Raw genomic sequence first — 115,343 nt, forward strand, 5'->3', positions numbered from 1 at the left:
GGATGCTTTGGCCAGAGCAGTTACACCAAAGTATGACCTTAAGGTCAAAAGCAGCATATCGCTTAAAACTCCTCTTTTTTAATGTCAATGCATCGATTAATATGAAACTGATCGACAAGAGTCGATTTAAGAATCTAAACAAGATATCTAAATGGAGACTTTAGCATGAAATCAATCCCCGGCCTTATATTGGTTGTCAGCCTTTGTCTATCGCAGGCTTGCTCGAATCCCTTTGCACGAAATGATTGCGAACTGAACGAAGCCGAACCAGCGGAAGCATTGTGTGCTGTTATAAGGATATTGTTTACGACAGAACCGGAATTCGATACTCCTTCGGAGATCCAAAATCGAAATGCTGCGATTGCGTTTGCCTGTTCAGCAGCGATAGCTGCTCGCGAGAAGTGCGACAGTAAGTAGCAGGATAACCGGGATTAAAGTCAGTAAAAGGCAATGCTCCCTCGTTTCTCGGCCGTCTGAATAAAACGCAATTCCTATGGGCAATGTCGATGTGGTATAACAACCTTTCAAAAGACGATAATTCCGGGAATGATCTATACCCACTGTTTATGTACTATTTAATGGCTCATAACGTCGCGCCGGCCCAGTTTGGTGTTGATGAGGCCTCCTACTATCACGACCAGTTCGGGTCAACCGTGCTTAAAACTCGTAATCGTCGTGCGAACAGCCACTGGATTGCAAGAGCGAACCGTGAGGTCTTCAGTCATGATTCCTGGAGCAGAATTCATAGGCGAGAGTATAAAGCGACGCCTAAAAGATGGGGAAGGTTACGGGGGGCAGTGGCTGCGGTGAATACTGCATTCTCCTGGGCCGGCCAGGCAAGCCTTACGATAGCCGGAACAGTTACTTTTGGAGTCGCGAATATGCTTAACGGAACAAAATATCTGGATAGCCCGAAGAAATGGAGATTGTGAGAGGATAGATATGAAGAAGTCATTTGTTTTTATTGTTTTGTTGCTTGCTCAATCTCTGAGCATGTGTATCAAATCAGAACGATACATATGTAAGAAGGATCTGGAAGAGGAAGACTTTTTTAAAAATCCAGTCGCTTGCGCTGGTTATATCGAGAGTATTGAGATGAAAGCATACTACGAAGGAATCGGCGATTTATCCAATGCTCAAAAATCCGAACGGAATCGGGATATTTTCCTTCTCTATTGTGTTGAATACCTGGTAGAGTACGAAAAATGCAGCCACAAATCCACAATTAAGCCAGCCGATATTGAGTTGTAGTTGCTGTCCCTAATCAACAGCAATGTTTCACACTGACAGGAGTATCGCCGTCAAGAGCAAGATGGAATTCAATTCGCCTTCATACTGCTCCCATAAACCCCGCGCAAGGGATGCGCAGGGTGGCGAAGCCAGCCCCCGCAGCGCAGCGAGGAGGCCGGAGCGAAGCGGAGCCCGCAGCAGCCCGATCGCCCAGAGGCCCATGCGAATACGGTATGTCTGCGATATGGGCGATGCGCCCGTAAACGTTAGCCGCAAAGGCCGGCTCACCCGCTCCAGCCCGCGCGCAGCCGCTCGAACTTTTCCCTATTGAAACACCGACGCTACCAAGCATCTCCCGTCTAACCAACTCCATCACGCCTGCACCCACCCGAATCCCCGCCTGGCAGGGCCCGCTCGCTCCCCCTGTGTGCGCCGAGATGACGCCTCCTTGCGTCAATCGTCGCCGCTCCGCACTCCTGCTCCGCTACACAGGGGGAGCGAGCAGGCTGGAATGAAAGCCAATAGAACACCTGAATTAATGCCGGTTGTCCCGTCTGGCCCATTCCAGCCCGCACGCATCCATCTACCACGAGTTCCGTTCCGCACGCAGCCGCTCGAACCAGGCCTGGTGCTCAACCGAACAACGAAGCACCACCCGCGTGGTGAGGGCGGCTGCGTGCGGAACTTGCCTTTAGCGGATCACACGGTGATTGACGCGCACCTCCCAGGCGGCGACGAAGGGAATGCGTTCGGCGTTTTCGACTAAATACTGATCGATCTTCGCGCGGTCCGGCAGCGTCGGATCTTCGGCCTTCCGGTAGCGACGCACGATGGCGTCGATACGTTCGACGATCTTTCCTTTAAGATAGTTCTGCCATTCGAGCGATCCTTCGGCCTGAAAGTAATCGTAGAAGTCGATCTCGTCGCGATAAACGGGCAGCTTTACCTCGGCCAGACGCGCATCGGGCACGTTGATGGCGGCGCCCGTGATCTCGTTACCCGCCGTTTCGCGCTGAATCCGCTCCATATTGTGCATGAGGAATTTTTGAACCGACGTCTGCTGTAGCGTCCACTTGACGAGTTCGGCGATGCTTGCAAAAACGGGAGACGGAATATGCTTCTCGATATAGGCTTCTTTGCTCAGGCCGGCAGCCGTCGCCCGATCGCCAGTGCCATCGCCATCAAGGATATCACGAATCACGCGATCATAGTCCTTGCGGAATCCGATCTGGCCCGACGAGTTCTTCTTCAAATAGCCGAGGGACGCCAGCGCCTTTGCAAAGGTCGCCGCATCCATGCTCTTCACACCGCCCGATTGCTCGATCTGCGAGAAGGCGCCTTCTACCGATTTGCGATACTGTGAACCCGACGTAATGCGCCGCAGGTCGTCGTGCAGCGTGGCGTCATACTCATAGGCTCCGGCCGCATTCTTCACGACAAGCTCGTAGTGTACGAGTCCTTTCCAGAGCTGTGCCGGATTGATATAGTTCTTCCAGCGAAAGGGATCGGGAAAATACTTCGCGTCGAACTCGGCATCGTTGAAAATATGCAGCGGATGGGCGCGCTCGGCGATAACGGCATGATAATCGGCCTCGGAATCCTTGAGCGAAGGCATGCGGTAGAGCGGCAGCCCAAGACCGATGCCGACGCTCATGATCTCGTAAGGCTTGCACAGGTTAGGCAGCTCGAAGCATTCTACTGAAATATCCAGCTCCGCCTGCTGTCTTTTCAGATAGTGGTCCATGCGCGAAGGTAGATCGTTCTTGCTTTTCTCGGGAATCGTATCGCCCTCTTCGAACACGTTGATGGCAAAGCGCGAGATCGTACGGTAGTATTCCATCGCTTTCAGGCCCGAGGCATCGACGGTGATATAGGGTCGTGAGAAGCCGTCGAGTTTTTCGAGCAGATTCTTTAAGGGGATCTTGCGATCCGAGAGTACCTTTTCAATCGAGATCGATTCGAAGTTGAAGCCCTCGAAGCGTTTGCGAATGATTTTATAGAGCCCGAGGCGAAGGGTTTCGATCTCGATCTCAGTCATCGTCGCCTCATCAATCTGAAGCGAGGCCTTCTCAGCGTTATACAGAATGTCGCGGGCTTCGTCGGGCTTTTTGTCGAGAATGTCGGCGCCGGCCTCGGACTGAATCATTGCATTCAGCTCATCCTCTGAAAGTTCGAGAACGGCGATGCCTTTTTTGCCGATGAGCCAGGTCTGCACGATCTGAAACGTATCGTCGCCGCGGTCCATGGCGAGAAAATCGACCTCGTTGCACAGATCGTCCACAGAGATGCGTGCGGCGAAATAGCGATTCACAAAGTTCTTGATCTCGTCTTTGTTTACGAGATAGAAAAAGAGCGGATTGATCTTCTGAAGAAGCTCAAAATGAAGCGACTGCACCTCTTCTTCAAAGCGGCGCGAAAGCAGACGCAGCTTTTCATCAAGCGGATTGAGAAGCTCATTACGAAGCCTGTAAAGCACGGACTTCATATCGCGAATAAACTCTTCAGAGGCCTGAAGCATCGTCTCATGCATCAGCTGCAGATGATTCGTACGGATCATCTGATAAACGGCCTCAGCCTTCTGAGCGTCCGTCTTCTGTTCGAGCTCGCCCAGCAGCTTTGAGATCTCGGAATCGGCGTAGAACTGCAATCCGACACGACACTTATAATAGTGCGCCTGATAGCTTTCAAGGCGCTGGAAGATCTGCTTTGTAAGCTCCTGACAGAAGAGAAAGCCGCGCTTCGGATCTTTCGTCACCGTGGCCACCATGTCGCGCATCACCTGCTCGGCCTTTTCCAGCTCCAGCTTCCACCGGCTTTCCATGCGACGCAGCATGCGCGATTTGTGATTCTCCATCTCGCCGCGGCCATAGTCGCGATTCAAAAGTTCGAGGATCGAATAGACCTCGTTTGCATCTTTCTTCTGTAACGCACGGGCCAGTCGATCCCGGTAAGGGTTGAACTCAGCCTGCCAGTCCATGCGGTAATCGGGGTACATGCGCTGAAAGATCAGCTTTGCGTTCAAGCGCAGGGCGCGCACAAGGCCACGCGACAGGTCGCCGAACGTTTCTTTAAGAAGTTCTACGTTTACGGGTGAATAGAACGATCGAATCACCTTCATCGATACCAGTCTGAAGCCGATATCGCGCATCTGCGGCGCCGGATACATCACCCGCGAGATGCCAAACGAGTTATACGAGGCGCGACGCTTCGGCTCCGCCCCCTCAAGAGGATAATAGATGTTCGTGCGCGTCGAGTCGTTCACCATGCGCTCTTCGATGGCGCCGCCGGCCGTCGAAGCGACGAACGTATAGATGAACTGTCCGGTCAGCTCCTGCACCTGATCCCGATCTTGAAGAACGTTACCCGACAGGTTCTCGACGTCGAGCAGGTAGAGCATTCCGTCGTTGAAAATGCGATCCTCGAAGCGGATCGTATGACCGCCCGGATAAATGGCCTGAAACGGGTTACCGCTCATAAAATAATCGAATTCTTTAAGTGCGGCATAGGCGTTGGCGCGAGCGTTGCGGTTATACACCACACGCTTGAAGGCCGACGGCAGAACGATGACGCCGTATATCTTCGGCTGCGGCCAGGTATCTTTAAAGATATCGCGAATCAGAGCCGCCATATCGAGGATCATGCCGTTACCGGTTCCGCCGACGACCGAGCCCGTTATGAAGATCGAGATCTGTCCGGCTCGCGGCGCATGACGCAGCTCAAACACCATCTCTTTCGGTGCGCGTTCCGGGCTGATCTCAAAGTAGCTGCCCTGCTCATCGCGCGGGAATATTCCCAGATGAACCTCTTCGGGCGGCAGATGCGGACAGAGAATCGAGCGCATCTGCTCGTCCATTGTCAGCTTCAGCACATCATGGTGCCGGGGGATCTGCTCGTCGATATAGTATCGATTGCGCCCGGCTTCAGGGCGGATGACGACGCGCATCACTTCGGGCTGCGACTGCTCCTGCACATCCATCAAACGAAAGTACTTCGGATCATTGGAAAGAGATTCAAGCATCTCCTTCTCTTTGATCAGGGTGTTGCGGATCTTTTCAAAATTATGGAAGAAGGCCAGGCGGCCCAGCGCTCGCGTCTGATTCGCACCCTGACCCGATCGCGTCGAAATATTGAAGACGTCGGGGTCGGGTAACCATCGGTATGCCGGATCTTCCGTTCGCAGCTTTCGCAGATACTCGATGGAAAGATCGGCCGGCGTCGGCGTGCCGATGTACAGCATACGCTGATCGTCCTGATAGAACTGCTGATCGCCCGGAAAGCGATAGCTGCCGCCTTTGCCCTCGATGCTTGTGCCGATGTCGGTCGTATCGATGCCGATCCAGCGCAGATAACGCCGCGCCTCGGCGGGCATATTCTTTTCGATATAGTTACGTCCCGACAGTATGCCTTTCATGCCCGAGCCGCCAAGGCCCAGGATGAGCGATTTTCGGACCATGGGCAGGTCGTCTTTGAGAACGCGAACGGCCGATTGATGAAAGAGATTCTCGCCCATACGCCTACGCCGTCTCGCCTTCGTTTGCCGTTCCGCGCGAAAGGAACGGATCGATCATCGGATACAGCCCTTCATCGGTAGGATGGGCGACGTCATAGCCCGGGAAGATGCGAAAGAGACGCAGGTAGAAATCCTGATCGAGCCGCGTATATTCTCCGGTTTTGATCTCGATCGGCTTCGTGAATAAATGGAATTCGAAATATCCGCGCACGAACTTGCCGTCATGCCGCAGACGCTCGCCCAGCTGCAGGCGGATGGGCTCTTTTGCATCAATTTGTTCGAAGTTTGCATCGCCCTCAGGGTCGCGCTCCTTTTGAATTAAAAGACGCTCTCGCGAACCCATCTCGCGAAAGCCGGTCTCGCCGGGAAGATGAATGAGCACCTTGCCAGAGCGGCGTAGATCGATGCTGTACTTTTGAACGAGCTGTTGCGCCGTATCGTAGATATCGCGATCGGGGTCTTCGCGCAGGCGAAGCAGAATATCGAGATGGTTTTCGAGTATCTCGGTGCTGTATGTCTTGATGCTGCCCTCTTTGCGTCCGATGACGATCTGCTTGCTTTTTACGTCTTTGCCGGCCAGAGAAAACTTGAAAACCAGCCCGGGGTCGGGCAGATTCTTAGGATCGACGGCTGACGAAGGCACCGACTGTCGCACCGGTTGTTTCGCGGGCAGTGGCGGCTTTGCCGCCGGTTGCGGAGCTCGATCGGGTACGGGGCCAGCCTGCAGGGCTCGGTTCTTTAACAGTAAGGCCAGGTTGGCGGCCAGGGAGGCGATCAGGCCAATATCAAGGGCAATGGTCAGCACGACAAGATACAGATCTTTACTTCGAGCAAATACCGGTATCAGCAGAAGCAGTATGACGATAAGGAATGCGATGAATACCTTCACCCCCAGCATATCGGGACCTGCCGACTTATTCTTTTCAGTATCCGCCGCTCGTTTTGCCATATCTATCTCTCTACTATATTAGAACCCGCAGGCTCTTCACCAATCAACATGTACCGGTCCATGCACCGGTTTATGAAGGCCACCACTTACAGTTCGACGACCTTTCCGCCAAGATCCTCATCAAAACTCGCATCGGCCTGCGCAGATGGCGCGGGCTGCGCACTCTGCGCGGCCTCCGCCTGCCGGACTCCCTTTGGAGGAGGAGTGGATCTCGACGAAGATGCGTCTGATTTTGCTTTGCCCGGCCCGGTCGTTTCCGTAAAATCGGCAGAGTCTTCAGATGAGGCGGATTCCTCGGCAAGGCTCAGAAGCGGATCGGTCATGAAATCTTCAGATGTCTTTGCCGACTGTCTTCCTTTTATCGGCTCGTCGTCTATAGCAAGATCGACATCGGGATCAAAGATCCGAAGGGAACGCAGATGCGGATTTGCTCGGGCCATAACGCATGACATAGCAAAAGGATATTTCTGGAAAGTGTTTTTTAACCTTCAGAGATAGGAGGCGATAGCGGAAGCAAGGAGCAGCGGCGATCAGGGGCTTTTCCAGCTGCCTATTTCGCGATGAAGCACATCCTCACGCGGAAGCACGGAACGCAGGCGACGCACCGGTTTATTCAACTGCCGTCTGATCTCGGGGATCATCTCAATCGTCGCCCGATAGCCTTCGGCGATCGACGTCTCGCCCTCATGAAAATCCAGGAAGCCCACACTGTTCAGGTTCGGCGCTATCGTAATCTCTGCCTTCATATGAGCCATATTCGTTTCGCGCACGCGATTCATCATCGTCTCGATCGATCGATGCACGACATCGGCGAGCGAATCAGGCACGGTACTTGATAGATTCGCATTGAGATCCACTGCGATAACGATATCGGCTCCGAGCGCACGCGCAAGATCGACGGGAACAGGATTGAGCATACCGCCGTCGGCAAGCATCATGTTTCCGTACTCAAGCGGAGTGAAAAATCCGGGAACGGCGACGGTGCTTCGAATCGCCGGAATCAAAGGCCCGCTTGTAATATGGACCTCTTTCATCGAGATGAGATCGGTGGCAACCATGCCAAGAGGCAACGTTAGCTGCCTGAAGTCTCGCACAGGCAGATAGGCTTCAAGAAAATTGGCAAGCCAGCGCTTTCCGGTGATCATGCCGGCGTTACCAAGTCCGAAGTCAAGGTGTGCGATCGTACTGCCGAACCCCTTGTAGTTACGAACAAACTCTTCGAGATTATCAAGGGCTGACGCCGCGTAAAAGGCGGCCACAACGCCGCCCGCAGATGTACCGGTTACGATCTTCGGTCGGATGCCCTCTTCGGCGAGCGCTCGCAGAACGCCGATATGCGCCCAGCCCCGGGCAGAGCCGGAGCCGAGCGCAATACCGATCACGGGACGACCGATCTTAAATCCCGCAAGCCTCATCGATCAGACGGCGGCGCCGGCTCGAACCTCGACGCGACTCTCGCCGCCGACGCGAACAAGATTCGCCGTCAGCATGGCAAAGGAGTCACGGTTATAGCCGTCTACGAGCTGACGACGACGATCGACGTTCTCGCCCTGCTTCACAAGACGGTCGATGGAGCGCTCAAGCAGAAGACCGTTGATATAACGGGCGGCCGACTCGACGACCTCGAATGCAAGCGCATCCTTCTGTTCGCCTTCGCTGATTTCGCGATACGCACGCACGATCTCTTCGAAGATCTCGAAGTTGCGCTTGAGCATCGTTGAAGGTTCGAAGCCTTTGAGCGTTTCGTCGATGTAGGCGCGAAGATGCCCGGACGGAGTCATGCCCGAAACGACGCCGCCTATAGCTGCGACGACCTGCAGCTGCGTCGTACCTTCGTAAATGTTCGTGATGCGGGCATCGCGATAGATGCGGGCGACGTCGTATTCTTCTGTATAACCTGCGCCGCCATGGATCTGCACGGCGTCGAAGGCAAGCTTGTTCGTCAGCTCGGAAGTATAGTACTTCGAAAGCGGAGTGAAAAGATCGGCCAGCTTCTCCCACTTCTTCACCAGTTCGTCGCGGCGCACGTCACGGTCGGCCATGCCTTCATGTGCGAGGCGGTGCTTACGCCAGTGATACATGTCGACGCTCGTCGCAGCTTCGAGAAGCAGGCAGCGCATGGCGATGATCTCACGCTCCATGCCTTCAAGCATCTTCGCCACGGCGGGAATCTTATCGATAGTCTTGCCGAACTGCACGCGCTCCGAGGCGTACTTCTTCGCTTCGTAAAAAGCGGCGCTTGCAATGCCCATCGACTGAGCGGCAATAGAGAGACGAGCGCCGTTCATCATGCCCATCGCGTATTTTACAAGGCCCTTGCCTTCTTCGCCGATCAGCAGCGCCGGAGAGTTATCATAAACGACCTCGCATGTTGGCGAGATATGAAGACCCATCTTCTTTTCGATGCCGGCGATTTCTACGTCCTGCCCTTTTACGAGAAAGAAAGAGAGCCCGCGTCCGCCGCTTTCGGGACCGCCCGTGCGCGCAAGCGTAAGGATAACGGCCGGGGTATCGCCGAAGCCGCAGCCATGCGTGATGAAACGTTTCGTTCCCGTGATACGCCATGTTCCATCGGCGCCTTTCTCGGCCTTCGTACGAACGTTCTGCAAATCCGAGCCGTAGTTCGGTTCGGTCAGGGCCATGGCCCCCCACAGATCGCCGGCTGCCATCTGCGGCACCCATTCTTCGATCATCTCGTCAGAGGCGAAGCTTTCGATCGTTTCGCCGAGATTCACACATCCCATGGCGATGGCGAAGGCGGCATCAGCGCGAGAGATCGTCTCCATCATCATCACCTGGGCCGTTACGGGAAGACCGAGGCCACCGTAATGACGCGTGATCGAATAGGGCATGATACCGGCCTCTTTCACCGATTTCATGCACGCCACCATCTCGTCGGGAAAGGTTACCTTACCGCTGTTAAACTTCAGGCCCGTATGATCCATGACCTGTGCTTTCGGAGCGATCTCCTTGCCGGCTATCTCTCCGGTCGATTCAAGGATGGTGCGATAGAAATCGACGGCTTCTTGATGGTTAGAAGGGGCCATCGCCAGGCGCTCATTCCCATCTTTCTGATAGGACTTTGCATCTTCAAAACCGTTCTCATAGGTATCGATGATGTCGTTCCAGCTCATGATCTTCTCAAACTGTAGAGTAAGATCCTCGTTGTCTGAAAAATAGTTGTTCTGAATCATAGCTCCTCCTCGAGCAATGTCTCTTTTTGAACCGGTCCTGAACCTTTTTGAGTCTCAGGACCGGGGCGGTTTTGGTACCGGGCGGCAGGCTCATGAAAGCGTCTCGTCTGCTTGAGACGATTTCATCAAATTGCATAAATAACCCGTGTTCAGTTCCAGAAAAACCTGCATTGACACTCAGGTCAACTCCCTCTGCACGCGTATCGGCTTGTTTTTGCGTCATCCGTCTTATCGAACATGCGTCGATCGCTTCTCTCCTACCTGACATTTGCAGCTCTCGCAACCATCGCTATCGCCTCCGTTCCGGCGCTGCTTGCTTTTAAAGAGCATCTGCCCTTTTCTCAGGGCTTTCACGGCCTTACCTCGGATCGCCTCGCGCCGGATTTTGAGCTGACGGACACATCGGGAAAGCCCGCTCGACTCTCTGATATCAAAGGATACCGTTACGTTTTCTTCGGATTCAGCCGCTGCACGACGGTCTGCCCGTCGACCTGGGCAGAGCTGCGACGTCTACAGGCAGGCTTTGATGAAGCGTCGGCTCCGAAGATCGTCTTTGTCAGTATTGATTCTCATTATGATAGCCCTGCCGAGCTTTCCAAACGCTTCGCCGGATTCGGTCCGAACTTTATTGCACTCACGGGCAGCGCAGACCGGATTCGGAGCATCGCCGCCGACTATCGCATCCTGATTCCGCAGAGCACGGCCGAAACGATCCATCATTCCGGTACGCTTTATCTTGTGCGCCCGGATGGTCGCATCGCCCTGATCTATCTGACATCGCCCGATTCCGAAACTCTGCTTGCCGACCTCAAGCAACTGAAATAATGAGAGCCATGACACAGATCAGCGAAAAGGCGCATGACGCCCTTCAGCGCGAACGACAGAAAGCCGACGGATTCCTGTTTTACCTTCTAATCGGCCACGTTCCGTTTGCGGCGCTGATCTTCCCTTATGGATACGATACCTACTGGGTCGGCATCTCTGGAGCGGCCGTGCTCTTTGTCGTTACCGTTCTCGGGAGATTTCTGCTTCGCAAGACCGTTCTTCTGCGGCATCTCTATGCCGTTACGCTTCTCAGCTATTCCATTCTCTTTATACAGGTGCAGATGGGTCGCATCGAGATGCACTTCCACATCTTCGGAGCCCTGGCCTTTCTTCTGATCTATAGAGACTGGAAGCCCGTCATTACCGGAGCCGGTCTGGCCGCCGTACATCACGTCGTTTTCAATCTCTGTCAGCAGTATGACATCGCCATTCTCGGTATTCCCGTGAAGGTTTTCAATTATGGTACGGGATGGGATATCGTAACGCTACACGCCTTCTTCGTCGTCTTTGAGTCGAGCATACTCGTTTATTATGCGTTAACCTTTCGCGCGAATTTTCTCAAGAATCAGGATCAGATCCGTCGTCTTGATGCCGTGACCGAAGAGCTGAATCGCATCGTCCAGAAATCGTGGGATGTGTCGCAGAAGCTGCGCGACGATACGGCTACGCTTGTGAGCAGCTCGGCTACGCTTTCGAGCATCGCCAGCGAAACGGCAGCCGGCGTCGAAGAGATCAACGCAGGGCTCGATAGCATCTTCAGAGCAAGCGAAGACATCAGCCAGAACACGACGGCACAGACGCAGCATCTTGGCGAGATCCGCTCGACGACGGACGATGTGCAGAAGATCAGCGATCAGATCACCGTCGAGATCCAGAAGACGGGAACCGTTATGAACGAGGCCGTTCAGGGAGCGAACGAAGGAAATCGCTCGATTCAATCGATCACGCAGACGATGGATGCGGTGCGCGAAAGCTCCAACGAGATGCTCGACATCGTCGATATCATCAACGAGATCGCCGAACAGGTCAGCCTGCTCTCACTCAACGCCTCGATCGAAGCGGCTCGTGCCGGCGAATCAGGAAGAGGCTTTGCCGTCGTCGCACAGGAGATCAGCAAGCTGGCGCAGCGAACGGCCGACAGTACGCGCAACATCAACGAACTCATCGGTCGCAACGCCTCTGAAATCGAAACGGGCCTGAAAGTCGTGACGACCGGCTCAGAGAAGATACGCATGATGATCACGCGTATTGAAGAGGCGAATCGTTTTATTCAGGGCATCAACCGAGCCATGCAACAATTCGCCGACGGATACCGCTCCATTCACAGCGGCGTCGAATCGGCGGCGGCGGTTTCTCGTAGAATCCTTGATGCCACCGACGCCGAGAAGAACGCCATACAGGAAGTGATCGGCACCATCTCGCATATCAACTCCTCGGCGCAGGGGCAGGCGCGCGAATCCGACGAGTTGCGTATTCTTGCCGAGAAGAACCGGCAGCTGCTTGACGAATTGCAGGGCGTATTACAGACGCTGCTCGACTCGGGCCGAAGCAAATTGCAGCTCTGATATCATGCAGACGGCTTCGCAGCGCCTCTTATTAAAGTGGGCGGGATTGCATTATCTGGCCTATATCGCCATGCAAACGATGGCTCTTTTCGCCGAAACGCGCAGAGGGCCGACGTTACCCGACCTTTTGCTTGATCGCATTCCCGTCGACCGATCCTTCGACTGGGTCAATTCGCAGTTCTGGCTACCGGCGCTTCTTTTGAGCCTGCTTCTGCTTGCGATCTACAGGCGCGCCTTATGCATAACCTATCTGAAAATCGGAGCGGCAGTCAGCGTCGTGCGCGGCATTTTCATCGTCCTGACGTCGCTCGGTCCTCCGGCCGGCGTCGCCGAGCACACATCAGAGGCGATGCTTTCGCTTTCGCTGGCCGACTTCAGTCCGTCCTTTCTCATGAGGCAGTGGTTTCCCGTCGACGCCTTCTGGGGCGGTTCGGGGCTTTCGGCCGTGTATCTCACGCAAGATCTGTTTTTCTCGGGCCATACGGCGACGACGTTTCTCCTGGTGTTGATCACGCGAAAGGAACGACGGTTCTTCGTTCCCTTTCTCGTCTTTCACGTCATCACCGTCACCTTCTTATTTGTAACGCATGAGCATTACAGCATCGACGTCTTTGGCGCTTACTTCGTCGTATACGCTCTCTATCATTTCTTTAAAGAGCGTCGGTGGATTCAAGATGAACACTACCCGGCCTGAAATGCAGGAGCGGCGTTCAGGGCATAGGGTGCAGAGAGCCTTGAGAGAAACCCTTGAGAGTCGGCAGCCGTCAGAGCACGCCGTGAAGCGAGGCTCGATAAAGCACGGCCAGCGTAACGGCGTTGTGAATCGTACCGTCGAGAATGGCCTGCCGCACCTGCTGCCGATCGAGTATAACGACGTCGATCTCTTCTTCTGCATCCAGACTCTGCTCGGCTACCGGCCTGATATTGCGGGCAACAAAAACATGCACGTGGTTGCGAATCAACGCCGGATTCGAATAAAAGCTGCCCAGAAACGTCCATTCGCCTTCGCCGAATCCCGTCTCTTCGGCTAACTCACGACGCCCGGCCTCAAGCATGTCCTCGCCTTCGTCGATGATACCGGCCGGCACCTCAAGGCCAAATCGCTCGGCGGCCTGCCTGTACTGCTTCACAAAGATGATGCGGCCGTCGGGAAGCACGGGAATGACGTTAATCCAGTCCCGAGTCTCGATCAGGTAAAAGTCATGCTCGACGCCGCTTGCCTGCGACTGGCGATCGTGACGGTGCACCGAGAACCAACCGCAGTCGTACTCGACTTTGCGGCCGTTCTCTTTCCAGGGAAGAAGCGATCCGGCGCCTCCGGCTTCGGCCGGAGGCCGGGACGATGCGTCGGCCATCAGTTCAGCGGAATCGTGCGGATGCGCAGTTCTTGCAGCTGCTTCACATCGACCGACGACGGAGACTGCGACATCAAACAGAAGCCCTTCTGCGTTTTCGGGAAGGCGATGACGTCACGGATGCTTTCCCGATGCAGGAAGAGCGTCAGCACGCGGTCGATACCGAAGGCGATGCCGCCATGCGGAGGAGCTCCGTAGGAAAGCGCATCAAGCAGGAAGCCGAATTTCTCGCGGGCCTCTTCTTCGTTGATTCCAAGACGGCGCAGAACGGCAAGCTGCATCTCGGCATTATGAATACGAATCGAGCCGCCTCCGATCTCTGAGCCGTTAAGAACAAGGTCGTAGGCGCGCGACAGGATCTTATCGCCTTCTTTCTTGAAGCGCTCTTCGTCGAAAAGGATGTCAAGATGCTCGTCCAGCGGAGCCGTAAAGGGATGGTGAACGGAGGCTAACTCTCCCGAATCGGCGTCCCGTTCGAACAGAGGAAAGCCCTCGACCCAGACGATCGCCCAGGCGTTCTCAGGAATCAGATTGAAGCGCTTCGCCATGCGCAGACGCAGGTTGCCCAGCGTATCGTGCACCACTTTCGGCTTATCGCCGGCGAAGAAGATGATGTCGCCCGGCTTTGATCCGGTGCGGACGGCCAGCTCTTTCAGAAGATCTTCGTTAAAGAATTTCGATACGACCGATTTCAGTCCGTCGGCCTCATGCTTCATCCATGCAAGTCCGCCGGCCTTGAAGTCCTGCTTTACCCATTCGGTAAGCTCGTCGATGTCTTTGCGCGAAAGCTCGGCGCCGCCGGGAACGCACAGCGCCTTCACACGTCCGCCTTTTTCGACGGCCGTCTTGAATACCTGGAATTCGCTGCGCTGCGCTATATCGGCGATATCGACTAACTTCATATCAAAACGCAGATCGGGACGGTCCGTGCCGTAATTCTCGACGGCGTCGTAATGGCTCATGCGCGGGAACTCGGCAGGAAGCTGCACCTCGAAGACCTCTTTGATGACAGAACGCCACATCTTTTCAAGCGTGTCAGTGACGACGCCTTCGTCGACGAAGCTCATCTCCATATCAAGCTGGGTGAATTCGGGCTGACGATCGGCGCGAAGGTCTTCGTCGCGAAAGCACTTCACGATCTGAAAATATTTCTCGAAGCCGGCCACCATCAGGATCTGCTTGAAAAGCTGCGGCGACTGCGGCAGAGCATAGAACTTATTCGGCGAAAGACGCGAAGGCACAAGGAAGTCACGGGCCCCTTCGGGCGTCGATTTATTCAGCACCGGCGTCTCGACCTCGATAAAGCCGTCGCCCTCAAGATGACGTCGGATGGACTGATTCAGTCGCGAACGCAAGATCATCGCATCGCGCATCTCGTCGCGACGCAGATCAAGATAACGAAAGCGCAGTCGAGTCTCTTCGCCTACGTCGGAATACTCGTCGATGGGGAACGGAAGCGGACGGGAACGGTTCAGGATGATGAATTCTTTTACAAGCAGCTCCACCTCGCCGGTGGCCAGCTTCGCATTCACCGCCTCGGGCGCTCGCTTGCGCAGCGTGCCTTCGACTCCGATGACGAATTCGCCGCGCAGAGCCTGCGCCTCGTCAAAGCGGTCTTTCAATTCTGATTTATCAAATACAAGCTGTAAGATGCCGCTGCGATCTCGCAGGTCGACGAAAACAAGGCCCCCCTGATCCCGGTAACGGAATACCCAGCCCGAAACCATGACGGTGCTTCCGGCATTGGCGGCGCGCAGATCGCCGGCCTTCTGTCGGTTGCGATTGAGGCGGGCAATGTAGGCGGTTTCCTGAGCTGTAAACGAAAGAGGAGCTTCACTCATAATGAAGCCTTTTTTCTCAAACAGGCTGCGCGGGGAAGAAAAATCCGGCCGCTCACCTGTAACTGTAGATGCGTCGAAACACCGCCATATGCTCCTCGGACCGCCGCGCATCATACTGAGCGATCTTGCGCTTGATCTGCGCCGCCTCGACCGCATCGGCAAGCTGCAGACGCAGAACAAGCCCCTCCCTCTGATAGAGATCCTCGCCCGTGCGGTCGCGCAGCTCTTTGCGCGGGAAGGCCTGCGGACTTGCGATATAGCGTTCGAGTACCGCAGCGACCTGAGCGAGCTGGATGGCGTCAGCGCTGCGATTCAACCGTTCGTAGGTCTGCAGGAGCAATCGATACATCAAGAGCCGTTCCTCTATGGCCCGTCGGTCGTCATTTGAAAGATGCGACGAACCGGCCTGTTCAAGCGGTGGCAGCCGGTCAAGTCCGGCGCGCAGAGCGTGCAGGGCTTCGATGGCAAGTATGGCCGAACCTTCATCGGCAACGGGCTCGTTCAGGTAGCGATGGGCGATCTGGCGATAGGTGGATGGAGAATCATCGATCCGCATCATCAGGTCAAAAAGAATGCGATACGAGTTGCGACGAAAACCGGGCCGGCTGCGGCTGAGCTCGGCCGAGCAACGAAGCAGCTTCTTTTTATCGGGCTTGAATACAAGCGACAGAAAGGGCGCCGACTCCGGAGGCAAAGACGGCATGTCTTTCTCGGGAACGCCCGCAAAAACGCCGCTCCACCCTGACTGACGACTCTTCCACAGAAAAGAAACAGCGGCAAGCTCAACAGGCCCCGGACTTTCATCATAGAGCTGGATGATGCGACTCACGTCAGAAAGCAAGGCATCCCATCCGGCTTCGGTGGAGTCGCTACAGGCAAAGGGCATGGGCACGGACGAACGCATCCGTGCCGGATCAGAGAGCAGACGACGCAGGTCGGCGTCGCTCTGTCCCTGCAGAACGACCGGATACAGCTTCGCAGCGCCTTCAAAGTCGCGAAGGTTCAGGCGGCGCAGCGCCATCAGATAGGCAAGCATGGGATCGTCCGTTCCCGCATGCGCCAGGCGATCAAAGCGGTCAAAGCGGCCTGATGCCAGAGACAGAAACAGACGCAGTCGTCGCGCCTTTTCGTCTTTTAAGAGAGACGGATCATCCTGCTCGGCTCGCTCCAGCTGAAAGGCGGCGTCATCCAACTGACCTTTGCGAAAGGACTGAACGGCTGAATCGACCAGGTTCGGAGCGGCCGACACGGAGATCGGTAGACCGAATAGCACAGATGTAAGAGCCAGAGAAGCGCAAGGCCTCCATAGAAAGCCGGGCAGAATGTCTGGCAGAGCCTCAGGAGGCTTTACAAAAGTCGAGACGACTTTCGCAGAGGGCTTCCAGGATAGTAAACAATCTAAAGAATTTCGAATTGACAGCAGGCTTGACTCCCGGCGCATTGCTTTCTATTTGTTCAGTCCCGTAGAAACCTGCATGCAGGTCATGTAATTGTTAGCAACAAAAAAAGGAGAGACCACATGTACATTGTCTATTCAGCTGTGGGCGCCGGTGTTCTTGCACTGCTTTACAGCTTCTGGAAAACTGCATGGATCAGCCGCCAGGATGCCGGCGGCGAGAGAATGCAGCGGATCGGTAAATATATCGCCGACGGAGCCATGGCGTTCCTGAAGGCCGAATATAAGGTCCTGTCCATCTTTGTCGTCGCCGTAGCGATCCTGCTTGGCGTCACAGCAAATCAAGAAAGCTCTCACTGGCTTGTAGCCGTTTCTTTTGTCGTTGGTGCGATCTGCTCCGCTCTGGCCGGTTTTCTCGGCATGCGCGTCGCAACGAAGGCCAACTACCGTACCACCAATGCAGCCCGTAAAGGTCTGGCTCCCGCTCTTGAGATCGCCTTCGCAGGCGGTTCTGTCATGGGCATGGGCGTCGTCGGCCTCGGCGTCATCGGCCTCGGCTCCCTCTTCCTTGGATACGAAATGCTTTTCGGATTCGGCGGAGAAGAAAATACAACGAAGGTTCTGAACGTTCTCTCCGGCTTCTCGCTGGGCGCTTCTTCGATCGCTCTTTTCGCTCGTGTGGGCGGCGGTATCTACACTAAAGCTGCCGACGTCGGCGCCGACCTTGTCGGTAAAGTCGAAGCCGGTATTCCTGAAGACCATCCGCTGAACCCCGCCACCATCGCCGACAACGTGGGCGATAACGTAGGCGACGTCGCCGGTATGGGCGCTGACCTTTTCGAATCCTATGTAGGATCGATCCTCGGCTCGATGGTACTCGGCGCCGTATTCGTATCGGAACTGGCCGGTCAGGATCAGTTCAATGGTCTCTCGCTTGTGCTTCTTCCGCTGGCCCTGGCCGCCATCGGTATCGTCGTTTCGATCATCGGTTCGTTCTTCGTTCGCGTAGGCGAAAAAGGCAACCCACAGGTTGCACTGAACATGGGCGAGATCGTAGCCGCCGTGCTTATGCTGATCGGCGCCTGGTTCGCCATCGACACGCTGCTTCCGTCTGAGTGGACGGCGACGGGCATCCTTGACGGAACGCCCCGTACCTTCACAGCGATCGGCGTCTTCTGGGCTACCATCGCAGGTCTTGTTGCCGGTGTGGCCGTAGGCTTCGTCACCGAGCATTACACGGGCACGGGCAAGAAGCCGGTTCTGAACATCGTGAAGCAGTCCTCGACAGGCGCAGCGACAAACATCATCGCCGGCCTTGGAACGGGAATGCAGTCCACTGCCATCCCGGTCCTCATCATCGCCGCCTCGATCATCGTCGCCTACTACTTCGCAGGCCTTTATGGTATCGCTATCGCCGCTCTTGGTATGCTGGCCAATACCGGTATTCAGCTTGCCGTCGATGCTTATGGTCCGATCTCTGATAACGCCGGCGGTATCGCCGAAATGTCAGAGCAGCCGCCTGAAGTGCGTGAGCGTACAGACAAACTGGACGCCGTCGGTAATACGACCGCTGCCATCGGCAAAGGCTTTGCCATCGCTTCGGCTGCATTAACGGCCCTTGCCCTGTTCTCGGCCTTCATGAGCCAGGCCGGTATCACATCGATCAACGTCGCCAAACCCGACGTAATGGCCGGTCTTTTTGTGGGCTCCATGCTGCCCTTCCTCTTCTCTGCTCTGGCTATGGGTGCCGTCGGTCGTGCCGCTATGGACATGATCAACGAAGTACGTCGTCAGTTCCATGAGATTCCCGAGCTGAAGGCCGCTCTGGCCGTCATGCAGAAGTACGAAGATCCGCATGACATGAAAGGCAAAGATCGCGAGATCTTTGACGCCGCCGACGGAAAGGCTGAATATGCAAAATGCGTCGAGATCTCGACCAAAGCTGCCATCCGCGAGATGGTTCTGCCCGGTCTTCTTGCCATCGTCGCCCCCGTTATTGTAGGCTTCATCTTCGGACCGGAGTCTCTCGGCGGTCTGCTTGCCGGCGTAACGGCTGCAGGCGTTCTGATGGCCATCTTCCAGTCCAACGCCGGTGGTGCATGGGATAACGCCAAGAAGATGTTCGAAGGCGGAGTCGAGATCAACGGTAAGATCTACAAGAAAGGATCTGATCCGCACAAGGCTGCCGTTGTCGGCGATACGGTCGGCGACCCGCTGAAAGATACATCGGGACCGTCCATCAACATTCTCATCAAGCTGATGAGCGTCGTTGCTCTGGTCATCGCTCCTCTGATCAAGATCTGATCGGTAGAGTTAGCCATTTACGAAACCCCGCCTGTGTTTGCAGGTGGGGTTTTTTTATGCGAACAGGCGGTCAGAGCCTGCCCGTGATAGCCTCTTTATCTGATCAGCTCGCCCGGTCTCTCCTCGGAATCGTATCGAATACAAGATCAGGGAACGATGATCTTGCCCGTTATATAGCCGATATCGAAATTGCCGGCTGCATCAACGGTATAGATGGAACTCACGGCGACACAGGCGTCGCTAAAATCATTCACGTTAAAGCTGCTCATCGGCGGCGAGTATAACCCTGCCGGAAGGTCTCCTGGCGTGCCGGCAAATTCCTCCCTGTATGACGTTGCCGTCGGTCCGCCGGCGCCGCCTGCCGTGCTGGTGCTCAGATCGACGTAAACATAGTCCATCGTAACCGCCGAAATGTAGGAAGCCGTCAGCTCCATCATCGCACCATTCTGAGATACCTGAATGCAATGCGTGGCGCAGTCGCCTATCGTAGCCGGGGCGGCCACTGCGCCAGCGCAAGGAGACGGAGGAGGCGGAGGTGGACTGGATAGGGCCTGTGCTGCACCAAAACCTGACGGCGATCGGGCAACAACGATAACCCTGTACGAAGCCCAGAGCTCCGGAGAAAGGAAAAGGAACTCTCCGGCATTATATTCAAACTCCTCTTTGATAAAACCCGACACGCTGCCGTCGCTCAGAAGAGCCATATAGCCGGGACGCCCGAGATAGGCCCTGACCGTCGTACCTTCAGGAGGCGCTGCGGCGAAGGAATATTCGATTTCAACGAACTGGTACTCCTGCTCTGCGTCCAGCCGAGTCTGCACGTTAAGCGCATTCAAAACAGGCCTCTGTTCGGGTATCTCATGGGGCAATCCGCCCGACGTCGGCTGAAGCAAAGCAAAGAGCGCTCCGTCCATATTCTTTGAGGCATCGGAACAGGCCGTCAGAAAGAAAAGAGTGACGACACAAAGAGTGTTTCGGTATGTTCGCCGCAAATGTGGGTACGTCATGTATATTGCTAACCATCGCGCACGGTATCTTTTCAGATTTTTCCTGGTTTTAGCTCGGGCTGCGTTTTCGTTCAGTCATTCAGATCAAGATCAGACGCATTTATTCAATAACGGGAGCTGACTCGCCGCGCCTTTCGTCGCTTCGGCTCCTGAGAAAACATGCATTTCTATCGGTATGCAGTTCCGGATTCAGTTGCCCGAAAAGACATCCGTCATTATCTTGAATCCATGAGTGAAGCGCAGCCCGAAACATTCGATCTGACATCCCGCTACGAAGGCGATGATCCGAAGATAAAGGCTCTCTGGAAAGAGATCTACGGCGTCATCGATCCAGAAATCGGATTGCCTCTTGTCGATCTGGGCCTGATCTACGACGTTCGCTTCGACGAGGAAACGAAGAAGGCGCATGTCGTCATGACCCTTACGTCGATCGGCTGTCCGGCCGGCCCGTATCTGCAGACAGAGGTTTACAACGCCTGCAAGCGCGTTGAAGGCGTCGAAGAGGCGCAGGCCGAGATCGTCTTCTCACCTCCGTGGAATCCGCGTGAGATGGCCAGCGAAGAAGTGCAGATGATGCTCGGCATCTTCTGATCGCCGACCGTATACCTTAATGGCTCATGAACAGAGAGGTTAACGACCGCTCTGTTCTACCTTTGAAAGAAAGGGAATGACGAGCTTCGCCGTCCGCTTCGGTTGTTCGAGAAACGGCAGATGACCACATCCCTCGTAAAGATGGGTCTCGGCGTCTGGAAGGGCCGTCTTTAACACAGGCAGAGATTCGACGCCGATAATGCGATCCTGCTTCCCCCAGTAGATCTGAGCGGGAATCTTAGAGGCGGCCAGTGCAGGCAGCACCGGCTCAAGCGGTTCATAGCGATCATGAAAGACGACCTGCCAGGCCTTCAAGAAAAAGGCCGAATGACCGATGGCCTGCTCGCCAAGATACCGCTTCAGAGGTCCGGGGACAAAGGGCCTCTTCGTAAAAAGCATCTCGAACATGCGATCATACCCTTTCAAGTCGGATGGCGCTAAACAGTTAACGCCCTGTGCCAGCAGCTTGAAATGATCGGAATGCCGCCCCTGCTCGATCCCGCTCGGGTCAAACAGCAGAAGCGAGCGCACACGCTGCGGATATTTCACGGCGAAATGCACGGCCAGATGACCGCCCATCGAGCATCCGAAAAGATGAACGCGGTCAAGACCCAGCTCATCCATGAAGGCGCGAAGCCGCTCGATCTGCGCGGAGAGGACGGTTTGATCGGCGTTATCCAGAGGACTCGCGCCGAATCCAGGTAGATCAAGAGCGACACGACGGTATTTACGCGGCAGATGAGCGACAAGACGCCCCCAGTTGTCGCGGTCACCGGCAAAGCCATGCACGAAAAGCAGGATGTCGCGATCGGGCGCCGGGTCTTTATTGGAATCCAGATAATAAACCGGACGATTTTCAATCGTAGCGATCTTCTCGCTCCAGCCGGCGCGAAAGCGCTCGAACCAGAGAACGAGGCCATAGAACAGGCCGGGGAACCCGAAATAAACGATCAGCAGAAGAACAACAGGCGGCAGAATCCAGTAAAGAAGATGCATAACGCAACCCTGGGTTCAGGCCGAAAGAAAGGCAAGAAGAATTCTCCAGGCAAATTCAAAAGCCGGCATCGCTGCCGGCTTTTGAATCGCGAGAAACCACGGTTTCTACTTATTTCTTCACGTTTTGTTTCTGCTTGAAAAGATCAGAGAACTGAATCATATCACGCTGCGATTTTCCGGCCGGGATCATCGGGAAGACCTTCTCATCAGACGGAATCACGACTTCAAGAAATGCCGGACCGTCGTCGGCAAGCAAGAAGTCGATACCCTGATCGATCTCGTCGGGCGAGGCGATGCTCATGGCCGGAATCTCATAGGCCTCGGCAAGTTTCACGAAGTTCGGGTTATACTGCCATTCGGATTCCGAGAAGCGCTCTTCATAGAAAAGCTCCTGCCACTGACGCACCATTCCGAGGAAGGTATTATTCAGAAGCACGATCTTGACGCCGAGGTTATACTGACGAATCGTCGCCAGCTCCTGGATGCACATCTGATACGAGCCGTCGCCGGTGACGCAGACGACCAGATCGTCGGGTTTAGCGAACTTCGCGCCGATGGCAGCCGGCAGGCCATAGCCCATCGTACCCAGTCCGCCCGATGTCAGCCAGCGATTCGGCTGATCAAAGAGATAGTACTGCGCCGACCACATCTGATGCTGACCCACGTCGGTGGCGACGATGGCCTTGCCCTCGGACTTCTCGTAAAAGCGTTTCATGAAGCGCTGCGGCTTGATCACCTCTTCGCTGTCTTCGAATTCGAGAGGATAACGATTCTTGTATTCCTCGAGATGATTGACCCATTCCGAGCGGTCTTTCGATTCAACAAAAGGAATGATGGCTTGCAGAGCCTCTTTCAGGTCGCCATGAATATAATAATCGACCTCGACGCGCTTGTTGATCTCGGCGGAGTCGATATCGATATGAGCCTTCACGGCGCCTGCAGCGAAATCGCCGGGAACACCGGCGACGCGGTCATCAAAGCGAGCGCCGAGAGAGAGAATAAAATCGCATTCCAGAATGGCCTTATTCGCCGTCGCCGTTCCATGCATACCGGGCATGCCCAGCGACAGGATGTGCGTTCCAGGGAAGGCGCCAAGGGCCATCAGCGTGCACGTCGCCGGAATCATCCCCTTTTCTGCAAGCGTGCGGATCTCAGAAGAGGCCTTCGCGTTAATCGCCCCGCCGCCGATATAAAGCAGCGGACGCTTCGCGCTATTCAGAGCGGCGGCCAGGCCTTCGATATTACCCGAAACGGGAGGCGAGGAACGAAAGCGTTCGCTCAGTTTATTCGTACCGCGTACATTGGCCGTCTGTCCGGTCTGCACGTCTTTCGGGAAGTCGATCAGAACCGGCCCCGGACGGCCTGCCGTCAGCATGGCGAAGGCCTCTTCGAAGGTATCGGCCAGCTCATCGACATCTTTCACAAGGGCGTTGTATTTCGTAATCGGAATGGTAATGCCGAACATATCGGCCTCTTGAAAGGCGTCGCTGCCGATGGCCGCCGCCGGTACCTGCCCTGAGATCACCATGATAGGAATGGAATCCATCTTCGCATCGGCGATGCCCGTGACCGCATTGGTCGCTCCGGGACCGCTTGTCACAATACAGAGGCCAGGACGTCCGCTTGCGCGGGCGTAGCCCTCGGCCATATGCAGGGCTCCCTGCTCGTGTCGCACGAGGATATGGCGAAAGCCGGAATGATACAGTTCATCGTAAAAGGGCAGGATGGCTCCACCCGGATATCCGAAGGCAAGCTCGAAGCCGTGAGACTGGATCAGATCGACCATCAGTTTTGCGCCGGTTTTTTTCATGGCAGATATCCTCGCAGGTTTGCTCTCAGAATGGTTCTCAGATTGTCTGAGGTTTCGCATGCTCTCTGCCCTGTGGCAGCCAGAACAGCGCGATTCCTCCATATTAGAGTCACAGAGCGTCCTGAAAAGTAAAAATCGCTGGCGAGCAGACAGGATCATCTCAGCCTGGGACTGTGCAGGTAAAGGACTCTCACGAGTTGCTCGCAAAGCTCAAAGGCATCGACATCAGCCAGCCTCCGGTTGTCCTTGTGTCGGGCTCCGATCCGTCCATCTTCGACCATACGGAGGATTTCATCCGCAGCCAGCTGCTCAAGCATGAGGCCGTTGAGCTCACCCTGCTCACGGGCGAACAGAACGATGCAGCGGTCCTCGTCGCCGGAGCCTTCAATCTGCCGCTTTTCTCGCCCTATCGCCTGTTTGTCGTAAAGAACGCCGAGCCCATCTTCCGCTATATTCTGTCTAACGAACGCTCTCCCGAGCAGCAGAACTTCAGCAACCTGCCCGAGCACACGATGCTGGCCCTCTATTTCGAGGGAGAGCCGACAAAGGCCATGCTCAAGCTGTTCGGCGATCGGCTTATCCATCTGCAAACGAAGAACCTGTATGCAGATAACATGGAAGAGGCCATTCGACGGGCGGCCATGTATCTGCGATTGGAGCTGACCGAAGAGGCGCTTTTAGAGATTCGCGAACGCGTGTCTCCGCGCGAAGGCGCCGTCCAGGACGCCCTCAAGCGTCTGAAAGAGATGCATACGAAGAATCATGCCGTCACGCTTGAAGAGGTGCGCGACATCCTCTTTCCTAAGGCCGGATGGGATATGTTCCGCCTTGTCGACGCCTGCTTCACGGGCGACATCTACACCTTCTCACGAGAGATGATGAAGTTCAGTCCGCCCGAGGATAACTTTCTCGCTCTGTTAAAGCAGCTTCTGAACCGCACCGACGAACTGAGACGCTATCGTATATGCAGAGCTCTCAATCTCTCGCCAGAAGAAACTCTTGCAACAGTCGGATTAAAAAACCGACATCCTTTTATACAGAAGAAGGCGCTCAAACGCCTGTCAGACGAAACGCAGCGATTCGGAGCGGAGCGGCTGGAGCGGTTATACGAAATCATCACCGAAACGTCCAGCTCCTTTCGCCTCAACGTACCTCTCGACCATCAGGCGGTTTTTTTCGAGAAGAAGGCCATGGACATCTTCTTCCAGACGTAAGCAACCGAGATGCAGAGCCACGGAGAGCGAAATCATGAAGCGATTAAAGAAGATCCTCTATATCATAATTGCCGCTTTTGCTCTTTTCGTCACCGCCCTGTATAATCTTCCCTCGTCGATGCGCGAGGCGGCTTCGTTTGCCGATTTCAGTCAGCAAGTCGCCCCCGAGACTATCGCAGCCTACAGCGCCTTTCGAGAGCGTCCCGTCAAACGACTCGAACGTAACGGACAGGTCTGGACCTACCGCAAGCACGGCAGCGGGCCGGCGCTTCTGCTATTGCATGGCATGGGCGGCGAGGCCGATCTGTGGTGGCAGCAGATTGAGAGCTACGAAAAGCATTTCACCGTCATCGCTCCTACCTATCCTCCTGCGCGCACGCTACAGGGGTTAAGCGAAGGCATCATCGATATACTCGATGCCGAGAATATCGACCGCACGATCGTTATGGGCACATCGCTCGGAGGTTACCTGACGCAGTATCTTCTGGCGCAGCATCCGCAGCGCTTTGAGCGTGCCGCGCTTCTGAACACCTTTCCGCCGAATGACATCATCGCCGAGCAGAATCGCCTTCAGGGATGGGCGCTCCGCCTTCTGCCCGAGCCTGTCGTTTTCAGCATCTATCGTGCAGGCCTTGAAAAGCGCGTCCTGCCCGCCTCACAGAATTCACCTCTTCTGCGAGCTCATCTGATGACACTTGCATCAGGCGGCATGACGAAAGCGCAACTCTACGGTCGCTACCTCTGCGTCATGGAGTCCTTTCAGCCGGCCGCCCCTTTTACACCGATGCTCATCGTCGATTCGGATAACGATCCGCTTGTAAGCGAGCAATTACGGGAGATGCTCGTCGGTACGTACCCGCAGGCGAAGCGCGTTACGCTGCATGAGGCCGGTCATTTTCCGTATATAAGTCACAGCGATCAGTTCCATAGCGTAATCGACGAGTTTCTTTACGGCCATTCTCACGCTGCACCGATTTCATCGCCGATTCCCTCACCGAGGATAAGCCCATGAAACAGACATTTCTATCGGCATTCTGCATACTCGTAATCCTGTTTTCTGCGACTGCCTGCATTCTGCACGTGGACGGAAACGCCACCATCGATGCGGCCGAAGCGGCTTCACGACTGCGCATCGCCGCTACGGCGACGGCGATGCGTTGTCATCCTGATGCTCAACAGGCTCAGTCGGGCCCCATACTCATGGGATTCGCACAAACGCTCTGCATCGCCGCGAATAACCCTGATCTTCTCGTTCTGGAAAGCGACGTTAACCGCTGCTCCGATCTCGTGCTGGCCCTGCCCTGTATGGAGAACCCCTATCAGACCGGGCTTTTCGCCACGCAGCTTGCCCTTGCCTGCCCTGTTGAGGTGGTGCCCTTTCTGCTGAACGACGTGAACCATCCCGTTCAGGGAAATATTCCCGTCGCAACGGCACTTGGCGGCGAAAGCGCCTCGCCGTTTTACTACGGATGCCTTTAGGCCGGCTTACTTCCCTGCAAGCACCGGATAACCGGCCTCTTCGATGCGAGAGGCGATGACCTCTTTCGCCGCCGTCGATTCGACCTTCACGGTTTGCGTCGCCAGATCGACCTCGACCTTAGCCGCCGGATCAGCGGCGCCGACCGACTTCTTCACGGCCATCACGCAATGATTACAGCTCATGCCTTCTACGGTATATTCGTACATCTCAAGCTCCTGTAGACCGGATTTTTCCGTTCTCAAGCACAGTCTACACCTTCCAATAGTGGGAAGGTCAAGTGTCGAAAAAGAAAAAAATCACTGTAAAGCGCGAGCAGAGGGAATAAACCTCGGAGGGCGCTAAGGGCACAGAGATAGAGGGCAGAGAAAATCAAAGAGAAGGCCTCCGCTCAGTCTCTCTTTCACCGCTTGACAGGCTCACACAATTCGTCTACAATTGCCACTGATGCGCCGTATTCTTCTGGTTCTTGCGATCCTATCAAGCTGCACAGTCGGCGTGGACGGCGATGAGACCGTTAGAGCAAGGGAAGCGGCAGGTATGCTTTCTAAGGCGGCCTTTTCGGTGTACCTGCGTTGTCGTGATGGGGAGAGTACGGGCTTCGGGCTGATGACCATGCCGCAGTCCACATGCATTAAGGCCTCTGATCCCGACATGTTAGTGCGGCGCAGCGACGTCCTGGGCTGCGTCGATCGCACGGCTGTGCTTCCCTGCATGGACTCTGCCTTTACCTCTGATATCATCGCCACGAATTTTGCCATGAATTGCTCGATCGAAACGGTGCCTTTCTTGATCAATAATGTCAGTCATCCGCTTCAGGGTAACCTTCTTACTGACCTGACATCCTCACAGAGCAAGTTCTATTACGGCTGCTATTGAGTTATAACGTCGGGGTCGAACGAAACCGGCAATGCCCGGCATTTGGGTGTGAGGCAGAGAGGTTTCAACGATACAGCGGGTAAGACTCACCTGACAGCGCAGCTTTCTGAGATTTTTTCGCGTCTTTCGCGTTTTTCGCGGTAAAGGGTTTTCTGGCATTTGGCGAAAGCGGCGGAATTAAACCTCTGAGTGCGTTGAGGGCACAGAGATAGAGGGCAGAGAAAATCAAAGAGAAGTTCTCCGCTCAGTCTCTCTGTTGCTACTTGACAGATCCACACAATCCGTCTACAATTGCCATCAATGCGCCGCATTCTTCTTGTTTTCGTAATACTCTCAAGCTGCACGTTCGGCGTTGATGGCGATGAGACCGTATCGACGGGCGAGGCGCTGCAGGAACTGAAACTGGCCGCTCTTTCTAACGTTCTTCGCTGCCATCCCGAAGCGGTCGAGGCAGAGACCTATGCCCTGCAGCAGTCCCTCTGCCTCGACGCCGAGAACAAGTCGATACTACTTCGAAGAAGCGATGTGGAAGGATGCGTCGAGCGTATTCGCTTTTTTCCGTGTCAGGATAGCTACTCTATGACGATCTTCTTTACCCGGGTTTTCGCAATGAACTGCCCGATGGAAACGGTTCCCTTTGCATTCAATAGCGTCAGCCATCCCTTTCAGGGGAATATCATGACCGGTTTCGACGGACGCCCCGGATTCTGGTATTCCTGCCTGTAGATGCCGGCGATGCAAATTTTTCTCGCCGCGCTTGACCTTCCCATCATGGGAAGGTTTACATTGAACTGTATCAACGAGAAGATGACGGGAAGCCAGCGGCTTCGCCGGAATAATACAGGAAGACATTATGAAAACCGATACAGGCGACCAGACAGCGAAAACGATACCCACTACGGGCTCCGTGCCCGTCTCGATTCCGACCTCGCTGCCCATATCTATTCCGATTGAGGGCATGACATGCGCCGCCTGTGTCGGACGTGTTCAGCGGGCCGTCGCAAAGGCCGACGGCGTCGAAGGCGTTTCGGTGAATCTGGCGACGGAAAAGGCCGAGCTGGCGCTGCGAGATAATGCGGCACTACAGTCGGCCATCGATGCCGTAACAGATAGCGGCTATGGCGTTCCACTCGAAGAATTCGATCTGGAGATCGGCGGCATGACCTGCGCCTCCTGTGTGAATCGAGTAGAGAAAGCGCTTCGCAAACTACCCGGCCTTCTTGATGCCTCTGTGAATCTGGCGACCGAGCAGGCCCATGTGCGCTTTCCTGTCGGAGCCGTTTCTACGGCCGATCTGATTCGCGCCGTTGAAGAGGCGGGTTATACGGCGCAATTGCCGGTAAGCTCTCAGTCGGCGGCCGAAGAGCGTCAGCAAGAAGCGGAGCGCAAGCTTCAACGCGAGAAAAGGACTCTTGCCGCTTCCATTCTGTTAACGCTTCCGCTCGTTATTCCGATGCTTCTTGAGCCCTTCGGATTCGCGGCAATGCTACCGGGCTGGTGGCAGCTTCTTCTGGCCACGCCCGTTCAGTTTCTATTCGGAGCTCGTTTCTACAAAGCGGCCTATCATGCGGTGCGCGCGAAATCAGGCAACATGGATCTGCTTGTCTCTCTCGGCACGTCGGCGGCCTTCGGACTTTCGCTCTATCATCTGCTCACGGCAGGCGAGCATGCCCATCATGCAGGCCTTTATTTTGAAAGCTCGGCGGCGGTGATCACGCTTGTTCTGCTCGGTAAGTTTCTTGAGAGCCGGGCAAAATACCGCACCACCGAGGCCATTCGAGCGTTGCAGAAGCTGCGACCGGCTATGGCCCGCGTTCAAAAAGGCAACGATTTCATCGAAACGCCCGTCGAACAGATCCGCAGCGGCGACGTCGTCATGGTGCGACCCGGCGAGACGGTTTCGGTGGACGGGGTCATCGAAGAAGGCGAAAGCGAAATCGACGAATCGATGTTAACCGGCGAATCGTTACCCGTATCAAAGCGGAAGGGAGATGCCGTGTCAGGCGGATCGGTAAACGGAAGCGGCATGCTGCTTGTACGCACGACAGCCGTCGGCGCCGAAACGATGCTTTCGCGCATCATCAGACTTGTCGAGACGGCGCAGGCTGGTCGTGCTCCGATACAGCGTCTGGTCGATCGTATCAGCGAGGTCTTTGTGCCCGTCGTGCTTGGCGTCGCCGTGCTTACCATTCTCGCATGGGGATTCCTGACCGGTAACTGGGAGCAGGCGCTGATTCACGGAGTGGCCGTTCTTGTCATCGCCTGTCCGTGCGCCCTGGGCCTTGCCACTCCGACTGCCATCATGGTCGGTACCGGACTCGGCGCCCGCCTTGGCATCCTGATTCGCGACGCCGAGGCACTTGAGCGCGCCCATGCCATCCAGACGATTCTGTTCGATAAGACCGGAACGTTAACCATAGGACGCCCCGAGCTTGTCGAGCTGATTCCCATAAGCGAAGACGAACTGGCGTCGCTGATAAAAGCCGCCGCTTTACAGAAGACAAGCGAGCATCCGCTTGCGCATGCCGTCGTAAAAGCGGCCGAGAAGGCCGGTATCGACGTGCCCGAAGCGACAGAGGTCAGGGCCCTGCCCGGTCGCGGCATCGAAGGAAAAGTCGGTGATTCGTCGTTGCGGCTTGGAAGCGCTACCATGCTTGAAGAGATGCAGCTGACGTTACCCGCCGGTGAGATCATCGAGCCTCTGAATCGCGAAGGGCGCACCGTATCGTTTCTTGTCGATGTGCATAACCGCAGCATTCTTGCCATTCTCGGCTTCGCCGACATGATAAAGCCGACGGCCTTGAAAACGATACAGAAACTGAAAGAGCTGAAGATCCATACGGCTATGCTCACCGGCGATAACAGAGCAAGCGCCGATCGTATCGCGAAAGATCTGCCTCTTGACGAAGTCATCGCCAACGTCTTACCCGAGAAAAAGGCGGACGTCGTAAAAGAGCGTCGCGACAGAGGCGAGGTTGTGGCGATGGTCGGCGATGGTATCAACGATGCTCCGGCGCTCGCCGCCGCCGACGTCAGTATGGCTATGGCTACGGGAACCGATGTTGCGATGTCGTCGTCGGGCATCACCCTGATGAACGGGAATCCGCTGCTGATTCCCGACGCCATCGAGCTCTCTCGAAGAACTTACGCGAAGATCAGGCAGGGATTGTTCTGGGCCTTCATCTACAACGTCATCGGCATTCCTCTTGCCGCCGCCGGGTATCTGAGCCCCGTCCTTGCAGGCCTGGCGATGGCGCTTTCCAGCGTCAGCGTCGTTACCAACGCCCTGCTTCTGCGTCGCTGGAAGCCTGCAAGCATGCAGACAGAGAAGAGGCCAGCTCATTAATAGTACGAAGGAAAGCACCATGCCAGTCAGTGAACGATCCTCTGAAGCGGGCCTGAACATCGGACGTGTGGCCGCAAGATCCGGAGTCAGCGCGAAGCTGATCCGACACTATGAATCGATCGGGCTTATTCGCAAGCCCGGTCGTAACGATTCCGGATACCGACTGTATAACGACAACGACGTGCACACGCTTCGTTTTATCAAACGGGCCAGAGGCCTGGGCTTTTCCCTCGAAAAGATCAAACATCTGCTCGGCCTATGGCAGAATCGCCGACGTGCAAGTCAGGATGTGAAGCGTCTTGCCGCCGCTCATCTGAAAGAACTGGAACAGAAGATTGCTGAGATGCAGAGCATGGCGACGACGCTGAATCATCTGATCAACCACTGTCACGGCGATGGAAGGCCGGATTGTCCCATCCTTGCCGATCTGGCGGGCGAATCGTCAGACGCCGCCTGTCACTGAGATGTTTAGCGGCGCCCTTTCAAAAGAAGCATCGGATATTCCCGCCCCGTCTTCTGCTTCAGATGTACAAAGGCCGTTTCGACGGTCACATCGTCAAAGCCGGCGGCTAACGCGGCCGTTTCAAGCTGATCCTTTGAGAAGCCATGATGCAGCTCGCCGGCATTCGGATCATCGTGAAAGCTTCCGTCTTCGGTTTCGAGGTCGATGACGCCGATCCGACCGCCCGGCTTCAAAGCACGGTGAAATTCACGCAGAACGGACTCGATATCCTCAATATGATGAAAGGTCATCGTCGAAACGATGACGTCGATCGTGCGGTCGGCGACACCGGGCAATAGCGCCTCATGTGGATCAAAAACTCTCGCCTCTACGCCTGTCAGTCCACCCCGGACGATCTTTTCGCGAAAGCGATCCGCCATGCCCTGTGATGGCTCCATGCCAATGACCGAACCGACATGAGGGCGCAGGCCGAGCGAAACAAGTCCGGTGCCGGCTCCATAGTCAAGCAGCGTCATGTCGGAGCGAAACGTCAGATGCGATAGGAAAACCTGCACATGCCTTTCGGCCATGGCCAGACGTCCGGGGTTTTCATCCCACGTCTGCGCTGCGGTGTCAAAATGAGCAGACATTTATACACTATACAGGTATACGGTCAGCCCGGCCAGCATTTTTGGCGTCGCTTCCTTTGCCACTCGCCCTTTCGCGTATCGACTCTTCACACATCTCTGCACAGGTAGAGAGCCAGGCACGGACAAAAAGCAATTGACACTTCTTCGCTAAAGACGTCCGATTCCTGCATGCTTGGATTTCGCTTTATAAAAACACGTCCCACCGACTACGTCATCCTCTTCCGCAACGGAAAGGCCCGGCGCCACGGTACAGCTCTCAGCTTCTTCTATTATGCTCCCTCTTCAAGCCTTGTCATCGTTCCGGCCGGCAGCCGGGATGCGAACTGCATCTTTAACGAAACGACGGCCGATTTCCAAAACGTCGCCATTCAGGGCCAGTTCACTTACTCCATCATTGATCCGCTGAAGCTTGCGACGCTTCTTGATTTCTCCGTCGATATTCACGGACGCTACACCGGCGACGGAATGGAAAAGCTTCCCGTCCGTTTTACGAACGTCGTGCAGATCACGCTGCGCGAAAAGCTCAAAAGCCTGACGCTTCGCGAGGCGCTTACCTCGGGAACGATGCTTGTCGAGCATGTGCGCACACGCCTTAAAGAAAACGAAACGCTGACGGCGCTGGGTCTTGAGCTTCTTGACTTTACCATCTTACAGATCAGCCCCACGCCCGATATGGCAAGAGCGCTTGAGGCGACGGCAAGAGAGATGCTGCTCAAAGAGGCCGATCAGGCCGTCTACGAGCGACGCAACTTCGCCGTCGAGCAGGAGCGACGCATCAAAGAAAACGAGCTGCAAACGCAGATCGCCGTCGAAGAAAAGAACCGCATCATCCGCGAAGAGCAGATGAACGCCGAGATCGCCGTGCAGGAGAAGGTGCGCGTCGTCGAAGAGACGAAGATGGAATCGGCGCGAAGCCTCGAACGAAAACGCAAAGAGATCGAACAGGAAAAACTCGAGGCCGAGATCCAGCTTGAAGAGCGCCGCCGCGAGCTTGTGGCCAATACCTCGCATAACCTGATCGAACAGGCGAAGGCAAAATCCGAGGCGACGCGCATGGAGCTCGCTCTGCTGCGCGATCTCAGCCCGGAACTGGTCGAGGCGCTGCTTCTCAATCACATGGACGCGGGAAGCATGGTGGCTCGAGCGATGCGCGACCTTTCGCGCAACGCCGATAAGATCGGTAATCTGAACATCAGTCCCGAACTTCTTGAATCCCTCATCGATAGGGCGCCGAAAAAATAAGGCATGCAGCTGGAACGCATCATCGTCGTCAGGCGTCCGACGCGGCTTGAAGAGCTGAAACGGCGCTTCAACACGAAGTCGCAGGCGGAGTTCTATGTGCAGAGCCGCGGCCAGTCCTTCGACGACTACGAGCTCGAAGACATGACGTACAGCGAAGCGCGCGAGGCGGTGCTTCGCGCCATTCCGCGCAGCGTGAAGTTCCTCGAACTTGATCGCAGTTTTCTTCCTAACTATGTTTTCGCTCCCGATGATCTTGTGCTCACGCTCGGCCAGGACGGCCTCGTCGTCAACACGGCGAAATACCTCGACGGACAGAACATTCTCGCCGTGAACCCCGATCCGGCGCGATTCGATGGCATCCTGCTGCCTTTCAAGGTCGACGACGTTCAGAAGACCATCGAGGCCTACGAAGCAGATGCGCTCGGCGTGCGTCCGATAACGATGGCAAAGGCCGCGCTTAACGACGGGCAGGAGCTTCTCGCCTTCAACGATCTTTTTATCGGGCCGAAAACGCATACGAGCGCCCGATACTCGATCCGATATCGCAACGCCGTCGAAAACCACTCTTCAAGCGGGCTTATCGTTTCGACTCCGGCCGGCAGCACCGGCTGGATGAGCTCGCTTTACAATCAGACGGCCGGCATCGCACAGTTCGCCGGATTGCAGCCGCAGAGTATATCCAAAAAGTCGCAGAATAAAACGCAGCCAAAAAGCCCGGATGCGTCTTCGTCTCTTTCACAGTCGCCTCTTGCGGCGCCGCGTCTCACATGGGAAGAACGCCGCTTGCTTTTTCTCGTTCGCGAGCCCTTTCGCAGTCAGGTCAGCCAGACCGATATCGTCGCCGGCTTCATCGAAGAAGGAGAAGATCTTGTTCTTGAAAGTCATATGCCAGAAAGCGGAGTCATCTTTTCTGACGGCATGGAGTGGGACTTCATGCAATTCAACTCGGGCACTGTGGCCCGTGTCTCGGTCTCTGATAAACGAACGAACCTGCTCGTAGCGGAAAAGATCTCATGAGCCAGGTCATTCCCATAGCGCTTCTGCATTCCTTGAGCGGCTCTATGGAGCTGACGGAGCGAGCCGTTTTACAGAACGCCCTCGACGCCATCGACGAGATCAACGCTACCGGAGGATTGCTCGGCTTTCGCGTTGAGCCCGTCATCACCGATGGATGCTCTTCGCCCGAGATATTCGCCGAGCGCACCTTTGAGCTTCTCGGCAAAGGCATCCGTTTTTTTGCCGGCGGCTACAGCTCCGTTTCGAGAAAATCCGTGCGTCCGCTTATCGAGGATGCCGGCGCCCTGCTTTTCTTTCCCGCTCCACACGAAGGCTTCGAAGCCTCTCCCTCGATCGTTTACACAGGCCTGACCCTGAATCAGCAACTGCTGCCTCTCTTTCACTGGATGAAAGCAACGGGCAAGAAAAGCATCTTTCATCTCGGCAGCGATATGGTGTATCAGCGCGTGCTCGGTCGCATGCTGCATCTGCTTGCTCTCGAATCGGGGGTTCGTTTTGCCGGGGAATTCTATATACCGGAACCGCTCAAAGACGAACAGAAAGAAGAGGCCATACTCGAAGCCCTGAACGCCGATACTGAACTTGTCGCCGTAAGCTGCTCGGGTAACGATACGGCACGGTTACAGAGACTGCTCAATGAACATTCTTTCGCTCAGGCCTTTGCCTCTCTGAACGGCGAATCTTACTCTTCAAATACGGATAACCTTTTCGTTCTCTGCACACATCCAGACGCCAGTATCGCCGCCACGGGCGCTCGCCATTCCATTCATCTCTGGAGAAAGGCAGCCCTTGTAGCCGATGACATCTCGCCAGCGGCGATCCGGCAGGCGCTTCCCGGTTTGCAGCTTGATACGGATTTCGGTACGGCCGGGCTAAGAAACAATCTGCACATCGAGCAGGATACTCTGATCGTACAGCTTACTGCACACGGTAAACAGGTTCAGCACAGAGAACGACTCTCGCCGCTCCCCTATCTCGGTCTTGAAGCTACGGATTTCGAGTTGCGCCCACTGGCCGAACAGGCGATGGCCGGCTATGCAGACTCCGTTCACCTTTCCCTTCTGCTTGAACGAAAGAATCAGAAGCAGAAAGAGATCGAGAAAGAGCTGCATAGATATCAGCACGAACTCGAAGACAGGGTGCGCGAAAGGACGCTGTCGCTCGAACTATCAAGACAGAAGCTCGAAAGCGAGATTCATCAGCGCGAATTACTTGAAGAGGCGGTCGGCGAATCACAGCGCCGATTCCGGCAGATCCTCGAGCACACTTCGTTAGTGGCCGTCGTGCTCGATCAACGCGGCTGCATCGTATACGCGAACCAGACGCTTTTACAGAAGACGGGCTGGAAACGATCCGAGATTATCGAGCGCAACTGGTTCGAGCAGTTTGTTCCGCAGAGGCCCGAGCTGCCCGAGAAGTATCTTGCAGCGATGCGATCCGGCAAGATCAAGCCGAAGCTCGAACAGACCATTCGCACAAAGGCAGGCGAGACGCTGATCCTGCGCTGGTCGAACACTCTTCTTATGGAAGGGGGCCAGGAGATTACCGGCGTCGTCAGCATCGGCGAAGACATCACGCAGCAACGCGAAGCGGCGGAGGCGCTGCGACGCTCTGAAGAGAAGCTGCGAACGCTCTTCTCTTCGATGACCGACGTCATACTGGTAATTCGCGACGACGGCTCTCTCGACGAGGTGGCGCCCACAACGTCTGATCTGCTGAAGCAGAAAGGCGCAGACGCCGCCACGCTGGCCGACTTCTTCCCGAAGGAGCAGACGGAATTCTTTCTGGGCTCTATTCAAAAAGCCCTGCACGTGCATCAACCGTTAACCGTCGAGTATTCTCTCATAGTGGACGGCGTCGAGCACTGGTTCGAGGCGCGTATCTCTCCGCTCAGCGCAAATACGGTGCTCTTTATTGCCCGAGACGCCACCGAACGCATGCTGGCCCAGCGAGCGCTGCACGCAGCTAACGTGGAGCTGGAGCGTCGCGTAAAGGACCGCACAAAAGAGCTGCAATCGGCGAACGCTCGATTGATCGAGCTGGCGACACGTGACGAGCTTACGGGCGTGGCAAATCGACGACTCTTTAACGAAACGCTTGATGCCGAGATTCGGCGGGCTCGCCGTGATAAACGCTCGCTTTCGCTTCTCTTCTGTGACGTAGATTATTTCAAGAAATACAACGACCGATACGGTCATCAGGCCGGCGACGAATGCCTCATAAAAATCGGTCATCTTCTTGCCGCTCTGTTCCGTCGGGCCGGCGAGTTACCCGCCCGATACGGCGGCGAGGAGTTTGCCGTCATACTTCCCGGAACGGACGCCTTTCAGGCTCTGCTGCTGGCCGAGAAACTGCGCGCCGATGTGGAGGCGCTGCAGATACGGCATGAGGAATCGGATATCTCGCAATGGGTAACGCTGAGCATCGGCATCGTGAGTATTCTGCCGCGGGCAAAGCATACGTCGGCCTTCTTTATTCACGAGGCCGATAACGCCCTCTATCGTAGCAAAGAAGAAGGCCGCAATCGCATTACGGTTGCGGAGCCGGAGTAACAGGTCGCCAGCCAGCGCAGAGCGGCGGGGCCTTCGTCTCGCTGATACGATCGAAATGCGTGCGATAGGGATACACGGTCCCGACAGGCGACGAAAGATAGTTATCCTTGCAGAGCGTCGTCACCTTTAACTGATCGGCCTTCTCGACGACATAGAGCCCGAATTGCGCCCGACCGGCCGCATGATGAACGAAAAGCATACGCTGCCCCTGCCTCATCGTCTTTTGAATATTCTCCATCATCAACGCAAACTGCTCGGGCGGCGTGTAAAGATCTTCGATAGCATTACTCAAGAAGACGACGCCCATCGAATCGGCGGCGATGCTGTAATCGGCTTCGTGCAACGACGAAATCTGCAGACGCACGCTTTCAAGAGCGGAGTATTTCTTCTGGAATGTAAGCAGCGTCTGCACGCAGCGAGATTTCTCGCCGGCAAAGCAGAGGGCGTCGAGCGAGGCGGTCAGGCGTTTCTCCATGGGCCTGCCATCAAAACGCGCAGACCAGCCAAGATTCAGCGTCGTCACCGAAGCGGTTAAAGATGCCTCATCCTTCATCGCCTCCGCGTCATAAAGAGCAAGGATCTGACGATGGGCATCGATGATACGCCAGTCGATATCAAGCATGGTTAACGTTTTGCAATCCAGAAGAGAATGCATCAGATACGGTTGAATCAGGCCGACACTGAAGCACTCTTTTTTCTCCTTCGGGAAAAGCGCCATAACGGGAGCAAAGTCAAGATCGGGGCGTGTGTCGTTCATCTTGAAAAAGTTCCAGCATCCGGCCATCAGTTTTGGAACCGGTGATTCCAGATTCGCGAAAGGGCCCTCTTTCTCGAAGGCAGCGGGCGTTACAAAGCCGGGCACAAGATCGGGAGTGGGGCGACGACCTTTCCAGACCTGCTCGCAGAACGCATCGCTGCGACTGCGCATATATTCAAAGGCCTCGACGGGCGAGGCGTTCATCTTCTGCGGATTGAGATCGGGCAGATAGGACTGAATGGCGTTTGATACGATAAATTTGAGAACCGGCTCGCCTTCTTTTTTCGGAGTCGTAGCCGGCGATCCCTGACAGGAAAAAAGTACGAACAGCGCGGCGAAACAAACGGCAGAACGAACCGTAACGGATAATTTCATCGTCGCAGAAAATCCAGCACGCCTCTACACGCAAAGCTTTTTCCACGCCCTTGATACAACGATACAGGCAAAAAGCAGCGAGCCGCCTGCCATCAGCCGAGCAGCAATGCATCGGTGAGAACGATCACGCCTCTCTCTCTGAGGCGCCCTATAAGCGAGGGGGCGATGCGGTTACCGAGCAGGTTCACAAATTCGAGAGCGGGCAAATCGAGAAGCGGCTCGATATCTTCAAGACGATTGTTTTCCAGATCAAGCAGTCGCAGACGGTGCAGCGATTCGATGCCCGAGAGATCATCGATATCATTACCGGCGAGATAGAGCTCTTCCAGTTCTACGAGGCCGCGCAGGCGGCGCAGGCTCCTTATGTGATTGGCGCTCAGGTTAAGCACACGAACATGAATCAGATACTCGGCCCCGGCCAGATCGTCGATTTCGTAATCCGAGAGGTCCATCGTTCCCTGAAAGTAATCCAGATGATGCGGTTCCAGCCCGACGTTATGGGCGCCGTATTCTCTGGCCTGTACCGCCTCAAAAAGCGTGCGCCCTTCATCGGCCGTCTCGCCATAGTCGAGATCGTCAATATCATCGAGATCAGGGCCACCGTCAGAGCCATAAGGGTCCACCTCGTTGTCGAACCACGCGGAGCGCACGGAATCAAAATCTTCTTCGCCGTACTCCCACTCTTCATCGGCGCCTTCGTAGTCATCACGGTCGGGCGTTATGCGAATCGATCGTTCCATCGATGGATCAACCGAAAAGACGCGCTCCATATCTTCAAGCGACGCCCTCTGTCCGCCTTCGATATCGGCGATCGCTTTCAAATAGGATTGCAGACGATCCGGATGATACAGCAGAATCAGTTTCGAGAAAAGAAGAGGGCCCTCTATCTCCAGGCCGTTTTTACGACCGACATCGTTCAGAAAGGCGCGCCTTCCCGAACGATGCGCCTCGATCAGCGCCGTCGTCATCGCATGCAGGTAATCCACAGTACACTTCTGCCTGAGTGCGGCTATGCGATGAGCGTCAGTCTGCATACTGCCTCCAGGCAAGATGGTCTCAACAGAGAGTTATACGTCAGATCGAAACGGGGCCTTGAGCCGGTTTTGAGACGTGTTCTTACAGTGGATCGGATCGTTCCCACGCCTCTCGCAGCGATGGAGGGATGCTGCGGTCCTGATAGCGATCGATGCGCAGCCGTCCGTCGACAAAGCGAACACGGGCGAAGATATCATGCCGGAACTCCTGAAGCACTCTGACGGCCTTAGGCTTCTTCTTCGCAGTTTTCGCTTCCTTTTCTTCAAGCAGCTCTTCTTCAAAACGACAATCCGGCTCCTGCCAGAAGAGAAAAAGGTCGCCCGATTCCGGATCGATGCGGTTCTCGGAGCGGAAGACGGTCCTGCGCATCGGAGGATCGACCTCGCAGCGGGCCTCCAGATTCTCTCTATGATAGTCGATGATGCGCGGACCGGCACGATCGGGAAAGACGGCCTGCAATTTCTCGCCGGCCGAACAGCAGGCACAGTCGCGACTGCGGATCAGCAGAGCTCCGCTTAACGGATAATTCTCTTTCTCTATACGACTCGAGAATCCGCCTGTGAGAAAGAGCTGCCCATCGCGCTTTCTCTCGAAAACAAGAATGCTTTCCTGACGATCGCAGATCTCATGATCGCGCAGAAGGAAACGCGCCGCATGAACGCGAAAATCCTTCAGATCATGCACCTCAATGCTGACGGCTGCGCCGAGAACGGTATCAAGAAGAGCATCGCTTTCTTCCAGCTCGCGATCGTCGATATCAAGCTCATTCTCGGTTTCCAGGTCATAACGACGCCCGGCGAGTAGAACGGCGCCTGAAAAGGCCCATCCCTTCACATCATCATAGGTCGTACGAAACCAGAAGCCGCGCCTTCCGCGGATGGTATCGATACGGCGGCCCGCCGTTTCGATAAGGCCGATCGTGCCATAGGGCAGACGGGAGATGATCTTCGCCTGCAGATCGGGCTTCTCGCGCAGATCGAGGCCATCAAGCGTGGGCACGCGAAAATAACGTTCCAGCGGCCGATCAGAGAGAAAGCTGTCGAACACCCATCCCTGCTTCGACAATGGCTTCGACGACTTCTTCTCGTCGCCGTCAGAATACTGAATCTTAACCCAGAATCCGCGATTGCCGGCAATCTCTTCGGGCAGAGCGGAACGTTCGATGATCTGAACGGCCTCGTTGTAGGGAATCAGATCGATGAGCTTTCCGTCAAGACCGGCCGATTCGCGCACGCTCAATCCCGAGATCGTCGAAACATAAAAAAGCGGAGGACCGAACGGGTTGACCGGCTTTTCGCAACTTGAAACGAGCACGATACACAGAAAGAGAACGACAAGCCGTAAAGTCCGTTCTGAGGAACGGGCCGGTGAGGACATATCTCTGATTCTCGTCAGAGAAACGACTGTCAAGCGGAAAGATGAATCGTTCTTTTCACGCAAAGAGGTGCAAAAACGATGTGTCATGCGTCCCTCCTTCTGGATCCTGTCGACGGGCACCGAACTCGCCCAGGGAAGATCTCGCGATACGAATTCCGCTGAAATCGCTCGCAAGCTCGCCGACCTCGGCTTCGATGTGATCGGCATATCTATCCTTCCCGATGATCCTGAAATCATACTGGCCTATCTGCAATGGCTGCAATCGCGAAACGACGTCACCGCGCTGATCATGACAGGCGGACTCGGTCCGACGTCGGACGATCATACGATCGACGTGCTCGGCAGGTGGACAGGCTCGGCCCTCATAGAAGACCCGACTGCCTTGCGCCGGCTGGAGGCCTTTGCCCGTCTGCGACGCCGCATCGATATCGAAACCGCGCGCAGACAGGTTCGCGTTCTTGCCGACGCCGACGTTATTCCGAATAACACCGGACTTGCACCGGGAGTGCTCGGCTCCGTTGCGCGCGAAACGCAACCGCTCTGGTACTGCGCCCTGCCCGGCGTGCCCTCTGAAATGCGCCCCATGTGCGATATGGCCATCGACCGATTGCGCGAAAAGATCCATGCCACTCCCGTGCATCGCGTTGAGTTTCATGTCTATGAAGAGCCCGAATCCGACTTTCAAAAGACCGTCTTCAATGACGGAGCCCTTGCTGCTGACGCATTGAAAAGCGATCCGGCCTTTCGGTGGGGAGTGGCCGCCATGCCCGGCTCACTGAAGGCCTTTTTTGAACATGAAACCGATGAAAGGGTTATCACAGAACTACAGCAGGCCGTTCAAAGTCACTACGGCGAGCGCTTTCTGCATCGCAGCGTCGAAGAACTGCTTCCTGAATGGCTGCTTGAAAAAGGGATAACCGTATCGTTTGCCGAATCCTGCACCGGCGGATTGCTCGCGAAAACGATCACCGATCGCGCCGGTTCAAGCGCCTACTTCGCCGGATCGGCCGTCACCTACTCCAATCAGAGCAAGCAGGACCTGCTTTCCGTTCCGGAAGGCATCCTCACGACGTTCGGCGCCGTCAGCGAAGAATGCGCCCTTGCCATGGCCGACGGGGCGCGCCGGGCCTTTCATGCCGATGCAGCCGTCTCGGTAACGGGCATTGCCGGCCCGGACGGAGGCACGCCCGAAAAACCTGTAGGAACGGTCTATTCGGCCATCGTCACAGCAAACGAGCGCATCGCATTCAAGCTCTTTTACCCCATGGATCGCGAGCGCGTCCGCGAATATACGACCCGTAGCATCCTCTTCAGATTGTATCGCTTCTTGCAAAAAAGGACAGGTTCGTAACGAAAGCTGGCGCAAAAAGGGTTTACAGGAGCTTTCGATCGTCTACTGTTTCATAACGACAAACAGGGAGGAGTTCATTATGCAGAAGAAGTGGATCGAGCTATTCGACGGATTGATGAAGGGAGATATTCCCTTCGAGCAGGAAGGCTACATCGTGGTCACCCGATTCGATCCGAACAGCCCGTATGCGGTCATGGAATTGATTTCTTTCAAGAACGTGAAGAACATCCAGAGCACGTCATCCGGCGTTACCTTCCACTCCGACGGATTCAAAACCTTCGTCGTTTTCGAGCCGATGAACTACCAGTTTCGCTTTATGGAGCCCTATCTGCGAGAAGGAGCGGCCCAGGTTCCGCTGCGCTTCAACGAATGCGTCATCGTCGACCTGCCGAGACGCGACCGCATCATTATGTCGAAAGACCCGTACACAAGCTATGGCTCGTTTACCGTCGACAAACCCGAACACGGCAACTTCGTATATTACATCTTCGGAGCGCCGGGCGTCGAAGACATCATCTGCCATTTCGTCGGCGCCGTCCTGAACGAGGATCTGAAGGTTCCGAAGTCCGCTCTGCCGCAGATCTTCACCGTCATCAAAGACAACCTGACGAAATTCCACAAGTTTGCGGGGTAGTTGAACACGACATAACGCAGCGGATGGGCGTCTCTGGAACCGCTGCCGATCTCCGGAAAAGTGAAAGGAAGCTGTTGACTTTTTCACGTTTGCAATTTACCTGGATTCAATTTGATTTGTTTTTTGAAAGGATCGATTGCTGTATGAACATCTATGTAGGGAACCTTCCCTTCCGAGCCAGCTCCGACGAGCTACAGAATATTTTCGCAGCCCACGGAACTGTGGCCCGCGTAACCATTCCCGTCGACCGAGAAACCGGCCGCTCAAGAGGCTTTGCCTTCGTGGAAATGCCCAATGATGCCGAGGCCTCTGAGGCGATTAACAGCCTGAACGGATTTGAGTTCATGGGCCGTATGTTAAAAGTAAATGAAGCTCGTCCCGTTGAGCGTAACGGTGGCGGCGGCGGACGCGGTGATAATCGTTTCCGCGAACGTAGAAATCAGGACTACTGAAATTTTCTTACGTATGCCTTCATGGCAAGGGCGACCTCCGGGTCGCCTTTTTTATTGGGGGGCGCGGGGGTTGGAGGCTGCAGCCAGCTCTTCACTCGGGGTGAACCGTATAGTTTTTTTAGGTCGTTTCTTGACTCAGGCAGCAATTCAGGGATAGAATCGTTTAAGATGCGACCGAGCAGTTTTACTCCTTCGGGGGGCTTAGATCAATGAGAAGACTTCAGCTATTCCGCATTCTGACACTCTTCATAACGGCAACGTTATCAAGCTGCCGACTTACTGGATACGCCGAAGAGGAAAAAAAGCTGAGCAAGGATCTATGCCTCTCCGTCTCTGCCATCTACATTGACCGAAAACTATCGAGAGATCCCGATGAATATGACGATACGAATGACATAGCAGGCCTTATTTTCTTTTGTATCGTCCGGCCCGAATACATAGATGCACATTATTGAGCCATGATGCTGCAACGTTCTCTAAAAGCCTGAGGGAATCGTGAAAAAGACCATCTCTTTCTTAGCTTATTCTCTGTTCTGCTTCACCGGCAGTACAGGCTGCGCGAATACCGAAACGACAGAAGAGGACTGCGATGCTTATCTGCGATCCCTGGCTTACTTTTCGTCTTTTAACCCAACAGGTACCGTAGCCGCAAAAGCAAAAGAAGACGGCATCCTTTTTAGCAGCACCATGTATCTCTACTGCAAAAACCAGATCCCCGCTGAAGATCCGCTGGATCGAGCGACGGGTATCAATGTTTTCTAAGAAAAACGGGTCAACTGCACGCCGATCCACCGCCGCTCCCGCCTAACCCGTCCCATTCCCGGCGCCCCCGTCTCGCCCGCCGATCCACCGCCGCTCCCGCCTAATCCAATCCCATTCCCGGCGCCCCCGTCTCGCCCGCCGATCCACCGCCGCTCCCGCCTAATCCAATCCCATTCCCGGCGCCCCCGTCCGAACCCCGCCTGGCACTCAACCCATCAACAAAGTGCCACCCGCGGGGTGAGGATGGGGGCGCCGGGAACTTAGACTCGCCTCAGATTGTACACGATCTTATCCAGCACCTCTTCTCCCGAACGGCCCTCGACAAGGATGGCATGCACGGCCCAGGCTACAGGATACTTCTCGGGTTTGAAGTCGATGAGATTGGGAAGTGAACGTATTCCAAAAAGGCCCGACGATTTATGCGACGGGTCGGCCTTTCCGTAAACAAGGTCATGGCCGTACTGGCGGTCCTTCGATTCCTGCCCGAAGCAGGCAAGCATGAGATCGGTCAGTCCGGATAACCCTGAGAACGTTTCGGGCTTTCCGCCAAGAGCGGTTCCGATGGCGGTCATCTCTCTGTAAAAACGGTTCGATACGTGAAAGAGCGAGTTATCGTTGTTGCCGCCCAGGTTCTTCTCATAGTAGCCGTCGAGAAGGCCGGTTGCAAGCGCATAGATGTTCTTTAACGCTCCGCCCAGCTGCACGCCCTTCACGTCGGACGGCACAACGGCCGGACGCGCAAAGATATAGGCATTCGAACAGAGCTTCGTCAGATACTCTATGCGATCGAGCCGCGACACGGCGGCGATTTCGTATCCGGTGATCTTGCGCTCCATGATCTGCTGCGGATAATTCGCCCCCGACATGGCAAAGAAGCGCACCGGATCAAGATCATAGTCGGCGGCAAGATCGTCGAGGATGAGCCCGCGCGGCGAGCCGGTGAATCCTTTTACGGCGCTGATAATCGGCGCATCGTTCTTCGCAAGATAGAGCTTCAGCCGGCTGTAATAGCGATCGAGCTCCCACGGTCGCACGCACTGAAAGACCATCGTCGCCTTTTCAGCCGTCTGCGGATTCGTCGTGAACTGAATGTTAGGCGGAAGCTTGAAAAGCGGGAAGTGCGTTCGATCGACGCGCATCTCGTTGCATTCGGCGGCGAGCTCGTCTTCAAGCACATAGATGCTCACCGTTACGTTCTGATTCGCCAGCACGCAGGCGATGGCCGTCGCCGCCGGAGAATGACCGACGACCAGGATATTCTCCTGTGGCTGTGCGGGCATGCGAATCAGCGTGTTCTCTTCGGTCGGATCAAGCCCGCGATAGAGATTGCGGTAGGTTCCGTGACGATGCCGGTGCAGCTGTCTGCCTACAAGGGCGGCAAGGTTATCAATGATGAACTGCTTCTTATCGCCTTCTTCGGGCACGGGAAGCCTGTCCACATAGTCGGGTAACTCCGCCATGAGCTTTTTCGAAAGCTCGCCGACGAGAACAGGACGGCCGAGCGACATCTTGCCGCGCGCCTGCTGAAAAAGAAACGAATCGGCGGGCAGGATCTGATCGGTCCCTTCGAGCGAAACGGGGATGATGATCTTGTTCGCCACATAATGATAGACCGTGTCGACGAATCCCAGAAGCGATCCGGTTCGGCTGCGCGTACCCTCGGGAAAGATGGCCAGCACCTTTCCTTCCTTCTGCAAGGCCTGCGATTGTCTGAAGGCGCGCATGTTGATGCGCGTCATCGTATCGGCAAGGCCCGGATTCTGCGTCATGTCACGCTTCGAGCAGACGAGCAGCGTATCGAACATATAAAGCCCGAGACGGCCGAAGTCCTCTTCGAAGGCCAGGCGTCCGGCGATGAAGGCAAGCTGATCGGCGACCTTGCGGGCCTCGCCTCCCTGCCTGTACAGCAGGTGGTAGATGGCCGGCGCATCGAGATGGCTGATATGATTCGAGATAAGAACGACGGGGAATTTGCCGGCAAGCGGCAGGATATATTTGAGATTCTCCTCGCCCTCAAACGTGAAATTCGTCATCAGCGGATCAAGGAACGATACGACGAAATCCCGCAGCTCCGGGTTCTGTCGCGTATGCACGCCGACGCGTTCAAGCGCCGTCGGATCTTTGAACGTGTCCATGACGGCAGGCAGCGGAGTTTCCACCGATAGCTTTAGAAAAGTATAAAGCCGCCTTTTCGCCTCCTCTTCAGGGACGCCGTAGCGGATGAAGGCCTCGATATTTTTAAAGAATTCTCGTTGCCAGGGGGCGTGTGTTTCGCCTGCCTTTGTGTCTTTGTCGTCATGCATACGGGCTGAATGCTCGTTCGAAGACGGCGTTCTGTAAATTGTTTTTCGCTCTTCACAGAACAAAACGGCGAAATTTCCTGCATCGCTGCATCCCTGCGTCTATTGAGCAGTCGGATTTCTTCAGCCGGGTCCGACCAGGTGAACCGTCCATTTGGCCGGGCTCATTGAACTTTCAGCGGAAGCTGCGATTCGGTGAAGGGAACCGGGACCAGGCATCCAAAATTGTAGTTGAATTTCAGAGGGCTTCCCGGATTCTTCAACGAAAAGCAGGATTCCGGCAACTTCCGGCCTTTCTTGCAGCGGCCCATGGCAAAAGAGAGAAAAAGCAAAGCGACAGACGCCGATTCGAATCTGCGCCGCTACCTCGACGAGTCCGATACGGGCCCGAAACAGGGCAGAGACTGGCTGAGTCGGTGGAACGAGCTGCGATACAAGATCCACCGGAAAGGGCGAGAACGCATCACGATCATGATCGTTCCGCATACTGAAAGCAACATCCTCAATCTGCACATCTCCAACTACGCCCTCTTTGGTACGGCCGGCGTCATTTTCGTCTTTCTCATCGCATCGCTGATCACCATCATCAACCGAAGCGCCGAAACCATTCAATTCTACGATATGGGTCTGACTAACAGCCAGTTCCATATTCAGAGCAGCCGACTTGCCGACGAGATCATCCCCCTGCACGAGCGCATCAGTATTTATACGAACACGATTGCAAGCATCCATACGCGACTGAGCGGTCGGCCGGACGATCTGCCCGCTCGCGGCGGCGTCGCCGAGCAGATGGTGGAGCGCGAAATCCAGGACCTCAGTGCTATGATCGAGCAGTGCAAGCAGGCCGGCGAGCAGTGCGAGCAACACCGAATAGAAGGTATTCTGCGGCGCAGCCTTTATCTTTCCATCCTCGATAACGAAAAGCTGAAACAGGCCATCGACATCACCGATAAGATCATCGAAGACCTGAATACGCCCGAGAAGCAGCATCTGCTCAAGATCACCCCGAACATCTGGCCCGTACGCGGATCGATTGCCGTTCCGTACGGTTCGCGTTTTGACGCTCATCGCGGCAACGGACAGCCTCTTCGCGGGGTCTGGTTTCATGCGACTCCGGGCGCCGAGGTCTTCGCTACGGCCCCCGGCAAGGTTACCGAGATCAGCTATAACAAACAATTCGGGCTCTATATGTGGGTGGAGCATCCGGTCGGCATCCGAACTTTCTATGCCAACCTCGATCGAGTTACCGTCAACGCCGGCGATCAAATTGAGAAAGGGCAGGTCATCGGCACGGTCGGTCGCTCGGCCAACCCCGCGTCGAACATGCTTTACTATGAGATCCACATCGGAACCGTGGCCTACAATCCACACGCATTCCTCAATCACCTGCAATCATTATGGCTGAACCCACAGAATCCCTGATCGTCAATTCCATCATCGGTGAAGGCTCTGAATTCCGAGGGGAGTTCAAGATCAGAGACCTGCTGCGCATCGACGGCTATTTTAAAGGTACGATTCTGACCGACGGCAAGGTGCTGATCGGCCGCACCGGCGAGGTCGACACCGATATCCAGGCGGGCATCGTCGTCGTCGGCGGCGAGGTGCGCGGCAACATCATCGCAAAAAAACGGATCGTCCTTCTCTCCACATGCCGCCTTTATGGAGACGTTATCACGCCGAGTCTTATCGTCGAAGAGGGCACGATCTTCGAAGGTCGGTGCACGATTAACAGAATCAGCGCCTGAAAAAAAGAATCAAGCGCCGCCCTATTCGGGAAGATGATAATAACGTATGGCACAGGAACGCATCGAACTCATCCGCAAGGGCAACGAGGCCTTCAATAACGGCGATTATTCCCTGGCCCGCGACTGCTTTATCAAGGCCGGCTATGGCGACGGCCTGATACGCCTTGGCGATTATTATATGTATGAGAAGCGTCTTCCGCTTCTCGCCTACGGTTATTATAGAAAAGCCGGCGCCAGCGATAAGATCGAAGACCTGCACCGTCGTATGGTATCGGCTCTCGGCGAATGGATCGGTCAGGACAAACTGAAGCCCGAGTTTCAGGCTCGCAATCACCCTCAGGCCCGCTACGTCGGCACCGACGCCGATGGCATGGTGCGCGTTCCGGTCAGCGGAGACCTGATGCGCAGAGCACGACAGATCCTCGACTCCAAATAAAAACCAGCCCCGCTCGTCTGGCATCGAAACGCTAAAAACCCACCGCTATTCACGAAGCGGCCGATTATTCTTCTTTTCTCGAAAAAAGCTTCGATTACGTTGTTCTGATGTTCATGCGAAACTTTCTCCTTCATAGAGCCGTCAATCGAGGCGATGCCGCTGCGGCGTCCCGTCATATCAGAGGCGGCGCCGATCCGAATAGAGGCGTGTTTGGAAGCCCCGCCCCTCTGTTTGTCGCCGTTCAGAACGAAGATGCGGCGATGACCGAAGCGCTTCTTTCATGCGGAGCGAATCCCGATCTGCGCAACAGCACGCTCGGCATCACCCCGCTCATGACGGCGGTTACGGAAAATACCGGATCAAGCATCGTGGCCTTACTTCTTGCTAAAGGAGCCAATCCCGACTTACAGAATCAGCAGGGAGAGACGGCGCTTCATATGTGCGTGAACCTGGGAAAGCCCGACATGGCAAAGCTGCTTATTGAAGCCGGCGCCGACGTTAACCTGGGCGACCGGGACGGCGTGACGTGCCTGAACCTCGCACGCTCGTTTCATGGCCTTTCTGATCTTGCCGATATGCTGCTTGCAGCCGGTGCCGATCCACGCAAAAAGGATCGCCACGGTAAAGTTTATCTGATGTAAAGAGCCGGTTCTTTTAGCTGCCCTTCAAACGGGTACTTTAACGCCGGGCATTCAAACGTCGCTCAAACTGCTTCATCTGTTCGAGAACCCAGGGCCCGTCGTCGGTCGTAAGATCATGACCGGCCCAGGGATGCTCGATCAGATCGACTCCATAATGTGCGGCGAGATCTCGCGAACACTGCACGTGAACAAGCCTGTCACGCGATGCGCCGAGAAAGAGCGCCGGCAAATCGATCTTTTCGGGCAACACAAAGCGAGAGGCGGCCCATAGCTGACGAAAGAATGTGGACCGCTTGAGCGGCCGCTCTGCCGACATTCGAATCCAAACGCCCACCTTGCTTTCGCGATCGGCGTCGCTATTACAGGTTCGCGAGAACATGCGATTCTCGCGCCGCTCTCTGTGTCGGGTCAGCATAGCGTAGACAAAATCAGGATAGGATGCAGGGCGAAGCCGGCGATAAAACGGACTGAGCCTGGAACTGGAATTGATGAGGATCAGCCGGCTGAAATCGTCGGGATAGCGAGATATCCAGCTGAGAGCGATCATACCGCCAAGCGAAATGGCAAAGAGCCCCGCATCGCGCAACTGACGCTCTTCTTTGATGCGCAGCCAGCGCTCTCTGATATCGTCGACGATTTCATCAATAGTCAGAGGACAGCTGCGATGTCGCTCGCTGCCCGCACCCGGCAGATCCAGGGCATAGATCTCATAACGACTTTCTATTTCTTTTCGAAAAGCGCCCCAGTGCCCTGCCTCGCGCCCGAGTCCACGCAGCATGAGATAGACGGGCCGCGATCCTTTTGCTGTGGGCTTCGTCCGCTGTGGGGTCTTTTTCCGCTGCGGCGCCTTTTTCATTGCCGCTTAACGCTGCGCAGCGTTTTCGCAAGAGAAAGAAACTGATCCAGCCTGCTACGCAGCTCCGACGACTTTTGCACAAGCGAAGAGGCCGAACGCTCCATCATACTCAGGGCCTTCGTGACCGATTCGGCGCCGCCCGTCTGCTCACGGCTCAGCGTCTCGATCTCGGCGCTCATCTTCTGGAGCTGATCGATGGCCTTTACAAGATCAGAGCTGCGACGTAGCTGCTCCTGCAGCTGTGATTCCAGATCCTGAAAGAACATAACGCTCTTTTCAAAGGCCTGTCCCTGTTCTCGTACGTGTCGGCCCGTCATAAGGGCGCTCTGCAATCCTCGCTCCACCTGTCGGCCGCTCTCTTCTATGATGTCGGCGATGTTACGAGCGTTCGATGAGCTTGAGTCGGCGAGCTTGCTCACTTCCTGAGCGACGACGGCGAAGCCCCGCCCCTGCTCGCCTGCCCGGGCCGCTTCAATGGATGCGTTTAACGCAAGAAGGTTAGTACGATCGGCGATCTCGCCCATAATCTCGGTCACCTCGCGCACGCGGTCAAAAGAGGCTCCGATGGCCTCCATCACGCTCTGCAGGTCTGACATGGCACGGTCGGCAAGCTGCGATTGGTCGCGGATAACGCCAACCTCGCCGGCGAGGGACTTCGAAGACGTATTGATACGTTGCAGCACCGTCTGCAACTCGCCCGTATCGTTTGTAATCGAATGAATGAGTCTGTACTGGCCTGTGACCTGTTCCGAGGCCTTCTGCGCCGTAGACGATACCTCTTCCATCGTCGCCGATATCTCTTCGACGGCCGCTCCCTGATCCTGCATCTCGCGATCGAACTGTTCGACAAAGGTACGAAAGCCTTCGGCAAAGGTATCGATCTCCATAGCAACCGACGCCATCTGCCCGTAGGCCTCGGACAGGCTGGCCGCGCCCTGCTCGCTTTCGGTCTTCTCCTGTTCTATGCTACTTCGCTGACGGCTTGAGATGCGCAGGAAGGTATAGACGATGAAAGAGACAAGGGCAAACCAGAATACCATGATCAAAAGCGTATTTGGATACGCTCCATCGGCCGCAAGAGCGACGGCCGGATCATTGGAGAACTTCACGCCTGTCAGAGCCATCGTTCCCTGAATGCCGAGCGTCGTCGCGCATACGGCCGCCCCGATCCAGATGACAAAGCGCGGAGCGCGAGCGGCGATGCCGGCACCGACAAGAGGGAATGTCAGCAGATAGAGAAGAGCCGGAGCACGACCGACATAAGCTCCACGCTCGGGGCTCTGTGCGGCAATGCCGATGATGATCAGACTGGTGAGCAGCCAGTCGGCGATGACGCCGCCTTCCCGTGCCCAGAATGATGCGCTCTTCTTTCTCAGGGCGATCTCAATGAGGACCGTATATGACATCACGATAACGCCGCCGGCCAGATACAGCATCACCTCGAAGGTCGTGCTGATATCGCGAGCCATAAACGATGCAAGTAAGTAGAAGATGGAGAGGACGAAGCGGATTCGATTCAGGGCCACAGGCCCGAGCTGATCGATATCCTGCTTTTGAACGGCTGCTGACATGCCAGAGACTCCTGTTTTTCTGTATAAAGCCGGGCTACCCGAAAACAACAATCCTCAGGTATCCCGCTAAAGAAACAGGATGCATTTCGCATGTCAATCGTCTTCGCGAAAGCTCTAAATGGACAATCAGAGCGAGAACGCTTATTTAACGGGACGCGCTCTGTCGGTAATATCTTTCTCGTAGTTGTCGTAGCCGTGTGCCTGCGGTCGCGGGACGGCGCCGTCACGCACGATATGCAGCACACGCCTGACCCGGAAAATGACCCGGATCAGGCGATACAGCAGATACAGAACAGCGGCAAGAATGAGCCATTTGATCATTCTTTCACGCTTTTTCGGCTGAGAACGACGTCAACCGTCGTTACGGCGCCGGCCTTTACCTCGAGCTGCTTGTTATCAAGGTCCAGATTCTCAAGGAAGGAGGCCTTGATATTGTAGTAGCGAGACGGAGGCAGGTTCAGGAACCAGAACGCTCCATCGGAGGTCGTCTTCATCTTGTACTGCTGATTCGTCGTCATCGTCGTCGGCATCCAGACCTCCTGGCCTGGAAGCGGCTGCTCGAAGTTCTTGTAGAAGACCTTTCCGCGAATCGTTCCAAAGCCGGCAAGGCTGGCCACGACGAGCATCTTACCGGTCTGACGCTTCTCGACGCCAAGAACCTCTTTGATCACCGGATAATCATCGGCCTCGATTTTCAATTCATGAACGCCTGCCGGAATGCCCGAAACGGTCAGAAGAGCGACCTGATTCTTGATCACCTTTTCTTTGAAAGAATAGAACCCAAGCGGCACCTGCTCGCCACAGATCGCCTTGAACTGGTTTTCATCGAGCCACTGAATCGACGTCTTGTATTCCTTCTCAGAGAGAAGCACTCGAATCTTGCGCACGTCGTCGCCCAGCTTTTTCTTCTTGAGTAACACCATCGGATCAAGCGGAGTCGGCCCTGCCTGACGGCTTTTCAGAATCGTCGTGCAGATCTGGAATCCGCCCTGCTGCGTCGGGCCGTTATCCACAACGGCCGGCTCGTCGTTCGTTACCGGATCAGCGGGCTGAACGGGATCGGCAGGCGGTTTCTGCGGCGAAACATCGGGCTGCGGAGTTACGACTTCGGGCTTGTTATCTTCGGGTTTTTCGGGTTTATTATCCTGTACAGGAGGCTTCACCGGCTCGACCTGACCGGTTACGACATAGCCCGAGGCGTTACCGCGAAGCTGAGGGGTCTGCTTGTGGTTAAACTTCTTCGCATGATCGGTAACGCGCTTCGCAGACCATGTAAAGGCCTCATAAAGCGTTACCGATCGGTCGGAGTTCAAATCGCCGTTTGCCGGATTCAGACCCTGCGCAAAATAGTAAGTAAACACACCGTGATTTACCGAGCCGCGAATCTCGATCGAGGTTTCGTTCGCGTCGCTTGATCCGATCAGGACGGCATCTTTGAAATAAAAATCGTTACCGCCGTTTTCGATGACGGTGCCTGGAGAGTTCTCGGCCACGGGAATATCGCCGACGCCGCGGCGTCCCTTCTGTACGATACCGCCCGAGAAGCAGCAGTCGAAGACGAACGTAATCTTCCCTTTGATGCCGCTCATCCAGTCCGACAGCTCTTTATCAGAGACGTGCGGTCGGTTGAACATGACGATGTAGTTACGCAGGCCGTTCGGGGCGTTAGAATCACGCTGATACGTTCCGTGGCCCGAGAAATAAAAGAAAACGGAGTCATCGGCCGAAGATTTTGCGGCCACCTCTTTCATCGCCTCTTGAATGCGCGAGGCGGTGACCATCGAACCGAGCAGCACCTTCGCATCGTCGTAGCGGCCGTGTGCCTTCAGGGATTGCTCCATCAGCTTTGCATCGGCCTCGCAGAGATCAAGCGGCGGAATGCCCGCATCGTTCCCCTTATAGTTCGTGCCGATGATGACGGCGATTCGCTTCGCCTCCAGAGAGGGGCCGGCCGCGTACAGCCCGACGGAAAGCAGGGCCAGCAGCAGGAGGTGTGTACGTTTCAAAATCATGGATTTCTCCCGGTAGAGGTAGGTGAGAGTTGGACGGAACGGATTCCATCAAGGTTCACGCTTCAGGCTTCGTCCTGAAACATTTTTCGCAAGAAGTTTTTTATTTCCAGGTCGGCTCTTTCGCGGAAAAGCATGCCGTCGGCACGACGACGAACCGTGCGCAGGGCCTGCTCGCCGCGATCCATCCAGCTTTCGCACTGATCGAGCAATCTTTTCTGGGATGCGGGAAGTCTTTCAATAAGAAGCAGATCGGATTCAAGACGCTCGATTTCAGAGCTGAGCGCAATCGCGCCTTCGAGATCGCCTGTATGCAGGGCTCGAAAACGCGAAAAGAGGAGCCTGCGATACTGCAAAAGCAGCCTCCGTGACTCCTCTTCGGTGAATTCGGGCACGGCCCGATCAGCCCTGAATCGAAAATCCGCCGTAGGTGCCTGTCGGCCGTACAGGCTGCTGTACCGGCTGTTTGCGGGAGAGCTCATCCCAGGCGGAACGCAGGCCGTTCAGATGCGAGACGACTTCTTTCAGGATCTCGGCATCCTTGGCAATATTGCCTTCAAGCAGACGCTTTTTCATGTAGGCATAAATATTGAACAGATTCTGAGCGATCTCGCCGCCCTGATCCATGTTCAAAGAAAGCATCAGTTCGGTCACGATATCCTGCGCCTTGATGATGTTCGTATTCACGACATCATACCGGCGGGGAGTCATGTTCTCGATGGCAATATTCAGGAAGCGGATCGCTCCGTCATAGAGCATCAGAATCAGCTTTCCCTGGTCGGCCGTCTGAATCTCAGTATCTTTGTACGCGTCTAAGTGCTTTTTCCCGGCAAGGGCCATAACATTCTCCCGTAATCAGAGAATCGGCGAAACGGAAAACGGCCTTAACGTTTTTTACGACTTCTGCGCGATTCTGAGTCCGGGCAGCGCCTTGCCGCAACGCCTCTCAGGGTTCAAGGACCTGCGTATACAGCAGGCCAAGGATAAAAAGCCCCATAGCGACGCGATAGACCACAAAGACCATCGTCGTATGTGTCCTGAGAAAGCGCAGAAGTCCCGCTACGACCACATAGCTCGAAACGACAGAAACCAGCGTGCCGACCAGAAGAGAGACAAGGCCCTGCTGCTGGAGTTCGCCAAAGTCCTTGATCAGCTCATAGAAGCCCGAAAGGGCGATAGCCGGAATCGAGAGCAAGAATGAATAGCGCATGGCCGCCGCCCTGTCAAAGCCAAGTAGAAGACCGGCGGTCAGCGTCGTACCCGATCGGGAGGCACCCGGAATCAGGGCAAAGGCCTGGCCGAGGCCGATCCAGACGGCGTCCTTCCAGTTCATCTCTTTAATCTGACGATCTTTCTTACCGATCCGGTCGGCAATAAAAAGAAAGAAGGCAAAAACGATGAGGCTGCCAGCAATCACGTAAAGCGACCGGAACGGCCCCTTGATATAGTCTTTTAAGAGCAACCCGAACACCGAAACGGGAATGGTGCCGATGAGCAGATACACCGGCATCAGGGCCTCATGCGAAAGAGGCTCGCCTTTTCTGTAAGAATCGACGGCCTTCAGGCTGGCCAGAGCAAAGGCGGTAAGGTCACGCCGGAAGTAATAAAGCAGCGCCACAAGCGACCCGAGCTGGATGACCGCCGTATAAGCGGCGCCCGGGTCGGGCATATAGAAAAAGGCCGGAATGATGCGAATATGCGCCGTGCTTGATACGGGCAGAAATTCGGTAAGGCCCTGGATCAAGCCAAGCAGAATGGAAACGGGGATGCTGATCGATTCAGACATGCAGGCATTTTTTTCAGACTGTAATGGAGGTCGAGAAAAACCGGGTTGATCCGTTGCAGGCCCGGGAATGATAGGATGCAGCCGGATTCTATGATGGAACGATTCTCTCGCCTTCTGCCCCTTCTGCGCGACCGGCGCGTTCTCTATCTGATTAACGGATCGCTCATATTCGGCATCAACCTCATCCTCGCCTATGCGATGTTTCAGGTGCAGTGGTCCGAGAACGAATGGCGAAACGAGAATATCGCCAATCTGATCACGACCGAGTTCATGGTCGTCATATCATTTTTTATACACAACTCGCTGACATGGCGTCACAGCTTCGGTTCGATCTGGTCGAAGCTCTGGCGATTTCACCTCGTCTCGGCGGGGTCGCTGACGATTCGAACGGCTATCTTCGCCAGTCTCTCCTATCTCGGCATGCATGAGATGTTCGCCACAGTGCTCAGTATCGCCTTTATACTCTTTTTTAATTTTGTAGGATTTGACCGCTTCGCCTTCGGCCAGGCATCAGATCCTGCCACCGATAAAACCGATCAGGAAAAGTAATTCCAATGGCCACACAGAAAAGAACTGCGACGAAACGAGATCCCTATCCTCTGAGTGTGAGCGTGCTTGTGCCCGCCTATAACGAAGAGAAAACGATCGGCATCATTCTGAAAAAGCTCATCGAGCTTCCCTTTGTTACCCAGATCGTCGTCGTAAACGACTGCTCAAAAGATGGAACCGAAGATGCCGTACTTGCCATACGCTCGAAGAAAATCGATTATTTCAAACTCGAGCAGAATTCGGGCAAGACGGCGGCCATCCGCAAGGCCAAGCAGATGGCCACCGGAGACATCCTTGTCATTCAGGATGCCGATCTTGAGTACGATCCTTATGAGCTCGAAGAGGTTCTTGATCCGATTCAGCGCGAGATTGCCGACGTTGTTTACGGTAGCCGCTTCCTTGTGCGCAAGGCATCGCGCGTACTCTACTTCTATCATTATCTGGCGAATAAATTCCTGAGCTACCTCTCGAACATATTCACCAACCTGAACATGACCGATATTGAAACCTGCTATAAGGCCTTCCGCACGGAATTCTTTAAAGATATGCCGCTGACAAGCAAAGGCTTCGGCATGGAGGTCGAGATCACGGCGACGGTGGGCAAGATGCCCGTGCGCGTCTATGAGGTTCCGATTTCGTATTATGGCCGTACCTACGAAGAAGGCAAAAAGATCGGCATGAAAGACGGCATCTGGGCCATTCTTTACATCCTCTATTTCAATATCTTCGGTCGTATGAACGCCGAGCGTCGGGCCTTCCTCAAGCGCTTTGACGGCATGCTCGAAAAATAACGGTCGCCTTACTTGCCGTTTGTTTGATTCTCAGCCTGAAGCCCAACGGGCTTTCAGGCCACAGAACCGTGAATCCGCAGCGCGAATACTTCTACGAGATAGATGCCGACGGCCGTCTCTTTCATGACGGAAGCGAGCTGACCGATACGCGCTTTCTCGATTTTTTCTTCACACATCTTAAACCCAATCCGGGCCCGCTTCATCCCGAATACGCCTTTCTCTCTCCCTGTGGACGAGAGATGAATTATATTAAGTCCAGCTCGCCTATCGTATTCCGGGCACTGATGAAATTCGAAACCGGCACGTCCCTGCTTTATGCCGGGCAGAAGCTACAGCCTTTCATGCCCGAGGCCCTGACACTCGATGCCTCGGGGCAGCTCTATCATCCGACTGAGATCGGTATCGCCGGCCGCCTGGGAAGGCATGCCCTGCTGGAAATCAGCAAATTCATCTATCAAGAAGAGGGTCGCTACTGGATTCGCTGGAACTCAGAGCAGTATTGCATCGCCACTAAATCCACCTGAGCGGCAGCCTGAAACGGCAGGAAAGCAGGCCGGCGCATGAGAAAAAGAAAAGGCCGACCTTTCGGCCGGCCGGTCTGACAGGATTTATTTTTTTTGAGAGTCTCAGTAACGCGGAATGGAGGGATCGATCTCTTCGGACCAGCGATCAATCCCACCTTTCAGGTTCTTCGCATTTACAAGTCCATGCCCCTTGAAATAAGAGGTCGCTTCAAGCGAACGAATGCCGGCATGACAGAAGAAAACGATCTTCGTATCTTTCGGCCACTTCTGTAGCATATCCATCGCCAGTTCCCGGCTGAGCAGCTCAGATCCCGGAATGGTGGCAATCTCGGTCTCGAACGGGTCACGCACATCGATGATGCGCCAGGTCTCGCCTGCATCAAGAGCCTGCTTCAAGGCCTGTGGCTCGATCTGCATGGCCTCGTCGACACGGGCGCTTTCATAAATGTCTTCTACGGCCTGCTCGACGTGCTGGGCTCGATTGTGTTTGATCAAAACCTGTTCCAGCGTATCGCTCATCGAATAGCCGCAGCTGGAGCATCCGCCAATATGGTATTTCTGGAAAAGGGCACGACGGGCCGATGGATACAGATTCAGGATCTGTTCCATTGTCATGTCGGGTTGAATTTGCTGCATCTCTGCTTGCATCGGTAGCTCCGGTAATGATAATCTCTCTCAAAATAACTGTCCGGAGTATGAGCGAACACAATTTTTCCGGTTGAGAGCATGAAGCGGCAAGCAATACCGGCTCATGCGGCTGCATCCTTACGCTCTTATCCTGTTTTCCTTTCTTGCCCTGAGCTCCTGTACGACCTTCAAGCAGTGGATTCCCTTCCTGCGAGAAGAGACGAAACCGCATGTAGTGATCGCCTTTCACGATAAAGCTCCGCAGATCGTCGTTCTGGTGCGCGATATGGATCTTCCTATAACTGTGGCACCAGCCGGATCCATGCCGTTCACGCACAACTCCCACGCCGTGCTTATCGTCGGCCATGCCTTCCCCTACGAGAAACTTGCCGAAATCCTTGAATTCGTCCGCAATTACTACACCGATCTGCACTATGTAAGAGTGACCGACCCACTGAATCGTCGCACTCTTTATACCGAGCATGCCCGCCTCTACGTCGGTGCATCGACAGACGAGGCCGTTCAGGCGGGGCTGACTCCCTGGACCCCGGCGGATTTTGAGGAGCTACGCAGGGTGAAATCGCAGCAGGAGATGATCCAGCTCATCAAGCGAAAAAGCGCCCCCGCAAAGCAGGCTGAATAAGGATGGACTGCGAAGAGCGCAGAACGGGCTCACATTCCGCTGTTGAAAGGACCTTCCACAATCGCAGGATTTAAAAGTATTAAATCCGAATCATTCAATCTCAGAATCAATTATTACTTGTCACCTACCCCCGGCGCAGTTTTCTTTAACACAGAGCATTTAGAATCATTCTAAACTGTATCCCGCATGACCGGCCCAGCATCGTGCTACGGCGTTCGTGTTTTATGGAAGATTCTGGAGGAATTCGATGGTCGCAGAACAACTGGCCGAGCGGCAATACTACGAGCCTGATGCATTCCCACGCGGTATCGATAAGAAGGTCGTTGAGTCCATCTCGCATATCAAGAACGAACCGGGATGGGTGACGGAGTTTCGATTGAAGGCGCTCGCTATCTTCGAAGCGAAGCCGATGCCACAATGGGGCTTTATTCCGCATTTTAACATCGATCTCGACTCCTATGTTCACTATGTCGGATCAGGACAGCGCAAAAAGAAATCGTGGGACGAGGTCGATCCGGCCGTGCTTGAGAGCTTCGAACGCCTCGGCATCCCCGAGCATGAGCGACGCTACCTGGCCGGGCTTGAGGCGATGAACGACTCCGAAACCGTCTATGCAAGCGTTAAGAAAGAGTTATCCGACCTGGGGATTCTTTTCTGCGACATCGATACGGCCATCAGAGAGTATCCTGAAATCGTCCGTAAATACCTGGGCACCGTCGTTTCGCCGAACGACAATAAATTCGCCGCATTGAACAGCGCCGTCTTCTCGGGTGGATCGTTCGCCTATTGCCCGAAAGGCGTGAAGACGCCGATGCCTCTGCAGGCTTATTTCAAGGTTACGGCCGCATCTTCGGGGCAGTACGAGCGCACTCTGCTGATCGCCGACGAAGGCGCCGAGATCGTTTACAGCGAAGGCTGCACGTCGCTGCAAGATTCGGCGACGAACTTCCATACGGCTGTCGTTGAGTTGATCGCGAAAAAAGAAGGACGTATCCATTATACGACGATCCAGAACTGGAAGAAGAACATGTTCAACTGGACGGTGAAGCGCGGCCTTGCCGAAGAACGTGCGCACATCACCTGGAACGACGTCAATATCGGAGCGCAGACGATTAAATACCCCGGCATCATCCTGAAAGGAGACGATTCGACCGGCGATATCCTTTCGCTGGCCTTCGCCGGCGGCGAGCAGATCCAGGATACGGGTGCGCGCATCATCCATGTCGGCAAGCGCAGCCGTTCCAATATTCTCGCAAAAGGCATCTCGCTTGACGGCGGCATCAACAGCTATCGCGGACTTGTGAAGTTCGATAAAAAGGCCGAAGGGGCCGTATCGCATATTAAATGCGACGGACTGATGCTTGATGAACGCTCGCAGAGCCACGCCTACCCGTATAACGATGTGACGGGCGACGCCGGTAAGCTGAACTACGAGGCGACCGTTTCAAAAATCGACGAAGATATGCTCTTCTATCTGCAAACGCGCGGACTCAACGAAGACGAGGCGAAGCTGCTGATCGTAAACGGCTTCTGCGAAGGCGTCGTGCGCGACCTGAACGTCGAATATTCGGTAGAGATCGGCCGATTGATCCGCATGATTCTCGAAGACGGCAAGGCCATCGAACGCAAAGCTCCGGCGATCACGGGAACATCGGCGACGCAGCAGGGGCCGGCCTGTTAACGCTCCTATGCGAGAGCGACGCCACTGAGATGCCATTAAGATAAGGAACGAACAATGAATCTTCTCGAAATAAAAAATCTGCACGCCGAAATCGACGGCAAACCCATTCTGAACGGCGTCGACCTGGTCATTCCGGCCGGGCAGTCACATGCCGTGATGGGGCCGAACGGATCGGGCAAAAGCACGCTCTCCTATGTGCTGCTCGGGCATCCGAAATACACGGTTACAAAAGGCGATATCCTCTTTAAAGGGGAATCGATCGTCGATAAGACGCCCGATGAACGTGCGCGACTTGGCATGTTTCTATCACTGCAGTATCCGACGTCCATCCCCGGCGTTACCGGCCTGAACTTCTTAAAGAACGTTTTGAAAAACATTCGCGGACAGGACGTTCCCGTTCGCGAGTTTCGCAAAGAGGTGAACGAGGCGCTAACAAAACTCGACATGAAAACGGATTTCATGCAGCGCTACGTGAACGACGGCTTCTCGGGCGGCGAGAAGAAAAGAAACGAGATCCTCCAGATGAGCCTGATCCAGCCCGCTCTTGCTATTCTCGATGAGATCGACTCGGGCCTTGACGTCGACGCCCTCCGTATTATCGCGCAGAATATCGAAGCGATGCGCTCCTCCGAGCGTTCGATGCTGCTCATCACGCACTATCAGAGGCTGCTCAGCTATCTGACCATCGATCGCATTCATATCTTCGTCGGCGGCACCATTCGTATGAGCGGCGGCAAAGAGCTGGCGAAACAGCTTGAAGAAAGCGGCTACGAACGGCTGCTTCAGGAAGCCTGATATGACGACGCAGTTAACCGTCTCCTATGAAGTAGCACGACAGCGCGCCCGGCAGCTGCTGCTGTCATTTCCGGGGGAGTGGCAGTCCATTCTGCCCTCCTCTGAAGATGAGTCGTGGCGCAAGGTCGATCTTTCGTCCGTTCCGTGGGATGCTCTATCCAATCTGCTGGCCTCTTACCAATCGCCGACCGTGAACTATCGGCTGGAAGGACCGCATACGGTACCGCCGGCCGAAGAAAAAGAGCGACTGCTTGACGCCCTGGCCACCTACTCAGAGCTCGAAGAGAGGTTGATGCAACCAGAAGAGGCGAGAAACGAGCCGGCGGCCTTTCTTCGAAGAAACGTCTTCACCCTGATCAACCTCGCCTTCTCGAATCCTGTCGTTCTTGTCGCAGAACAGGGCGATCGCTTAACGATTCGCCATCTTCCGTCGGATTCACTCTTCCTGCCATGCACGGTCATTCGCGTGCCCGGCGGCGTAGAAGCTACCGTTGTCGAAGAGTTTCCCGAAGATACGTCAGCGCTGCGAAGCGGGAATACGATCATCGTCGTCGAAGAAGGTGCGCGTCTACGTTATACACAGGTACGGCATGACGGTGAGAGCGCGCACTTTCATCATGTTCGTTTTCTTGTTGAGCGGGACGCTTACGTCGAGGCAGGACTCTTACAGAGTGGGGGCAGCGTCGGTAAGACGTTCTATCAGGCTTCGATGCTCGGCACCGGAGCGGAGTTTCACGGAAAGGCCCTCTACTCGGGCCGCGAAGGACAGGTCTTTCATCTGGAGATGGGGGTTCAGCATCTTGCCGATCATAGCGTAAGCTCGCTGCTCTACAAAACCGTAATGACCGATCATTCGCATACGGTATTCCTCGGGAATCTTGAGATTCCGGCCGGCGTACGAAAAGTAAACAGCCACCAGCTCAATCACAACCTGATTCTATCGAAAAGGGCTCGCGCCGAATCAAGGCCCTGGCTTGTGATCCGTGCCGAAGACGTCGCCTGTGAACATGGCGCCACCGTCGGCGATCTGGACGAAGACGCCCTCTTTTTCTTACAGAGCCGCGGCCTTCCCGAAGAGGAGGCCCGCCGTCTGATGATCCAGGGATTTTTTGAAGAGGTGCTCGGTCAGATGCCGCTCACTGACGACGAAAAAGAAGACTTTCGACTTCGAAGCTTCTGAACCGAGAGCGAGAAAGGAGTTCTACATGCTCGATTATAAAAAGATTCGCGACGACTTTCCCATTCTGAAAGAGCTGATGAACGGAAAGCCGCTTGTCTTTCTCGATTCGGCGGCAAGCAGCCAGAAGCCGCAGCGCGTCATCGAAGCCTTCGCCGACTATTACCGATGCCGCAACGCGAACATCCATCGCGGCGCCTACCGCCTGAGCTACGAGGCCACGGATCTTTACGAGGGCACGCGGCGCAAGATGGCGAAGTTCATCGGAGCGCCCGAACCTGAATCGATCATCTTCACGCGGAACACGACCGAAAGCATCAACCTCATCGCCTATTCGTATGCCATGAACAATCTGCGCGAAGGCGACGAGATCGTCGTTTCGGAGCTCGAGCACCATTCGAACCTCGTTCCCTGGATGATGGCTGCGAAAAAGACCGGCGCCGTGCTGCGCCACATCCCGTTAACCGACGATTACCGGTATGATTATTCACGACTGCATGAGGTACTTTCGGACCGAACGCGCATCGTTTCGGTCGCCCATATGTCGAATGCGGTGGGCACCATTCATGATCTGAAAAGGTTGGGCGAAGCGGCGCGATCCGTAAACGCCATCTTCGCCGTCGACGGCGCTCAGGGCGCCTGCCATCTGCCCGTAGATGTACAGGCCATCGACTGCGACTTCTATTCTCTTTCGGCGCATAAGATGCTCGGGCCGACTGGAGTCGGCGTGCTTTACGGGCGCAAGAAGCTTCTTGAAGAGATGGAGCCTTTTCTCGGCGGCGGCGATATGATCCTCACCGTATCAAAAGATGATTTCAAGCCGGCGCCGCTTCCCAATAAGTTCGAGGCCGGCACGCCGAACATCGCCGGAGTCGTCGCCTTTGCCGTCGCCCTCGAATATCTAAAGCAGGTGGGCCTCGAAAACATCCACGAGCATGAGATGGCCCTTACCTCGTATGCGCTTGAAGAGATGAAGAAGGTGCCCGGAATCCGACTTTTTGGCACGGAGCATATGCAGGAGCGCGGAGGCGTGGTCAGCTTTCTCATCGACGGCGTGCATCCGCATGATATCGGCTCTATACTCGACGAAGAGGGCATCGCCATCCGCGCCGGGCATCATTGCTGCGAACCGTTCATGAAAAGAGAAGGGCTTCCCGGCACGGCACGGGCGAGCTTCTATCTCTATAACGGCCCCGAAGACGTCGATGCTCTCGTACTCGGCCTGAAAAAGGTGGCCTCTATCTTTAAAGTCGCGACTCCGGCAGGCGTTTGAAGTGAACAGGCGACGGTTCACGTGAGAAGCGTATCGCCACAACAGAAGAGAAAGAAGCTTTACGCGGCGGAGTGCGCGGTTTTGTTTAACCTGTATTTCAGGGGTCGAGGTTTTCATGTCTCTCAGCGAAGATCTGTATAAAGATATCATCATCGAATACTCGCAGAATCCAAAGCATTTCGGCGAGCCGGCCGGCTGTACGATTCACGAAGAAGGCGTGAACCGAAGCTGCGGCGACGAAGTGACGCTGCATCTGCAGATCGAAGACGGCATCATCAAAACGGTGGGCTTTACGGGTCAGGGCTGTTCGATTTCAACGGCCTCGGCCGAGATGCTCGCCACCGTCGTCGAAGGAAAGACGCTCGAAGAGGCAAGAGACCTGATCGGTCGCTTCAAGGGTATGATTCTCGAAGAGAAAGATCCGCAGTTTTCGGACGATCTCGAAGATCTTGAAGCCCTGAAGGGCGTGGTGCGTTATCCGGTGCGCGTCAAATGCGCCACACTCTCCTGGAACACGCTGGAGCAGGCGATAGAGCAGCGATGAAAACGCGCGGCGGCTTTTTAAAAGCATGGCATCTGGCTCTGCGATCCGGAAGCGTCTGGCTGCTGATCGGCCTTCTCTTTACCGCATGCAGCTCTGGAAAGGAATTCCAGCGATTTGCGAAGACAGACGAAACGGGGCTATACATTCTCAGACCGAATTCTCCCATTCTCGCAATATACTCATTTGACGTTGATATCTATCGTTATCCGGGCCACTTCAGCCAGGGAGGCGAAACGCTGGCGAAAAGCGTTTCCCTGCATACGGGTGAGTATATTTATCTGAAGCTCACTCCGGGCTTCTATCTGATCCATCTGAAAGAGCAGGAAGGCCACAGGCACATCTTACATATAAGAAGCGGGCAGACATCGATTCGCTCCATTGAAATATTTAACCGGGAGCCGTTCTCTCGCGCCGATATACGCATCATCGAACTGGACCGCGAACAGGCCGCAGGATTCTTGATTACCGAAGCCGGTCGAATGTACGCTCATACACAATCCGAAGATCAGTAAGTGCTGAGAGTTCTTTAACGCTGGACAGTCAAACAATCAATGAGATCTCTGCAACATCTCGCCCATAGCCGACAGAAAATCGGATACGATCGGCGAACGACCCAGGCCGGCCCAGGAAGCGTGAGATGCGCCTTTCGCAATAATCAAGCGTTTCGGTTCGGCCGCTTCGTCAAAGAGCTCTCTACCGAATGATACGGGCACGGTATCGTCAGCATCCCCATGAATAACAAGCAAAGGAAGCGGCGCCAGCAAGCCTAACCTTCCGCTAACGGCATGCCTGTCTGATAGAATCAGATACGGTAAAAAGAATGCGGGCAGAAGGCAGCCTCTCATCTTAGATGCGCCGATCGAAGAATAAGAGCTGAACGTGCTATCCAGTACGAGCAGATCGGGCTGCCCGTATGACGGGTCAGACTTCCAACGAATCAATCCGTTTGCGGCAAGGATGCCTCCGAGACTCTGGCCGTAGACGACGAACTTCATTCCCTTCCGGCGTGCGAAATCATCGCCGGCTCGAAGCATCGCCAGAACATCGTCCTGAACGTCGCTGTGAGCAATCTCTCCATCTGATCTGCCAAATCCGCGATAATCAAACATCATCAGGTCGTAGCCGCGATCCGCCATCCAGGCAACGGAAATGAAGTGGCTGCTGATGTTCTCGGCATTCCCGTGAAAGAACAGCACGAGCGTATTCTTTGACGCTGATAGGCCCGTCGCGCCGATATGAAAGCCATGCAGGGACGTTCCGTCCTTTGATTTAATCCAGATATCACGGGATGGAAATCCCATACGATCGGGATTGAAATACTCCAGTCTCGTCGGATGATAGAAGAACGTCGTATTACAGCCAGCGAACAGACTAAAAATAATGAGAGTAAGAAACGAAATATTCGCGAGTTTCTTTACCATAGATTCCTTCCAATCGCAGCTCATGGTTTTTCATGGGAGTAAAGCCAAACCCCATCTGAATCTCGCAGCCGTTGCGAACGTTACCGGCGTAACAGTTTCCCTGCAGATGGCTGCGCATCGTCTGTGTGCCACCGACAAAGACGGCCGAGGCTCGCGGAATGATATAACTGGCCTTTCCGCTCTCAACCGTCGCGCCTCCGAGCAGTCCCGTCGCATAGCGAAAGCGCGAGCGGCTGTAAACGTTCCCCGTCGACAGACCGTACAGGACGTCAGCATAGGCAACCGGTCGGTATACCGTCTCTTCGCGAATGCCAAGCAGGAGCTCATGGGCAAGCGTTAGCTCCGGATGTCTGTCGCGCTCGACCGCCTCTTTTATCGTCTCGCTCTGCATGAAAAGCGCAGCATCCGAAGTCAATGCCGGCGATCTCTTAACGGTACGCGCTCGAACGGTGCGCATCCCCACATCGACCATATATGAGGGAGCAAGCGAGATGCCATCGGCAGGCGAAAGCGAATACAGATACATCAGGCGCGCCGATTCAATACGCGGCTTCGCCTCCTGCGACGCTCGAACCCTCAAAGAGAAGACTTCGATCTCTGAAAAAGGCATATAGCCCGTATCGGCTGCGAGAAAATCCTGATAGATCGGACGAAATACAAAACGCGACGCAAGTCCGTCTCTGTCCTGCCCGATGCCCAGCCGCAGCAAAACCGGCGCATGGCCCTGATCCACACGAGTCGATTCCGGCTCATACTTTCTGTTATCCTCGAAAGAAGGCATCTGCGTTCTTTGCAGAAGAAGCTTGCGGTAATACTGACGGTCCTCGTCCGTCCAATCCCCCTGATCTTTTTTATAAAGCAGGGCTGCAAGTACGGTGTCATAGAGATATGTGTTCTTTTCCGTCGGCGGCAGCAGCGGTTCAAGCCGACTCTCGATGATTGCCATCACATAATCACGCTCCGACTCGGTGAGCTGCTTCATGCGCTGACGCAGAGCACTGCGAGCTGACGGTCGGTATCTCACTTCTCGAACAAGGCCTCGATTCACGAGAAGTTTAACCGTCTCGGACGGAATCACCCAGCCCCCGTACTCCGAACTGAGCTCGGCCTCGGGGGCGGCAGCTTCCAGCAGCGTTAACAACTGATAAGAACAGTTTTCAGTGGCGAAGTAATAGCGAAAGGACGAGCGGCCGGCCAGCTCCCACAGATGCAACTGCAATAGATAAATCTGCCTGTCGGTTAAATTCAGCTCATACTCCCAGAGATCTCGATCTTCCATATCGTTGTATTCGCGCACCTTCATGTGATAAGGAAGCAGCGAATAGTTTCCCTGGTATCCGCCGAGAAGGCCGTAAAGAGCGTACCGAAAGAAATCCAGATCGCCAGGGTTCGCCGCAAAATTGACGGCATAATCGAGCAGCTCTTCACGGTCTGCGCGATCCGTGTTGAATTTCATAAACGTATGCCCGTATATGGAAGCGGGCGCCGCCATATAATAAGAGGCGAACATATAAGAGACCGATCGCGCGTTGAAATCGGCGCGATAGACGTCGAAATTGCGGCACGGAAGAGAGGGAAAATCGCCGTCAGTCAGGCCAAGACTGTCGCGAATAAACCGATAACGAGCCGGAAAGGCGCATCGAGGATGAGATTCGATATCCTCTCTGCGAATCGACGTAAGAGGAAGGAAGAAACCGTCGACGGTGGCGCTCAATTCTTCGGCAGGATCGGTTTTCCCTCGCGCCGATAGGAAAAACAGTTCTCCGTCAACCTCGCTTTCAAATCCGCTCCATGTCTTACGATAGTGCAGAAGAACATGCCAGTAAGGGTCTTCGTGGAGTTTTTTATCTATGGCCAGTCGCTTTATTTCAGCCGGATCCGCAGCCATGAGCGAAACCGGAAAAATGCAAAAGAGTACAGTGATAACGATGAAGGCTCTGAACATAAAGAAGAAAAAAGCCGGCCGCCTGACGCGGCCGACTTCCCGTTCTGCACATTAAAGCGTGCAGGACTCGCCGACTTTTGCTTTTACTTCTTTCAGAAGAGAAGCCGGGGTGGCTTCAGGGCCGAAGAAGCGGCTGTAGTTCTCGCGAGAAATACGGCCAAGCTCTGTGCTGGACTTGCAACCGAGCAGGTTGGAGAAAGCGTCGATCTTCTCGCCTTTTCCGGAAGCCATCTCTTTTTCGAGGCTTTCGAAGTTAACGGTTACGAAGATCTCCTGCTGCTTCTCACGGTAGGCAGCGCCGCCGGGAGTACAGTTCGACGTTCCAAGTGTGATGCCGATTGTCTGCATACCTGTTCCGTTTGTCGTAGCTGCGAAGATCTGAGTGATGTCGTTCTTCCAGACGCCAAGCATGGAACCGAGTCCACAACCGGCCATACCGTAAGAAGCGGCAGTCGTTTCTTTCGCAGGTGTTACAAACATAGCTGCACCTGCTACCAGAGCAGAAGCTACAAATAGATGTTTTTTCATCAATCGTCCTCCAGAATTTCAAGTGCTCCTTGGAGCGAATTGAGCTTCAAGTGTTCCCGACAACCCGTCAAATCATTTTTCGGAATTTTTTTATGTATCTGCTTTTTGATATCTGACCATCACAGGGGCCTACCGCGACACCAGGCGAGCCTGATTTATCAGGTATATGAGAAAAGCCCTGATGCGTGATTCCGGCACGGGCCATTGAAAATAATGGTCATTACGAAAAGAGGCATAGGTAATCGTGCCCGGAATATACGCCTCGGAAAGCAGGATAATACCGTCACTTGGCCCCTGGGGAACCATCGCCAGATAAAAAGGGCGCGCGCGCGTCGTCACATGTCGAAAGAGAGGAACGCCAACTATATTAATCACGGTCATGCCTGATGGAATATCGACAGGCCCGGAAAGCGGGGCATCTTCGCCATGACGCATGGAACGCAATCCATCCCAGTCATAGCCTTTGCGCCAGAAATAGTAACGCGCTCGCCAGTAAGCGGAGGGGTTGTTCAAAATGTAATCGACAAGCCGACTGCCGTTCAGGATGCCTCCCATATTAATCCAACCGCGAACGACGCGAAACCATGGCTGACGACCGCATTCGCGGATCGCCATCTTCATATCGGAGCTTCCTTTGCTGGCCGAGGCGATAATCAAACCGCTCACCTTTTTGCTTTTTTGTATATTTTCGACGTATTCACATATGATATGACCGTTTTGCTGCACAGTACCCGTTTGCTCCGTAGGAATGATCGCTTCGGCCATTCCCAGTTCACGTGCAATGCTGCGCAGGCTCGCGCCTGTGGCATCCACCTCGCCTTTGTTGTCCTTGTAGAACATTCCCGGTGCGACGGCCAGAAGCAACCCTGCCCCGGACTGAGACCGCTTCTCAGAGTCCCTTCTTTCAATAGCTTTAATTTGATTCAAGAACGAGCGATTACGAGGATCGGCAATCAATCGTTGATAAAAAAGGGCGGCCGCCTTATCCACATCCTTCGTGGTCTGAACAATGCCTTTGTAATCCTCACCTGTCAGGTCGCTAAATTTCAATTCAGGTCGATACCCACGGGCCCAGTCAAGGTATTCCTTTTCATCTTCGCAGAGATTAGGGATTTCGTACTCTTCGTCGAGGCAGGTTACGGACCGCGGTGGTGTTACTACCGCAGCCTGATCAGAATAACACGCAGCGACAGAAAGGAAAAAAGAAAGAAAAAAAATGAACTTTTGAGAAAGCATGCAGGATTATTTCTGCAAATCATATTTTCCGGTAAACAGAATTTCGCTTTACAAGTATTGCATGAGATTCACATTATTATAATCAAATTTTACAAGGAGTTTCCATCTATGATGAAAATCCGATTTGCAATGATGGCTGGAGCCGCAGCCATCGCACTTGCCAGTTGCGCAACTGGCCCGATCGATCCGCCGCTTGGCTCTGCTGCTATCTACAGCGGAACAAAGGCAAACCTTAACTGCTACGCTGGCGGTGAAGGTGGCTGTGCTGCTGAAAAAGACGGAAAGGTTGTCGGCACGAAAACAGGCGAGGCCTGCGCTTCAGCTGTTCTCGGTCTGATCCAAACTGGCGACATGAGCCTGAAAGCTGCTGCAGCTGACGGAAAGATCACAGAAGTTACCTCTGTTGATTACAGCAACACTCAGGTCCTGGGTTCGATCTATCTTCAGAAATGTCTGATCGTTAACGGTAAGTAATTTCCAGGCCACTATCTTCACCGGTAGTGGCCGTTATTTCAACTCCACTCTCCATACAATTCCCATCTCGAAGATCTGAAATTCTTCCCTGTAGACGCTGGTTCGCTCGGCAAGCAGGCGATTCAACATGAACCGCTCCAGATGAAAGACGCTTGTGCCCGTCCAGGCGGCACGCACTCCCTGACCATAGATACTCGTAGTGCCTGCCATATATTGAAACCGTAGCAGCCATGCGCGGGAAAGGGCGTAATCAAATCCAATCCCTATACGATGTCCGTCAGTGCGGACAGGCCCGAGCTCAGAATAGAACTCCATCTGTCCATTCGCATAGAACGTTTTACGTTCACTTTCCCATCTGCCATACGGAGAGTACTGATAGAGATACCGTGCCTGCAGTCCGATGCGAGTGCCCTCAAAGCGATACTCAAGCCCGACAAGACGCCCGGTGTGCAAGACATCGATGCGATCGTCGCTGCTCAAACCAGTTATCCCCTGGCTGATGCGCGCCCGATCAAGATGTGTATAAGCGCCCGTAAGATCATATCCGATAAGCAAAAAGAGAGAGGCCGACGTCAAGTGCGATGAATCGAAAAACGGATTGTAGCCGCCAACAAGCTGGCTGTTCCATCGTGAGTGACGCGCCTGAACGGCTTCACTTACGGCATTGATCACCCGACTCTGCCCTATGAGGCCTTTGTGATGCGAAACGGATCTCATTGTCTGACCATCAAGGGTGACAAGCCACGGGCCTTTCCTATACTGGATGGCCACTTTGAAAGATGCGGCGTTTGCAATGTGGTCTTCGTGAAGACCAGTCGGAGCGTGAATCAGCAATCCATCCAATCTATCGCCGTAAAGACGGTCCTCAACTCCGCTCTGATAGATGCCACCGCCTGCACCAGCAAACACCTGAAATTCTTCAACCGGATTCGATTCTGCAAGCAATTGCCCGCAACAAGCAAGAAACGGGAGAGCTGTGATCAGATACCGCTTGAGGCCGAAGCGGGGCCGCAGAAACCAGAGCGGATTAGATTTGATCGACAGGCTCCGAAAAACAGGCACAAATTCCCTTTTTTCTGCACCCTGAGTCTGGAAAATGTTTGACCGGCGACGATTTTTGAATATTCTGACTGTAGCATTCAGCGCCGCAGGTGCTAATGTTTTTCGCATGAACACTCTTCCTTCCCCCGGTTCCCCCCCGGGGGTTTTTTTTGCCCTTTTGACCTGGTCGGCATTACCTTCATCGTCCGCTTTTCTCTGAGAGCACGGGCTGTTCGATAAAGGCGGACGTAGCCGGTTTCAAGAACAGGTATTCAGCACCCTCTCCTTCCTGTATCTGCTGACGGGCGTAATCAAAGCGCTGACGGGCCGAATTCGAAGGCAGGTCGGCTTTAATATATGCCCTGACAAAGCCGGGTACAAAGCCCAGGCTACCGGCGGGCATACGACCGATGACTCCAGAACCGTGTTGCAATACGCCTGGAGCGACGCCAAAGCCATAGAGAAGAGGCTGCCGACGTCCTGGAGTTAAATCTTGAACGGGTCGGCTCATCTCTTCATAGATAACCCAGACGCCGGCTCCAGAAACGGGCTCCCATCCTTCTTGCACAAGAACGGTACCCGTCCTCTGACGATTCATGCGTTCAAGCTCGAGGTTGGTCCAGTCGACAAGCTGCTTTATTGTGCGGCGGTACAACTCATTCAACGGGTGGGCCGTCTGCTGCGTCTTCAGTCTGACCCTGAAGTCAGGTCGGAATCGACCATCATTACGTGTCGAATCAAGTAGCGATTCCGGATCGATGATCTGAACCTCGCTTCCCGACAGAGAAAGCGGAGCAAGAGCATGCACTCCTGTTAACCATCGATAATGCATTTTTTCGCCGGCAACGGGCAGCATGGCATCGTATTCGCCGGCAAGCGCAACCGCCGATTCGCGCCCCTGCGAATTCTGAAAGAACTCAAGCAGTCGACTTCGCAGCGAAACGGAGGTACCGGGCAGAGTCGTCATCGTGATCCCGTCGGACGTTATACGCAACAGCCGGAAGACCGTTCCGCTATCATGAAGAACGGTCAGTTGTTGTTCGGACGGGATCCGTCTTATCAGCTCTTTTGCAACGGGCGGTATTTTCCAGTCTCTTCCCTGTTGCATCCTTTTCTGGGCGATCAGAAGATCAAAAAGAAGCTCCGCATCGCCGGCCTTCACCGCTTTCTCTTCAAGAAGATACAAACCCAGAAGCGAGTCCTCCGCAGAAAAGGCGGGTCTCTTAAGCGCATCTCTCATCGCCGGAAGCACGCTACTGTTAAGAGGCGACGCTACGACGGGGGCAACGCTGTTGAAAAGAGCCGCTCCGTACTCGGTCTGCATCGCATATTCCAGCTGCTTTTCCGGCGTTTTCCATCCAAGAGCAGTTAACCAGAGAGTCGTAAACGCCTGCGTTTCTGCCAGGGAGGCCGGCACAGGACGCCCACCGGAAAGGGATGCATGCAGGTTTAAGAACTCTGCGGCAAGCGCAGGGCGGCGATCCAGCAGATACGCCTTTGCCGCAAGCAGCGCAAAAAGCGACGCTCGCCGCGTCGAATGCACCTTCGCTCCATCGATCATCTGGTGCAGGATCGTTTTTACCTGATCATTGCCGTCGAAGGGGATGGAGTCCAGAGCCATACGCAGCTGAAGCAGCTGCTCGGTCTGCGATAGAAGCGAACAGGCCGATTCTCTATCGGACGTCTTATCGCGAAAAGGAACGAAATCCAACAACCTGGACGTATTCGGCGGTCCCTGAAGGCAGGTGAGGCTATCAAGGCCGGTGCGACCTTCTTCCATGCGCTGACGCATCTGTCGCAACAGAAGCCTTCTCTGTTCGAAAAGCGAGCGGCCGACGGAACCGGCCGTTCCATTCAGAAGATCTTCGACGTATTTCCAGCGCCCCCTGTAAGCGCTGAGGATCAGATTGAGATCGGTGTCTTTTTCGGTAAGGTTCGACTTTTCAATCAGGGCTATGGCTTCATCGATACCTTCGCCTCGCAGAAGGGCCGATTCAAGAGCGATACGAGGGCGTAATCCGCTTTCGCGCTCGCCCTTCGTGATAAGAGAGCCGGCCAGATCGAAGCTTCCGTGTCGGTAGAGCAGTTGCACGCCCGCCTCGACGAGGCTGCGATCATTCTGAAATAGATCATACAGCTCGGCAGGCGTATTCACGACGCGTCCCGACGGTTCGGCCTGGTTGAGCCCGTTCAGATATTCAAGAACGACCTTCTCGGATTGCTTTCTCTCGCGCTGTTCGGGGAATTCTCGCAGACTCTCTTCATACACTTCAAGCGCCTTCTGATATCGACCGACTGTGGCAAGTCCGCCGATATAGGATCGGTAAAGGGCATACCGCTCCAGACGCTGTTTTTCAGCGGCAAGCAGCTCTTTGAAAAAAGTCTCGCCTTCGTCCGGTCGAACGAGGATTAAAGATCGAGCCAGATACACCCTGTTCTTCGCCCCGATCGATTGCTCTTCGGGTAACCCCTCAAGCAGGCTGTCTGCCAGTTCAAACTCCCGTAAAGCGGTCCTGCGATCGTCCTTCACAGAAGCCAGCCCGCGTCTCATTGCTTCACGATGGCTGGCCGTAAGATACTCCTGCAAGGCGGACCTTTCAAAGCCCTGCGTACCGAAGGCCAGCGAATCCTCTTTACCGAACAGGGACGGATCTGCGGGCGGATTCTTCCCGTGAATCAGGAAGATGCCGCCGCCGGTCGACCTGAATACCTCATAGCTGAAGATCATGCCCGCCCACCAGCGACGGAAGGCTTCACTGTCCTCTTCTGCAGTCGGAAGCAGTCCGTCGGATCCCGATGCGATCAGCGCAAAAGCGGCACGGCGATCCCGCGAGATCCAGTCCGCCGCCGAGAAAACCCTTCCCGAACGGCGCGCAAAAAAATGTGAAGCGGGCACATCGTCGATTCGAAGCACGTTATCATGGGCGGCCGGGCCTGTTGAGCGAATATTAAAGAACCGATACCCCTTCGCAATATCGGACGCGCTTCGAATCATAACACTTGAGGAGTCGCTCATCGTCGTACGCAGGACGCGCTCCGGTCCGACGCGCTGTAGTGCGGCGGTCAGCATTCCGTTTGTAGCGCTGCGCCAGTCGGCAATTATCACTGTCGGAGCAACGGCCAGGCCACAAGAATCGACGTCAGACGATGCGGCCGCTATGCGCCCGAACACACGGATGCAATATCGGGACGATGGGGTGGAGAATAACCTCACGTACTGCTGTCGATCTTGCGACGACGGCAGGGCCGGCGGGCTTGCAACGATGAAATCCCGGAGCGACGGCTCAGAAAGAAGCATCTCCTTCTGCATGGCGTCAAGGCGCTTCCTTTCTTCCTGCCTCATTCTAACGACTTCGGTCGGATTTCGCCGCTGAAGCCGGAGTCGGGTTTCTTCGGCCAGCAGGCTACGCAGTTTCGAGCGGCTCTGTCTCAGAATGCGATGAATCTCGACGGAATCCCGCCGCGAAAAGTCGAGCGGATAACGATAAAATTCGATCTGCAATCCGTACAGGCGAGCCTGCTCCAGAAAGACGAGCGCCCTTTGCGGTCGCCCCAATCGAATCTCAAGCTCCGCCATTCGCTCAAAAAGCGGATGAATTCGTTCGGCAACGAGCGGCAGTATAAACGGAAACTCAACAAGCAGGGCATTCGCACTATTCAGATGTCGCAGGGCTTCGTCAAAGCGGCCGTCCATTGCGGCGACGTCGCCGCGAATTCTGAAATACTCGAATCGCTCGGGAATCGCGTGAAACTCGAACGTTTCCTCTTGAATACGCTCCAGCAACGGTTCGAAGTTCGTGCGATCTCCCTTTTCAATGAGCACCCTTGCCAGGTTTAACCGCGTTCGAATTCCGGCAAGCGTCGGGGCGCCCGCGTCTGCGGACGAGGCCTGATCCAGCCTTTCTTCGGCTATGAGCAGCATATTGCGATCGTCGGGTTTTCCCGCTCGCTTCATCTGCCGATGAAGATAAAAAGCCAGCAGACCTTCGATGGCCGAGAAATCCGATAGATCTCGCACCATCATCTTTTCCAGTACCGGATCATCGTGGCTTTCGGTGTATTCAAAATCGGGATCTTCGGTTTCCCGCTGTCGAATGTAGGCGGATTTCAGGGCTTCCCGGTAACTCTGCCGAAAGGCGACGAGATCTTTCAGAGCCGATTGCATTCTACCGTTCAGAGCTGGATCGCCGTCCGTCGCTTCAAACTGCTGAAAGAGAACGATATACGAATTGCGAAAGTTACGGCGAAACGAATCGAGCATGCCGGCCGACAGAGCGGCATCGGACGCCGATCGATAATCCTCGAAGGCTTTATCATATTCTCTTTGATTCAGAGCGATCTCGGCCCTCTGGTTGAATGCATAGATCTGCCCTTCACTGCCGAGACGAACATCGCCATCCTGCTTGCTGAATACTTCGATACGGCGGGCAAGGATTTCCACCGCTCGATCTAGGTCGCCCTGACGCATGAAGTTGCGAAATCGAATTCCAAGCGAAAGCTCGAACTGTCGCAGCGGAGAGAATCCATACGGAGTACGTCCGTCGCCGATTACCGAAAAGTCTTCGCCGTATCCGAGCAGAAGGCCGAAGATGCGCCCGCCCACCGTCTGAGGTTGAAAGCGATCATCGTTGCGCGTTAACCCCTGCCTTTTCGAAGATTCTTCGGCCTCGCGAGCGGCGAGATCGGATCGATCGAAATCTTCAAGATCCTGAAAGGCGAGAGCTATATAGTTTTCGAGGCCGGCTCTATCCATTCCCTGAGCGGGAAACGGCTCACGACCATACAGGATCTGCAATGCATCAGAATAGGCCTGTATCGCCTCGCGGGCATTGCCGCCATCCTGATGAGCCAGTCCGCGAAGCGATTGGGCGAAGGCGAGCCTGTAACGGCTCTGAACGAGTTCTGCCTGTTTTCTCTCGCTTCTCGCTTTCAGGTATGCGTTATCAGGCTCAGAGAGCGATTTGTATCCGGCGCGATTGGCCGCTTCAAATTTCGGCCAGTAGTCGGATTGTCGCAGCTTATCGACGGCGAAGTCGAAGTCTCTGGCCGCAGACTCCGCCTGCCCCGAATAAAAGCGAGCACGGCCTCGATTGATATGAAACAGGATTCTCTGCATATCGTCTTCAAAGATAGCCGTTCTGCTGCGGGTGGAAAGCTTCTCGGCGCGATCATACGCCTCGGTTGCAGCCCTGTAATTCACAAGCTGAAAGTGGTTGTTACCGAGGTTTAACTGTAGAAGTGCCAGATCACGCTCACGTCCTCCGGTCTGCCTGACGCTCTGGTTGATCTTCTGGTTGATCTCTTCTATCGCGGCATTCAACATGTCGACGTTCTTCTCATAATAACGTCCGTTAAAGGTATTCTGGTATTCCGCCCGATAGAAAATACCGTCACGAACGCTGCTCGGTCGAACGCCCGTCAGAAAAATAAAGGCTCTGTCGATATAGCCCGGCTCAAGCAATATCTCGGATTGTTTGCGGCTATCTATGTACTGATAGAGCCAGGAAAGAAGCAGTGTCGCATCGACAAAACCCGGATCGACGTTCAGAATATAGAGAAGTCTGTATTCTGCCTGCTTTAAATCATCGAGGATAGCCTTCTTGCGCTCCGTCATCACAGCGGAGGGAATCTGCACTCCCTGTTTCAACAGAGAATCGTAGAACCGCTCCCGTTCTTCGGTTTTTCTTATCAGAAGATAGGCATGACCGTAAAGCAGAGAATGATCGAAATAACGACGACCGTCCTGCTCGGCAAAGTTATAGCCGAACAGGATTTCGTTAAATATCTGAGCGTCAAACGGATCTTTCTCAAGAAAGAGCGATTGCACGGTATCACGACTGATGATCCGGCTGCGCTTTTCTTCCCATGTGAGATTTCGCTTCAATCGCTCAATGGCAAGGTCGGTTTTCCAGCGATGATAATGCACGGACCACGTCTCATGCAATTCGTCGAAAAGCCCGGCCGTTCTGAACTGCAAAAAGAGAATGTTAACCAGCGTCGCATTCGCATAGCTGACAAGATAGAATAGCTGACTGACTTCATGTCCCTCTTCAAGGGATATAGACGCCGCCTTGCCCTGCAAAAAAGGAGAGACGGAGCGACAGATCTTTGCGTAACGCTCGATATAGTCTTTATAACCGAGGTTGTTGATAAGCAATCCCGCCGCAGAATCCGAGGCGCAAAACTGAACGAGCATATTCCGGTCGACCATATCGAGCTGGATTCTCTCGCTGCCGACGGCCGTCTGTATCTCGCCGATCAAGAAAAAACGGTAGTCCAGTCGATCCTCGACGTCTTCGGCTATGGATTGCGCCGAGCGACGATACTGTTCGATATAAGAACGCGAAGCATCGATCAAACGAAGAAAGTCGGCCTCATCGACGTCAAGATTCCAATCTCGGTTATACGATTTCAAGAAACGCAGACGCGCATCCAGAGCAAGCTGCTGATTCTGCTCGATGTCATAAATGGCGGCAAGTAGCTTCCATCCGATAGTATATGCCACATTGCCGTCGCCGGTGAACTTCAAACCCTCCTGAATGCGGGACCGGGCATCATGATATCGCCTTGCGCGAAACAGCCTCTCTCCCTGCAATATATAATAAAGCCCTCGCAGAATCGGCTGAGACTCGTTCGTCGGATCAGGAATCATGTCTTCAGCGTTCCGGTTAATCTCTTCGTAAACGACCTGAATAATACGCTGTCGCAGCGCCTGCTCCGTTTCAGGAGCTGAGAGCAATGAGCGAAAGCGATCCGGGACGCGACCGTTCATGCGAATCTGCAGAGCGGCCTCGGTCAGCAGCGTATTATTGCGATTGATATAGCCCGGATCCTCGGCGTTCAGTTGCTGCACGGTGGAAAGAGCGACGGCGATCATCCCGGTCCGAATTCTTGCCTGTACGAGACGCTCTCGCAAATAAGAAACGGCAAGCCGATGTCGAACTGGGTCGAGATCGGAAAGCCTTTTTGATCGAAGCGCAAGCTCGATAGCAGCGGCCGTTCCCGGACGAGCGATTCGAGCCGCTTCGCTGAAGGCATTCTGCTGCTCGGCCTTTCGAAGCTGCTCCGTGTATCGGCTGCGATCCCCGCCGTCGGTAGATCCGCGCAAAAGATCGGTGAGCACGTCATATTCTACGAGAATGAATTCAGGCGATTCCGAGAAATACTGGATAACGCTCTCCAGTGCAAGTTGCCGTCGGTCGCCCGAAAAAGTCTGCGCGAATTCATATTGGTCGAGGGCGTTTTTCTTGCGCGGAATCAGTCCATCGGGACGCGAAAGAAAGATTCGCGATCGGCCGGCGTCGTTATCATAACCGGCATACAATATACCGCCGCCAAGATACGGCGATAGCGCGATATTGTAAACGGGCATTGTGCTGTCGGTTACGTGCCGTACCGATCCGCTTTTCAGGGACATGCGATGCACAGCGCCACGATCGTTCAGATCAAGCCGACCATCGCCGTTCGTATCTTCGTCGATGGCAAGGAAAAGCAGCTCTTTTTCGTCCTGGGCGAGAATGGGCCTCAGCGCCATCCCTCCATTTCTGTAAACGATGCGCTGGCTTTTACCCGATTCGAGAGAGATCAACAGGAAGCCTTCGGGTAACCCTCGGTCATCAAGAGCCGTAGCGGCAATGGTGCGAGCAGTTGCAGAAGGCTGGATTGCTCTTTCCGTAGAAAGAAGTACCGGCTTTCCTTCAGGGCGACCGCTTTCGTTCAGCTTCAGGCTCCACAGTCTGAAAACTGTTCGCTGACAGCGATCACTGGCATAGAATAGAGTTCTGCGATCGGCCGAGAAAACCGGATCAAGCTCGCCGGCATCGCCCGCACATCCGTCGCGGCTTTCGCTGAATTGCTCTGAGATATAATCCGAAACGCTGAAAGAAGAGGCGCTGTGATTCGGGATGGCGTTTCCACGCATCACATCGTATGCGATGCGCTCCGGGTTGATCTTCGTTAAAAGAATATCGCCAGAGGCGTCACGATCATAGCTCACATAGGCAAGATGCTGTCCGTCCTGACTGATCGCCGGGGAATTCTGAACCGCCTCCTGTTCCACAACGGGGACGTTAACCGTAGTTCGAAGCTGCCTCATCCAGATATCGGGAGAGCCCTGAACGTCCGACACATAAAATAAATAGCCTGCAGCCGATACCGAGGGATCGGTGTTCATTCCTCTTTGAATGATGATGGGAAAATGTCCGCCCGGATTCTTTTTAAAGAACGTATCAAGCAGATTCGGATAATCAAACGCCGGCGGCTCGGTGATCTTCGCCGAGGCGCAGGAAGAGAAAAGAGCCGAAACCAGAAAAAACAGGATTCCTTTATTGAGAGACATCACGACCGCCTTATAGAGAAGCCTTCTTCACGATGCGTCCGCTTTCGTCGCGCACCCATTCGTTACGACCGGCGGCAAGAAAGAAGGAATGCCTGAAATCCTCGGCCTGGGTCTCGTTATTCTCAAGATAGTATTTATAGATCTGCTTTCGCGCCCGATTTACTTCGGCGACGATGGCCTGCAGTCGAATCCTTTCTTCTCCATTCAGTCGTCGTCCAGCATCCTTTTCAGGAACGAAGAAGACTTCTCCGTCCCGTCCCTCCCCGAGGAATTCCAGATAACGATATCGCAGCAGAATATCGTCGTAAAGAACAAGCATTCGGTATTCTGCGCGAACGTTCTCGGGCAGATGACTGACGGCCGAGGGCTGAGGCGGCAGATAGCTGGACGACGAAATCAACCACCCGTCTGGCAGCAGTTCTTTCTCTTCGCCGATCAGCTGACGCTCGGCGGCCGTACGCTCAGGTGTCAGCGTTATCGGCGGCACGTCGACCTTTACGATCGCACATCGGTTGGCGACGTCTGCAAGCGGGTTCTCTTTAGGATCTGTTAACCTCTGATAGATCGTGCACTGGAGTAAAGACAGGCAGAGAATGATAGGAACATGCATCCGTGAGGCGCAGAATTGCAAGAAATTAAGGATTGGTCTGTTTTTCATTGGAATTCTCCTGTTTCCTTACGGGTTCGTTCGAGGAACTCGGCCAGCGGGATTCTCTCCTGCCGGATCATCTCGTCGGCGGGCTTGACGAGCCTGGAGAACGATACGATTCCGGAACTGCGTACCTGTATCGTCGTATAGACAAGTCCGCCGCGAAGCTCTGCCGACATCGCCGGTATTTCGAGGGTGTTATTCACAAGCTTTGCCAGAATATCGGACGGCACCATGATACGCACGGCAAGACCTGTGAAGTCCTTGCTGATACGATAGACGGCAAGGCGAGCGTTTATGTTGCGAACGGCGTCGGCAAGGTTCGCACCTCGCACGTTAGCCGTCGCGCTGATAATGCCGTCATAAGAAGAATCGGCCTTTGGAAAGTACGGTTCGACGTTCAGGTCATGAACGGACAGATGAGCGCCATACTCCATAGAGGCCGGCTTCATATCGGCAACGTTAAAGAACAGATTCCGCAGTTCGATCGTTCCGTTTGAAACGTAGCCCGTACCGGAAGCCGTTCTGTACACGGGCGCCATCGTCTTCTCGCCCGCTTTCAAGGGTCTGTAGGTGCTGATACGAAGCAGGCGGCCTTCCAGAATATTGCGTTTGTATGTAAGGTTCGCCTCAAGCGCCGGTCGGGCCCCGCCGGCCGGCGCTCCGAGGAAGTAGAAGCCCTGATCGACGACAAGGCCGTCAGGGCTCCGGTTTGACCATACCGATTTCAGGGTTAGATTCGGCCGATCGGGAAATCGATCGATGAGATCGGGATTGATCATCGTTTCATAACGAACGGGGATCATCTGATTTCGATGCACGAACGGAAGCGTGAAATTCAAATCTTCAATATTGTAGTATGTGCAACCCGCAGTCTTCTGCACACAGGCCGTATTGCTGTAGATCAGGTTGAATCGTCGGATGTCGATATTGCCCGCAATCTGTTCCGGTCGGATCTGCGCGCTGATATCGACCGTTCCGTCAAGCCGGACGTTTTCATGCACGGGCAGCATTCCCTTTCGCGAAAGATTAAGGCGAAAGTCCAGATAGGGCTGCCTTGCTCCAGGCGGGCCGGTTAATGATCCCGTCAGATCGGCGTTAAGCGCTCCACGAAGTCCGTGCAGGTGAATTCGGCGAAAGCGAACGCCGTCCGGCGCCGTACTCATGTCGGCCTGTAGATTCAATCCTTCTGCGCTGATTGACGGAAGAAGAAGGGCGGCGCTCGCCTGTATCACACCGCTCCCCTTTTCCATGTGTATCTGCGCGTTTCCGTCAAGGTGCGCTCCTTTTTCAAGATACGGTCGGATCACTTCCAGATCAGATCGCAGATTTCCTGGAAGCAGCGGATGCAATTTTTCATAGTCCACGTCAAGGCCCGACAGCCTTACCGTATAACTCTGGCCCCCGGCGAAAGTCAGCTCGCCTGCCGCGAGAAGCCGCAGCAATGACGCCCCCTTCATACTCGTTCCGGTCAGATCCGCTTTTCTGATGTCAAGACGCACTCCTCGCCCGGGGAAGACAAGGTCAAGATCGGTATTGAGCGCCACGTTCTGCACGCCGGACAGCGATCGATCGATCAGATAACGCGCAGCATCAAGGCGCACCAGCCCGAGTACGGTGATGCGACTGAAATCTGTACCCGAGCGAGCGCGCAAACTTGCCGATCCCGTCGCCGTCAGATGCGGAGCCGTGAATTGACCGAGCGCAAAATTCTTGAGATCGAGATCAAGCACGATGCCCTGATCGGGATGCAGAGATCCCTTTCCACTCAGTGAGGCGCCGTTGTACCCGAGTTCGAGGCGATCGATGTAGGCTTCGCGAACGACTCCATATGCGAGGCTGTGATCGGCCGAGTAGCCTTCGGGGACTGGAAGCAGGCCGAGCGCATAAAGATCAACCGTTCCGCGCACGTCGATCTGCGCCGTCGGAACGCCGTGCACCGACTTTCCGGTACGCACGCGCACGTTACTGCCGCTTAACCCGAAGTGAGCGCTCAGTCGATCCAGACGACCGGTGATCAAAAGCGGATAAAGAGAAAGTCGTCCGCCTGTTTCGACGGCGTTATTGGTTAACCTCTGTATAAAAGGTCCGATGCGGTCGAGATCGATGCTCGACTCCTGCATGCGCACTTCCATGTGATGAAAGCCGCTTTCATCACGGCGAAAGTCCCCCGTAAGAGAAAGCCACGTATCAGGCCCCGATTCAAGCCTGAATCTGCGAATCAGAAACCTCTCCTTCGCGGGATCGTACTGAATATCATGCTCCAGCCGCAATCCGAAGGGAATATCCATACCCGATCGTCTATGCGACAGATCACGCGCATCGATGCGCAGCCGTGAAAGAAAGGCCGTACCGTTTTCGAGCGTTTCACGATACAGCTTGAGCATTAACGTCGGTCTTCCCTGAACGCTGTCGAACTCAGAATACTCAAACTGCACGGGACGGATCGGATTGAGGGCGAAGAACAACGAATCGAAAAGCTGTAGAGAATCGAGGTTAAGCGGAATGGTGTGAAAGGTCTTCGTCACAAAGCCGAGGTGCAGATCGACGTCCGAAAGATCCACCCGCCGCAGCCTCTCGCCTGAATGGTCTTCAAGCAGAAAACGAAGCCCCTCGATGCGCACCGCGCCGTAAAGGCGCACAGGCAGATAGAGCTCGATCTCCGGCGGCCGCGGCGAAGATTCCTTCGACTTCTCGGTCTTCTTGCGTGGCCGATCGGATTTCAATGCATCGCTGTTCCAACGATCGTTGCGCTTGATCAAAGATACGGTAGGATTGCGCAGCCCGATCTCACGCACGCCGATCTGCCCGGCAAGGAAACCCGGCAGGAACCATTTCAGGCGCACCTGATCGGCGGCAAAGATAGAATCACCCGAGAGGCGGTCTTTCAAAACGACATCGTCAAAAACAAAGCCGAAGAAAAGAGAGCTGCTGCGCACATGTACCTTCAGCTCCGTCGACGCGGGCATCGCCGCGCTCAATATGGAAGAGACGACCGGCGCAGAAAAGAGGATCTGATATGCGAGAATCAGGACGAATACGACCGATATCCAGATTTTCAATCGCAGCGGCAAAGATCGAATTTTTCGTTGAAGGTCAGACATGAGCCGAATCCTCTTTTTTCATGCTGCGAGCGGGAAGCGATAAAAAAAGAAAAGAAAAAAACACGGCCAGATGCAGCAGAAGAGAAACGAAGAAGATACCGGCAAATCCGTGGTCGCTTTTTAACAGCAGGCCGGTCAGCAGATTGCCGATCGTCGCCCCGGCCGAGACGCTGACAACCATGTAGATGCCCATGCCCGTGCCATAAAGATGCTCGGGAAAGTTACGCCGCAGCAGATAGACCGTGCCCATATAGTATCCTGTGAAATGTATGCCATGCAAAAGTTGCTGAAATAATATGAGGCCGGGAAGTCCGATCACCGCATCCAGGCCAAGAATAAGAAACCTGATCGCGCCGCTCATCACGGCAAGCAAGAAGAGAAAACGAACGCCGCGTCGACCGGCGATTCGATCGGCAAGGATCATCAGCGGAATCTCGACAAGAACGGCCAGTCCCCATCCGCCATAGACGTAAGACATGCCGCCGGCCTGACGTAAGTAACCGCCGAGATAATAGTCCACAACCTGATATGAGAAGTAGAACACGAACGATACGATAAAAAACGGTAAGAATCCTTCTTTCTTCAGAGCCGAAAAGGCATCGCGAAAGAAATACTCCGTATGCGAACGGCGGCGCTCCGGAACAAGATACGCGAACAGGGCCGTAACAAGCATGAATACCGAGCCCCACTGCCCTCCACGCCCGCCCTGTATCTCGGGCGCCGCATCGCTCAGCGCAAACATCTCGAGTAAAAGCATGCCGATCTGAATACAGAAAAATCCAAACGTGCCCGCCGAACGACTGACGCTGAAACCGCGAAAGCTCAGACTTTCCAGTGCGGCTATCGTCAGCAGCTGCGTATTCGCCGCGAAGAAGAACCGCGTCACCGCCGCCGAAACGATGCATCCCATAAGAGGTAAATCGGGCGAAAAAAGATGATACTGGAAGGGCGTCTGAAGCAGTAAGAAGGCGATGAGCGCCGAACGAATGCGTCGCGTTTTATCAGAGAACCATCCGGCGAAGAAGTATCCGAAAGGATACAACAGCTGCCCGGTAAAGAAAACATAACGCGCATCATCGCCGAAGCGATACAGCATATGCGGGCTGAGCGTCGTGAAATAAGAGCCATGCCCCAGGAAGAAGAAGAAATAAACGAGCGAGGCGGCGACAAGCGGACGAATCTCAGGCCATGGCGCAGAAAACAACGAGGCAAAGGGACCTATGCCTTTCTGCCGACTGTATGCGTTCCCGCCTGTATTTTTTGACTTTACAGTCAATCTCATAAACCGGAGCCTGGACAGCAGAGCCATAGACGCCCGGGGAGTTTGCAGGACCATGAAAATTCAAACAAAGATTACAGAAATGCTTGGCATCGATCTGCCGATCATCGGCGCTCCGATGTTCCTTGTGTCGATGCCCGACCTTGTCGTTGCCGTATCAGAGGCCGGCGGTATCGGATGCTTTCCTGCTCTGAACTACCGAACGGTCGAGCAGCTGCGCGAAGGTCTTACCGAGATACGCTCCCGGACAAAAAAACCGATCGGAGTCAACCTCATACTCCATAAAGAACATAATCCTAACTGGGCCCGTCAGTTCGAGGTCTGCCTGGAATTCAAGGTGGAGCTGATTATCACATCGCTCGGATCGCCGCGCACCATCGTAAGCGAAGCGAAGGCAGCCGGATCAAAGGTCTTCTGCGACGTGACGACGCTGAAGCATGCGCGTATCGTCGCCAAATCAGGCGCCGACGCTCTGATTGCCGTCTCGCATGGAGCCGGTGGCCATGCCGGTAGCGTAAGCCCATATGTCCTTATTCCGCAGCTTGTGGACGAGATCGGATTGCCCGTCATCGCCTCGGGTGCGATCAGCGACGGCCGGCAGATGGCTGCCTCTTTATCGCTGGGAGCTCAGGCGGTTTATATGGGAACTCGCCTCATCGCCACGCCCGAGGCAAAGGCAGCCGAGGGATACAAGCAGATGATCCTCGACTCCACTTACACCGACATCGTCTACACTCCCGAGATCAGCGGCATTCCGGCCAACTGGCTGAAGCAGAGCGTGGAACGTGCGAATATAGGCAAGCCCGGCACCATCGCAGGCGAGTCGCACACAGAAGAGGAATACAAGCGCTGGCGAGACATCTGGTCGGCAGGCCAGGGGGTCACACAGATTCAGCAAATCACGCCGGCCGCCGACGTTGTGCGCGGCATGGCCGAGCAGTATCTGCAGATTGTAAACGCTCTGCCTCGATAAAGATTGACAGATCATCCCTGAGTGCTTTCTCAGGGATGCTTCCGCCACCAATATAGATAAAAAAAGTGGAAGGCACCCGTTCGCCCGTCATATAGAAAAAGGTCGAACAAGCGCAACCTGAACAACGGCGCCGGAGTCAGTCTTGGATTATCTATATTTTGTGAACGGCCTGGGGGCCGCTCTACTGTCGCTATTCGCCTCGATGCAGCGAGGCATGCGGCGTTTTGACACGCAGACGGCGGCCATCCCCTGGGAAGGGCTGATTATCGCCGGCTTCTTGCAGACGCTGTCGCACTGGATGCGCCTGCTTGAATACTCCGATCCCGATCTTGAGCCCTTTGCCTACCTTATCGCCGTCCTTTCGCTGCTGTCGCTCTTTGAATTCGCCCGCCAGTTTCTGAACGCCTCGCTCTGGAGTTACTCCGCTCCGGCGCTTGCGCTGATTGTCGTCGCCCTGCCTTTTTCCGGTCGGGAACGCCTTTTACTTCTTGAAAGCAGCATTGCCGCAGGCACGCTACCGCTCTTTGTTGCAGCGGGCATCACCCTCTGGCGACAGAAGGTGCGCCGCTCTTTGCAATCAAGCCTGTCTCTTCTAATGCTCTATATTCTGATCCGGCATCTCGTCTGTCCCGTTTATCAGATATTGCAGCCGACGCCGAACGCCGTCTTCTCCTGTGATATCGCCGCCGCCGGAATACTGTTCAGTCTGAATTTCATCCTGTGGCTTCATTATGGACGGCTGTTTCGCGAATCGAGTCCGCTTATCCGTCCGCGCTTTAAATGGTCGGGCGCCGCCTTGCTTTTCGTCATTCTCGCGGCAGGATTTACGTTAACCGAATGGGCCGGACAGAGAGAAGAGGATCGCCAGCGACGCGAATCCTTTCACACGCTGCGCCTGAGCGCCGCCATCCTGAACGATTCCGCAGATATGCCCGAGAGCCTGCTGCGTCTTCGAAGCATCTTACCCGAATTCGCCCGCGTTCAGATTCTGCGCTTCGACGGCGCGACGCCCATTCCAGAGGCTTCTCTCAGTTATCCAGGAGCGGAGCTTCTCCAGAGAATCCCGCCTTCGGCGACGCCGTTTGTCATGTCCCTGGACTCGGCTAACGAACAATGGATCGTCATCGGACAACCCATTCCCGGAGATGCGAAAAATCGGCTTTTACTTGAGATGATTCCGAGCAGGCAATGGAACGAAACCGTTCATACGACCCGACTCATTACGATCGCCGGTATTTTTTTCGTCTGTCTGCTTTACATCGGCTTTCTTGTCGTCGGCCGGCGCAGCGCCGAGGCGCTTGCAGCGCTACGAGAACGCGATAAATTGCATCGCGCCATGTTCGATCGCAATCAGGCGATCAAGCTTCTCGTCGAACCCTCTACGGGCCGCATCGTCGATGCGAATCCGGCCGCCTGTTCGTTCTATGGTTATACTCGATCGCAGATGCAATCGATGCGAATCCAGCAGATAAACACGCTCTCGGACGAACAGATTCGCGAAGAGATGCAAAACGCCCTCAGCGAGAAGCGCACTTATTTTATTTTTCCGCACAGACTGTCGACGGGCGAAGTCCGCACGGTCGAAGTTCATTCCGGTCCCGTTGAGATGGAAGGCCGAAAGATCCTCTATTCGATTATCCATGACAGAACCGAGCAGGAGCGACGGGGACAGCTTCTTGCCGATCGCGACCGACTTTTACAGAAGCTCTCAGAACGCGTGCCGGGCATGATCTATCAATATCTGCTCAGGCCCGACGGAACGGCATGCTTCCCATTTGCCAGCGAAGCCATGATGGCCATCTACGGATTGAGCTCTGCAGACGTTCGCGATGATGCCTCTGCCGTTTTTGACCGCCTGCATCCGGCCGATTACGATACCGTAACGTCGACCATTAACATGTCGGCGCGCTTCCTGACACCCTGGCGGCTGGAATTCCGTGTGATCCTTCCGGATCGCGGCACACAATGGCGACGCGGAGACGCCGTTCCCGAACGGCTTCCCGACGGCAGCACGCTCTGGCACGGCTACATCAGCGATATCACCGAGTGGCATGATACGCAGGAGCGACTGCGCGAATCTCTGAACTGGAAAGAGACGATCTTTCATCACAACGGAGCGGCTATTCTCGTTCTCGATCATAATCGGATCATCATCGAGGCGAATGAGGAGTTCGCTCGCATCTTCGGTTATACGTCCGATGCCGTCGCCGGGAAATCCTCCCGGATGATCTTTCCCGACTCCGATAGCTTCACCGAATTTGCACGCATTGCCTACGCGAAGATCAATGCCGAAGGCGAGGTGCAGCTGGACTGGCAGTTCCGCAATAAGAACGGCAAACTGCTCTGGTGTACTGTTGCCGGGCGTTTCCTTGATCCGCTGGATCCGCAGCGCGGTTATGTCTGGGTGGCCACCGACATCACCGAACGTAAAGAGATGGAGGAAGAGCTGCTGCGTGCCCGTACGGCGGCCGAAGAGGCAAACAGAGCGAAAAGTCGCTTCCTTGCTCACATGAGTCACGAAATCCGCACGCCGATGAACTCCATCCTCGGCTTCGCCTCTCTGCTGCTTGGAACCGATCTCGATGACGATCAGAAGCGTTATACAGCCATCATCGAGCAGAGCGGAGAGGCGCTTCTGTCGCTCATCAACGACATCCTCGATCTGTCGCGCATCGAAGCCGGCAAGCTTGAATTGAGCGACTCCCCCTTTGATCTGCCCTCTCTGATCAAAGAAACGACCGGTCTTCTGACCTTGAAGGCCGGCGAAAAAGGGGTGCGAGTCATGGTTGATATAGACTCGCATGTTCCCGCTATCGCGTCCGGTGATGCGCTGCGGCTGCGCCAGGTGCTTTTGAACCTTTTAAGCAATGCCGTCAAGTTCACCGAAAAAGGTACGATCGAAGTGCGCGTTCGCTTGATTCGCGAAACCGAAACGGAATCCATCGTTCGCTTCGAGGTCGAAGATACGGGTATCGGAATACCCGAAGAAGCGTTGAGCAGGCTCTTTCAGCCCTTCACACAGGCAGATAGCTCGACCACGCGCCGTTTCGGAGGAACAGGCCTGGGCCTTGCCATCTCTCGCGAACTCGTGCATCGTATGCACGGTACGATCGGAGCATCCAGCAAAGTCGGTGAAGGCTCGACGTTCTGGTTCGAACTGCCGATGAAGCACTCTGAACAACTTCATGCAGGGGATTCGTCGAGCGAAACTCTAACGGGGGCCTCTGAACGAATTTCAAGCACCGCGGCGGAAGATCTCGTTGAATGCGGGCCGCTTCACATTTTACTCGCCGAGGACTCGCCCGAAAATCAGCTACTGGCCATTCTTCTCTTGAAGAAGAAAGGATGCACCGTCGACACTGCCGCGAACGGAGCGGAGGCCATCGAAAAGCTACGCACGGAAAAATTCGATCTCGTGCTTATGGACATACAGATGCCGCAGATGGACGGCTTTGAGGCAACGGCCCGTATTCGTTCGGGCGAGGTGCCTGTGGCCGATATTCCCATCATCGCCATGACGGCGCAGGCCATGTCGGGCGACAGAGAGCGATGCCTGGCGACGGGCATGAACGATTACGTGGCAAAGCCGCTGCGAGCGGCCGAGCTCTACACCGTCGTTCATCGCACCATCTCAGGCCGAAAGAAATAGGCGCTTAATCCCGAATCTGCAGCGCTGCCTGTGCCGCTTTTGCGCAGCGTCTCACAGATCCCTTTTTCTATACAGGTGCAGACCGATGAAGGCGGCCACACCGGCCTGTAAAAAGAGCACGATCGTGCCGACGATAACTCCCGTGTAACCAGAAAGCACCTTTGCATAGACGGCCGATGAATGCGTCATCAGCGATTGCAGATTTCCCTGCATCAGCACGATCGATCGCATTGTATCAATGGGGTTTACAAGCGTCATAGAAAGAAGAACATTCTGCAACGGAAAATCGCCGAAAAAGATCACCATCAACATCAGAAGCGAATCATAGAGCACATACAACACAAACCAGATTCCCATTGCGGCGGCGATCAAGAGCTCAAGACGCTCTGAAAGCTGCGAGAGCAGAAAGGATAACGCCAGGAAGACGGCGTTCAAAAGCAGGCCATAGGTCAGAATCAGGAAAAGCGAGCCGATGGCCTCGATGGAACTGGCGAGAATGAACGCCAGCAACAATCCGACGGCAAAACCAGGAAGAAGCCCCAGCAGCCGACCGACAAACTGCCCGGCATACAGAGTCGTGCGCGAAACGCCGAGAGCCAGGATCACCCGCTGAAACGAAAGCGAGCCATGAAAGGCCACCGTGCCATAAACGAGCAGAAAGAGCGGCACGAGCAGCAGCACGAAATTCAGAAGCGAGGCGGCGACGTCTCCGCCTCCCGACGAGAGCGAAAGAAGAAAGAACGAGAAGCTGAAGATCAGAAGCGCATAGACGATCAACCACCGACTGCGCAGAGCGTCGGCGAACTCAAAAAGAACGATGTTAGAAAAGGCGGATCTGCGCCTTGCAGACTCAAGCATATTCGCGAATACCACTGAGAGCCTCCTCAAGATTTCTCGCGTTGCGAGCGTTTACGAACTCAGCCGGACTCTGCTGAACATGTACGGTGCCGTCTATTAATAGAATCATCATATCGGCCAGTTCTTCGATCTCAGAGAGCACATGCGAGGTGATAAGAACGAGCGAACCGGCGTCCCTTCGCTCACGAATGAGACGTTTAAGCGACGTTGCATGAAACGGATCCAGTCCGGCAGAAGGCTCGTCGAGAATCAGGATTCTACGTTCATACAGAAAGGCCTGAAAGACGCTGAGCTTCTGCTTCATGCCACCGCTTAACTCTCTGAAACGCCGGTCATAGAAGGCATGAAGATCCATGCGCTTCATAAGATCGTCGAAATAGACGGGATCGGATTTCGAGAATCCCATAAGATACTCTACGATCTCTGATACGCGCAGATTATCGGGGAATGCGGGATTCTGCGGCATGTATCCGGTCGGAATGCGCGCCGGAATATCAAACGGAACCGGACGACCGTCGACCAGAAGCACCGATCCTTCGTCGGGTCTTACGAGTCCCATGAGTATCTTGATCAACGTCGTCTTTCCTGAACCGTTCGGCCCGAGCAGAGCGACGACCTGTCCCTTTTGCATGTCAATAGAAACGTCATGCAAAGCGGGGCGGGCCTTTTTTCTGTAGGTTTTGCTGATATTCTTCAGCGATAGAAATGATTCCATTCTTATAAGCCGTCCTTGTCGCGCTGCGGGCGTCGCATGAGAGGGGTTTTATCTTTCAGCGTCGAGGGCGTTAACACCGGGAAGGCCTTTTCCATGATTTCAAGGAAATTCAGCATTGACGATCCGGCAAGCAAAGACAGCTCCGGGTATTTGCTGACCCAGAAACTGAAGATCTGCACGGGCGAATGCGGAATATCTCCTTTACCGTCACGGTCAAGGTCAAACCCCTGATAGCGGTCCCAGTAGTTGCCGTCGTAGTCGTTTGTGTTATCCCGCGTATTGGTCGCCACATCGAACGTATTGCGAAAGAAGATATTTCCGTGAAACGTATTTTTCTGCGCGTTGCCGAACACCTCAAGGGCCCGTCCATTCTGAACGAAGAGATTCTCTTCCACCCTGTTGCGCGAAGAGTTATCGGCCAGCACGCCCGTCGTGTTGCGCGTGAGCGTATTTCTCTTCACGACACTGTCGGTTATGTCTTTCAAAAGCAATCCCTGCATACTCGGCCCCTGGCTGTCGTTAAATGCGTTACCCACAAGCTCAAGGTGTCGCGAATACATAAGAGCCGTTCCTGTCGCATTCTGATAAAACCGATTCCCTTCGATATGCGAGCGATGACAGAACATGAAATGTAAACCGTAGCGAATGTTTGAGAGAGCGGAATTATCTTTAACCACGAGATTCTCTGAGAACTCAAAATAGATGCCGTCACGATGAGAGATGACCGTATTACCGAAAAGACTGTTGTTGCTGCTGTACCACAGATGGATGCCGTTTCCGCCGAGCACCTCGTCTTTCGCGTTACCAAGCGATACGTTCCGCTCGATCAAACACCTCTCGCTTCGTGCAAGATAGATGCCGTAGGTGGCGTTGCGAAGTACGTTAAAGCGCAATCTGCAATCATGCACGGATTCACCGTGAATAGACGCAAACTCCTTCATATCGCTGACGCCTGGATTCTCGATGATCAGACCTTCGATCGTAATCCCGTCGGCCAGCATGTCGATCACATGCCCCTTGCTCTCGCCATCAAGCGTCGCTCCGTTGATGCCTCTGAGAGTGATCGAACGATCGATCGCGAGCGTACCGACTTGATGCAGGCCGCCATCGATCAAAACCGTATCGCCGTCACGCGATGCCGCTATGGCCTCACCCGGCGACGTAAACTCACAACCAGCGCAAACGCGAAGCTCGCGTCCCTGCGCTGCAAGAGGGCAGAGGCTCAAAAGAAAGAGCGTTCCTGACATCCATGTTGCAATCCTTTTCACGGAATCTCCCTCCTCATTAAGAGCCGGTCCTGAAACCCAGGAAGGGCTTCAGGACCGAGACGGTTTTTGGAGCAAAGCCCCTGTATATGCTCTACTCAATGATTGCCGTGATCGTGCATGCTGCGCTTCCAATCATCGGCGACAGCCTTCAGTTCATCAGGCCGTAACTCGCGGCCGCCGTATTCGGCAATCGCCTTTGCAACCTGCTCCTCTGTTCCGTACGCGGCAAGATAGGCTCCCATCGGTGAGGCAAGACGCTCGGACTTAACATAGAGCGCCTTCTCGCGTTCGATGAACTGATCGGGCTGAGCGACGTTCTTCACATAGGCATGGGCGACCTTCTGGTCGGCGTTTTCGATGATCCAGGCTTCCATGCATTCGATGCTATCAAAGTGATATCGCTTTCCTTTTTCAGTGATCAGCTGCGCGTTAAAACGCATATCGGCCACATCCATGCGACAGTGCGCGCATCGCTCCTGCCCCGGATTGACGACGATCGGCCCGTCCGGAGCACAGGAAACGGCGAATAGCAGTAAGAATCCGATAGCAGCCGATCGGGCAGCATTGAGAATCATGCGACCCCCTTTTTCTTCTCCGTATAAAGGATAAACACCAGGATACCGACCGCAACAAAAAGCAGAATCGCGCCGAAATGCGGAATACTGCATGCCTCGATATTCAGAAGCGTCTTACACCCGAGCAGCGGCGGCTGATAGGTCATACCGGGAACGATGATCGGAGCGTCGGGATTCAGGTTATGACCGTAGTTGTACTCCCATCTCCAGAAGTCATACAGACCGGCGATGGCGACAAGACCCAGATTGATAATTCCAAGAAGGATCATATACGCTCTCGGCCAGAGGAACGTGACAAGAGCACCGAAGATCATATAGCCGAGCACATAGGGCATAAATGCCAGCTCGGGAATGGATTCTTCGACGATCTCCGCCATACCGATATAGTGGTTCAACAGGTTGATGTTCTTTAAATCGTGCGGCGTGCCGCCCTGAATGGCATGTACGTAGATACTCATGCTCAATCCCTCCGGATACTGCGGAGCGGTCAGGCTGATGTACCACAACGGAACAAAATATACGACGGCCATAAGCGCCGCGATGACGAGGATCAGATTGCGATGAAGAGGGCTTATCTTATTGTTGAGAAATTTCATGACACACCTCCGGTGCATGAGAAAGAACGGGGGCTTTCGCCCCCGTGAGAATCAGCGAGAGACGCGGATGTACTGCTGCATCTCCTGATGGAGCGCAGAACAGAAGTCCGTGCAATAGAATGGATATACGCCAGGCTGCTTCGGCTCATATTTCACCGTCAGCGTCTGACCCGGCATGATCAGAATGTTCGGAAGCGGTGCGCCATAGATGGCGAAACCGTGAGGAATATCGAAGTCCTGCTCCAGGTTCGTTACGTGGAAGTAGGCGACGTCACCGACGCGCAGGTCGACGATATCGGGCTTGAAGTGCGAGCGGATCGACGTCATGTAGACATGAACGACGTTACCCTGACGCACAACCTTCGCTTCTTTTTCGGATTTTGCAGCGTAAGGATGCTCGTTCTTTTCAAGCTCGAAAATCTGCTTCGTCTTATCTTTGATAAGAGCGGCAGGAATCATCTGCGCATAGTGAGGCTCACCCAGCGTCGGGAAGTCCAGCAGAAGCTCTGCTTTGCTGCCCGAGATGTCCCACAGCTGTGCGGACTGCACGAGCTCGGGGCCGGTAGGCAGATAGCGGTCCTTCGTGATCTTGTTCAGCGAAACCAGATACTTGCCGTAAGGTTTAGCCGAATCGCCGCCGACGATGCTCAGGTGACCGATCGAATACCATGCGGGCATATTCTGAACGACTTCCCAGCTTCCGAGCTTCCATTTCACGACTTCGGACGTTACGAAGCAGGAGGTATAGGCGTAGCCTTTACCGTCAAACTCCGTATGCAGAGGACCGAGGCAGGGCTTCTGCACTTCGCCGGCCAGAGTCGATTCATACTTCAGAACGGGAATTCCCATACGCTCATCGGTGAAGTTCGACTTATCTTCGATGGCCTTGATCATCTTAGAGTAGGAGTGAACCGGAATTACTGTCGCAAGCTTACCGCCACCGACGATGTATTCACCGGTCGGGTCGACGTCGACGCCATGCGGACTTTTCGGAGTCGGCATGTAGAACATGATGCCCGGACAGTCGGTCGGATTCAGCATCTTCACGGTGGCGACCTTTTCGGACGTTGCCGGTTTGCTGTTATGACCGCGACGGTTGATTACGTGTGGTCCCGGAACGGTGCGCGCCTTGCCCTGATCGACGCAGGCCTCGGCCTTCTTCCAGTTGAAAGCGAGGATGAAGTCTTTGTCGTTCTTCGATGCTTCGATTTCGAGCATCTTGTGGGCCTGCTCGGTGTTATACGTGGTGAAGAAGCACCAATCGGTCGACGGGCCTTTACCACAATGCGAGAGGTCGTAGTTATAACCCGGCACAAGAACCTGAGCCTTAACGCTCAGCGCACCGGTCTTCTTGTCGATGGCAACCATCGTGATTGTTCCGTTGAATTCGCCTTTACCGTAGCTTTCTACGGGAATGTCGCGCTGCGGAATCGGAATAGAGAAACGCGTGGCGGCCATCGCATACTCCGTGTTCTCGGTTAAGAAAGGAGAGGCGTGGTTACCGGCGCTGTTCGGGATCTCGATGATCTCTTCGGTTTCGAACGTTTCGAGGCCGATTCGGGCGATACGAGGGGTGTTATTACCGTTGATAAAGAGCCAGCGGCCGTCCTGTTCGCCTTTGGTCTGTGACGCCTGAAGGTGGTGGCTGTCATCCCACGGAAGAAACCCGTGCGACGTATTCAGCATCATCTTCGTTTCTTCGTCAAAACCGTAGCCGTTCTCAGTCCATACGGAGAACACCGGAATGACCTTGATCAGACGGCCCGAGGGAATGCCCTGAACGCCGACCTGTCCGTTAAAGCCGCCGGAGGTAAAGAGGTAAACCTCGTCTTTATCTCCCGGAGCGACATACACACGCTGTGCCGCATCGCTGGCCAGCATCTCTTTTCCGCCCTTGCCGCCGCATGCTACGACGGAAAAGATGGCGGAAGCAAGTACCAGAACAGAGACTGCACCTGTTCTGAATATTGTCCTGTCAGTCTTCATTTTTTGTACTCTTGAACCCTTGATTTAAACCTTTAAAAAATCGGTTCGCGGTTCCTGTTATCCTGTCTGCTTTCTGTGTTTGTGGCTCCGGATCTCCTGCGAGCTCCGGAGCTTTCTAAAAATTTATGTAAAGAGAACAAACACGGGGCTATTGCGCCCCGTCCACCTTGCGGAAGTATTCGAGAAGGGCTCTGGCCTCTTCTTCGCCTACGTTCTGATTCGTCATCTGAGCCATGTATTCACCAAGCAGCTCTTTCGCCGTCGGATCTTTCTGCGTCATCTCAACGGGGTTGATGATCATGTTCATAACCCATTCCGGAGAACGACGGGTCGTAACGCCTTTCATGGCCGGACCGACATACCGTTCATCGATCTTATGGCAGGCCGAACATTTGTCGTTAAAAAGCTTCTCGCCTTTCGCAGCCATAGCGGCGTCAAGGGCGCCGATCGTTACGGATTGCACCGGTCCAATTCCTTTGGACGAAGCCGGCTCTTCTTTTTTTGCATCTTCAGCTGGCTTGCTGCACGCGGCAAGTGCAAGGACCGCGATAACCAGAACTGCTCTTTTCATCTGGATCTCCTGTTTTTTTACAGCCGGCCTATGTTTCGCATGAACCGGACAGTTATTTAGTACTTTCAAGTCTTCAATGCTCACTATATCACAAACCGCCGGCACCGTCAATCTTTTCCGCGAAACCGGATGTTTTCGGTTCGCATTTTCTTTTTGTTTCGACCCTGAACTTCGCATTGCATCGAACCCTGCGGGCCTCTCCTGAGCGGAACTTAGAATCCATATCAGGAATTACCCAATACGAACACGGTTTGCGCAAGATGTAAACAAAATTACCGAAAAACAGGGCAGTTTTGCCGTTTCTTTCATCGAAATATTGCGATGAATACTCTCTTCCACGGGCCCCGTCGTTGCGATTCGATCTGCCTGTAGCGCTCTTTAAGTCTCTCTATATGAAGGAACGATAGCAGGCGAACTCAATACACCGTTCGAAAAACGAGATGCTTCTGAAAGAGGGCAGCGCGTATCTGGCTGCATGACTCTGCTCCGCCGTATATTTGCGCCGGCACCGGCCATTCCGAGACTGCCTGATTCTGAGATTCCCTCTAAGTATCAACACTATCGCTGGCAGATCCTTGAATCTACGTTCATCGGTTATGCAGTCTATTACCTTGTGCGAAACAACCTGCCCGTAGTCGGCAAAGAGATGAGCGCCGAGCTTCATTATTCGTACGAGATGCTCGGTAACATCCTCGCGGCGACGGCGCTTTCTTACGGCCTCGGCAAGTTTGTGATGGGCATACTTTCAGATCGCAGCAACCCAAGGGTTTTCATGGCCTTCGGTCTTGCGCTCACCGCCATCATCAACGTTCTCTTCGGCGCCTCTTCTGATTATTCGCTGCAGATTGTTCTCTGGGCCGTGAACGGCTTCGTTCAGGGCATGGGCTGGCCGCCTTGCGGACGATCTCTCGGCCACTGGTTCTCTATTAAAGAGAGGGGCACCTATTTTGCCATCTGGAACATCGCCCATAATATCGGCGGTGGCCTTGTCGGTATGGTCGCCGCGCAGAGCGCTCTTTACTTCGGATGGCGATCGGCCTTCTATATTCCGGCGGCAATCGCCGCCGTCGGCGCCGTTTATCTGTTTCTTCGTCTGCGCGATACACCTCAATCGGTGGGATTGCCTCCCATCGAGGACTTCAAGCCCGAGGATTACAAAGATGCGAAGGTCGATGAAGACGCGGAACGCGAACGTACGACCTATGAGCTGCTCTTCAAAGACGTTCTCTCGAATCCCGTGCTCTGGCTTTTCGCCTCGGCCAACTTTTTCGTATATATAGTGCGCTATGGCCTTCTCGACTGGGGGCCGACTTATTTGAAGGCCGCGAAAGGCGCCTCCCTGAGTGACGGCGGCTGGTCGACGCTCATCTATGAATTCGCCGGCATCATCAGCACGCTTCTTATGGGATGGCTGTCGGATCGCCTGGGCGGTCGACGCGGCATGGTCAGCCTGCTCTGCCTTCTGCCCATATCGGGCTCTCTCGCCGGAATATACATGACGCCGCCGGGCTATCTGTGGCTTGATCTGCTCTTCTTTTCGATTATCGGATTTTTTATTTATCCGCCCGTGATGCTGCTCGGTGTGGCCGGGCTTGATTTCACGTCGAAGAAGGCTGTCGGAACGGCGGCGGGTTTTATCGGCTTCTTCGGCTACGCCGGACGTACCTTCGAAGGCAAGATTCTCGGTATGCTTGCCGACGGTCCCGGCTGGAATGCCGTCCTTCTCTTTCTTGGCGGCAGCCTTCTCGGCGCGATTCTGCTTCTTCTTTTCACCTGGAATCTGAAGCCGAAACAGTGAACCGGGCAATCACGTCGATCAGGGCCTGACGTCGCACCGGCTTGCTTATGTGCTCGTTCATGCCGGCGGCCAGACAGCGATTTCGCTCTTCGGTCATGGCATGTGCGGTTAACGCGACAACGGGGCCTGCGTAGCCCAATCGCCGCAGTTCTTGTGTAGCGCGAAGCCCGTCCATCACCGGCATCTGCACGTCCATAAAGATGATGTCAAAGGGGGCGGCCTGAGCGGCAATCACGGCCTCCTGCCCGTTTGAGGCGAGCTCGACGGTGCACCCTGTCGATTCCAGCATGTGGCGGATCAATATCTGTAAATCGGGAGAGTCCTCGGCAAGCAACACACGAAGCGATTCCCGACCGTTCTCTGTACTCGAGCGGACATCGGTCGCCTCTGTGATTTCATGGATGCAGTGAGCGGCGGGAATGCGAAGCTGCACCGTAAACGTCGATCCGCGTCCCGGCTCGCTTTCGAGTTCGATATGCCCGCCCAGCGCCGCTGCCAGACGAGACGAGATGGCCAGGCCGAGACCCGTTCCTCCAAAGCTGCGACTGACCGTGCTATTCCCCTGCACAAAAGGTTGAAACAGCCTCTCGCGCTCCGGGCCCGATATTCCGGGGCCCGTATCACGGATCGTAAAACGCAGTTCGCAGCAGTCGTGCATTTCGGTCGAACTCATGGCAACGCTGACGTATCCGTGTTCGGTAAATTTAATCGCGTTCCCGATGAGGTTTACGAGAATCTGCCGCAATCGCAGCGGATCGGACTTTATCACCACCGGAGCGCCCGGATCAACGGCGACATGAAAGGCCAGGCCTTTTTGCTCGGCTCGCATCGAAAACAGCTCGGCCATTTCATTCATCATCTCTGAAAGATATATATCGACCGGCTCGACGGTTAACCTTCCCGACTCGATACGCGAGATATCGAGAATATCATCCAGAATTTGCAACAGATGTTCGCCGTTGCGACGGATGGTACGAACGTAGCTCCTTTTGGTAGATGGTTCGAGCGAATCCGACTCAAGCAGGTCGGCGTATCCAAGAATGGCCGACATCGGCGTGCGGATTTCATGGCTCATATTGGCAAGGAATTCGCTCTTTAACCGACTCGCCTCTTCGGAGCGCATCCGCTCCTGCATCAACTGATGCATGATGCGTCGTTTCTCTTCGATCACGGCCCCCAGCAACAGGGTCGAAAGGGCGGTAAAAAAAAGATAGGTATGCAGAAAGATAAGACTCTCATGAACGTCTTCACGCTGAAAGGGCCCGAATCCGCGAAGCGTGCTCCAGACCGAAAAAACGGCCGTGAGAAAGAGAGCGACCGAGGCGCCGCGCGATCCGAAGCGAACGGAAAGCCAGATCATGAAAGGAAAGAGCAGATAGATGAGCGGATAACCAGAAAGCTGGCCGAACGGACCGATGAATACGACGTCCCCGACTGCGGCCAGTATGGCAAGCGAAAGCACCCATTCGGTCAGACGACGCCAGTCGAGACGCTGCGACGGCCTCTGTGAATAAACCAGCAGCAGAGGCAGAAGAAGCAGGATTCCCATGCCGTCGCCCACCCACCAGACGAGGGCGATGCTCAGCGCAGCCTCGGCCGGAGCGATTCCCGAAAACACAAGCGTCGCCGTTCCCCAGCAGGCGCTGATGATCGGCGCAATCGAGCCTCCCCAGAAGAGAATCGCCATCACGTCTCGCACGCGAGAGAGGTCATGATGAATGCGAAAGCGATGGCCGAGAAAGTACCAGGCGACGACGATGGCAGCCGTTTTGCCGACGGCGATGGAGGCGGCCACGGCCGCCTGGTTCCCGTTCCAGAGGTTGACGATCAGTGCGCCGGCAAAGACGGCCGGCCAGTAACGAATCCCGAACAGAAGAAGGGCGGCCGTAGCAATTCCGGTCGGCGGCCAGACCAGGGTTACATTGGAATTCACGAACGAAAGCTGAAGCCCGAGTCGGCCGGTGACGGCATAGGCCAGGACAACGCCGACAAAAACCACGACGGGGTTTTTCCATAGAACGCGCACAGTCATATCTTATCTTTTTAAAAGCAAGAGATCAGGTTGACATACCGGCCCGGGCAAACAGCATGCGCGACATGATCTTTCGTGCCTTTATTCTTGTGACGCTCATTGCCGCGACTTTCCGATGCAGTTCTGATGTCGATGTGAGCCTGCCTCCGGTCGAAGAGACCCCGTATTCGGGAGAGCTCATCGGCCCGCCCGATACGATGGCCGACTCGCAAGCCGTAAAAGGCGGCGTCTACAGCGTATGGGGGTCATCCTATCCGCGATCGCTGAACGCCTTTGTCGATAATAACAGCACATCTTCTGACATCATGGGCCTGCAATTCGAATCCCTTGTCGTCATGGATTCGGCAAAAGAGGAGCCTATCGGCATACTGGCCGAGTCGTGGACCGTATCGCCCGATCGGCGTACCTTCACATTCAAGCTGCGGCCCGAGGCGCAGTGGAGCGACGGCCGCCCCATCACGTCAAAAGACTTCGTCTTCTATTACGATACGATCATGAATCCGAAAAACCTGACGACGGTCTTTCGCATCGATCTGAGTCGCTTTGAAAGGCCCGAGGCGCCCGACGATCGCACGCTCATCATGAAGGCAAAAGAGCCCCACTGGCGCAACTTCTGGGCCGTGGCGGGCATGACGGCGCTGCCCGCTCACGATCTCGAAGGCAAGGACTTCAACAGAGTCGATACGTTCTCGGTCACAAGCGGCCCGTATCAGGTCGCAGAGAATAAGGTGAATCGATTCGTGCTGTTAAAACGTCAGCCGAACTGGTGGGGACGAAAGCTGCGTTATAACGCCGGCAAGTATAACTTCGACTACATTCGTTATCGTTTCATGGAAGATCGCGACAAGGCGCTTGAAACCTTTAAAGGCGGCATGTTCGACGCCTATGCCATTTACACGGCGAAGATCTGGGCCCTGCAGACCGATTTCGATCAGGTGAAGAAGAACTGGATCATAAAACAGACCATTCATAACCGCGAGCCCCGCGGATTTCAGGGCTTTGCCATCAACCTGCGCCGCGAGAGGTTTCAGGATCTGCGCGTGCGTCAGGCGCTCGGGCTCTTGCTCAATCGTCAGACGATGAACGAAAAGCTGATGTATGGCCAGTATATACTGCTCAATTCCTATTTCCCCGATCTCTATCCCGGATACGTGAATCCGGCACGGCCCGTGACGGCGTATAACCCCGAGAAAGCGGCCGCCCTTTTCGCCGAGGCCGGTTATAAGGTCAACGCCCAGGGAAAACTCGAGAAAAACGGACAGGTGCTCAAGGTGAGCTTCCTGACGTCGATGACCGATCTGCGTCATCTCAATCTTTACGTTGAAGATCTGAAAAAGGTGGGCATCGACGCCAGTATCGAGCAGCTCAGCCAGTCCAGCATTCGCGACCGTCTGAATAACTATGACTACGATCTTTACTGGATCAGCTGGGGTTCGGGCCGACTGAAAGATCCCGAAAGCGCCTATGACTCGAAGCAGGCCGATATTCAGGCCGGCAACAACCTGCCCGGCGTCAAAGACGCTAAGGTCGACGCCTTGATAGAATCGCTGAAACAGGAAACCAACTCCGACCGTCGCACGGCTCTCTTAAAGCAGCTCGATGATCGCCTTGTGGAGTTGCAGCCCTATATCCTTCTCTGGCAGAGCGATGCCACGCGCATCCTCTACTGGAACAAGTTCGGTCACCCCGAAAAGCCGTTCGGCCTCTATAACAGAGAAGATGCAATCCAGGTCTACTGGTGGTATGACGCCGATAAATCAAAGGCGCTTGAAGAAGCCATGAAAAACGGCACAGCCCTGCCCGCCGAACCCGCTGAGATCAGAGAGTAACCCTCCCCTTCCTCAGTAAGAGCCCCAGGTTCTTACCGAGGAAGGCCCGAATCAGTCTACCAGAACCGGATTTGACGTTGCAGGTGCGGCCATGCGAGCATGCGCCTTCAGGTCGGCGGAAAGCTTCATGCCGATCCAGAGCATCATCAAAGGAATCGTCGCCCATTTACCGATCAGTACGATTCCGCCCATGAAGACCATGAAGCCGACGATGATGAAGATATGCATGAGAAAGATACGCCCGTAAGGGCGGAACATGTACTCCATGGGGATGGTTTGCGCCATTCTACCGGTTGCCACATCGTGCTTGAAAAAACTGAATCCGTGACTCAGAACAAGAAAAAAGACGGCCGGAAAGATCGAACGCTTCGAAAACCAGTGTTCGGGCTGCAATCCCGTTCGCTCTACGACATAAAGAAAAAGGTTCAGCGGCAAGAACCCATCCCCTTCAAAAACGGAATTCATTCCATCCATCGAAACGTTATCCGAAAGCGGAGACGAGCCCTGCATGACGCTTTGTAAAAAGGTATCCAGCAGAGCGAGAAAGATGCCGTGCCCGAAGTTAAAACCGCCATAATGCACGGTAAAAAAGGCCGCCGAAAAGAGGGATAAGCCGAGCATGCCCCATCGCAAGGCGTCGTTCTCGCGCCGCACCAGGCCCGACCCGAGAATACCAAGCAGCGTGAAAAAGCCGACGATCAGGCTTTCCAGCCAGTAGAGATACAGGATCTCAGATGGATTCCACCCTGCGAAGATCACGCCGAGAAGCGGAACGACGTTTGCAATAAGAAGCGCCACGCCCGTGACGCGCACATCGCGCGACGAGTGATACAGGGCCGGCGCAAGGGCCTGAAGCATACGGACAACAACAAACATAACGGCATTCTTGCCACGCTGCGACCGAGGCAAGCGGAATCAGAGCCGATCGATTCCTATAGAATCGACCATGTCGTGAGCTTGAAGAGGATAGACCGAAAAAAAAACCATACCAGGCTAAAGAAATGACTTGATAACGTCCCGGAATAACCGCAAAGTTACAAAGCAAAGAAAGCAGATTTCACTAATCTGCCGAAACGACATGAAACTATACCTGGACAACTGCTGCTTCAACCGCCCCTTTGATGATCAGGAGCAGGTTCGAATCCGCCTTGAAGCAGAGGCAAAACTGGAAATCCAATCGAGAATAAAAAAAGGGCAGCTGATTCTTGCCTGGTCCTTCATGCTTGACTTTGAGAATAGCCAGAATGTTGACGCCTTGAAAACGAAAGAGATAGCTCGCTGGGCCGATGTGGCACAGGACTTTTTTACTGGCTCAACAAAAACACTGGAGCTCTCCCTCGAAATTATGGGATGCGGCATCAAGAAAAAGGACGCTGTCCATCTGGCTTGCGCCATCGAAAGCGAGTGTGATTATTTCCTGACGACCGATGATGGCATTCTCAAAAGGAAAGATGCGATCAAACAAATTGTCATAATCAATCCCGTGGATTTTATTATTCTGACAGAGAGCAGCTGATAATGAAAAGCGATCAACAGATACGAAAAGAAGGTTTCGATATCCTCTTTAAGAACATGGACAATGTGGAGGCAGAGAGGTTTATTGCGCTCATCAACAGGGAGAGATTTGATTATACGAAATGGCGACAGCCTCTTTTTGAAGACATGACACCTGAAGAGATCATTCAGAAAGGGCAACAGTATGCAAAAGACCTTCGAAAGATCAAGACATAACCTTCTGATCATGCGATTCAACAACTAAGAGCCGGTTCCGTCTCACCCCCCCAAAACAACCGACGGGAGGGTGAGACGTGTTCTAACAGGGAAAACCATGTATCGAAAACCGAAAAACCCATAGCCTAAAACACGATGCCGGCCTCGATTCCGATGCCGCGAATATACCCCTCGGCTTCAGGATACGGAGCCGGATTCTTCATCTTTTCGAGCAGAAAAGGCGTGAGGTCGGGCTGGCCGCCGCTTGCAAGCGTTAACGCCGCATTCATCTTCTCCAGGCCGTTACCCGTGCGCATCTCGGCCGACGAAATGGTCAGATGTTCCTGTCTCATGCGTGCGAAAAGGCGGACGCGAATATCGTAAATGGTGATCGCATACCCGGCCTCCAGATCAAGACGGCGGGCATTCATCTCGGAGTTGCCTCTCACATGCGACTCCGAGATCAGCGGCGTGCCGCTGACGTCGATGATGGCCTTCTCTTCATGCTTCAGGTAACCTCCGCCTTTGCCGGCCGAGGCGATGATACGCACGTCCAGTGCATGAATATCAAGAAACGGATACACATAGCCGACACCCAGATGAAGATAACCCGTTCCCTCGCTGTATTCGGTCGACGAATTACGAAGCTGAATGCCATGAGCAGGGAAGAGCGGATTGACCGTACTCGGGTCAAGGCTTCCCGTCGTGTCCGTCTGTCGCAGACCGTTTTTCGCCGCCATGTGCGACGCAGAGAGTCCGCCACCGATCAGAAGATGCAGATGATCGAGATAGTTCTGCGTGAACGGATAGAGCTTCCAGAGCAGATCGTATTCGGCCGAACGCAGTCGCGGCGTGTCTTTCAACTCTATCGAATCAACGTGACTTGTATAGGGAAGATTCGTCACTCCATCAAAGACGCTGCCGATCGAGTTCTCCTGACCGAACACATAGTACGGCGAACCGTTTGCATCAAGATAACCGAACGTATGCACCCATCCCGTTCTGCTACGATGTCTGTGTGTTTCATAGCGCAGCTCGCGAAATGCGGTAAAGGGAAGCTGCACGGCTCCAGGATCAGATACGGCATTAAAGGAAAGCCCGCCCTTGATTATGCGATTTGCATCGCCTACATACGGCAGCCGACTGCCGTTACGCAGCACGGCCGACTGCATGGTATAACGCCCCGTACGCACGGTGAGTACCGATGTTGTGATCTCGTTCTCTTCTTCGAGCTGCTCCGTCGATTGATCGACCGATGCCTTCGATTCCTCAAGCTTGCGGGATTCTTCGGCTGCTTTACGCTGTTCCTCTTCGAGCCGCTTCGCCTCTTCGATGGCCTTATTCCTGGCCTCCGCCTCGGCCGCTTCAGCGGCAAGCCTCTCGGCCTTTTTCTTCTCTTCGGCAAGCCGCACGGCCTCCGCTTCGGCCTTCTTCTTTTCTTCTGCAAGCCGCTGGCTTTCGGCGCGTTGCCTTGCGATCTCTGCATCGCGGGCAAGACGCCGGTTTCTCTCTTCGGTCTGTTTTACCGGATCGCCATATTCGATACGCAGGATCTGCCCCTTCGGTAAGACCTGCCGCCCGCCTTCGCTAACAAGTGAGATGGTCGTGGCGCTCTGCGCATCGATCCGCCCGATCAGCATGCGGCCATCGCGCATGTAGACCATGTCGGCAAGAAGAGATGCCGGCAGAAGAAACAGGACGCAGAGGGCCCAGATTATTGTCGCAGGGTGAACGGATCGATTATAGCGCATGTTGCATTCTGAAATTCCGTCCAGAAAATGCCAGTGCTTTTTGAATTTTTTCGCCAGAACGCCCATGCCTTCTCGCCATCATTCTCAGGAAAGGATCTGTAAAATGAAATTGACGCTGCAAAAGAGAACAGTTTCCGTTCCACCCCATGAAACGATTGTCTCTTCTCATCGCCGTGCTTTTTGCGATCTCGCTCTGCCAGTGCAAAAAAGACGACCCCGCCCCCGAAAAACGAACAGATGTTCTTTATACGGCATACGTTGATACGCCATCCGGGCTTCGCATGCGAACGCAGATCGGCGGAGAGGTGATCAGCACTCTTTCTGATACGGCGGAGCTGCTTGTTCTTGAAGAGGGCAAAGAAGAAACCATCGACGACCAGCCTGGAAAGTGGCTGCGCGTGGAGGCCGAAGGCAGCGAAGGCTGGGTCTTTGGCGGTTTTACCTCGGCCAACCGACCCGACGTGCAGACAAGCGGCCGGCTCATGGTACGCAACGTTCATATCGATGATCCACGCGTCCAACCGCATAACTCCATCACCGTATATCTGGCGCAGGGCGGAAAGTGGATGCCCTATTCCTCCATCTTTCCCGGCGACGGCAATGGATCCTTTGGTTATCCGTCGCATACCGTCTCGCTTGCCGATATCGACAATTCCGGAACGCCCGACATCATCGTCAGCGGAGACTGCTGCGGCAACGGATTTGTAAGTGTTGTTCTGTCGAATGCTGACGGATCTCTGAGCACAGGCACCTCTATCGAAGGCTGCGAGCAGGGAATGGCAGATCAGTGCAAGGGCATACCTCAGGTGCAGTCGACCGGCGCCTGCGATCAGACGATCATAAGCATGGGCGAAAGCAGATACGCCTACTCCTGTAATACCGGCACGTTTATTGAGGCGCAATAGGCCATTCTCTGGAGCAGCAGCAAAAGCAATCCGGGGGGCCGGCCTTCTATTTCAGATCTTTCTTTAGAAAGATGCAGTCATACCCCTCCGGATAATCATGGATGCGGCCGAACTCCGAATATGCCAGCCGGGTATAAAAGGCCGGCGCCTGAAAGCCGAAACTGTAGCCGAAGATGACTGTGCATCGATGCTGTCTTGCCAGCTCTTCCACTCGCTCAAGCATCTGCGTGCCCAGGCCGGCCGAGCGGTGTTTCTCGTCGACATAGAGATACTGTAAGTTGCATCCGCGAAAGAAGATGTAGGCCATGAAGGCGGCGATCAGAGTATCGCCCTCTTTCAGAAGCCCTGCATAAAAAGCCGTCTCTTGCATATCTGCGCGGGCCAGCCGCGCCAGTCCAACTTCGTGCAGACGCCTCCAGAGGTCGGCGACCAGCTCTTCGTCGGGCGATGAGATGAGTTCGAACTTCATAGCAAGAAGAAGCGGCACATATAGCGGAACGGCGAACGTTCCTTTTCCTTCACTCAATCCCCCCTCTCTGGAACCTGCCATTTGCATCGATTCGATACATGAGCTTTTCTTCTTATAGATCTATGCGAATCACTCCATCAGAATACAGCCGCCCGCTCTGATACCGTCGCCTCGCCGCAGTCGCATGCTTCAACCTAAGCTCACATATTCCTCGATGTCAATCGCTTCAAGGAATTCCATATCGTGACTGATTACGATCAGAGCTCCTTTATAAGCAAGCAGGGCTCGCTCCAGCTCTTCCCGGGCGCGTTGATCGAGATCGTTCGTAGGCTCGTCGAAAAGCAGCAGGTCGGCCTTGCAGGCGAAGGCCATCGCAAGGGCCAGGCGCATGCGCTCGCCTCCGCTTAACGATGCGATCGGGCGTCGCTGGATCTCACCCGGAAACCCGGATGCGGCAAGAAGCGTGCGGGCGTCAGGGCCTTGATAGTGAGCGGTAAAAAACTCTACGACGCTCTGCGAGAACGGCGCAAGCAGGCTCAGCTGCTGATCCAGTAAAAGCGGATGTCGCGCCTGACCGATGATCTCGCCCGAGGCGATATGACGGCCGAACAGGATCGCCCCGGCTAACGTCGACTTGCCCGAACCGCACGGACCGACGACGGCGATACGCGAGTCGGCCCGCACGGTGAACGAGAGGCTGCTCGCATTACCGCGACTTAACTGTAACTGCTGCACGGTGATCAGCGGCCTCGATGAGAGAGACGATCCCCCTTGCGGACGCAGATCAAGCGGCCTGCCCTGCGCCAGACGCCGCTCCTTTGCCTCAGCGGCGCTTGCCTCGGCCTCATGCAGAAGACGTTTATGATGCGTCTCAAGCCGGGCCTTCGTATGATCCGCTCTGTTGCGCTGCATATTCACAAGCGACTTCGGATTCTTCTGCGTTCGGTTCACCGCCTCTGCGTGATTGCGACGCGAAACCTGACGGGCCACAGAGGTCTCAAGCCGGCGCTGCGCCGAAGCGGCCCGGCGATCGAGACGCTCCGCCTCGCGAAGACGGGCCTCGGCTTCAAGACGACGCTGCTCCTGATAGAGCTGCCATCCGCCTCCGTATTCTTCAAGGCGGCCGGCCTCCAGATGCGCGATACGGTCGGCCTCGCGAAGCAAACGACGATCATGACTGACGACAAGCAGCGCCCCCTTGAAGCGTCGTAGCAGGGCAAGCAGTCGCCGGAACGACGGCGTATCAAGATGGTTCGTCGGTTCATCAAGCAGTAGCAGATCGGGCTGTGCACGCATCAGCGCTTCGATCCGTTTCGCGCGTAACTCGCCGGCGCTGGCTTGCTCGAACGTCTGCATGTCCGATTCAAACGGATCAGAATCCGACTGAAATAGCAGCTCACAGTGCAGACCACGTCGCTGCGCCTCTTCTTTCAGAAGAGAGAGAAGCGTTGTTTTACCGGCGCCGTTCGGGCCGGTCAGGCAGATAAGCCGCCCTTCTACGAGAGACAGATGTAGATTAGAAAAGAGCGCACCGGCGCTCAGGCTGGAAAATGAAATCATGCAAAACCTCCGGATTCATTGCGAGCCAGCTTCGAAAAGAGGCTCTGAGACTTCTCGTGACGAACGACAGAGGCGCATGGAAGCGTACAATGACTTGCATAAAAGTCAAAGGCGTTCCCACTCAGTCGTTCGCAGAAATCGGGATATAGAATCGTTCAGTTTCGCATAAAGGAGCCTTTGCGGGCTCACCCTGAGTATAGCCGACGGAAGTTCAAAGTCAAGGCATTTTACAGTTGCAGCCTCGACCGCTTCTCTGTAAGCTCGTAGCAGGCCTTTTGCCTTCTTGTGGGAGCTCCGCCCTTTTCATGCCTCCTGGCGGGCCCCCATTCGGGAAAAAACAAACGGAAGTTTTTTGTTTGACGAAATGCGGCATCGTGCGATAGCACATTACAGACTGATCGGTCTTTAAGTTTACGTTAACGGCAGGATCGACGGCAGAACAGAAAGAGAGGTTCCCAGATGGGAGATGCGAAAGACAGAAGGTATCGAGCAGACGTCGTCATTGTCGGAGCAGGCCTTGCCGGGCTCGCAGCGGCGTCAGAGCTGCTGGATCAGAACAAGAACGTTCTTATAATAGAGAGAGATCTTCCCGAACATCTCGGCGGCCTTGCAAAGCTTTCGTTCGGAGGCGTCTGCATGGTCGGCACGCCTTACCAGAAGAAGACCGGCATCGCCGATTCGGCAGAGTTAGCCATGACGGACTGGTTCCGATACGGCGAGATTCCCGAATCGGAGCACTGGCCGCGTCGCTGGGTGGAGAAATACGTCAACGAATCCGACAGGTGGATCTACTCGTATCTGAACGGTATCGGCGTGAAGTTTTTGCCCGTTGTGAACTGGCCGGAACGCGGCATGTTCGTGCGCGGCAATTCCGTGCCGCGGTGGCATATCGCCTGGGGCACGGGGTATGGCATCATCGAACAGGTGGTGAAGCATCTTTTCTCCCATCAAAACTCAAACAAGCTGCGCATCGAATACGGCCATCGCGTCGAAGAGCTGATCCGCGAGGCGGATGGCATCGGCTGCCGCGGAGCGCTCGAAAAAGACGTTCCAGACGCCGGCACAGCCTTCGTCGCCACAGGCGATGCATTGATCATCGCCGCCGGAGGCATCTGCGGAGGCGATCTTTCCTATCTACGAACAAAGTGGAGCGACGCTCCGAAGCGACTGCTAAACGGCTCGCACCGTTACGCGGACGGTACGGTACACGAGGCGGCCTCACGCTTTGGAGCGAATCTGACGCATCTTGAGAAGCAGTGGCACTATGCCGCCGGCATCGCCACAAAAGAGCCCATCGTTCCGCATCATGGATTGAGTCTTGTGCCTCCTCGCTCCGCCCTGTGGGTGAACGCACATGGCGACCGTATCGGGCCGCATCCGAACGTCGGTTATACGGACACGCATTATCTGGTGCAGAACATCCTGAAAGAACCGGGCAGCTTCTCGTATCAGGTGATGAACTATAAGATCGCCATCAAAGAACTGGCCGTTTCGGGAAGCGAACACATGACGGCCTTTCGTAACAAGAGCAAGCTCGGCCTGATCAAAGGCCTGCTGTTCGGGAACAAAGCGCTTCTTGAAAGACTCAAACGCGAATCTGACGACGTCTTTATCGCCGGCTCGATAGAGGAGCTTGTTGCTTCTATCAATGCCGTCGAGAAAGAATATACGATGGATAAAGCGAAGCTGACGGGTGCGATCCGTCAATTCGACGCCGAGATCGAACGCGGAGAAAAATATATAGGAGACGAGCAGCTGCGGCGTATGTTGAATCATCGCACTTACAGGGGTGATCGCATGCGCATGAGCTGGATGCAGAAGATCGACGACGCGAAGGCGTATCCGCTTGTGGCCTTTCGCGAGAGCATCCTTTCGCGAAAAAGCCTGGGCGGCATTCAGACGGATCTTCAGAGCCGCGTGCTTGATAAGAGCGGCGAGCCGATTCCGGGGTTATACGCCGCCGGCGAGGCGGCCGGATACGGCGGAGGCGGCATCCACGGGATGCGATCCCTTGAAGGGACGTTCCTTGGAGGCTGCATCATTACAGGAAGAGTGGCCGGCAACACGGCAGGGGGAAGACAATGAGCACGACGAAAATAAAAGGCGGCAACCTTACAGGCGCCTATCTTGCGCGTTATGCGCTCGAACAGCTTCCGGTGAAGCACGTATTCGGCATCCCGGGCGTTCATAATACGGAGCTGTACGACGAAATCAACAAATCCGAAAAGATCGAGCCGATCCTCGTCACGCATGAAGGCGGCGGTGCGTTTATGGCCGACGGCATCAGCCGCACCTCTGACGAGATCGGTACTCTCTTAATCGTGCCCGCCGCCGGAACGACGCATGCGATGAGCGGCATCGGCGAGGCCTTCCTCGACGGCATTCCGATGCTTGTCATCTCGGGCGGCATCCGCAGCGATATTCCGGTTTCGTATCAGCTGCACGAACTTGATCTTCCGCGCCTGCTTTCGTCGATTACGAAGTTTGCAAAGCGCGTCGAGCGTCATGATCAGATCGTCCCGACGATCTTTGAGGCCTACCGGCATGCGGTTTCGGGCGAGCCCGGCCCCGTTTTCGTCGAGATTCCGGTGAACATACAGCTCTTTAAAGGCGAGGTCGCCGAGCTTCCCGTCTATCAGGATCTGCCGGCACAGCCCGCTCCGTCTGACGCCGACCTTGATCGCGCCGTAGACCTTCTTCTGAAGTCGAAACAGCCGGGGCTCTTTCTCGGATGGGGAGCGAAAGGCGCCCGTGAGGCGGCCATTCAGATCGCCGATCTGCTTGGAGCGCCCGTATCGACGACGCTACAGGGGTTAACCGTATTCCCGGCCGACCATCCGATGCATACGGGCATGGGATTCGGAGCGCATTCGGTGCCGGCAGCCGAGAACGCCTTCGCCGACGTGGACTGCATGCTTGCCGTCGGTACGCGCTTCGCCGAGATTCCGACGGGAAGCTTCGGCGCGAAAGTGCCCGAGAATCTGATCCACGTCGACATCAACTCACAGGTCTTTCATCGCAACCATCGCGCGAAGGTAGCCCTGCACGGCGATTCAGCCATCGTACTGAACGCCCTGCTCGAACGCTTGAAAAAGGCGTCGGTTTCTTCGACAGATCGCCATGAGAAAAAGGCGGCACAGATCGCCCGCGATAAGGCCGCCTATTATAAAGAATGGGAGGCGCATCGTAACGAACGCGTGAATCCGTATCTGTTTTTTCGCGAGCTGAAAAGCAAGGCCGATAAAGACATGCTTATGGTCGTCGATGACGGCAACCATACGTTCTTGAGCGCCGAGCTCTTTCCGGTGACGCATCCGGTCGGATTCATCTCGCCCACCGACTTCAACTGTATGGGCTACAGCGTCCCGGCCGCCATCGGCGCGAAGCTTGCCTCTCCGTCAAGACAGGTCGTTTCGATCGTAGGGGACGGAGCCTTCTTGATGACAGGACTTGAGATCATCACCGCCTCTTCGCACGGACTGGGCGTCACCTATTTCGTCTTTTATGACGGAGAGCTTTCGCAGATCTCACAGGGACAGGAGATCCCCTACAACCGTAAAACATGCACTGTGCTCGGCAACATCCGCCTCAAGGGCATTGCCGACGCCACCGGCGCCGCCTATGTCGAACTGAACTCCAACGAAGAGATCGGATCAAAGATCGAAGAGGCGTTGCGCATCGCCGAAAGCGGTCGTCCCGTTATCGTCGACGTAAAGATCGACTACAGCAAACGTACGCGCTTTACAAAAGGCGTCGTTGGAACGGTTCTCAAGCGGTTCCCGATCGGCGATAAGTTCCGCTTTATCGGGCGAGCACTCTGGCGAAAACTGACAGGTTAATCAGGGCAAGATAGCCTTGCATTCTCGACTCTCACAATCGAGCGAGCAAAGGCGGTCGGATTTTTTTCGGCCGCTTTCTTTTTTTTCTGGTGCAATCCGCGTTCATAGATCAAGCTGAGAAAAAACGTGCTCGCAGCGAAAGCAAAGCACTTGAACGACACGGTGCGGACTTGATGAAGACAGAGAAAAAGATACAGACATCTCGAACACAGGAAGAGCGCTCGCGCGAAATGAGAGCCCGTCTCATCGAAGCGACGCTCGTCTGCTTACAGAGGCATGGCTATCATGGCTCCTCGCTTTCCGTCATATTGAACGAGGCCGGCGTTTCCAGAGGCGCCTGGAGTCATCACTTTAAAAGCAAGAAGGATCTTGTGGCCGAGGCCGCCGAATCCATCTTGAAATACGCCATCCAGCGAGCACAGGCCGCGGCCGACTCGTTGAAAAGCGGCGGGAACTTTCTGGTCATCCTTGATTTTATCTGGGAGAACTTTTACACAGGACGACATCGCGACGTCTGGCTGGAATTTAACAACGCGGCGCGCACCGACACGGAGCTTAAAGAACGGCTGCTGCCCATCCTCGAAAGCTTCCATACCTCTCTGGATCGCGTCTGGGCCGATCATCTGAAGGGCACGGAGCAGGCCTCTGATGTGCGCACCCTGATGAACCTGACCATCTATCTGTTGCGCGGCATGGCCATCCAGTCCGTTTCGTATGACAGGCCCGAATACTACGCCGATCTGCGACAGGCGTGGGCCCGGCTGATGGAAGCGCAGGTTCAGTGGAAGTAGAGGCCTTTCGACAGGCTATCGGCAAGTTGGCCCCGACAGAACGCAGTAGAATGCAAGGAGATCGTATGGCCGGTATCGCCTTTTTCAGCGCTCGCCCTTATGAGCGAACGTTCTTTGATCGAGAAAACAGCGGGCATTCGCTTAACTATCTGGACGCTCCGCTTGACGAGAAGACGGCTCGGCTCGCCGCGGGTTCAAGCGTCGTCTGCGCCTTCGTGAACGATCACCTTGATCGGCTAACGATGCAGATCCTGAAAGAAAACGGCATCGGACTCATCGCCCTGCGCTGTGCCGGCTTCAATAACGTCGACCTTAAAGCGGCGGCGGAGCTGGGCCTTCCCGTCGTCAGAGTGCCCGCCTACTCGCCGTACGCCGTCGCCGAACACACGCTTGCCCTGCTCCTCACGCTCTGTCGCAAAACGCATCGCGCCTTCAACAGGGTGCGCGAGGGCAACTTTTCCCTCGACGGCCTGATGGGATTCGACATCCACGGAAAGACGGTCGGCGTTCTCGGTACAGGCAAGATCGGAGCGATCTTCTCGCGCATCATGCTCGGTATGGGATGCCGCGTCCTCGCATACGACCTTCGCCCCGACACGGCGCTTGAACAGGCCGGCGTGCTCTATGTCGATATCGATCGACTGTTTGCCGAATCCGACATCATCTCGCTGCACACGCCTTTGCTTCCACAGACGCAGCACATCATCAACGCGACAACGCTTGCGAAGATGAAAAAAGGCGTCGTCATCCTCAATACAAGCCGCGGCGCCCTGCTTGATACGAAGGCCGTCGTTAGAGCTCTGAAGTCCGAACATATCGGCGGACTGGCCATCGACGTCTATGAACAGGAAGAAGGCCTCTTCTTTCAGGATCTGTCGGGCAGGATCTTACAGGATGATACGATCGCACGACTGCTGACGTTTCCGAACGTGCTTGTGACGGCACATCAGGCCTTCTTCACCGACACGGCCATGCAGCAGATCGCTCAGACGACGCTTCGCAATATCGACGACTGGCAAGCCGGCAAGCCGCTGATCAATCTCGTACCTGGGTGATGCTTCTCAATCAAGGGCGCAAGATATTGAACCGCTGAGGGCGCGGAGGACACAGAGCAGATAACAGTGAGTGCTGAGGGCACGAAGGAAGGCAGAGTAAGAGGCTTTGACCGCGAAAGACGCGAAGCTTAAATACTGGAGTTAAACGGACAACAAGTGTAGCGTAAAAATCCTCTGGCTTCAATCCATTCTCTGATTTTCTTTCGCGCTTTTGGCGTATTTTGCGGTCAATAAATTCTTTCTCTTCTCTCTTCCCCCGTACCTCAGTGGTTCAAACTCTTATGGCTTTCTTTGAGACGAAGATACAAAAAAAGGAAATAACCACAGAGGGCGCGGAGGGCACAGAGCAGATAACAGCGGGAGCTGAGGGCACAGAGAATTCCGGAGAGAGGTCAGGATTGGTTCGGGCCCTGTGAGAAAGGCTTGCTCTGACTCGAAGCCTGCGTAAGCTCGTCCCGAATGCAGGCCTACATCGCCAGACGATTGCTGCTTATGATTCCGACGCTGTTCGGCATTACCGTCGTCTGTTTCGCGCTGATTCAGCTTGTTCCCGGCGGTCCTGTCGAGGAGTACATTCAAAAGGTCCAGCAGGCGGCGGCGCAGAGCGGAGCCAACCCCGACCGGATACTCACCGAGCAGGAGATCGCGAACATCCGCGCCTACTTCGGTTTTGACAGACCCGTACATGAGCGTTATCTGATCTGGGTCGGGAACATCATGACCGGCGATTTCGGCGAATCCTACGTTTACCGTCGTCCGGTGCTTGAGGTCATTCTCGAACGTATGCCCGTTTCGCTCTTCTTCGGGCTCACATCCTTTCTTCTTTCATATGCGATCTGTATTCCGCTTGGCATGAAGAAGGCGCTGAAACACGGCTCGACGTTCGATTCCGTTTCCAGCTTCGTCATATTTGCCGGCTACGTTATGCCGGGTTATGCGCTCGGTATTCTGCTGATACTTTTCTTCGCCGGCGGTAGCTACTTCCAGTGGTTTCCACCAGGAGGCATCGTATCGGATCATTTCGAGCTTCTTCCTTGGCATGCGAAGGTCGGCGATTTTCTGCATCATATGATCCTGCCCGTCATCTGTTACATGGCCTCTGAGTTCGCCTTTCTGACGATGCTCATGAAAAACAGCATGCTCGAAGAAACACAGAAGGAATACATGCGCACGGCCATGTTGAAAGGCATGGACTTCGCCACCGCCGCGCGAAGACACGCTCTTCGCAACGCCCTGCTTCCGATAGCGACGCGACTCTCTGAAATCTTCACGCTGATGTTTGCCGGCGCTCTACTGATCGAGCGCGTCTTTGATATCGACGGCATGGGACTTCTCGTCTGGACGAGCATCGTCGGTCGCGACTATAACGTCGTTCTTGCGGTAATTTTCATCACGTCTCTGCTAACCATGCTGGGTCGGCTGTTTTCTGATCTTGTGTACACGTTGATCGATCCACGCATTCAGCTCGGAGAATCGCGATGAGCGCGTTTCGTCGATTCATGAGCATACGCCGAAGCTTCGTATCTTTTATCGTGCTCTCTGTGCTTTTCGTACTCAGTCTGGGTTCGGAGGTCGTGGCCGGCAACCGTCCTCTTCTGCTTTCGTATAACGGAGAGCTGCACTTCCCTATCATTAAGTTCTATGCCGGCGAGCAATTCGGGCAACCTCAAAAAACCGAGGCCGACTATAGAATGCTGCGAGTCGACCCGGCCTTTCAGGAAAGAGGATGGGCGGTGTTTCCGCTCATTCCCTACTCGCCTCTTGAATCCGATCTTGAAGAATCCGGAGCGCCGCCGCATCCTCCTTCATGGCGCCATCCTCTCGGAACGGACGGATCGGGGCGAGACGTCTTTGCGCGGTTGCTGTACGGCTTTCGTATTTGTATGCTTTTCTCGATCATTCTCACGGGCATTACGGGCGTAACAGGCATCGCCATGGGAGCGCTTCAAGGTTATGCAGGCGGCCGAACCGATCTTCTGATCCAGAGATTTACCGAGATCTGGTCGGCGCTTCCCTTTCTCTACGTAGTGATTCTGCTCGGCTCGATCTTCGGCCAGAGCTTCTTTATGCTTCTTGCCGTACTCTCGCTTTTCTCGTGGATCGGTCTGTCGCTCTATATGCGGGCGGAGTTCTTCAAGATACGGAATATGACCTACATCAAGGCGGCCCGCGCCGTCGGTGTGAAGAACGCCGGCATTTTGTTCAGGCATATTCTGCCGAATGCGTTAACCCCGGCCATCACCATACTTCCGTTCACGCTGATCTCGGGTATCGGCGCTCTTACCTCTCTCGACTTCCTCGGCTTCGGTATGCCGCCGCCGACTCCATCCTGGGGGGAGCTTCTCGATCAGGGGCTGAAGAATCGCCAGGCCCCCTGGATTGCGATCTCGACGGTGCTGTCTCTGTTCTTAACGCTACTGATGGCCACCTTTATCTCTGAAGGCATTCGTGAGGCCGTTGACCCGAAAGCGAAGAAGCGTAGTCCGTAGCCCGGTCGATTGTAGAAAAAGCGACCGGAGCATATGACCTCTGAAGTTCAGCCTCAGTTCAGTCCTTTTTCCTTCATGAGGCCGACGTAGTCGCGATCGGTTTTCATGATATGATGCAGCAGCCAGCGCTTCAAGAAATCGAGAACCTCGTCGGTGCGTTCTGCATCGCCAAGCGTCGTATTTAGATAGAGAACACGCAACCTGTCAGAGAAGCCGTCGTGCACGCGGCGATGTTCGGCAAGGCCTTCGTATCCACAGCGTTCCATGTACTGCTCTTCGGTTTTGAAGTGGTAGTCGGTGTAATCAACGAGGTCTTCGATGATCTGCTCGAATTTGCGGGCAGCCGCTCCCGATGCTTTCAGATGAATGACTTCGTTCAAAATATCGACAAGTTTACGATGCTGTTCGTCGATTTCCTTTATACCGAGCTCGTAGCCGGACTCCCATTTTACAAGTTCCATGCACTTCTCCCTGTCGCGTTATTGATGAGTTTCAAGTAAAGGCCTGCTCTGAAACCGATGGTATGCATTGATCGGCCTCCGTAGCAGGCTTTTTATGTAAGGAGCCGTTATCAGGCCCTGGATAATTCCAATCCTTTGACGACGCCTCTGCTGTCCATTTTTTCTTGTTCTCCACGCCGCCCGCTTTCAGATGGGAGTGATGCGCTCTCTTCTCATCACCCAGTGTCTGCAACGCGACTTCGTCGAACCCATCAATCGTTATGATCCTCTGCCCAACCAGCTTCATGTGGGAGCGGCCGAATCGCTGCGGCTGCTCGGCGAGCGCCCTGACGAAGGTCCGCTGCGACGATTCATGCAGTGGGCCC

At 54.8% G+C, this 115,343-nt stretch carries 96 protein-coding genes (1 of these 96 running past the window's edge); 49 read left to right on the forward strand and 47 right to left on the reverse strand.

The genetic code is table 11. The features are described from left to right. The first annotated feature begins 942 nt into the window (after positions 1-942). The gene (locus LEPIL_RS11435) at positions 943-1,251 is read left to right on the forward strand and encodes a hypothetical protein (RefSeq protein ID WP_002772655.1); all 309 of its coding nucleotides are present in this window, start codon (positions 943-945) and stop codon (positions 1,249-1,251) included. A 670-nt stretch (positions 1,252-1,921) separates the two neighbouring features. Here LEPIL_RS11435 and LEPIL_RS11445 read toward each other — a convergent pair. The 5 genes from LEPIL_RS11445 to LEPIL_RS11465 all read right to left on the reverse strand — a co-directional run bounded on the left by LEPIL_RS11445 (position 1,922) and on the right by LEPIL_RS11465 (position 9,883). Then, a complete protein-coding gene (locus LEPIL_RS11445; protein WP_002772656.1) occupies positions 1,922-5,740 on the reverse strand; it encodes a tubulin-like doman-containing protein in 3,819 nt (1,272 codons plus the stop codon). Positions 5,741-5,744: 4 nt separating this feature from the next. After that, on the reverse strand, positions 5,745-6,689 hold the full coding sequence (locus LEPIL_RS11450; RefSeq protein ID WP_002772657.1) for a hypothetical protein: 945 nt from the start codon (positions 6,687-6,689) through the stop codon (positions 5,745-5,747). Positions 6,690-6,775: 86 nt separating this feature from the next. Next, the gene (locus LEPIL_RS11455) at positions 6,776-7,129 is read right to left on the reverse strand and encodes a hypothetical protein (protein ID WP_002772658.1); all 354 of its coding nucleotides are present in this window, start codon (positions 7,127-7,129) and stop codon (positions 6,776-6,778) included. 90 nt (positions 7,130-7,219) lie between these two features. After that, the gene (locus LEPIL_RS11460; protein WP_002772659.1) at positions 7,220-8,104 is read right to left on the reverse strand and encodes a patatin-like phospholipase family protein; all 885 of its coding nucleotides are present in this window, start codon (positions 8,102-8,104) and stop codon (positions 7,220-7,222) included. Positions 8,105-8,107: 3 nt separating this feature from the next. Continuing rightward, on the reverse strand, positions 8,108-9,883 hold the full coding sequence (locus LEPIL_RS11465) for an acyl-CoA dehydrogenase family protein (RefSeq protein ID WP_002772660.1): 1,776 nt from the start codon (positions 9,881-9,883) through the stop codon (positions 8,108-8,110). 237 nt (positions 9,884-10,120) lie between these two features. Between LEPIL_RS11465 and LEPIL_RS22085 the strand changes: the two genes are divergently transcribed. The 3 genes from LEPIL_RS22085 to LEPIL_RS11480 are packed head-to-tail and all read left to right on the forward strand — an operon-like array spanning position 10,121 to position 12,967. Next, positions 10,121-10,708 (forward strand): SCO family protein, encoded by a 588-nt coding sequence (locus LEPIL_RS22085; protein ID WP_002772661.1) that lies wholly within the window; start codon positions 10,121-10,123, stop codon positions 10,706-10,708. A gap of 8 nt (positions 10,709-10,716) precedes the next feature. Then, positions 10,717-12,273, forward strand: coding sequence for a methyl-accepting chemotaxis protein (locus tag LEPIL_RS22090; protein ID WP_157135065.1), 1,557 nt, complete (start codon positions 10,717-10,719; stop codon positions 12,271-12,273). Positions 12,274-12,277: 4 nt separating this feature from the next. Then, on the forward strand, positions 12,278-12,967 hold the full coding sequence (locus LEPIL_RS11480) for a phosphatase PAP2-related protein (protein WP_002772663.1): 690 nt from the start codon (positions 12,278-12,280) through the stop codon (positions 12,965-12,967). Between the two features lie 70 nt (positions 12,968-13,037). Here the strand turns inward: LEPIL_RS11480 and LEPIL_RS11485 are convergent, their stop codons facing one another. Genes LEPIL_RS11485 through LEPIL_RS11495 form a run of 3 tightly spaced genes read right to left on the reverse strand, consistent with a single transcriptional unit; the run spans position 13,038 to position 16,742 of the window. Then, positions 13,038-13,628, reverse strand: a complete 591-nt coding sequence (locus tag LEPIL_RS11485; protein WP_002772664.1) for an NUDIX hydrolase — start codon at positions 13,626-13,628, stop codon at positions 13,038-13,040. Then, a complete protein-coding gene (gene aspS / locus LEPIL_RS11490; protein WP_002772665.1) occupies positions 13,628-15,469 on the reverse strand; it encodes an aspartate--tRNA ligase in 1,842 nt (613 codons plus the stop codon). The genes LEPIL_RS11485 and aspS overlap by 1 nt, the downstream gene beginning before the upstream one ends. 52 nt (positions 15,470-15,521) lie before the next feature. Next, on the reverse strand, positions 15,522-16,742 hold the full coding sequence (locus tag LEPIL_RS11495) for a hypothetical protein (protein ID WP_040918701.1): 1,221 nt from the start codon (positions 16,740-16,742) through the stop codon (positions 15,522-15,524). A 246-nt stretch (positions 16,743-16,988) separates the two neighbouring features. On the opposite strand from LEPIL_RS11495, the gene LEPIL_RS11500 reads away from it, so the two are divergent. Next, a complete protein-coding gene (locus tag LEPIL_RS11500; RefSeq protein WP_002772669.1) occupies positions 16,989-19,169 on the forward strand; it encodes a sodium-translocating pyrophosphatase in 2,181 nt (726 codons plus the stop codon). A gap of 146 nt (positions 19,170-19,315) precedes the next feature. On the opposite strand, the gene LEPIL_RS11505 is transcribed toward LEPIL_RS11500, so the two are convergent. After that, positions 19,316-20,176, reverse strand: coding sequence for a hypothetical protein (locus tag LEPIL_RS11505; protein WP_002772670.1), 861 nt, complete (start codon positions 20,174-20,176; stop codon positions 19,316-19,318). 228 nt (positions 20,177-20,404) lie between these two features. Here LEPIL_RS11505 and LEPIL_RS11510 point away from each other — a divergent pair, with 228 nt between their 5' ends. Then, positions 20,405-20,767, forward strand: coding sequence for a metal-sulfur cluster assembly factor (locus LEPIL_RS11510; RefSeq protein ID WP_078123339.1), 363 nt, complete (start codon positions 20,405-20,407; stop codon positions 20,765-20,767). A gap of 39 nt (positions 20,768-20,806) precedes the next feature. On the opposite strand, the gene LEPIL_RS11515 is transcribed toward LEPIL_RS11510, so the two are convergent. Next, positions 20,807-21,763, reverse strand: coding sequence for an alpha/beta fold hydrolase (locus LEPIL_RS11515; protein ID WP_002772672.1), 957 nt, complete (start codon positions 21,761-21,763; stop codon positions 20,807-20,809). A 109-nt stretch (positions 21,764-21,872) separates the two neighbouring features. Continuing rightward, positions 21,873-23,573, reverse strand: coding sequence for a biosynthetic-type acetolactate synthase large subunit (gene ilvB / locus LEPIL_RS11520; protein ID WP_002772673.1), 1,701 nt, complete (start codon positions 23,571-23,573; stop codon positions 21,873-21,875). 173 nt (positions 23,574-23,746) lie between these two features. On the opposite strand from ilvB, the gene holA reads away from it, so the two are divergent. From holA to LEPIL_RS11535, 3 genes are read left to right on the forward strand one after another with little or no spacing between them, the layout of a single operon-like run. Further along, entirely contained in the window at positions 23,747-24,787 is a 1,041-nt protein-coding gene (gene holA / locus LEPIL_RS11525) for a DNA polymerase III subunit delta (RefSeq protein ID WP_002772674.1), read from the forward strand. 34 nt (positions 24,788-24,821) lie between these two features. Continuing rightward, positions 24,822-25,799 (forward strand): alpha/beta fold hydrolase, encoded by a 978-nt coding sequence (locus LEPIL_RS11530; protein WP_002772675.1) that lies wholly within the window; start codon positions 24,822-24,824, stop codon positions 25,797-25,799. Continuing rightward, the gene (locus tag LEPIL_RS11535) at positions 25,796-26,266 is read left to right on the forward strand and encodes a hypothetical protein (protein ID WP_002772676.1); all 471 of its coding nucleotides are present in this window, start codon (positions 25,796-25,798) and stop codon (positions 26,264-26,266) included. The genes LEPIL_RS11530 and LEPIL_RS11535 overlap by 4 nt, the downstream gene beginning before the upstream one ends. A gap of 6 nt (positions 26,267-26,272) precedes the next feature. Here LEPIL_RS11535 and LEPIL_RS11540 read toward each other — a convergent pair whose 3' ends face one another. Further along, positions 26,273-26,509, reverse strand: a complete 237-nt coding sequence (locus LEPIL_RS11540) for a heavy-metal-associated domain-containing protein (RefSeq protein WP_211208641.1) — start codon at positions 26,507-26,509, stop codon at positions 26,273-26,275. 202 nt (positions 26,510-26,711) lie between these two features. Between LEPIL_RS11540 and LEPIL_RS11545 the strand changes: the two genes are divergently transcribed. The 4 genes from LEPIL_RS11545 (at position 26,712) to cueR (ending at position 30,952) form a co-directional block, all read left to right on the forward strand. Next, entirely contained in the window at positions 26,712-27,143 is a 432-nt protein-coding gene (locus LEPIL_RS11545) for a hypothetical protein (protein WP_002772678.1), read from the forward strand. Positions 27,144-27,443: 300 nt separating this feature from the next. Beyond that, entirely contained in the window at positions 27,444-27,869 is a 426-nt protein-coding gene (locus LEPIL_RS11550; protein ID WP_002772679.1) for a hypothetical protein, read from the forward strand. Between the two features lie 127 nt (positions 27,870-27,996). Next, positions 27,997-30,489 carry a heavy metal translocating P-type ATPase gene (locus LEPIL_RS11555; RefSeq protein WP_002772680.1) on the forward strand — a complete coding sequence of 831 codons (2,493 nt, stop codon included), beginning with the start codon at positions 27,997-27,999 and terminating at the stop codon, positions 30,487-30,489. 52 nt (positions 30,490-30,541) lie between these two features. Then, the gene (cueR, locus tag LEPIL_RS11560) at positions 30,542-30,952 is read left to right on the forward strand and encodes a Cu(I)-responsive transcriptional regulator (protein ID WP_040920229.1); all 411 of its coding nucleotides are present in this window, start codon (positions 30,542-30,544) and stop codon (positions 30,950-30,952) included. Positions 30,953-30,957: 5 nt separating this feature from the next. Here the strand turns inward: cueR and LEPIL_RS11565 are convergent, their stop codons facing one another. Continuing rightward, a complete protein-coding gene (locus LEPIL_RS11565; protein ID WP_002772683.1) occupies positions 30,958-31,581 on the reverse strand; it encodes a class I SAM-dependent methyltransferase in 624 nt (207 codons plus the stop codon). A 168-nt stretch (positions 31,582-31,749) separates the two neighbouring features. Here LEPIL_RS11565 and LEPIL_RS11570 point away from each other — a divergent pair, with 168 nt between their 5' ends. The 3 genes from LEPIL_RS11570 to LEPIL_RS22095 are packed head-to-tail and all read left to right on the forward strand — an operon-like array spanning position 31,750 to position 36,392. Next, positions 31,750-32,823 carry an SPFH domain-containing protein gene (locus LEPIL_RS11570; RefSeq protein ID WP_002772684.1) on the forward strand — a complete coding sequence of 358 codons (1,074 nt, stop codon included), beginning with the start codon at positions 31,750-31,752 and terminating at the stop codon, positions 32,821-32,823. Between the two features lie 3 nt (positions 32,824-32,826). Further along, positions 32,827-33,840 carry a diacylglycerol kinase catalytic domain-containing protein gene (locus LEPIL_RS11575; protein ID WP_002772685.1) on the forward strand — a complete coding sequence of 338 codons (1,014 nt, stop codon included), beginning with the start codon at positions 32,827-32,829 and terminating at the stop codon, positions 33,838-33,840. Then, the gene (locus LEPIL_RS22095) at positions 33,837-36,392 is read left to right on the forward strand and encodes a transporter substrate-binding protein (RefSeq protein ID WP_002772686.1); all 2,556 of its coding nucleotides are present in this window, start codon (positions 33,837-33,839) and stop codon (positions 36,390-36,392) included. The genes LEPIL_RS11575 and LEPIL_RS22095 overlap by 4 nt, the downstream gene beginning before the upstream one ends. Here LEPIL_RS22095 and LEPIL_RS11585 read toward each other — a convergent pair. The 3 genes from LEPIL_RS11585 to LEPIL_RS11595 all read right to left on the reverse strand — a co-directional run bounded on the left by LEPIL_RS11585 (position 36,370) and on the right by LEPIL_RS11595 (position 39,936). Beyond that, entirely contained in the window at positions 36,370-37,524 is a 1,155-nt protein-coding gene (locus tag LEPIL_RS11585; RefSeq protein WP_002772687.1) for a hypothetical protein, read from the reverse strand. The two genes, LEPIL_RS22095 and LEPIL_RS11585, sit on opposite strands and share 23 nt — an antisense overlap. A gap of 92 nt (positions 37,525-37,616) precedes the next feature. Further along, complete coding sequence (locus LEPIL_RS11590; protein ID WP_002772688.1) at positions 37,617-38,558, reverse strand: leucine-rich repeat domain-containing protein; 942 nt, start codon at positions 38,556-38,558, stop codon at positions 37,617-37,619. An 82-nt stretch (positions 38,559-38,640) separates the two neighbouring features. After that, positions 38,641-39,936, reverse strand: coding sequence for an SH3 domain-containing protein (locus LEPIL_RS11595; protein ID WP_002772689.1), 1,296 nt, complete (start codon positions 39,934-39,936; stop codon positions 38,641-38,643). 85 nt (positions 39,937-40,021) lie between these two features. Here LEPIL_RS11595 and LEPIL_RS11600 point away from each other — a divergent pair, with 85 nt between their 5' ends. The 4 genes from LEPIL_RS11600 to LEPIL_RS11615 all read left to right on the forward strand — a co-directional run bounded on the left by LEPIL_RS11600 (position 40,022) and on the right by LEPIL_RS11615 (position 43,135). Further along, positions 40,022-41,287, forward strand: coding sequence for a nicotinamide-nucleotide amidohydrolase family protein (locus LEPIL_RS11600; protein ID WP_002772690.1), 1,266 nt, complete (start codon positions 40,022-40,024; stop codon positions 41,285-41,287). 79 nt (positions 41,288-41,366) lie between these two features. Next, positions 41,367-41,921 carry a hypothetical protein gene (locus LEPIL_RS11605; RefSeq protein WP_002772691.1) on the forward strand — a complete coding sequence of 185 codons (555 nt, stop codon included), beginning with the start codon at positions 41,367-41,369 and terminating at the stop codon, positions 41,919-41,921. A 143-nt stretch (positions 41,922-42,064) separates the two neighbouring features. Beyond that, on the forward strand, positions 42,065-42,373 hold the full coding sequence (locus LEPIL_RS11610; protein WP_002772692.1) for an RNA-binding regulator: 309 nt from the start codon (positions 42,065-42,067) through the stop codon (positions 42,371-42,373). Between the two features lie 495 nt (positions 42,374-42,868). Next, the gene (locus LEPIL_RS11615; protein WP_002772693.1) at positions 42,869-43,135 is read left to right on the forward strand and encodes a hypothetical protein; all 267 of its coding nucleotides are present in this window, start codon (positions 42,869-42,871) and stop codon (positions 43,133-43,135) included. Positions 43,136-43,395: 260 nt separating this feature from the next. Here LEPIL_RS11615 and LEPIL_RS11620 read toward each other — a convergent pair whose 3' ends face one another. Next, positions 43,396-45,438 carry a 1-acyl-sn-glycerol-3-phosphate acyltransferase gene (locus LEPIL_RS11620; RefSeq protein WP_002772694.1) on the reverse strand — a complete coding sequence of 681 codons (2,043 nt, stop codon included), beginning with the start codon at positions 45,436-45,438 and terminating at the stop codon, positions 43,396-43,398. Positions 45,439-45,744: 306 nt separating this feature from the next. On the opposite strand from LEPIL_RS11620, the gene LEPIL_RS22980 reads away from it, so the two are divergent. The 4 genes from LEPIL_RS22980 (at position 45,745) to LEPIL_RS11640 (ending at position 48,257) form a co-directional block, all read left to right on the forward strand. Next, positions 45,745-46,857 (forward strand): M23 family metallopeptidase, encoded by a 1,113-nt coding sequence (locus LEPIL_RS22980; RefSeq protein ID WP_002772695.1) that lies wholly within the window; start codon positions 45,745-45,747, stop codon positions 46,855-46,857. Then, positions 46,833-47,180 carry a bactofilin family protein gene (locus tag LEPIL_RS11630; RefSeq protein ID WP_002772696.1) on the forward strand — a complete coding sequence of 116 codons (348 nt, stop codon included), beginning with the start codon at positions 46,833-46,835 and terminating at the stop codon, positions 47,178-47,180. The genes LEPIL_RS22980 and LEPIL_RS11630 overlap by 25 nt, the downstream gene beginning before the upstream one ends. 46 nt (positions 47,181-47,226) lie before the next feature. Then, positions 47,227-47,616 carry a hypothetical protein gene (locus tag LEPIL_RS11635; RefSeq protein ID WP_002772698.1) on the forward strand — a complete coding sequence of 130 codons (390 nt, stop codon included), beginning with the start codon at positions 47,227-47,229 and terminating at the stop codon, positions 47,614-47,616. Positions 47,617-47,729: 113 nt separating this feature from the next. Then, positions 47,730-48,257, forward strand: coding sequence for an ankyrin repeat domain-containing protein (locus LEPIL_RS11640; protein ID WP_157135066.1), 528 nt, complete (start codon positions 47,730-47,732; stop codon positions 48,255-48,257). A 37-nt stretch (positions 48,258-48,294) separates the two neighbouring features. On the opposite strand, the gene LEPIL_RS11645 is transcribed toward LEPIL_RS11640, so the two are convergent. The 7 genes from LEPIL_RS11645 to uppP all read right to left on the reverse strand — a co-directional run bounded on the left by LEPIL_RS11645 (position 48,295) and on the right by uppP (position 54,479). Beyond that, positions 48,295-49,113 carry an alpha/beta fold hydrolase gene (locus LEPIL_RS11645; RefSeq protein WP_002772700.1) on the reverse strand — a complete coding sequence of 273 codons (819 nt, stop codon included), beginning with the start codon at positions 49,111-49,113 and terminating at the stop codon, positions 48,295-48,297. Then, positions 49,110-50,684, reverse strand: a complete 1,575-nt coding sequence (locus LEPIL_RS11650) for a methyl-accepting chemotaxis protein (protein ID WP_002772701.1) — start codon at positions 50,682-50,684, stop codon at positions 49,110-49,112. The genes LEPIL_RS11645 and LEPIL_RS11650 overlap by 4 nt, the downstream gene beginning before the upstream one ends. 141 nt (positions 50,685-50,825) lie before the next feature. Beyond that, positions 50,826-51,005, reverse strand: a complete 180-nt coding sequence (locus LEPIL_RS11655) for a hypothetical protein (protein WP_002772703.1) — start codon at positions 51,003-51,005, stop codon at positions 50,826-50,828. Beyond that, positions 51,002-52,696 (reverse strand): caspase family protein, encoded by a 1,695-nt coding sequence (locus LEPIL_RS11660; RefSeq protein ID WP_002772705.1) that lies wholly within the window; start codon positions 52,694-52,696, stop codon positions 51,002-51,004. The genes LEPIL_RS11655 and LEPIL_RS11660 overlap by 4 nt, the downstream gene beginning before the upstream one ends. A 62-nt stretch (positions 52,697-52,758) precedes the next feature. Continuing rightward, entirely contained in the window at positions 52,759-53,088 is a 330-nt protein-coding gene (locus tag LEPIL_RS11665) for a hypothetical protein (protein ID WP_002772706.1), read from the reverse strand. A 7-nt stretch (positions 53,089-53,095) separates the two neighbouring features. Next, positions 53,096-53,533 (reverse strand): flagellar export chaperone FliS, encoded by a 438-nt coding sequence (fliS, locus tag LEPIL_RS11670; RefSeq protein ID WP_002772707.1) that lies wholly within the window; start codon positions 53,531-53,533, stop codon positions 53,096-53,098. 106 nt (positions 53,534-53,639) lie between these two features. Further along, on the reverse strand, positions 53,640-54,479 hold the full coding sequence (uppP, locus tag LEPIL_RS11675) for an undecaprenyl-diphosphatase UppP (protein WP_002772708.1): 840 nt from the start codon (positions 54,477-54,479) through the stop codon (positions 53,640-53,642). A gap of 90 nt (positions 54,480-54,569) precedes the next feature. Between uppP and LEPIL_RS11680 the strand changes: the two genes are divergently transcribed. From LEPIL_RS11680 to LEPIL_RS11690, 3 genes are read left to right on the forward strand one after another with little or no spacing between them, the layout of a single operon-like run. After that, the gene (locus LEPIL_RS11680; RefSeq protein WP_179117364.1) at positions 54,570-55,028 is read left to right on the forward strand and encodes a GtrA family protein; all 459 of its coding nucleotides are present in this window, start codon (positions 54,570-54,572) and stop codon (positions 55,026-55,028) included. Between the two features lie 50 nt (positions 55,029-55,078). Continuing rightward, complete coding sequence (locus LEPIL_RS11685) at positions 55,079-55,819, forward strand: glycosyltransferase family 2 protein (protein WP_040920243.1); 741 nt, start codon at positions 55,079-55,081, stop codon at positions 55,817-55,819. 23 nt (positions 55,820-55,842) lie between these two features. Then, on the forward strand, positions 55,843-56,343 hold the full coding sequence (locus tag LEPIL_RS11690; protein ID WP_052608300.1) for a DUF4505 family protein: 501 nt from the start codon (positions 55,843-55,845) through the stop codon (positions 56,341-56,343). 102 nt (positions 56,344-56,445) lie between these two features. On the opposite strand, the gene LEPIL_RS11695 is transcribed toward LEPIL_RS11690, so the two are convergent. Then, positions 56,446-56,991, reverse strand: a complete 546-nt coding sequence (locus LEPIL_RS11695) for a rhodanese-like domain-containing protein (protein WP_002772712.1) — start codon at positions 56,989-56,991, stop codon at positions 56,446-56,448. Positions 56,992-57,094: 103 nt separating this feature from the next. On the opposite strand from LEPIL_RS11695, the gene LEPIL_RS11700 reads away from it, so the two are divergent. From LEPIL_RS11700 to LEPIL_RS11730, 7 genes are all read left to right on the forward strand, one after another. Next, positions 57,095-57,613, forward strand: coding sequence for a hypothetical protein (locus tag LEPIL_RS11700; RefSeq protein WP_002772713.1), 519 nt, complete (start codon positions 57,095-57,097; stop codon positions 57,611-57,613). 247 nt (positions 57,614-57,860) lie between these two features. Beyond that, positions 57,861-59,294: a Fe-S cluster assembly protein SufB gene (sufB, locus tag LEPIL_RS11705; protein ID WP_002772714.1), complete on the forward strand. Its 1,434-nt coding sequence runs from the start codon at positions 57,861-57,863 to the stop codon at positions 59,292-59,294. A 54-nt stretch (positions 59,295-59,348) separates the two neighbouring features. Further along, the gene (gene sufC, locus LEPIL_RS11710) at positions 59,349-60,089 is read left to right on the forward strand and encodes a Fe-S cluster assembly ATPase SufC (RefSeq protein ID WP_002772715.1); all 741 of its coding nucleotides are present in this window, start codon (positions 59,349-59,351) and stop codon (positions 60,087-60,089) included. Between the two features lies 1 nt (position 60,090). Next, on the forward strand, positions 60,091-61,269 hold the full coding sequence (locus tag LEPIL_RS11715) for a SufD family Fe-S cluster assembly protein (RefSeq protein WP_002772716.1): 1,179 nt from the start codon (positions 60,091-60,093) through the stop codon (positions 61,267-61,269). Between the two features lie 25 nt (positions 61,270-61,294). After that, positions 61,295-62,539, forward strand: a complete 1,245-nt coding sequence (locus LEPIL_RS11720) for a cysteine desulfurase (protein WP_002772717.1) — start codon at positions 61,295-61,297, stop codon at positions 62,537-62,539. A gap of 115 nt (positions 62,540-62,654) precedes the next feature. Then, a complete protein-coding gene (gene sufU / locus LEPIL_RS11725; RefSeq protein WP_002772719.1) occupies positions 62,655-63,083 on the forward strand; it encodes a Fe-S cluster assembly sulfur transfer protein SufU in 429 nt (142 codons plus the stop codon). Continuing rightward, entirely contained in the window at positions 63,080-63,595 is a 516-nt protein-coding gene (locus LEPIL_RS11730) for a hypothetical protein (RefSeq protein ID WP_002772720.1), read from the forward strand. Before sufU ends, LEPIL_RS11730 begins: the two co-directional genes overlap by 4 nt. A gap of 36 nt (positions 63,596-63,631) precedes the next feature. On the opposite strand, the gene LEPIL_RS11735 is transcribed toward LEPIL_RS11730, so the two are convergent. From LEPIL_RS11735 to LEPIL_RS23205, 4 genes are all read right to left on the reverse strand, one after another. After that, positions 63,632-64,504 carry an alpha/beta hydrolase gene (locus LEPIL_RS11735; protein WP_002772721.1) on the reverse strand — a complete coding sequence of 291 codons (873 nt, stop codon included), beginning with the start codon at positions 64,502-64,504 and terminating at the stop codon, positions 63,632-63,634. Next, complete coding sequence (locus tag LEPIL_RS11740; protein ID WP_040918714.1) at positions 64,455-66,392, reverse strand: Lnb N-terminal periplasmic domain-containing protein; 1,938 nt, start codon at positions 66,390-66,392, stop codon at positions 64,455-64,457. Before LEPIL_RS11740 ends, LEPIL_RS11735 begins: the two co-directional genes overlap by 50 nt. 108 nt (positions 66,393-66,500) lie before the next feature. Further along, positions 66,501-66,977 carry a DUF3015 family protein gene (locus LEPIL_RS11745; protein WP_002772723.1) on the reverse strand — a complete coding sequence of 159 codons (477 nt, stop codon included), beginning with the start codon at positions 66,975-66,977 and terminating at the stop codon, positions 66,501-66,503. 129 nt (positions 66,978-67,106) lie between these two features. Continuing rightward, complete coding sequence (locus LEPIL_RS23205) at positions 67,107-68,213, reverse strand: hypothetical protein (RefSeq protein WP_002772724.1); 1,107 nt, start codon at positions 68,211-68,213, stop codon at positions 67,107-67,109. Between the two features lie 108 nt (positions 68,214-68,321). On the opposite strand from LEPIL_RS23205, the gene LEPIL_RS23210 reads away from it, so the two are divergent. Then, the gene (locus LEPIL_RS23210) at positions 68,322-68,687 is read left to right on the forward strand and encodes a TRL domain-containing protein (RefSeq protein ID WP_002772725.1); all 366 of its coding nucleotides are present in this window, start codon (positions 68,322-68,324) and stop codon (positions 68,685-68,687) included. Positions 68,688-68,720: 33 nt separating this feature from the next. Here the strand turns inward: LEPIL_RS23210 and LEPIL_RS11760 are convergent, their stop codons facing one another. From LEPIL_RS11760 to LEPIL_RS11780, 5 genes are all read right to left on the reverse strand, one after another. Then, positions 68,721-69,596: a hypothetical protein gene (locus LEPIL_RS11760; RefSeq protein ID WP_143464672.1), complete on the reverse strand. Its 876-nt coding sequence runs from the start codon at positions 69,594-69,596 to the stop codon at positions 68,721-68,723. 331 nt (positions 69,597-69,927) lie between these two features. Further along, positions 69,928-78,066 (reverse strand): PD40 domain-containing protein, encoded by an 8,139-nt coding sequence (locus LEPIL_RS11765; RefSeq protein ID WP_002772727.1) that lies wholly within the window; start codon positions 78,064-78,066, stop codon positions 69,928-69,930. A gap of 10 nt (positions 78,067-78,076) precedes the next feature. After that, complete coding sequence (locus LEPIL_RS11770) at positions 78,077-78,724, reverse strand: YdbL family probable chaperone protein (protein ID WP_002772729.1); 648 nt, start codon at positions 78,722-78,724, stop codon at positions 78,077-78,079. Next, a complete protein-coding gene (locus LEPIL_RS11775; protein WP_002772730.1) occupies positions 78,721-81,819 on the reverse strand; it encodes a hypothetical protein in 3,099 nt (1,032 codons plus the stop codon). Before LEPIL_RS11775 ends, LEPIL_RS11770 begins: the two co-directional genes overlap by 4 nt. Next, positions 81,812-83,023, reverse strand: a complete 1,212-nt coding sequence (locus LEPIL_RS11780; protein WP_040918719.1) for an MFS transporter — start codon at positions 83,021-83,023, stop codon at positions 81,812-81,814. The genes LEPIL_RS11775 and LEPIL_RS11780 overlap by 8 nt, the downstream gene beginning before the upstream one ends. A 130-nt stretch (positions 83,024-83,153) precedes the next feature. On the opposite strand from LEPIL_RS11780, the gene LEPIL_RS11785 reads away from it, so the two are divergent. After that, on the forward strand, positions 83,154-84,071 hold the full coding sequence (locus tag LEPIL_RS11785; RefSeq protein WP_002772732.1) for an NAD(P)H-dependent flavin oxidoreductase: 918 nt from the start codon (positions 83,154-83,156) through the stop codon (positions 84,069-84,071). A 142-nt stretch (positions 84,072-84,213) separates the two neighbouring features. Further along, positions 84,214-87,720 (forward strand): PAS domain S-box protein, encoded by a 3,507-nt coding sequence (locus LEPIL_RS22105; RefSeq protein ID WP_002772734.1) that lies wholly within the window; start codon positions 84,214-84,216, stop codon positions 87,718-87,720. A 51-nt stretch (positions 87,721-87,771) separates the two neighbouring features. On the opposite strand, the gene LEPIL_RS11795 is transcribed toward LEPIL_RS22105, so the two are convergent. The 7 genes from LEPIL_RS11795 to LEPIL_RS11825 all read right to left on the reverse strand — a co-directional run bounded on the left by LEPIL_RS11795 (position 87,772) and on the right by LEPIL_RS11825 (position 94,289). Beyond that, positions 87,772-88,593 carry an ABC transporter permease subunit gene (locus LEPIL_RS11795; protein WP_002772735.1) on the reverse strand — a complete coding sequence of 274 codons (822 nt, stop codon included), beginning with the start codon at positions 88,591-88,593 and terminating at the stop codon, positions 87,772-87,774. Further along, complete coding sequence (locus tag LEPIL_RS11800) at positions 88,571-89,293, reverse strand: ABC transporter ATP-binding protein (protein ID WP_002772736.1); 723 nt, start codon at positions 89,291-89,293, stop codon at positions 88,571-88,573. The genes LEPIL_RS11795 and LEPIL_RS11800 overlap by 23 nt, the downstream gene beginning before the upstream one ends. Positions 89,294-89,295: 2 nt before the next feature. Then, positions 89,296-90,561, reverse strand: a complete 1,266-nt coding sequence (nosD, locus tag LEPIL_RS11805) for a nitrous oxide reductase family maturation protein NosD (RefSeq protein ID WP_002772737.1) — start codon at positions 90,559-90,561, stop codon at positions 89,296-89,298. 95 nt (positions 90,562-90,656) lie between these two features. After that, positions 90,657-91,136, reverse strand: a complete 480-nt coding sequence (locus tag LEPIL_RS11810) for a nitrous oxide reductase accessory protein NosL (RefSeq protein WP_002772738.1) — start codon at positions 91,134-91,136, stop codon at positions 90,657-90,659. Beyond that, entirely contained in the window at positions 91,133-91,732 is a 600-nt protein-coding gene (locus LEPIL_RS11815) for a hypothetical protein (protein ID WP_002772739.1), read from the reverse strand. The genes LEPIL_RS11810 and LEPIL_RS11815 overlap by 4 nt, the downstream gene beginning before the upstream one ends. Positions 91,733-91,783: 51 nt before the next feature. After that, a complete protein-coding gene (gene nosZ / locus LEPIL_RS11820) occupies positions 91,784-93,613 on the reverse strand; it encodes a Sec-dependent nitrous-oxide reductase (protein WP_211208643.1) in 1,830 nt (609 codons plus the stop codon). A gap of 253 nt (positions 93,614-93,866) precedes the next feature. Next, on the reverse strand, positions 93,867-94,289 hold the full coding sequence (locus tag LEPIL_RS11825) for a c-type cytochrome (protein WP_002772742.1): 423 nt from the start codon (positions 94,287-94,289) through the stop codon (positions 93,867-93,869). A 475-nt stretch (positions 94,290-94,764) separates the two neighbouring features. Here LEPIL_RS11825 and LEPIL_RS11830 point away from each other — a divergent pair, with 475 nt between their 5' ends. Next, entirely contained in the window at positions 94,765-96,087 is a 1,323-nt protein-coding gene (locus LEPIL_RS11830) for an MFS transporter (RefSeq protein WP_002772743.1), read from the forward strand. Here LEPIL_RS11830 and LEPIL_RS22110 read toward each other — a convergent pair. After that, positions 96,059-98,119 (reverse strand): MASE1 domain-containing protein, encoded by a 2,061-nt coding sequence (locus LEPIL_RS22110; RefSeq protein WP_002772744.1) that lies wholly within the window; start codon positions 98,117-98,119, stop codon positions 96,059-96,061. The two genes, LEPIL_RS11830 and LEPIL_RS22110, sit on opposite strands and share 29 nt — an antisense overlap. Positions 98,120-98,184: 65 nt before the next feature. Here LEPIL_RS22110 and LEPIL_RS11840 point away from each other — a divergent pair, with 65 nt between their 5' ends. Continuing rightward, positions 98,185-99,948: an extracellular solute-binding protein gene (locus LEPIL_RS11840; protein WP_157135067.1), complete on the forward strand. Its 1,764-nt coding sequence runs from the start codon at positions 98,185-98,187 to the stop codon at positions 99,946-99,948. 51 nt (positions 99,949-99,999) lie between these two features. Here the strand turns inward: LEPIL_RS11840 and LEPIL_RS11845 are convergent, their stop codons facing one another. Further along, positions 100,000-100,824 carry a DUF6498-containing protein gene (locus tag LEPIL_RS11845; RefSeq protein ID WP_002772746.1) on the reverse strand — a complete coding sequence of 275 codons (825 nt, stop codon included), beginning with the start codon at positions 100,822-100,824 and terminating at the stop codon, positions 100,000-100,002. Between the two features lie 202 nt (positions 100,825-101,026). On the opposite strand from LEPIL_RS11845, the gene LEPIL_RS11850 reads away from it, so the two are divergent. Both LEPIL_RS11850 and LEPIL_RS11855 read left to right on the forward strand, forming a co-directional pair. Next, a complete protein-coding gene (locus LEPIL_RS11850; RefSeq protein ID WP_002772748.1) occupies positions 101,027-101,464 on the forward strand; it encodes a PIN domain-containing protein in 438 nt (145 codons plus the stop codon). Positions 101,465-101,466: 2 nt separating this feature from the next. Beyond that, positions 101,467-101,679 carry a hypothetical protein gene (locus LEPIL_RS11855; RefSeq protein WP_002772749.1) on the forward strand — a complete coding sequence of 71 codons (213 nt, stop codon included), beginning with the start codon at positions 101,467-101,469 and terminating at the stop codon, positions 101,677-101,679. A 125-nt stretch (positions 101,680-101,804) separates the two neighbouring features. Here LEPIL_RS11855 and LEPIL_RS11860 read toward each other — a convergent pair whose 3' ends face one another. After that, positions 101,805-103,475 (reverse strand): hypothetical protein, encoded by a 1,671-nt coding sequence (locus tag LEPIL_RS11860; RefSeq protein ID WP_002772750.1) that lies wholly within the window; start codon positions 103,473-103,475, stop codon positions 101,805-101,807. Between the two features lie 80 nt (positions 103,476-103,555). Between LEPIL_RS11860 and LEPIL_RS11865 the strand changes: the two genes are divergently transcribed. Further along, positions 103,556-104,314 (forward strand): SH3 domain-containing protein, encoded by a 759-nt coding sequence (locus tag LEPIL_RS11865; RefSeq protein WP_002772751.1) that lies wholly within the window; start codon positions 103,556-103,558, stop codon positions 104,312-104,314. Positions 104,315-104,360: 46 nt separating this feature from the next. Here LEPIL_RS11865 and LEPIL_RS11870 read toward each other — a convergent pair whose 3' ends face one another. Next, complete coding sequence (locus tag LEPIL_RS11870) at positions 104,361-104,840, reverse strand: GNAT family N-acetyltransferase (RefSeq protein WP_245826826.1); 480 nt, start codon at positions 104,838-104,840, stop codon at positions 104,361-104,363. Between the two features lie 132 nt (positions 104,841-104,972). Beyond that, the gene (locus LEPIL_RS11875) at positions 104,973-106,343 is read right to left on the reverse strand and encodes an ATP-binding cassette domain-containing protein (RefSeq protein WP_002772753.1); all 1,371 of its coding nucleotides are present in this window, start codon (positions 106,341-106,343) and stop codon (positions 104,973-104,975) included. A gap of 459 nt (positions 106,344-106,802) precedes the next feature. On the opposite strand from LEPIL_RS11875, the gene LEPIL_RS11880 reads away from it, so the two are divergent. The 6 genes from LEPIL_RS11880 (at position 106,803) to LEPIL_RS11905 (ending at position 114,517) form a co-directional block, all read left to right on the forward strand. Next, a complete protein-coding gene (locus tag LEPIL_RS11880; RefSeq protein ID WP_002772754.1) occupies positions 106,803-108,428 on the forward strand; it encodes an FAD-binding protein in 1,626 nt (541 codons plus the stop codon). After that, on the forward strand, positions 108,425-110,182 hold the full coding sequence (locus tag LEPIL_RS11885) for a thiamine pyrophosphate-binding protein (protein WP_002772756.1): 1,758 nt from the start codon (positions 108,425-108,427) through the stop codon (positions 110,180-110,182). The genes LEPIL_RS11880 and LEPIL_RS11885 overlap by 4 nt, the downstream gene beginning before the upstream one ends. Positions 110,183-110,355: 173 nt before the next feature. Then, on the forward strand, positions 110,356-110,973 hold the full coding sequence (locus LEPIL_RS11890) for a TetR/AcrR family transcriptional regulator (protein ID WP_002772757.1): 618 nt from the start codon (positions 110,356-110,358) through the stop codon (positions 110,971-110,973). A 65-nt stretch (positions 110,974-111,038) separates the two neighbouring features. After that, the gene (locus LEPIL_RS11895; RefSeq protein ID WP_002772758.1) at positions 111,039-112,028 is read left to right on the forward strand and encodes a 2-hydroxyacid dehydrogenase; all 990 of its coding nucleotides are present in this window, start codon (positions 111,039-111,041) and stop codon (positions 112,026-112,028) included. 459 nt (positions 112,029-112,487) lie between these two features. Then, on the forward strand, positions 112,488-113,510 hold the full coding sequence (locus LEPIL_RS11900) for an ABC transporter permease subunit (protein ID WP_002772759.1): 1,023 nt from the start codon (positions 112,488-112,490) through the stop codon (positions 113,508-113,510). After that, a complete protein-coding gene (locus tag LEPIL_RS11905) occupies positions 113,507-114,517 on the forward strand; it encodes an ABC transporter permease (protein WP_002772760.1) in 1,011 nt (336 codons plus the stop codon). The genes LEPIL_RS11900 and LEPIL_RS11905 overlap by 4 nt, the downstream gene beginning before the upstream one ends. A 53-nt stretch (positions 114,518-114,570) precedes the next feature. Here LEPIL_RS11905 and LEPIL_RS11910 read toward each other — a convergent pair whose 3' ends face one another. After that, the gene (locus LEPIL_RS11910) at positions 114,571-114,978 is read right to left on the reverse strand and encodes a bacteriohemerythrin (RefSeq protein ID WP_002772761.1); all 408 of its coding nucleotides are present in this window, start codon (positions 114,976-114,978) and stop codon (positions 114,571-114,573) included. A 199-nt stretch (positions 114,979-115,177) separates the two neighbouring features. Between LEPIL_RS11910 and LEPIL_RS11915 the strand changes: the two genes are divergently transcribed. Continuing rightward, a protein-coding gene (locus LEPIL_RS11915; protein ID WP_245826828.1) for an isochorismatase family protein crosses the window boundary here: on the forward strand, positions 115,178-115,343 show its 5' end (the start). It continues 2,141 nt past the right edge of the window; the window shows 166 of its 2,307 coding nt (coding positions 1-166); it begins with the start codon at positions 115,178-115,180; its stop codon lies off the right edge, out of view.

Origin of the sequence: Leptonema illini DSM 21528 (assembly GCF_000243335.1) — a bacterium.
GTDB classification, from domain to species: domain Bacteria; phylum Spirochaetota; class Leptospiria; order Leptospirales; family Leptonemataceae; genus Leptonema; species Leptonema illini.

What these genes read in the sequence shown, in the direction of transcription:
- LEPIL_RS11435 (WP_002772655.1), top strand. Translation starts at nt 943, where the DNA reads ATGAAGAAGTCATTTGTTTTTATTGTTTTGTTGCTTGCTCAATCTCTG.
- LEPIL_RS11445 (WP_002772656.1), bottom strand. Translation starts at nt 5,740, where the DNA reads ATGGGCGAGAATCTCTTTCATCAATCGGCCGTTCGCGTTCTCAAAGAC.
- LEPIL_RS11450 (WP_002772657.1), bottom strand. Translation starts at nt 6,689, where the DNA reads ATGGCAAAACGAGCGGCGGATACTGAAAAGAATAAGTCGGCAGGTCCC.
- LEPIL_RS11455 (WP_002772658.1), bottom strand. Translation starts at nt 7,129, where the DNA reads ATGGCCCGAGCAAATCCGCATCTGCGTTCCCTTCGGATCTTTGATCCC.
- LEPIL_RS11460 (WP_002772659.1), bottom strand. Translation starts at nt 8,104, where the DNA reads ATGAGGCTTGCGGGATTTAAGATCGGTCGTCCCGTGATCGGTATTGCG.
- LEPIL_RS11465 (WP_002772660.1), bottom strand. Translation starts at nt 9,883, where the DNA reads ATGATTCAGAACAACTATTTTTCAGACAACGAGGATCTTACTCTACAG.
- LEPIL_RS22085 (WP_002772661.1), top strand. Translation starts at nt 10,121, where the DNA reads ATGCGTCGATCGCTTCTCTCCTACCTGACATTTGCAGCTCTCGCAACC.
- LEPIL_RS22090 (WP_157135065.1), top strand. Translation starts at nt 10,717, where the DNA reads ATGACACAGATCAGCGAAAAGGCGCATGACGCCCTTCAGCGCGAACGA.
- LEPIL_RS11480 (WP_002772663.1), top strand. Translation starts at nt 12,278, where the DNA reads ATGCAGACGGCTTCGCAGCGCCTCTTATTAAAGTGGGCGGGATTGCAT.
- LEPIL_RS11485 (WP_002772664.1), bottom strand. Translation starts at nt 13,628, where the DNA reads ATGGCCGACGCATCGTCCCGGCCTCCGGCCGAAGCCGGAGGCGCCGGA.
- aspS (WP_002772665.1), bottom strand. Translation starts at nt 15,469, where the DNA reads ATGAGTGAAGCTCCTCTTTCGTTTACAGCTCAGGAAACCGCCTACATT.
- LEPIL_RS11500 (WP_002772669.1), top strand. Translation starts at nt 16,989, where the DNA reads ATGTACATTGTCTATTCAGCTGTGGGCGCCGGTGTTCTTGCACTGCTT.
- LEPIL_RS11505 (WP_002772670.1), bottom strand. Translation starts at nt 20,176, where the DNA reads ATGACGTACCCACATTTGCGGCGAACATACCGAAACACTCTTTGTGTC.
- LEPIL_RS11510 (WP_078123339.1), top strand. Translation starts at nt 20,405, where the DNA reads ATGAGTGAAGCGCAGCCCGAAACATTCGATCTGACATCCCGCTACGAA.
- LEPIL_RS11515 (WP_002772672.1), bottom strand. Translation starts at nt 21,763, where the DNA reads ATGCATCTTCTTTACTGGATTCTGCCGCCTGTTGTTCTTCTGCTGATC.
- ilvB (WP_002772673.1), bottom strand. Translation starts at nt 23,573, where the DNA reads ATGAAAAAAACCGGCGCAAAACTGATGGTCGATCTGATCCAGTCTCAC.
- LEPIL_RS11530 (WP_002772675.1), top strand. Translation starts at nt 24,822, where the DNA reads ATGAAGCGATTAAAGAAGATCCTCTATATCATAATTGCCGCTTTTGCT.
- LEPIL_RS11535 (WP_002772676.1), top strand. Translation starts at nt 25,796, where the DNA reads ATGAAACAGACATTTCTATCGGCATTCTGCATACTCGTAATCCTGTTT.
- LEPIL_RS11545 (WP_002772678.1), top strand. Translation starts at nt 26,712, where the DNA reads ATGCGCCGTATTCTTCTGGTTCTTGCGATCCTATCAAGCTGCACAGTC.
- LEPIL_RS11550 (WP_002772679.1), top strand. Translation starts at nt 27,444, where the DNA reads ATGCGCCGCATTCTTCTTGTTTTCGTAATACTCTCAAGCTGCACGTTC.
- LEPIL_RS11555 (WP_002772680.1), top strand. Translation starts at nt 27,997, where the DNA reads ATGAAAACCGATACAGGCGACCAGACAGCGAAAACGATACCCACTACG.
- LEPIL_RS11565 (WP_002772683.1), bottom strand. Translation starts at nt 31,581, where the DNA reads ATGTCTGCTCATTTTGACACCGCAGCGCAGACGTGGGATGAAAACCCC.
- LEPIL_RS11570 (WP_002772684.1), top strand. Translation starts at nt 31,750, where the DNA reads ATGCTTGGATTTCGCTTTATAAAAACACGTCCCACCGACTACGTCATC.
- LEPIL_RS11575 (WP_002772685.1), top strand. Translation starts at nt 32,827, where the DNA reads ATGCAGCTGGAACGCATCATCGTCGTCAGGCGTCCGACGCGGCTTGAA.
- LEPIL_RS22095 (WP_002772686.1), top strand. Translation starts at nt 33,837, where the DNA reads ATGAGCCAGGTCATTCCCATAGCGCTTCTGCATTCCTTGAGCGGCTCT.
- LEPIL_RS11585 (WP_002772687.1), bottom strand. Translation starts at nt 37,524, where the DNA reads ATGAAATTATCCGTTACGGTTCGTTCTGCCGTTTGTTTCGCCGCGCTG.
- LEPIL_RS11590 (WP_002772688.1), bottom strand. Translation starts at nt 38,558, where the DNA reads ATGCAGACTGACGCTCATCGCATAGCCGCACTCAGGCAGAAGTGTACT.
- LEPIL_RS11595 (WP_002772689.1), bottom strand. Translation starts at nt 39,936, where the DNA reads ATGTCCTCACCGGCCCGTTCCTCAGAACGGACTTTACGGCTTGTCGTT.
- LEPIL_RS11600 (WP_002772690.1), top strand. Translation starts at nt 40,022, where the DNA reads ATGCGTCCCTCCTTCTGGATCCTGTCGACGGGCACCGAACTCGCCCAG.
- LEPIL_RS11605 (WP_002772691.1), top strand. Translation starts at nt 41,367, where the DNA reads ATGCAGAAGAAGTGGATCGAGCTATTCGACGGATTGATGAAGGGAGAT.
- LEPIL_RS11610 (WP_002772692.1), top strand. Translation starts at nt 42,065, where the DNA reads ATGAACATCTATGTAGGGAACCTTCCCTTCCGAGCCAGCTCCGACGAG.
- LEPIL_RS11620 (WP_002772694.1), bottom strand. Translation starts at nt 45,438, where the DNA reads ATGCATGACGACAAAGACACAAAGGCAGGCGAAACACACGCCCCCTGG.
- LEPIL_RS22980 (WP_002772695.1), top strand. Translation starts at nt 45,745, where the DNA reads ATGGCAAAAGAGAGAAAAAGCAAAGCGACAGACGCCGATTCGAATCTG.
- LEPIL_RS11630 (WP_002772696.1), top strand. Translation starts at nt 46,833, where the DNA reads ATGGCTGAACCCACAGAATCCCTGATCGTCAATTCCATCATCGGTGAA.
- LEPIL_RS11635 (WP_002772698.1), top strand. Translation starts at nt 47,227, where the DNA reads ATGGCACAGGAACGCATCGAACTCATCCGCAAGGGCAACGAGGCCTTC.
- LEPIL_RS11640 (WP_157135066.1), top strand. Translation starts at nt 47,730, where the DNA reads ATGCGAAACTTTCTCCTTCATAGAGCCGTCAATCGAGGCGATGCCGCT.
- LEPIL_RS11645 (WP_002772700.1), bottom strand. Translation starts at nt 49,113, where the DNA reads ATGAAAAAGGCGCCGCAGCGGAAAAAGACCCCACAGCGGACGAAGCCC.
- LEPIL_RS11650 (WP_002772701.1), bottom strand. Translation starts at nt 50,684, where the DNA reads ATGTCAGCAGCCGTTCAAAAGCAGGATATCGATCAGCTCGGGCCTGTG.
- LEPIL_RS11655 (WP_002772703.1), bottom strand. Translation starts at nt 51,005, where the DNA reads ATGATCAAATGGCTCATTCTTGCCGCTGTTCTGTATCTGCTGTATCGC.
- LEPIL_RS11660 (WP_002772705.1), bottom strand. Translation starts at nt 52,696, where the DNA reads ATGATTTTGAAACGTACACACCTCCTGCTGCTGGCCCTGCTTTCCGTC.
- fliS (WP_002772707.1), bottom strand. Translation starts at nt 53,533, where the DNA reads ATGGCCCTTGCCGGGAAAAAGCACTTAGACGCGTACAAAGATACTGAG.
- uppP (WP_002772708.1), bottom strand. Translation starts at nt 54,479, where the DNA reads ATGTCTGAATCGATCAGCATCCCCGTTTCCATTCTGCTTGGCTTGATC.
- LEPIL_RS11680 (WP_179117364.1), top strand. Translation starts at nt 54,570, where the DNA reads ATGATGGAACGATTCTCTCGCCTTCTGCCCCTTCTGCGCGACCGGCGC.
- LEPIL_RS11695 (WP_002772712.1), bottom strand. Translation starts at nt 56,991, where the DNA reads ATGCAAGCAGAGATGCAGCAAATTCAACCCGACATGACAATGGAACAG.
- LEPIL_RS11700 (WP_002772713.1), top strand. Translation starts at nt 57,095, where the DNA reads ATGCGGCTGCATCCTTACGCTCTTATCCTGTTTTCCTTTCTTGCCCTG.
- sufB (WP_002772714.1), top strand. Translation starts at nt 57,861, where the DNA reads ATGGTCGCAGAACAACTGGCCGAGCGGCAATACTACGAGCCTGATGCA.
- sufC (WP_002772715.1), top strand. Translation starts at nt 59,349, where the DNA reads ATGAATCTTCTCGAAATAAAAAATCTGCACGCCGAAATCGACGGCAAA.
- LEPIL_RS11715 (WP_002772716.1), top strand. Translation starts at nt 60,091, where the DNA reads ATGACGACGCAGTTAACCGTCTCCTATGAAGTAGCACGACAGCGCGCC.
- LEPIL_RS11720 (WP_002772717.1), top strand. Translation starts at nt 61,295, where the DNA reads ATGCTCGATTATAAAAAGATTCGCGACGACTTTCCCATTCTGAAAGAG.
- sufU (WP_002772719.1), top strand. Translation starts at nt 62,655, where the DNA reads ATGTCTCTCAGCGAAGATCTGTATAAAGATATCATCATCGAATACTCG.
- LEPIL_RS11730 (WP_002772720.1), top strand. Translation starts at nt 63,080, where the DNA reads ATGAAAACGCGCGGCGGCTTTTTAAAAGCATGGCATCTGGCTCTGCGA.
- LEPIL_RS11735 (WP_002772721.1), bottom strand. Translation starts at nt 64,504, where the DNA reads ATGGTAAAGAAACTCGCGAATATTTCGTTTCTTACTCTCATTATTTTT.
- LEPIL_RS11740 (WP_040918714.1), bottom strand. Translation starts at nt 66,392, where the DNA reads ATGGCTGCGGATCCGGCTGAAATAAAGCGACTGGCCATAGATAAAAAA.
- LEPIL_RS11745 (WP_002772723.1), bottom strand. Translation starts at nt 66,977, where the DNA reads ATGAAAAAACATCTATTTGTAGCTTCTGCTCTGGTAGCAGGTGCAGCT.
- LEPIL_RS23205 (WP_002772724.1), bottom strand. Translation starts at nt 68,213, where the DNA reads ATGCTTTCTCAAAAGTTCATTTTTTTTCTTTCTTTTTTCCTTTCTGTC.
- LEPIL_RS23210 (WP_002772725.1), top strand. Translation starts at nt 68,322, where the DNA reads ATGATGAAAATCCGATTTGCAATGATGGCTGGAGCCGCAGCCATCGCA.
- LEPIL_RS11765 (WP_002772727.1), bottom strand. Translation starts at nt 78,066, where the DNA reads ATGTCTCTCAATAAAGGAATCCTGTTTTTTCTGGTTTCGGCTCTTTTC.
- LEPIL_RS11770 (WP_002772729.1), bottom strand. Translation starts at nt 78,724, where the DNA reads ATGAAAAACAGACCAATCCTTAATTTCTTGCAATTCTGCGCCTCACGG.
- LEPIL_RS11775 (WP_002772730.1), bottom strand. Translation starts at nt 81,819, where the DNA reads ATGTCTGACCTTCAACGAAAAATTCGATCTTTGCCGCTGCGATTGAAA.
- LEPIL_RS11785 (WP_002772732.1), top strand. Translation starts at nt 83,154, where the DNA reads ATGAAAATTCAAACAAAGATTACAGAAATGCTTGGCATCGATCTGCCG.
- LEPIL_RS11800 (WP_002772736.1), bottom strand. Translation starts at nt 89,293, where the DNA reads ATGGAATCATTTCTATCGCTGAAGAATATCAGCAAAACCTACAGAAAA.
- LEPIL_RS11810 (WP_002772738.1), bottom strand. Translation starts at nt 91,136, where the DNA reads ATGATTCTCAATGCTGCCCGATCGGCTGCTATCGGATTCTTACTGCTA.
- LEPIL_RS11815 (WP_002772739.1), bottom strand. Translation starts at nt 91,732, where the DNA reads ATGAAATTTCTCAACAATAAGATAAGCCCTCTTCATCGCAATCTGATC.
- nosZ (WP_211208643.1), bottom strand. Translation starts at nt 93,613, where the DNA reads ATGCTGGCCAGCGATGCGGCACAGCGTGTGTATGTCGCTCCGGGAGAT.
- LEPIL_RS11825 (WP_002772742.1), bottom strand. Translation starts at nt 94,289, where the DNA reads ATGAAAAGAGCAGTTCTGGTTATCGCGGTCCTTGCACTTGCCGCGTGC.
- LEPIL_RS11830 (WP_002772743.1), top strand. Translation starts at nt 94,765, where the DNA reads ATGACTCTGCTCCGCCGTATATTTGCGCCGGCACCGGCCATTCCGAGA.
- LEPIL_RS22110 (WP_002772744.1), bottom strand. Translation starts at nt 98,119, where the DNA reads ATGACTGTGCGCGTTCTATGGAAAAACCCCGTCGTGGTTTTTGTCGGC.
- LEPIL_RS11840 (WP_157135067.1), top strand. Translation starts at nt 98,185, where the DNA reads ATGATCTTTCGTGCCTTTATTCTTGTGACGCTCATTGCCGCGACTTTC.
- LEPIL_RS11845 (WP_002772746.1), bottom strand. Translation starts at nt 100,824, where the DNA reads ATGTTTGTTGTTGTCCGTATGCTTCAGGCCCTTGCGCCGGCCCTGTAT.
- LEPIL_RS11850 (WP_002772748.1), top strand. Translation starts at nt 101,027, where the DNA reads ATGAAACTATACCTGGACAACTGCTGCTTCAACCGCCCCTTTGATGAT.
- LEPIL_RS11855 (WP_002772749.1), top strand. Translation starts at nt 101,467, where the DNA reads ATGAAAAGCGATCAACAGATACGAAAAGAAGGTTTCGATATCCTCTTT.
- LEPIL_RS11860 (WP_002772750.1), bottom strand. Translation starts at nt 103,475, where the DNA reads ATGGGCGTTCTGGCGAAAAAATTCAAAAAGCACTGGCATTTTCTGGAC.
- LEPIL_RS11865 (WP_002772751.1), top strand. Translation starts at nt 103,556, where the DNA reads ATGAAACGATTGTCTCTTCTCATCGCCGTGCTTTTTGCGATCTCGCTC.
- LEPIL_RS11875 (WP_002772753.1), bottom strand. Translation starts at nt 106,343, where the DNA reads ATGATTTCATTTTCCAGCCTGAGCGCCGGTGCGCTCTTTTCTAATCTA.
- LEPIL_RS11880 (WP_002772754.1), top strand. Translation starts at nt 106,803, where the DNA reads ATGGGAGATGCGAAAGACAGAAGGTATCGAGCAGACGTCGTCATTGTC.
- LEPIL_RS11885 (WP_002772756.1), top strand. Translation starts at nt 108,425, where the DNA reads ATGAGCACGACGAAAATAAAAGGCGGCAACCTTACAGGCGCCTATCTT.
- LEPIL_RS11890 (WP_002772757.1), top strand. Translation starts at nt 110,356, where the DNA reads ATGAAGACAGAGAAAAAGATACAGACATCTCGAACACAGGAAGAGCGC.
- LEPIL_RS11895 (WP_002772758.1), top strand. Translation starts at nt 111,039, where the DNA reads ATGGCCGGTATCGCCTTTTTCAGCGCTCGCCCTTATGAGCGAACGTTC.
- LEPIL_RS11900 (WP_002772759.1), top strand. Translation starts at nt 112,488, where the DNA reads ATGCAGGCCTACATCGCCAGACGATTGCTGCTTATGATTCCGACGCTG.
- LEPIL_RS11905 (WP_002772760.1), top strand. Translation starts at nt 113,507, where the DNA reads ATGAGCGCGTTTCGTCGATTCATGAGCATACGCCGAAGCTTCGTATCT.
- LEPIL_RS11910 (WP_002772761.1), bottom strand. Translation starts at nt 114,978, where the DNA reads ATGGAACTTGTAAAATGGGAGTCCGGCTACGAGCTCGGTATAAAGGAA.